Origin of the sequence: Streptomyces sp. NPDC017056, from assembly GCF_044332485.1 — a bacterium.
Lineage (GTDB): Bacteria > Actinomycetota > Actinomycetes > Streptomycetales > Streptomycetaceae > Streptomyces.
Window position 1 is genome coordinate 330,119 of the sequence record NZ_JBIRPD010000001.1, and the last position, 110,208, is coordinate 440,326.

Below are 110,208 nucleotides of genomic sequence, written 5' to 3' on the forward strand. Positions count from 1 at the left end.
GCCTGCGAACTCCCCCTCCAGGCCATCGCCGAGCTGATCGGCATCCCGCAGGACGACCGGGCCCGCATCTTCGACTGGTCGAACAAGATGATCGCGTACGACGACCCCGAGCTGGCCATCACCGAGGAGGTCGGCGGCAACGCGGCCGCCGAGCTGATCTCGTACGCGATGAACCTGGCCGCGGCCCGCAAGGAGTGCCCGGCCGAGGACATCGTCAGCCGGCTCGTCGCGGCGGAGGACGAGGGCAACCTCGCCTCGGACGAGTTCGGGTTCTTCGTCCTGCTGCTGGCCGTGGCGGGCAACGAGACGACGCGTAACGCGATCACGCACGGCATGCACGCGTTCCTGACCCACCCGGACCAGTGGGACCTGTACAAGCGGGAGCGGCCGCGCACCGCGGCCGAGGAGATCGTGCGCTGGGCGACCCCCGTCGTCTCCTTCCAGCGCACCGCCACCCAGGACACGACCCTGGGCGGCGCGCGGATCGGCAAGGGCCAGCGCGTCGGCCTCTTCTACGCCTCCGCCAACCACGACCCCGAGGTCTTCGACCACCCCGAGACGTTCGACATCACCCGCGATCCCAATCCGCACCTGGGATTCGGCGGCGGCGGCCCGCACTTCTGCCTCGGCAAGTCGCTCGCGGTCCTGGAGATCGACCTGATCTTCAACGCGATCGCGGACGCCGTGCCGGACATCGCCCTCGCGGGCTCCCCGCGCCGCCTGCGGTCCGCCTGGCTCAACGGGGTGAAGGAACTGCGGGTCCGGTACGCGTAGGCCGCCGGTCGCCGTCCCCCTGCGTCCCCGCGGCCCCGCGTCGTCACTTTTGCGTCTCCTGTGGTTCCTTCGGTCCTCAACCTTGCCAACGGCTACTGGCAGACTTACATTCAACTCGCCAGTAACACCGGCGAGTTCTGCACACCCTCCACGTGACCTCCACGTGCCCCCACGCTCCGGTCACGTGTCCAGCACGTTCCCCCACACTTTTCGGCTGCGCGATCCACCGCACATCGAAGGGGACCACTCACATGAAGGACGCACACGGCAGACACGTCACGGGGCGGGTCAGCTGGCGCAAGTTCGCCGTGCTGTCCGTGCCGGCCTTCGCCGGGACGGCGGCCCTGGCCATCGCCCTGGCCAACGGCGCGCTCGCGGCCTCGTTCGCCGTATCGGGCCAGCAGTTCAAGGTGTCCGCCGCCTCCCTCAAGGGCGACGGTTTCGCCCAGTACGGCGGCGTCGACCAGAACGCCCGCGGCGACCTGCTGCCGGTGGCCGTGACCGCCATCAAGAAGGCCGAGCTGCGCAGCCTGTGCCAGTCGGTCGTCACCACCCTGCCGGTGATCGGCGACATCTCGCTCAACCTCACCGCGGGCAGGGGGAATACGCCGGTCAAGGCGACCGACCTCTTCGTGGACGCCACTCAGCTCTCCGGCAACGCCGACTTCAACAACATCGAGATCGGCCGGGACGCCTCCACCCTCGACAAGGGCCCCGCCACCGCCCAGGGCATGCAGGACCTCTTCGCCCAGCAGGCCGACGACGTGAACATCACCAACCTCAAGCAGACGGCCTGGGCCACCAACGCCGGAACCTTCCGGCTGTCCGGTCTGAGCATGGCCATCTCCAAGGGCAAGAAGGAATGCTTCTGACCCGGCGGCGCCGGCGCACCACGGCCTGGCGGCGCTGGCGCAAGGGCCGCCCCTTCTGGGGCGGGCTGGCGGCCGTCGTCGCCGGCGCGGAGATCTGCGCGATTCCGCTGGCGCCGCTCAAGGTCATGCTCCAGCAGGGCATCGCCGGAATCCCGTCGGTCCTGATGGGCATCGTGATGATCCTGATGGGCCTGTCCGCGTGGTTCGCGCCGCACTACCGGGGCCTGGCCGGCATCCTCACCGTCCTGGTCGCCGCCGCGGCGCTGGTCATGTCCAACCTCGGCGGGTTCCTGTTCGGCACGATCGTCGGCATCCTCGGCGGCGGCATGATCTTCGCCTGGCAGCCGCGTCCGCTGCCGGAACCGGGTACGGATACCGGGCCGGACGCGGATACCGGGTCGGGTACGACCACCGGGCCCGGCGCCGAACCGGAACCGGCACCGTCGGCACCGTCGGACACCAAGCAGCCGCAGAGCTGACCCCCGGCCCGGACCGTCCCCCCAGCCCGGTCCGGTCCGCCCCTCCCGCCGCAGCACCGTCCCCTCCGGCTTTCCCCCTGGCCCGTCGTACGCGTACGTCAGGGACGTCGTCCGCGTACGCCGGTCCGTCATGTGTACACACCGCTCGCAGAAGGAGATCCGCGATGACGCACAGACCCGCACGCTCTCGCGCACATCACTCCCGCGTACGGCCGCGCGCCCTGCTCGCCGCCGGTACGGGGATCCTCGCGACCGCGTCCCTGTCCCTGGCCCTCACCGGCTCGGCCGCCGCCCAACCCGCCACCGGCCGGCCCGTCGCCCTCGACTCGACCACCGTCACCCCCGCAGGGCACTCCTACACCGCCGACCTCAGCGGCAAGGCCACCTTCAAGGCCGGTTCGGTGACCGTGACCTGCACCGTCTCGCACGCCACCGGCCAGGTACCAAACGCCCCGGACAACACCAACGCCACCGGCCCGGTCAGCAACGGCATCTCGGCCCCCACCTACAGCTCCTGCACCACCAGCATGCCGGGCGTCCGCGCCACCATCGAGACCTCCGGCGACTGGGGCGTCTCCATGCAGAACGGGTCGTCCATCACCGCCGGGCTGACCATTCCGACCGGCGGCTTCGTCCTGAAGACCAGCGGCCTGGCCACATGTACGGTGACCGCGGCACCCACCGGCGCAGCGGTGGTGAGCGGCACCTGGACCAACGGCGCGCCGTCCTCCCTCACCTTCACCAACGCCTCGGTACCGGTGAAGGTCGTCGGCGGCTTCGGCTGCCCGACCAGCGCCACCACCTCCACCTTCAACGCGAACTACCGGGTCGCCGACACCACCGACCCGGCGTCGCAGATCACGGTCACCGGCTGACGCACCAGGCCCCCGGTGCCGTCAGGCCGTTGCCCTCACCCGCCGGTGAGGGCAACGGCGACCGCCGCGGCCCCGGCCACCAGCACCACCACCGCGGCCAGGAAGCCCGCCACCAGCCGGCGCCGCAGCACCCGGTAGACGCCTTCGTATTCGGCACGCAGCTCCCCGCTCCGCGCGGCGACGCGCCGCAGATACGTACGCGATACCTCCAGCTGGTCCGCCCGGTAATGCCGTTCGACTTCCTCCCGCTGCGCACGCGTCAGCCACGGAAGCCCGGCGCAGAACGCCTCCGCGCGGGTGCGCGCACGGTCCTTCTCGGCCTCCCAGAGCAAATACCCCTCGATCTCGTTGATCGCCGCTGCCGTGCCGGCCGGCGTACCGCTGCCACCGCTCATACCAGCGCACCTCGCTCCTTCTCACGGTCCGGTCCGGACGCCCCGGCCCCGGGGTGGTGCAGGTCGAATGCCGGGGATTCGGAGCGAATGCGCGGCAGGACGGTGAAGTTGTGCCGGGGCGGCGGGCACGAGGTGGCCCATTCCAGCGACCTGCCCCAGCCCCACGGGTCGTCGGTCCCGACCTGCTCGCCGTACTTGGCGGTCTTCCAGACGTTGTAAAGGAACGGCAGGATCGACATGCCGAGGAGGAACGAGAAGATGGTCGAGACGGTGTTGAGCGTAGTGAAGCCGTCGGCCGCCAGATAGTCGGGAATGCGCCGCAGCATGCCCTCGGCGCCCAGCCAGTGCTGGACGAGGAACGTGCCGTGGAAGCCGACGAACAGCGTCCAGAACGTGATCTTCCCGAGCCGCTCGTCCAGCATCTTGCCGGTGAACTTGGGCCACCAGAAGTGAAATCCGGCGAACATCGCGAAGACGACCGTGCCGAAGATGACGTAGTGGAAGTGGGCGACGACGAAGTACGAGTCGGTCACGTGGAAGTCCATCGGCGGCGACGCGAGGATCACGCCGGTCAGGCCGCCGAAGGTGAAGGTGATCAAAAACCCGACCGCCCACAGCATCGGCGTCTCGAAGGACAGACTGCCCTGCCACATGGTCCCGATCCAGTTGAAGAACTTCACACCGGTCGGCACCGCGATGAGGAACGTCATGAACGAGAAGAACGGCAGCAGGACGCCACCCGTCGCGTACATGTGGTGCGCCCACACCGTCACCGAAAGCCCCGCGATCGAAATCGTCGCCGCGACGAGCCCGACGTAACCGAACATCGGCTTCCGCGCGAAGACCGGAATCACCTCGGAAACGATGCCGAAGAACGGCAGCGCGATGATGTACACCTCGGGGTGCCCGAAGAACCAGAACAAATGCTGCCAGAGCAGCGCGCCGCCATTGGCCGCATCGAATACATGCGCCCCGAATTTACGGTCCGCCTCCAGCGCGAAGAGCGCCGCCGCGAGCACCGGAAAGGCCAGCAGGACCAGCAGACCGGTCAGCAGCACGTTCCAGGTGAAGATCGGCATGCGGAACATCGTCATGCCCGGAGCGCGCATGCAGACGATCGTGGTGATGAAATTGACCGCGCCGAGGATCGTACCGAAGCCGGACAGGGCCAGACCCATGATCCACATGTCTCCGCCGATGCCGGGGGAATGCACGGAATCGGAGAGCGGCGCATAGGCGAACCAGCCGAAGTCGGCCGCGCCCTGCGGTGTGAGAAACCCACCGACCGCGATCAGCGAGCCGAAGAGATAGAGCCAGTACGCGAGCATGTTGAGCCGGGGGAACGCGACATCGGGCGCGCCGATCTGCAACGGCATGATCCAGTTCGCGAAACCGGAGAACAGCGGCGTCGCGAACATCAGCAGCATGATCGTGCCGTGCATCGTGAACGCCTGGTTGAACTGCTCGTTCGACACGATCTGGTGACCCGGCCTGGCCAGCTCGGCGCGCATCAGCAGGGCCAGCAGGCCGCCAATACAGAAGAACGCGAACGAGGTGACCAGGTACAGCGTGCCGATCGTCTTGTGGTCGGTGGTCGTCAGCCACTTCACGGGAGACTTCATGCACCGTAGGTGTCCGGGGCCCCGGAGAACTTCACCGCAACCGGGTGTGAAGATCGGGGGCGTGCCGGACACCAACAGATCATGAGCAAGGACGCAGCCTTCGCCGACGCCTACCGCGCGCATTACTGGGCGGTCAGCCGCTTCGTCGCCCGCCGCCTGGACAGCGGCCAGGCGGACGACGTCGAGGAGGTGGTGGCGGAGGTCTTCTCCATAGCGTGGCGGCGCCGCGCCGAGCTGCCCGAGTCGCCGCTGCCGTGGCTGTACGGAGTCGCCCGCAACTGCCTGTCGAACACGGTGCGCGGCTTCGGCCGCTACCGGCGCCTGCTGCACCGCCTCGGCAACCACGAGGCGGCCCACCGCCGCCAGACCGTGGACAGCCCCGACACGGACCGGCCCGGTTCCTGGGTGCACGAGGCCCTGGACCGCCTCTCCCCCGCCGACCAGGAAGTACTGCGCCTGACCGCCTGGGAGGAACTGACCCTCCAGGAACTGGCCGTGACCCTCGGCTGCACCCAGAGCGCCGCGGCGATGCGGCTGCACCGGGCGCGCAACCGTCTCCGTACGCAGATAGACCGACTACGCACCAAGACGCCACCAGCGGCACCAGCGCCCCCAGCCGACCCGGTCCCCCCTCCACGCCCACTCCCACGCCGTACGACCGCACACCGATCCCCCCTGCCCGCACCCGCGGTGCCGACCCGAGCCGGAGGCCGCAGCCATGACTGACGCCGACGCAGCCATGACTGACGAACTGGAACTGCTGCGGCAGGCCGACCCCGCGCCGTCCGACGCGGGCCCCTGGCGCGACCGCCCGCTGGACGCCCGCGCGGAACACCGGCTGGCCGCCCTCATGAGCGCCGACGCGCCCTCCGACGCGCCGGCGCCCGAGCGCTCCCCCCGTACACCCCGGCCGTCTCGTACGCCCCGGCCGCGCTGCACCCGGCGCCTCCTCATCGGCGCGACCGCCGCCTCGGCCGCCGCGATCACTGCCCTCACCCTCACCTTCTCCGGCGCCGGCACGTCACCGGCCCAGGCCGCCCCCACCGCACTCGTCGTACAACGCGACGCGCCCGCCCTCCCGCTCGACCAGGTCGCCCGCAACGCCGAGGCCCACGCCCGCGCCCTGCGCGGCGCCCCCAAGCCGCACCGCGGCAGCCACCTCCAGAGCTGGTACCTGAGCATGCGGACGGGCCCCGACGCCGCACCGCCGGTCACCGTCCCCGAAGAGCGCATCACCCGCTGGAACCCGGACGGCAGCGGCTCGGAACTGGTCGTCGCCACCGATCCGCGGCACCCCGGCCGCCCGGTGATCAACGACGCCGACGGCGAGTGGCGCACCGTCAACGACGGCAAGGTGCTGCACCGCAAGACGTACCCGGAAGGCACGCGCCTTGACGACCCCGTCACCGGCGACGGCACACTCCCCGCACGCCCACCCGCCGACCCCGACGAGCTCCGCTCGTACCTCTCCACCTTCTACAGCGGCGCCGGCTCGAAAACCCAGCCCCTCCTGATGGCCCTCTCCTCCTTCCTCCAGGAGTGGACCCCGGGCCCGCGCGAGTCGGCCGCGGTGGCGCGCATGCTGTCCCGGCTGCCCGACCTGCGCCCGGCAGGCCAGGTCGTCGACCGCCTGGGACGCCGCGGCCAGGCGTACGCGTACCGCGGCACGGACACGTCGGACGGCGCCATGGACGGCACGCTGCAACTGGTCATCCTCGACCCCGAGACCGGCCGGGTCCTCGGCATGGAAACGACGTTCACGAAGGACGTACCCGACTTCAAGATCAAGTCAGGCGACGTCCTGTCGTACGAGGCGTGGATGCCGTAAGCCGCGCCCCGGCGCTTCTCAGTGACCGAGCCGGTCGAGGGCCTGCCGCGGGTAGCGCGCACCCGCCACGGCGTCGGCGGGCACGGCCGCGCGCAACCGTGCCGACTGCTCGGCGGTAAGCGTCAGCCCGGCCGCGGCGGCGTTCTCCTCCACGTATTGCGCCCGCTTCGTACCGGGGATCGGCACGATGTCCTCGCCCTGCGCGAGCAGCCAGGCGAGCGCGGCGCGCGCCGGGGGCACACCGATCTCGTCCGCGACGCGCCGTACGGCACGGACGAGCGCGAGATTGCGCTCGATGTTCCCGTCCGAGAACCGCGGCCAGCGACGCCGGTTGTCCCCCTCGCTCAGCTCCTCACGCGAAGCGAGCGCACCGGCAAGCATCCCGCGCCCGAGCGGCGAGTACGCCACGACGGCGATGCCCAGTTCCCGGCAGGTGCCGAGCAGTTCGCCCTCCACCACCTCCCGGGTGAACAGCGAGTACTCGACCTGTACGGCACTGATGGGGTGCACGGCGTGCGCCTTGCGCAGCGTCTCTGGGCTGACCTCGGACAGCCCCAAGTGCCGCACCTTCCCCGCCGCGACCAGCTCCGCCATGGCCCCGACGGTTTCCTCCACCGGCACGGCAGGGTCGCGCCGATGCGCGTAGTAAAGATCGACGTACTCGACACCGAGCCGACGCAACGAGGCGTCGCACGCGACCGGGACGTACGCGGGCGAGGTGTCGACGGCGTCCACCCGCCCGGACACGGGATCGTGCCGCAGCCCGAACTTGGTCGCGAGCACGATGGCGTCCCGCGCGCCCCGACCCCGGCTGCGCACCCAGTCCCCCACGAACTCCTCGTTCGCACCACGCCCGTACGCGTCGGCAGTATCGAGGAACGTCACGCCCAGCTCGGCAGCCCGATCCAGCGCCCGCCGCGCTTCCGCCGGGTCGGCGGGCCCGTACGCGACGGACATCCCCATACACCCGAGCCCAACCGCCGAAACGATGGGCCCACCGGCCCCGAGCCGCCGATACCTCACAGGATCCCGCCCGCAACGGCCGCCACGAAGGCCGCGAACGCGGCCGGGGGGAGGGTGAGGGCGGGGCCGGTGGGGTTCTTGGAGTCACGGATGGCGATGGTGGTGGGGTGGGGGGCTATTTCGACGCAGTCGCCACCGGTGTCGCCACTGCGACTGGACTTGCGCCAGGACGCGGCCCCGATGGGAGCGCATTCGACGCAGTCACCACCCTTGTCATCGCTGTGGGTGGACTTGAGCCAGGCAATCCCTTGAGCAGCACACTCCACACACTCGCCGCCGGTGTCACTGCTGTGAGAGGACTTATGCCAGCGGGCAGAGCCGAGGGGCGCGCACTCGACACACTCGCCGCCTTGGTCGCCGCTGTAACTGGACTTACGCCACTGGGCTTCGGGGGGCTCGGGTGTGGTCCCCATAGCGTTCCTCCATCACTCGCTGGATCAGCTCCGCCGAGTCCTGAAGCGACAGGGCAGCGGCTTGTAGGTGAGCGTAACGAAGCCCAAGGTCCCTGACTTCGGCCGGGTTTGGGGTCACATGCTGCATGCCGTACCCCTCGAAGGAAACGAGGGCCGGGTCGCTTTCGAAGCGGTAGAGCGTGAACGAGCCTTGCAGTCCGGCATGGGCTCCCGCCACGAACGGCAGCACTTGGACGTTCACCCACGGGTTGCCGCCGAAGTCCAACAGATGCGCCAGTTGCCTTCGCATTACCGCTCGGCCACCGATTTCCTGGTAAAGGACCGCCTCGCCCAGAACCACCCACAGCACAGGCGGGTCGTCCTTCGCCAGAACCCGCTGGCGGTCGAGCCTGGCGGCCACCTTGCCCTCCACGCCGTCCTGACTCACCGCCCCGAGAACCGCACGCGCGTACTCCTCGGTCTGCAACAGTCCGTGCACCAGTTGTGCCTGAAACACGTAGATCTCCGCGGCCTTGGCCTCTCGTAGCGCCGCCTCCGCGAACCAAGCCGGGAGCTGGCTGCGCAAGACCAGGCCCACCAGGCGTTGCAGCGCCCCGTCCGTCTTCAATGCGTCGTCCATGCGCTTACTGAACTGGCGCGTCGGCACCTTCTTCGCCGTCTCGACCTGGCCGATCAGCGAACCGGTATAGCTGGCCCTCGCACCCAGCTCTTTGAGCGTGAGCCCGTCCGCCTCCCGGTAACGCCGCAGCTCGCAGCCATAGTGGTCGAGCGGCGATGCGCTGGGATCCAAGCTGTTGCGTACCACGGGCCACGCCCCCTTGATCAACTCTGCCAACAGCGTGACAGGTTGGCTTCCGTACGTAGCTCAGCGTAGCCATCCGGTCGCACGCTGGACACATGAAGTGGATGACTTTCACCATCGGTGAGCACTCGGCCCGGCACGTGCGGCGGATCGTGCGGACCTATCTGACCGACTGGGGCATGGCGGAGCTGACGGACGCGGCCGAGCTGGGCGTCACCGAGTTGCTGTCCAATGTCGTACGGCACGTACCCGACCGCCGTTGCACGATTCTGATCCTCCGGCGACCGGGCGGCATGCGTGTCGAGATCAGCGATGGCGCACCCGGCCTCCCCGTGCAGGGCACGTCGCCCGATGACCTCAGTACGCGCGGCCGCGGGCTCGTCCTTCTCGACGCCGTGGTGGACCGATGGGGGGTGGACCCGGCCGTAGGCCGGATCGGCAAGACGGTGTGGTTCGAGTGCGAGGCCAAGGAGGCGCCGGCACGGCCGGCCGAGTGGCGGGGTGCGTCCGGATGGCCGATGCTTGATGGGCGCGACGATCCTGCGGCGCGACAGTGAACCGGTAGGGACGCTGTCGCGCCGCTCACGTACGGGGGACGGCCTCAGACCAGCGGTACGTTGACGCAGGCCAGGCGGGCGCCCGCGGTGCCCGCGTGGCCGGGTTCGGTGTGGGTCTTGTGTTCGTGGACGACCACGGAGCGCGCCTCGCCCTGGCGGACGTGCCAGTTGACCTTGGCGACCGAGGCGCCGTCGCCGTCCTCGTCGGTCTTCATGTCGAGCCACACCTCGTTGCGCGGGTTCGCGTAGGCGGGGTCGACGGAGGGCTGAACGGGGTCGCGCACGTTCTGGTAGTGCGGGCCGGAGTCGGCCGGGTTCGCGCCGCACGGCTTGGTGTGCACGTGGGCGCCGTACGTACGGTCCGGGAGCAGGCCCGACAGGCGCAGGGCGACGACCGTGCGGGCGTCCTTGCCGGACCCGTACCGCTTCTCCACGACCGCGACCCGGCTGCCCTCCGGCACCAGGGACGGGTTGTGGGTGACGGCCTCACCTGTAGGGGACGCGGTGAAGTGGGCACGGACGGTCACGTTCGTGCACTGCACTCCCATGGCCGGCGCGGCGGTCGGCGCCATCGCCAGTGATGCGGTCAGCACTGCCGTAGCAAGAGACATACGTCGCACCTTCGCGCTCCCGTACGACAACCGGAACCGGGTATCCGGTCAAGCGGGGCGCACGGGGAAGTTATGGAAGGGGAGAGGGTGGAAGAGGGGGTTCGCTGCCCTCGCGTGCACCCTTTCGAAATTGATCGGAACGTGCGTGCATACATCCGCGCGGACTGGGAAGGGTCAGGTCCGTGCGTTGCATATGTGGCGCAACTCGGGTCAATTCGGTTGCGGTGATCGCAGCGAGATGGATCACACGCGTAAGGACCGCGTAAAGGCCCTTGAGGCGTTGTTTCCCCTGTTGAGAGCAGGGTTGAGCACTGTTGCGCGGTCAACCGTGCACTGTCCGTGATGAGCCGCTCTGCCCCTATGGTCGACCTTTGCCCACCACGCCATGGCGGGCTCGGCCCGCTGCTGCGGGTGTTCCATGCAGTCGTCCCAGAGAGCGCAGGCGAGCGAGCACGTGCCGACGCAGTCACCCGTCGCACCGCGGACCCGTACCGGTGGTTCCGCACCCGATCCGGTCGAGCCGGAGAAACTGGAGAAGCGGGGGCAGGGCGGCAGTGACGTCACCGTCGTCGATCCGTCCATGGTCAAGCGCGCGGTCTCCGCGGCCGCGGTCGGCAACGCGATGGAGTGGTTCGACTTCGGCGTCTACAGCTACATCGCGGTCACACTCGGACAGGTTTTCTTCCCGTCCGGAAACCCGACCGCGCAGTTGCTGTCGACGTTCGGAACGTTCGCGGCGGCCTTCCTGGTGCGGCCCATCGGCGGCATGGTCTTCGGGCCCCTCGGTGACCGGATCGGGCGGCAGAAGATCCTCGCCATCACCATGATCATGATGGCGGCCGGCACCTTCGCGATCGGCCTGATCCCGTCGTACGCCTCCATCGGCGTCTGGGCACCGATCCTGCTGCTGGTCGCCCGGCTGGTGCAGGGCTTCTCGACCGGCGGCGAGTACGGCGGCGCCTCGACCTTCATCGCCGAGTACGCGCCCGACAAGAAGCGCGGCTTCATGGGCAGCTGGCTGGAGTTCGGCACGCTGGCCGGTTACGTCGGCGGCGCCGGCCTGGTCACGCTGCTGACGTACCTCTTCCGCCACGACCACGACGCCCTGCTCTCCTGGGGCTGGCGCATCCCGTTCCTGGTCGCGGGCCCGATGGGCATCATCGGCCTCTACCTGCGGATGCGGCTGGAGGAGACCCCGGCGTTCGCGCAGCTGGAGCAGGAGGCGCGGACCAAGGAGAAGGAGCGCCGGGAGGTCGAGAAGAAGATCGGCCTGCGCGAGATGATCTTCGGCCAGTGGCGCGCGATGCTGCTCTGCGTCGGCCTGGTCCTGGTCTTCAACGTCACCGACTACATGCTGCTGTCGTACATGCCCAGCTACCTGACCTCGGAGCTGAAGTACGACGAGACGCACGGGCTGCTGGTCGTGCTGGCGGTCATGGTCGTGATGATGTGCGTGCAGCCCTTCGCGGGCCGGCTCACCGACCGCTTCGGGCGCCGCCCGGTCATCGCGACCGGCTGCGTCGGCTTCCTGGTGCTCTCCGTACCGTCGCTGCTGCTGATCCGGCAGGGTTCGCTGGCCGGCATCGCCCTGGGCATGGCCGTACTCGGCCTGCTGCTGGTGTGCTTCACGTCCACCATGCCGTCCACGCTGCCCGCGCTGTTCCCGACGAAGGTGCGCTACGGCTCGCTGTCCATCGGCTTCAACATCTCGGTGTCGGTCTTCGGCGGTACGACTCCGCTGGTGGTGACCGCGCTGATCGGCGCGACGGGCAACAACATGATGCCCGCGTTCTACATGATGGCCGCCGCCGTGGTCGGTGGCATCGCGGTACTGCTGATGTCGGAGAGCGCGCGCAAGCCGCTGCCGGGGTCGCCCCCGGCCGTGGAGACGGAGTCGGAGGCGCGCGCGCTGCGCCGGGCCGCGTCTTCCGGGACTTCGGGGACGCCGGGGACTTCGGGCTCGGCCGCCGGGAATCGGCGAGTGGCCGCGGAGTCGCCGGCCTGAGGCGACGGGCGGCGCCGGCCGCCCCCTGCACACCTCGGACAACGCCTGTGCGCGAGGACGACGACGATCGTCCTCGCGCACAGGCGTTGTGCTGTGCCTCCGCTACGGCGTTGTGGCGCGTCTCCGCTACGGCGTTGCCGTATGTCTCCGCTACGTGTCGCTCGGGCGGCCCACCCACTCGCCGTCGTCGCAGGTCCGGCCCGACGGGTCCTTCTGGCCGTGCGGGTAGAACGCGTCCCCCGTGGTCGCGCCGGACGGCGAGGGGAAGAAACTGGTGTAGGCGAAGCGGCAGCTGTCACCGCTCGCCGGACGTTCGTGCGCGGGGCAGGCCGACGCGGCGGGGACGGCGGCCAGCACGACGCCGACCGCGGAGACCGCCACCACTGCGGCGCGGGTGAACTTCCGCTTGGAGTACAAGAGGTTCCCTTCCATCACCGGACCGCGCCCTCGCGCGCCCCGATGGCCATGCTGGCGCGAAACGACCGCCCTGCCCCGGCCACACTCCGGCGCCCCGGCGGCCGCAACTCCAACGGCGGACACTCCCCTACGGCACCGGACCCACCGCCCGACGCGTCACTGCTCCACCAGCCGTACGAACGGAACGCCCTCCCCCGCCTGCCGGAAGCCCTCTGCCGTGCCGTCCACCTCGAACCCCATGTACGAGGTCAGCTTCCCGGCCGCCTTGGGGTGCTTCGACGCATACCGCGCCATGATCCGGCCGCCCTCCTCGGACGGGAGGAAGTGCGCGATGACGGCGCACCGTCTGCGGCCGACCTGGATGGTGGCCCTCGGCTGCGCCTGCAGGTTGCGGTACCACTGCGCCCCCGCGCCGAAGCCGGAGGCCAGCGTCCACGTACGCGCCTGCTGGTCGTACGACACCACCTCCAACACGACCCGCCTGGTCTTGCCCGACGTCCGCCCGAGGTGCTCCAGAAGCAGCAGCCGCTTCCCGAACAGGCCACCGAGACCGAGCCGGTAGAGGTGGATGGGGGCCCGGAAGGCGAGCCGCTTCCAGCCGGTCGGCCGCGCGGGCCGCCCGACCTGCCGCGCCGCCCGCGGCGACCGCGACGACTCCTGTCCCGCTCCTGAGTTCGACATACTCCGAAGCTATCCCCACCCACTGACAACAGAACTGACGCAACCGGCCGAGCTGGGGCGCGAACCACGCGCCGCTTCCTGTGTGTCCGGCGGGCCCTGGTCCACCGCCGGGCCGCGGTGTGGGGCACGATGTTCGGTATGAGCATCGTGAAGATCAATGTGTTGACCGTGCCCGACGAGCAGCGGGACGTGCTGGAGAAGCGGTTCGGGGCGCGGGCCGGGGCCGTGGACTCGGCGGACGGGTTCGAGTGGTTCGAGTTGCTGCGGCCGGTGGAGGGCACCGACCAGTACCTCGTCTACACCCGGTGGCGGGACGAGGAGTCCTTCCAGGCGTGGATGGAGGGGCCGATGAAGGCCGCGCACCAGAGTGGTGGCGCCGCCGAGGGCGGCGAGCGGCCCAAGCCTGCTGCTACCGGGTCCACGGTGTGGTCGTTCGAGGTCGTGCAGCAGGCCGGGCCGAAGAAGGAGGGCTGACGCGGCACGGGGCGGCCCGGCCTGTGGGGCTGCCCGGGGCCTAGAAGTCGAGCAGGCGTTGGGCGGTCTCGCGGTAGTGGCGCAGGGCGACGCGGAGCTGTTCGGTGTCGGCGTTGCCCTGTTCCCAGGATGTGCGCAGGGCGCGGCGGCGGGCCGCCAGGGCCTCGGGCAGGAGGGCGGCCAGTTCCTCGTAGAGGCCGTCGGCTTCCTGGACGGCCTCGCGGGGGCGGTCCACGAAGCCGTTGACGGCGTGGTCCAGCCGCTGGCTCAGCTTGTCGCGGGCCTCGGCCGGGAGGAGGGGCTCGACTGATCCCGTATGGCCGGAGGTTTCGGTCGGGGCGGGCGCGCCGGTCGGGTCGGAGGTGCCCGCGGGGTAGTCGGTTTCGGTGCCGGGCAGGCCGGCGTACACGCCGGGGGTGCTGTCGGCCGCTCCCGAGGTGGTGGTGGGCGGCGGGGCGGCCGGCTGCTGCGCGCTACGGGTGCCCTCGTACGCCGCGGCTCCGCGCTCGGGGGGCGGCATGCCCTCGCTCGACGCGCGCTCGCGGGGTGTCTCGACGGGGCCGGGGTCGCGCTCTTCGAAGGTGCTCATCGCGCACCGCCTTCCGCAGTGTCGTGCCCGTGCCCGCGGCCGTGGCCGTGCGTCCAGGGGGAACGCATCCGGTCGCCGAGCCGCCGGGTGGTGGAGTTGGGTTTGGAGTTGGGGAGGGAGTTGGGGTTGGGGTTGCGGCCAGGGTTGGTCTTGTGGTGATCGGTCTTGTGGTGGCGGGGGGTGTGGTGGGTGGTGGTTCCGTTCGGGCCGGGCTTGAGCAGTTCGGTGAACAGGGCCCGCGCGTGCACCACGGCCGCGCGCAGTTCCTCGGTGCCCGCGGCGTTCTCCGGGCGGTTGTTCCGGGCGCGTACGGCGGTCTCGTGGGCCTTGCGGTAGTCGTGGACGCCTTGCGCGTGGTGGACGGAGAGTGCGTCGGTCTGCTCGTCGTAGCTGTCGGACGGGTAGCCGCGTTCGCGGGCGAGTCGGGCGATCAGCAGGTCGGCCTCGACGACGGCCTGTTCGGGCTCGTCGACGAACTGCCGCTGTACGGCCTCCCAGCGCTCCTCGTACTGGAGGCGCAGGTCGGGGGTGAGCGGCCGGGGGCGGAACGCGCCGTGCCGGTCCAGCCGCCGGTTCAGCTCGCGTTCGGCGGCGGCGGTGTCGCCGTCGTGTACGGCGACGGCCCGTTCGTACTCGGGGCCGAAGCGGCGCCGCAGTCCTCTGCTCCCGCCGCGGGCGACCTTGGCGCGGGCTAGGAGGACGAGGGCGGCGATCACGATGAGCGCCACGATCGGGACGATGATCAAGGTGATGGACATATCGGCCGGGTAGCCCTGCCGGCGGGGGCCAAACCCCTTACAGGGAGGGGCTGGTGGCGGTCTGGTGGCGGTCAGCGGCTGGGGGCGGTACGCCTCCGTCGGAGATTAATTCGCGGCGGCTGTCCGTGCCCACCGGCACAATGGCGCCATGCCCGACGCCCAGCCTGTCACTCTGCCCCACTCCGGTGCCGGCCGCCCGCACGCGACGTGGGACATTTCGGCGGAGACCGACCAAACCCCCGTCGCCGAGGCGCTGTTCCGCGAGTACTACACCGAGGTGGCGGGCCGGTACCACACCCTGCACGGGTTCGCTCCCATCACGCCCGAGGAGGTCGACGAGGACCTGGTGGCGTACCCGACCGGACAGCTGGTCCCGCCCGCCGGTGTGCTGTTCGTCGTCCGGCACGAGGGCGAACCCGCCGCGTGCGCCGGGCTGCTGCTCATCGACGGCGGGCGCACGGCGGAACTCAAGCGGGTGTTCGTGCGGGCGCCGTGGCGCGGGCGGGGCGCGGCGCGCGTACTGATGGACGTACTGGAGCGGCGGGCGGTGGAACTCGGCGCGGAACGCATGCGGTTGGACACGCGGCAGGACCTGTCCGAGGCCGTCGCGCTGTACCGGGCGTACGGGTACGAGGAGATACCCGCGTACAAGGAGGACCCGTACTCGAACCTCTTCTTCGAGAAGCGGCTGGTGGAGGGTGGCGGGCAAGCCGGCTGAGCCGAGGGCTACGGGACGGGGCCGCCCGGCCCCTCCTGCCCGTGTGCGGGCGGCCTTGACGCATGGGCGCCCCCGCCATGCGGGCGCTCCGCGTCCGAGCCGCACAGCTCCGTCGACAGCTGCTCGACCAGCTCTGTCAGGTCGGTGGGCCGGTCCTCGGTCCACCAGTCCCCCAGCAGTTCGGCCAGCGACTCCCGGCGGGCGGTGACCAGCCGTTCCGCGACCGCGCGGCCCTTGTCGGTGAGGACCAGCGGCAGCCCTTCGCGTACCGCCAGCCCGCGCTCCTCGATCTGCCGGGTGGCCTCGGCGATCACCCTGAGCGGCACGATGCTGCGTTCGGCGAGCACCGCGGGCTCCACCGAGCCGAAGCGGTTGATGCGCAGCAGCATCCAGCTCGACGCGGGCCGCAGGTCCAACCCGGCCTTCTCGGTGATGCGCTCGTAGACCGCCTTGCGGCCCTCCAGGCTGCCCAGTTTGGACAGGGCGCGGCAGACCTCGTCGTACGAGGAGCGGTGTACGGGGTTGGAGGCGAGGACCTCGGAGGTGTCGGGCGCGGTGACGCCGCGGCGCAGCGGCTCCTCGCGGAGGAACCAGGCCAGGACGAAGGCGATCAGCACGACCGGGACCGCGTAGAGGAAGACGTCGGTGATGGAGGTCGAGTAGGCGTCGAGCACACCGGACGCGGCGTCGGGTGGCAGCTGTCCGACCGTCCGCGGGTCCTCCGCGATCTTGGAGGGGTCGGTGCCGGGCGGCAGTTGCTTGCCCGCGAGGGCGTCGGCGATCCGCGGCCCCAGCTTGTTGGCGAAGACCGTGCCGAAGATGGAGACGCCGAAGGAGGAGCCGATCGAGCGGAAGAACGTGGCGCCGGAGGTGGCGACGCCGAGGTCCCGGTAGTCGACGGCGTTCTGCACGATGAGGACCAGGACCTGCATGACCAGGCCGAGCCCGAAGCCGAAGACGAAGAAGTACAGGCTCATCACGGTGACGCTGCTGGCCGGGTCGAGCTGGTGCAGGAGCAGCAGCCCGGCGGCCGTGACGGCGGTGCCGGCGATGGGGAAGAACTTGTAGCGCCCGGTGCGGCTGACGATCTGCCCGGAGGCGGTCGAGGACAGCAGCATGCCGATGACCATCGGCAGCATGTGCACCCCGGACATGGTCGGCGACACGCCCTGCACGACCTGGAGGAAGGTCGGCAGGTAGGTCATCGACCCGAACATCGCGAACCCGATGACGAAGCCGATGACCGCGGTGAGGGTGAAGGTGCGCAGGCGGAACAGGTGCAGCGGCAGAACCGGTTCCGCGGCCCGGCGCTCGACGGCGGCGAACACCGCCAGCAGGAGTACGCCGAGCACCCCGAGGCCGATGATCTGCCAGGAGCCCCAGTCGTAGCTGACGCCGCCGAGCGAGGTCATCAGGACGAAGCAGGCGGCGACCGCGGCGATGAGGAGGGTGCCGAGGTAGTCGATGCGGTGCGGGGTGCGGCGGGCCGGGATGTGCAGGACGGCGGCGATGACAAGGAGGGCGACGATGCCGATGGGCAGGTTGATGTAGAAGACCCAGCGCCAGCTGAGGTGGTCGACGAACAGGCCGCCGAGCAGCGGCCCGAGGACGCTGGTGGCGCCGAAGACGGCGCCGAACAGCCCTTGGTAGCGGCCGCGGTCGCGGGGCGGGACGAGGTCGCCGACGATCGCCATCGACAGCACGATCAGGCCGCCACCGCCCAGGCCCTGGATCGCGCGGAAGGCGATCAGCTGCGGCATGTCCTGCGCGATGCCGCACAGCGCGGAGCCGATCAGGAAGATCACGATGGCGGTCTGGAAGAGCCGTTTGCGCCCGTACTGGTCGCCCAGCTTGCCCCACAGCGGGGTCGCGGCGGTCGAGGCCAGCAGGTACGCGGTGACCACCCACGACAGGTGGTCCAGGCCGCCGAGGTCGCTGACGATGGTGGGCAGCGCGGTGGCCACGATGGTCTGGTCGAGTGCCGCGATGAGCATGCCGAGCAGCAGCGCGCCGATCGCGACGAGGACCGTCCGCCGGGACTGGCCCTCTCCTGGGAGGGCCGGAGCGCCGGTGTGCTGCGCCATGGGCGTCCCTCTCTGTGCGGGCTCCGTAGGGCTCCGTAGGGCTCTGAGCGGGGCCGGGGTGGTGCCGGGGGGGCGGTGCTCGGGGCGGTGCTGGGGGCGGTGCTCCCTCCCATCCTGATCGTTTCGTGCGGATACGGCCTGCCGAGAGCGGATACGGCCTGCCGAGAGCCGTGCGGTCCGGTGGCTCCCGGATGCTCCCTGTGCAGGAAGGGGCCAGACCGGGATAATCACTGACCGATCGAGGGCTTCAGGGAGGGGAACGCTCGTGACGGCTGAGACCTGCCCGCACTGCTCGGCGCCCACGCGCGCCGACGGCCGGACGAGGTGCCTGTGCGAGGCGGCCGGCGCCGAGGACTTCGATCCCCTGCGGGTACGTCCGTACGTACGGCTGCCGGACGAGGCGGACGCCGGGGGCGCCGGGCCGGGCGCGGCGGCCCGGGCGCTGCGCCCCGATCCGCGTCCCGCGCCGCGGTTCGGGTTCCGTACGGTGCCGCCGGCCGGGTCGCGGGCGGGCGCGCGTGGCGGGTCGCGCGCGGGACCGCGCCCCGGATCGCGTACGGACCCGCGCTCCGGTTCGTACGCCGGTACGCAGCCCGACCGGGCGTCCGATGCGTGTGGTGCGTCCGGCGCGTCCGGTGCGCACTCCGGGGGCAGCGGGAGCGGCGAGGTGCACGACGATGCCTCCCGGCGGCGCAGGAGGCAGGTGGCCCTGGCTGTCATGGCGGCCTCGGCGGCGGCCTTGGCTGCGGGCGCGGTGCTGCTCAGCGGCGCGCTGCTGTCCGATGCGGACGAGGACCGCGCGCTGCTGCCCGACCACCGGAGCGTGCCCACCGCCGCCCGCACGGCCGACGACGGCGCGGACAGCGCCTCGGGCGGCGGGCCGGGACGCCGCGCCGCACCCCCGCCCGCCACACCCACCCGTACGCCGCACCGGACGCCCGGAGCGCAGCCGGCGCCCGGCCCGTCCCGTACGCCGTCCCCGTCCCACTCCGCGTCGCACGCGCCGGGCACGGCCACGGCGTCCGGCAGCATCACCAGCGCCCCGGAGAGCCACGCGCCGAGCAGCCCGCCGGGCGGGCCGATCGTGCTGCGGGAGGGCGCCACCGGGCCGGAGGTCCTGGAGCTGCAACGGCGGCTGGAGCAGCTGGCCGCGTACTTCGGCCCCGAGGACGCGCGCTACGGCGCCGCCGTCCGCGCCGCCGTCGCCGCCTTCCAGCGGTCGTACGGTGTACGAGGCGATCCGGACGGCGTCTACGGGCCGCGGACGCGCGCCTCACTGGAGGCCCGCACGGTCGAGCCGTGAGCCGGGGAGGGCGACGGCCGGGATGGCGGCAGCCGGGTGACGGGCCCTGGTCACCGGCCGGGTGGCCCGTTTCACCAGGGGGTGGTTGGCCACCGGCCGGGTGCTCTTTGTATCGTGTAGGAACAAAGTGGTTCCGCCCGCACTCCCTGACCGGCGGGCGGAGCCGCTTGACTCTTTCCCCAGCGCCCAGGAGCCCGCCGATGTCGGCCACCACCACGCTCACAGCCCGCGCCCTGCTGCTGGACATGGACAGCACGATCGTGAACTCCGAGGCCGTGGTCGAGCGCTGCTGGCGCCGCTGGGCCGACGAGCAGGGGCTCGACGCGGGCGAGGTGCTCAAGGTGGTGCACGGCCGGCAGGGCTGGGCCACGATGGCCGCACTGCTCCCCGAGCGCCCCATGGAGCTCAACCACGAGGACAACCGGCGGATGCTGGCGCAGGAGACCGCCGACGTGGACGGCGTGGTGCCGGTCCCCGGCGCGCCCGCCTTCATGGCCGCCCTCGCGCGGCTCCCGCACGCCCTGGTGACCTCCGCCGACATCGCCCTCTCCGACGCCCGCATGGGTGCGGCCGGGCTGCCGATGCCGGCCGTGCGGATCACCGCCGAGTCCGTGAGCGCCAGCAAGCCGGACCCCGAGGGCTTCCTCAAGGGCGCGGCCGAGCTGGGGTTCCCGCCCGAGGACTGCGTGGTCTTCGAGGACTCCGAGGCGGGCATCGCGGCCGGGCGCGCGGCGGGCATGCGGGTGGTCGGCGTCGGCGAGCGGGCCGCGGCCTTCGGTCCGGACGTCCACGTACGCGACCTGGAGCAGATTCGCGTCGAGGCGCTCGCGGACGGGTCGATCGCGCTGCACGTCGAAGGCTGAGCGGACGAGTCACAGGCTGAGCCGACGAGGGTTACGGGGGCGGGCCGGCGGCCCGCCCCTTTCCCGTACTCAGCCGGCGATCGCCTCGTACAGGCTGAACCCCGCCAGCAGCACCATCACCCCGGCCGCCACCTTCGTGATCAGCTTGAGCGGTACGTACTTCATGAGCGTGCGGCCGCCGAGGATGCCCAGGCCCGCCACCGCCCACAGGGCCAGCACCGCGCCGACGCCCACCGAGACCGGGTCGTCGTAGCGGGCGGCCAGGTTCGCGGTCATGATCTGGGTCAGATCGCCGAACTCGGCGACCAGGATCATCATGAAGCCCGCCCCGGAGACCTTCCAGAAGCTCTGGTCGGCGGGCTTCTTCACTTCCTCCTCGTCCTCGTCCTTCTTGAAGAGCAGGACCGCCGCGCCCGCGAGGAAGAGCACGCCGACGACCGCCTGCACGAGGCGGTGCGGGAGCAGGGACAGCACGCTGCCCGCGGCGATGGCGAGCGCGACGTGCACGGCGAAGGCGGCGGCGACGCCCGCGAAGACGTACGAAGCGCGGTAGCGGGTGCCGAGCATCAGCCCGGCGAGGGCGGTCTTGTCCGGCAGCTCGGCCAGGAAGACGACGCCGAAGACGACGGCGGCGACGGTGAAACTGAACACGGGGTGTCTTACCTCGATCGGTCGGGCCGCACCGAGGGGCCCGGAAAAGGGGTCGCTTCGGCACGGCAGCGTCTCTTGCGCACACGTGCGTCTGCGCAAACACTGCGGCCGAAGGTCTCGCTGGCGCGGCAGGGACACCTGTCGTCTGCCACGCTCCGGGCGCCGGCCCACCGCGGGCGGCCTGTCACCTGGGCGGTGGCGGCCGACGGGCGGGCAGTATGTCGACGGTCCGGCGAAGAGCTACTCCCCTTCTGCTGTGGCCAAGGGTACGCGGTGCAGGCGCCCGCGGGCCACCAGCTCCAGCACCACCGCGACGGCCGACGCCTGTACGGCCAGCAGCGCGACCAGCACGAACAGCTGGACCGCGCCCGCCTGAACGGGTGAGGCGCCGCCCAGCAGCATCCCCACGAAGGCGCCGGGGAGTGTGACGAGCCCCACCGTGCGGGTCTGGTCCAGGCCCGGCAGCAGCGCGTCGGACGCGGCCGGACGGGCGACCTCCATCCGGGCCTCCCGGTCCGGCAGGCCGAGCGCGAGGCCGGCCTCCACCTCGCCGTGCCGCGTCTCCAGCTCGTCCAGTGCCCGCCGCCCGCCGAGGACGGTGGCGGTGAGCGCGCCCCCGATGAGGATGCCCGCGACGGGGATGAGCGTGACGCCGCGCGGCGGGACCAGGCCGGTGAGCAGCAGGGCGCCGACGACCGGTACGACTCCGGCGGCGAGGGGCGCGGCCGCCCACCACCAGGTGCGGTTCTGGGTGAGGCGGCGGCCCGCCGTCCGTACGGCGACCGCGAACATCAGTACGAGGAAGCAGAGCAGCCAGGGCGCGGACCGTACGACCCAGCCGATGAGGTACGAGACGGCGGCGAGCTGGAGGGCGGCGCGCAGCCCGGCGAGGGCGATGGCCCGCGCGTGGCCGAGGTGTGCGAGTGCCGCCACTGCCACCGCGGCGGCCAGCAGGACGGCGAGAACAGCCCCGAGAGTGACGTTGACCGGCAGCAGCACGCGCTCACTGTAAGGGCGGCCGGGGGCGCGGGGGCGGGCGGGCGCAGCGCGTCCGGCGCGGCGGAGGCGGGCGCGCGCGGAGGGGCGGAGGCCGGCGTGCACGGAGGGGGTGGGTGCGGGTGCGCACTGAGGGGCGTACGCGCCCGCGCGGGCCACCGGCCGGGACGCCGGGTCCGGGTGACGTGCCGTCAACCCCTTGAACTGACGTGGGCATGTCGCCACTCTGTTACCTGGAGCCCACCCGGTGGACACCCCACGACCCCACCATGGGCCCGTCCCGCACCCCGACTTCCCCCCACATACAGGGAGTTACGATGCCCAAGGTCTACGCGCGTCGCGGTTCGTTCGCCGCCGCCTGTGCCGCCGCCCTCGTCTGCACGCTGTCCTTCGGCGGCCAGACCGCCCAGGCCGCACCGCCCACCCCGCCGGACGCCGCCACGGCGCGCGCCTACCTCGCCCAGATCGAGGAAGCGCCCCAGGGCTCGCAGGACGGCTACAGCCGCGACAAGTTCCCGCACTGGTCCGACCAGGGCAAGAACTGCAACACGCGCGAGGTCGTGCTCAAGCGGGACGGCGAGAACGTGCAGACCGACGCCAAGTGCGCCGCGACCAGCGGGACCTGGAAGTCCGCCTACGACGACGGCGTGTGGACCAAGGCGTCCGACGTGGACATCGACCACGTCGTACCGCTGTCGGAGGCGTGGAAGTCCGGCGCCTCGAAGTGGACGACCGAGCGCCGCAAGGAGCTGGCCAACGACCTCACCCACTCGCAGCTGATCGCCGTCACGGACAACGTGAACCAGGAGAAGGGCGACAAGGACCCGGCCAAGTGGCTGCCGCCGAAGACCTCTTACCACTGCACGTACGCGCGGATGTGGGTGTCGGTGAAGCACGCGTACGGGCTGACGGCCGACTCGGCCGAGAAAGCCGCGCTGAAGAAGATCCTGGATCGCTGCTAAGACACGCGCGCCGCGCCGGGCGCACGGCGGGACCGTGCGCGCCGGCGCGGCCCGACCGGCGCCCGGCCGGCTCCGAAACGCCCCCGCGACAACCTGAAACGGCCCCGGACCGGCATGCGGCCGAGTGGCGCAACCGTACGACCGGATGGCTCCGCCTTTCTCCGTGCAGCGGCCGGAGCTGCCCCGTCGCCCCGCGATCGGCTCCTATCCTCTGAGCACGCGTACGGGTACCGGCCCGTACGAGGGGAGGTCCGCCGATGGCCGTGCTGCGCCTGGGGCCGCTGCTGCGCTACGTGGACGAGATCAGCGCGACGGTGTGGGTCGAGACCGACGGGCCGTGCGAGGTACACGTCCGCTGCGAGAGCGGCGCCGGCGGCGCGGAGCGCGCCTGGCAGGTGGCCGGCCACTACTACGCGCTGGTGCCGGTCGCGGGGCTGACCCCGGACAGCGAGACCCCGTACCGCGTCCTGCTGGACGGCGAACAGGTCTGGCCGCCGCCCGGCAGCCGCTACCCGGACAGCACGATCCGCACGCCCGCGGCGCCGGGCGGCGAACCGGCCGGGCAGCGCCTGCGGGTCGCGTTCGGCTCCTGCCGCTGGGCGGCGCCGCCCGCCGACACGCACGACCCGGTCGGCCCGGACGCCCTGGACACCCTCGCGTCGGCGCTCGCCGCCGACCCCGCGCGCGAACGCCCCGACGTCCTCCTCCTGCTGGGCGACCAGGTCTACGCCGACCAGACCTCGGACGCGACCGCCCGGCTGCTCGCGGCCCGCCGCGACACCTCGCGGCCGCCCTGGCGGCAGGTCGCGGACTACGAGGAATACACCCATCTGTACGCCGAGTCGTGGCTCGACCCCGAGGTGCGCTGGCTGCTCTCCACCGTCCCCAGCTGCATGATCTTCGACGATCACGACGTGTCGGACGATTGGAACACCTCCGCGGCCTGGCTGATCCGGATGCGGGCCACCTCCTGGTGGCGGGAGCGGGTGCTCGGCGGCCTGATGTCGTACTGGGTGTACCAGCACCTGGGCAACGTCTCCCCCGCGGAGCTGGAGAAGGACGAGCTGTACGCACGGGTCCGCGCGCTGCCCGACGGCACGGCCCTGGTACGGGAGTTCGCCGCCGCGGCGGACGCCGACCCGGGCTGCGCCCGCTGGAGTTACCGCCGCGACTTCGGCCGCGTCCGGCTGGTCATGGTCGACACCCGCGCCTCCCGCGTCCTGGACGAGGGGCGGCGGGCGATGCTCGACCCGGCCGAGGCGCGGTGGCTGCGCGACGCGGTGCTGGCCGACCACGGCGCGTACGACCACCTGCTGATCGGCAGTTCGCTGCCGTGGCTGCTGCCGAACCTGGTCCACGACGCGGAGGGGTGGAACGCCGCGCTGTGCGCCGGGGCGCGCGGGCCGGGCTGGGCGCGCCGGAGCGAAGGGCTGCGGCAGCGCGCCGACCTGGAGCACTGGGCGGCGTTCCCGGAGTCCTTCGCGGCGCTGACCGGCCTGCTCGCCGAGGCCGGTTCGGGCGAGGGGGCGCCGGCCACGGTGTGCGTGCTGTCCGGTGACGTCCACCACGCGTACGTGGCCGAGCCGCACTGGCACGACGGCACCGAGCCGGACGGGCGGGTGCTCCAGCTGACCTGCTCGCCCGTGCACAACAGCATCCCCGCCTCCATACGGGCCGGCTTCCGCTTCGGCTGGAGCCGGGCCGGGCGCCGGCTGGGGCACGCGCTCGCCCGGCATGCGCGGCTGGACCGGCCGCCGATCGGCTGGCGCCGCACCGGCGGCCCGTGGTTCGGCAACCAGCTCATGACGCTGACCCTGCACGGGCGCGCGGCGCGGCTGCGGCTGGACCAGGCGCGGCGTGAGCGGGGCGGTGGGGCGCGTCTTTCGTGCGCGCACGAAGAAGTCTTGACGGGGCATCAGGGGCAACTGGGGCATCAAGGAGCGTAAGCCGCACGGCGGGCGCGACTCCCGTGCACTGGCGGCACTTCGGGCCATGACCATTTTCGGCCAACGGCCGGATATGGCCAGATGTTGAACTTGCAAGTACCGATTAGGTCTCCCTAACCTGTCCCCTTGTCGGTTCCCGTCCCCGAAACCGCAGGAGTCCCCACCATGCCCGTTCAGTCCCCGGTGACCGAGTTCACCGAACGAATCAAGCCGTACACCCTGTCCTTGTTCCGCATCGTCGTGGGTCTGCTCTTCGCCTGCCATGGCGCGTCCTCGCTGTTCGGCATCCTCGGCGGCGCGATGGGCAAGGGGCTGACCGTGCCGGCGGGCAGCTGGCCCGGCTGGTACGCCGCCGTCATCCAGCTCGTCGGCGGCGTCCTGGTGATGGTCGGCCTCGGCACCCGCACCGCCGCCTTCATCAGCTCCGGCTCGATGGCGTACGCGTACTTCTCGGCGCACGCCGGCACGGCGCTGTGGCCGCTCCAGAACGGCGGCGAGCTGTCCGCGCTGTTCTGCTGGGCGTTCCTGCTGCTCGTCTGCACCGGTCCCGGCACCTGGTCGCTGGACCGCCTGTTCTTCGGCGAGCGGCGGCAGCCCGAGGAGGCCGGGCCGACCGCGCAGCGCGAGCCGAGCGCGGCCTGACGGCGGCACCGGCGGCCCGCTGCCGCCGGCATACAGACGAGCGGCGGCCCCCGGTGTGCACCGGGGGCCGCCGCTCGTGCGGTACCCCGCACGCACGGCCGGGCGGCCGCGCCCGTGCGGTGGTCAGAGGAGCTTCGAGAGGGCGTTCGAGAGGTTCTTCGGGAGGGCCGTCGAGGTGTCGAACGGCACGGTGTAGCACGCCACCACCCGGCCGGCGGTCCCCGCCACTCCTGGCCGGGTCGCGGTCCGCCGCTCGTGGATCACCAGGGACCGCGCCTCACCGGCCCTGAACCGCCAGTCGTGCCGGGACTCGGCGGCCCCCTCGCCCTTGCCGTTGGTCGTGAAGTCCAGCCACACCTCGTTCTTCGGGTTGGCGAAGGCCGGGTCGGTGGAGGGCGTGCGCGGGTCCTTGCGGTGCTGGTAGTGCGGCCCCGAGTCGTCCGGGCGCGCACCGCACGCGTTCTTGTGGACGTGCGCCCCGTACGTGCGGTTCGCCACCAGGCCGACGACCTTCAGGCCGACCCGGGTCCGCTTGTGATCGGCGCGCTGGCTGACCGTGATGCGGGAGTTCTCGGGCACCAGCTTCGGGTCGTACGTCAGCGCCTGGGCCAGCCCGGTCCCGTTCGGGCGGGTGAACTGTCCCGCCACCGTCACCGCGTACTCCGAATCGACGGAGTTCTTCGTGACCTTGCCGTCGCCGTCCGCCGCGGCGGCCGCCGACATCGGGCCGGGCGCGAGCAGGAGCGCGGTCGCCGCGGCGAGGGCCGCCCCGGTGACACCTGCCGCCTTGGCCGTCCGCTTCGCCGACGGCGTCGTCCATGTCTCCATCTATGTCTCCATTTCGTGTGCCACTCCGCTCCAGGGCGCCCTGCCGTGCTCCACAAGGCGCGCGTATCGGCTTATAACATGCCCAATGCCGCGCTCTTTTGCGCCACGGCCGAAGCAGACGGGTGACCGTGACATCCGGGCCCGTTCCGGGACGGATGTGAACCCAACAACACCGTGTGCCCCGGAACGTCACCGTGTGCCCGCCAGGCGTACGCTGTATGGCGGTACAGCCGCCCCAGCCGCCGATGCGACGTCGCGGCAGGGGTTCGGACCGGGAGAAGGACGTTGTTGGAAAGCCTGGGGCCGCTGAGCGGCACCCCTTGGGTCTACGCGGTCGTCGGTCTCTCCGTCCTCCTCGACGTCTTCGTGCCGATCCTGCCCAGCGGTGTCCTGGTGATCACCGCGGCCACCACGGCCGCCGGCACCCGCACCGCGGCCGGCGCGGTGGGCGTCTCCACCTCCGTACGCGGCGGCGCCGACCTCGCCGAGATGCTGGCCCTGGTCCTGTGCGCGGCGACCGCCTCGGTGCTGGGCGACATGGTCGCCTACCGGCTGGCCTGGCGCGGCGGCGACCGGTTCGACCGCGCCATCGCCCGCTCCCGCCGCCTGGCCGCCGCGCAGGAACGACTCGGCGCGGCGCTCACCCGGGGCGGCGGCGGCATCGTCGTACTGGCCCGGTTCGCGCCCGCCGGGCGCTCGGTGGTCAGCCTGGGCGCGGGGGTCGCACACCGTACGGTCCGGGAGTTCCTGCCGTGGTCGGCGCTGGCCGGGCTGGCCTGGGCCGTGTACGGCGTGACGCTGGGCTGGGTGGGCGGCCAGTGGCTCGGCGCGTCGTGGATCGGCACCGCCGTCTCGGTGTTCGCGCTGTTCGCGGCGGGGTCGGCGGCGGTGTTCCTGATGCGCCGCCCGGAGCGCAGGGCCGCGTTCCCCGCCACGACCGCCGACTGAGAGCCGGGGGCTCAGCCCCGGCCGGGCGCCCGTACGCCGGGGCCCGGTACCGGCCACTTACCGGCCGACCGGATTCCGCCCTGCGGGTGAACGGTATGCAAGGCGGCGCACGGGCCCGGGCGGAGAAGCGGCGGGCGGGTTGTCAGACCCCGGTGCGAGGATGAGGGCATGGACAACTGGCTGTGCCGCCCCGAGACCCCCGAGGACATCCCGGCCGTCCGCCGGATCAACCTCGCCGCCTTCGACACCTCGGGCGAAGCCGACCTGGTCGACGCGCTGCGGCAGGACCCGTCGGCCTGGCTGCCCGGCCTGTCGTACGTGGCCGTGCCCGCCGGGTCCGGGGCGGCGGCCGCGCCCGTCGCGCACGCCCTGCTCACCCGCTGTCACATAGCCGCCGAACCGGCCGTCGCGCTCGCGCCCTGCGCCGTGCTGCCCGAGCACCACAAGCAGGGTGCGGGCAGCGCCGTCATCCGGGCGCTGCTGGACGCGGCCCGGGAGGCGGGCGAGCGGACGGTCGTGGTGGTGGGGCATCCGCCGTACTACCCCAGGTTCGGCTTCGAGCGCGCCTCCCGGTTCGCCATCGTGCCGCCCCAGGAGTGGCCGGACGAGGCGTTCATGGCGCTGTCCCTCGACGGCTGCACGCCCCCGCCCGGCCTGGTGCGCTATGCGGAGGCGTTCGGCATCGCGTAGCGCGGCCACTGCCCGCCCCGCTCCGGCTGCTCCTGTCCGGCCCGCTCCGGCTGCTCCTGTCCGCCCTGCTCCTGCTACTCCTGTCCGCCCTGCTCCGCGGTTCCGGCCTGCTCCGACGGCCGCTCCCGCTCCTCCGGTACGACCGCGACCGGGCACACCGCGTGCAGCAGTACGGCGTGCGCGACCGAGCCGAGCCGACGGCCGACCGGCAGGCGGCGGCGGTGCCGGGCGACCACGACCAGGTCGCTGGCCTTGGACGCCTCCACGAGCTGCCCGGCCGCGTCCGCGTTCCGCAGCTCGACCGTCACCGCCACCTCGGGGTGCCGCTCGCGGTGCGGCGCGAGCGTCTCCGTCAGCTGCTTGGCCAGCGCGTTCTCGTACTCCTGCTGGGTGCCTTCATAGGCGGCCACATATTCGAAGGCGGGCGGCGCCAGCATCGGCCAGGCATAGCCGGAGACGACCTGGAGGCGGGCGCCGCGCCGGCTCGCCTCGGCGAAGGCGAAGCCGATCGCGCCGGGCTCGTCCGAGGACGCGTCGACGCCGAGCGTGACCTGCCGCTCGGCGGGGCGCACCACCTCGCCGTCCGGGCCCAGCTCGCCGCCGCGGTCCGGGCGGGGCACGACCACGACGGGCCCGGCCGAGTGCGCGGCGCAGGCCATGCCGTTGGAGCCGAGCAGCAGGCTGGCGAAGCCGCCGCGGCCGCGCGAGCCGAGCACGAGCAGCTGCGCCTCGGCGCCGAGGGCGGGCAGCAGCGTGTCGGTGAGCCCGCTGAGGCTGCGGTATTCGATGCCCGGCAGACCGGCCGAGTCGGCCTGCCCGTTCAGCGTCTTGCGCAGTTCGTCCAGCACCGGGTCGCCGATGCCGGACTCGGCCGCCGCCCGGCCCTCCGTCGTGACGTACGGCCAGACGTGCACGACCTGGAGCGGTGCGGAGCGCAGCCGGGCCGCCTCGATCGCCCAGCGCAGCGCCCGTTCGCTGTCGGGGGATCCGTCCACCGCGACAATGACCGGCAGGGTGTCCATGTGCGCCTCCATACGACCAATAGCGTGTGCTATGCCCAACTATTTCCATCCTCCTACCCCGCGCCGCCCCGGCGACAGGGGACGAAGGTCCCGGCCGGGCACGGAGTAGAGTCGAACGTCACTTCTCAGCCCCTTACCTGGGACGCAATGAACACACTTCAGGCCCCGCAACTCGTCGCGTGGACCGAGGCCGGCGAGGAACGCGCCGCCCGCTGGCGCTCCGAGAGCGGCACGCCGCCGCCCCGCCGGGTGGCCGTCGCGGACGACCGCACGAAGGCCGACGACGCGTACAAGCTCGCCTGCGAGGGCACCGCGCTGCTGTGGCGCGGCGACTTCCACAACGCCCGCCAGCTGCTGACGGCGCTGGCCCGGCGCATCGACCGCCGCCCGCGCAAGCGGCCACCGGCCGACCCCGCCCAGGCGTTCCACCTGCACCGGGCCGCGCAGAGCCAGCGCGCCCGCATCCTCGGCATGCTGCTGGTGCCCCTGGACCCCGGCTACGAACTGCCGCTGCACCGCGCGCCGGACGTACGGGAAGCGTGTGTCCAGGCGTACGGCCCGGACGACGCCGGGGACGGGCGGCCGCTCCCCCTGTTGGTCTCGCTGCGCGAACTGCTCGGCGTGATCGGCGCGTACGAATGGCGCAGAAACGGCGTCGCGATCCCGGCGCTCGGCGGCGACCGCGTCCACCCGTACTACGGCGTCTTCTCGCCGGTCCGCGGCGAGTACGTGGACCTGGTGGCCCGGGCCCCGCTGCCCGCCGCCCCCGGACCCGCCTTCGACATCGGCACCGGCACCGGCGTGCTGGCCACGGTGCTGGCGCGGCGCGGCGTGCCGCGCGTCGTCGCCACCGACCAGGACCCGCGGGCCCTGGCCTGCGCGCGGGAGAACACCGAACGGCTCGGCGTGGCGGACCGCGTGGAGGTCGTCGCGGCAGACCTGTTCCCCGCCGGGCGCGCGCCGCTGATCGTCTGCAACCCGCCCTGGGTCCCGGCCAAGCCCACCTCCCCCGTCGAGTACGCGGTCTACGACCCGGGCAGCCGGATGCTCCGCGGCTTCCTGAACGGCCTGGCCGGCCACCTCACACCGGGCGGCGAGGGCTGGCTGATCCTCTCCGACCTCGCCGAACACCTCGGGCTGCGCACCCGGGACGAGCTGACCGGCGCGTTCGCGGCGGCGGGCCTGACGGTCCTGGACCGCCTCGACATCCAGCCGCGGCACCCCCGCGCCCGCGACGCCGGCGACCCCCTGCACGCGGCCCGCGCGGCCGAGGTCACCTCGCTGTGGCGACTGGGCGCGGCGGACCCGGGCGCGTAGCGCACGAAGGAGGAACAGGAACCGCCCCCATGGACGTGCAGCAGCTCACCGAACGCGCCCGGCGCCTCGCCGCCACCGCCACCCCGGCCCGGCGCCGGCTCCTCGGCATCACGGGGCCGCCCGGCGCCGGCAAGTCCACCCTGGCCGCCCACCTGGTGTCCGCGCTCGCCGGTTCGGCCGCGCTCGTCCCCATGGACGGCTTCCACCTCGCCGAGGCGGAGCTGCGCCGCCTGGGGCGAGTGGACCGCAAGGGCGCCCCTGACACCTTCGACGCGGGCGGCTACGCGGCCCTGCTCGCGCGCCTGCGCGCCCCCGTGCCGGACACCGTCGTCTACGCCCCCGCCTTCGACCGCCGCATCGAGGAGCCGGTGGCCGGCAGCATTCCCGTACCGCCCGAGGTGCCGCTCGTCGTGACCGAGGGGAACTACCTGCTGCTCGACGGCTCTTCGTGGGGTCAGGCCAGGGACTGCCTCGACGAGGTCTGGTACGTGGACCTGGACCCCGCGGAACGGGTACGGCGCCTGGTCGACCGGCACGAGCGCTTCGGCAAGCCGCGGGCGCACGCCGAACGGTTCGTGCGCGCCTCGGACGAGGCCAACGCCCGGCTGGTGGCGGCGGCCAGGAACCGCGCCGACCTGGTCGTCAGCTTCGCGCCGGACGCGGCGCCGGTGCCGTACGACGGGGGCTGAACGCCCGGGGCCCGGCGCGTCACCGCACCTTCTCGTAGACCTCCACCCGGCGCCCCGCGGTGTCCGTAAGGGCCGTGCGCTCGAAGTGCCGGGCGAGGACGCGGAGCTTCCCGGCCTCGCGGGCGGGCGCGGAGGCGGCGCGGTGGGTGTCCGTGACGACGACGATGCGGGACTTGGCCAGCATCGCCGTGCGTATGTGCTCGGCGCTGCCCTCGACGCCCTTGATGGTGCCGGACGACGCCGGGCCCTCGACCAGCGCGAGATCGTCCAGGCCGGTGAAGGCCGACGGCGTCACCTGTGCCGTGTCGCGCCGCGCGGCCGGTATGAACAGCACGCCGTCGCCCGTGCGCGCGACCGCCGCCACCTGCTCCGCCGCGCGCAGCACGTCGTCCACCCGGCTCTCCGGCTTGCGCAGACCGGTCTCGACGGGCAGCAGCGCCACGAAGGCCAGCGCCGTGACGCCCGCGAGCGGCACCCAGGTGCGGACCGGGACGGCCTGGACGGCCGCCGCGATGCCGACGCCGAGGAGCAGGGCGAAGCCGATGTTCGTATAGAGGACGTAGCGGTCGAGGTAGAGGGGCTCCACCAGGGCGGAGGCCAGCAGCAGGCCGCACTGCGGCACGGCGAGCAGCGGCAGCCCGACGGACGCCGGGGTCAGGGGCGCACGTCCGCGGCCCGGGTACGGGACCCGGGCGCACACCAGCGCCACGAGCAGCAGGGCGGCGACGCCCAGCAGCGTGGAGACGGCGACGGGCTTGATCCAGGACACCTGCCCCGACTGGGCGCGGCTGGCCAGGATGAGCGGCAGCGCGCCCGCCACCACCACGGCTGCCGACACCGACCACGGCAGCAGCAGCGGCCGGCGGCCACGGCGGCGGGCGACGAGGACCGTGACGGCATGGGCGGGCAGGACGAAGAGCGAGAACCAGTTCAGCAGGGCCGTGGTCAGCAGGACGGCGGCGTAGGCGGCCCACGGCCCGGCACGCCGCACGAGACGCCCCGCCCGCGCGGCTGACGGCGTACGTCCGGTCGCGCTCACCAGGATCCACGTGGCGGTCGCCACGCCTGCCGTGACCAGCGCGTACGCCCGCCCTTCCTGCGCGTAGTGCTGGATGTTGGGGATCAGCGCGAGCACCAAGCCGGCGGCGAGTCCGGCCCACGGCCCGGCGAGGCGGCGGCCGGCCGCGGCGGTGGCGGCAGCGGCGACGGCGACGGCCAGTACGGAGGGCATGCGCAGCACGGCCGTGCCCGTACCGAAGACCTCGAACACGCCGTGCATCAGCATGTAGTAGAGGCCGTGCACGACGTCCACCTCGTCGAGCATGTGCCAGATCTCCGCCACCGAGCGCTGCCCGACCTGCCAGGTCACGGCCTCGTCCCGCCACACGCTGCCGTCCCGCCGGATGCCCCACAGGCCGAGCGCGAGCGCCAGCAGCGCGGGGAGGACCGGGACAGCGAGCCGCGCGAGCACGGGGGCGGGGGCGGCGGGTGCCGGGCCGGCGGGCGCGATGCCGCGGTTGCGCTGGACGGGGAGGGCGCGGACCGGCAGGGGGTGGACGGTTTCAGCGGGCATGCCACGACCCTACATGGCGTGTATACATGACACGTATACATGGTAGGTATACTCCGCATGTATACGCTTCGGGCGGCCGACCGGGCCACCGTCCGCACCACCGATCACCCGACCGACCTGGCCACCACACGCCCCGCTCCCCGCCGCGGCCGCCGCATACCGGCCCGCGTCCGCGGCATGCCGCCGCTCCTCGCCGCCTGGCTCCTCACCCGGCTGTGGCTGGTCCCGGCGGCACTGAAGATCAGCCCGTTCGTGGGCGGCGGCGGCCTCGACCCGTCCGTGAGCAAGGTCTACACCGGCTGGTACGCGGTCCTGAGCGGCGGCAGTTTCCCGCTGCACGACGTGAGCTGGCAGTACCCGCCCGGCGCCGCCCTGCCGATCCTGGCCCCCGGCCTGCTCCCCGGCCTCGGCTACGGGCACGCCTTCATCGCGCTGGCCGCCCTGTGCGACGCCGCGATCTTCGCGCTGCTCCTGCAGGCAGTGCGGCGCGGCGGCCGCTCCCTCGCCGCGCCCTGGCTGTGGACGGTGGGCCTGGCCGTTCTCGGCACCATGCCGTGGAACCGGTTCGACCTGCACGTCACCGGGCTGGCGATGCTCGCCCTGGTCGCCGCCTCAGCCCGGCGTGCCTGGTCGGACCGGGCCTTCGGCGCCTTGACGGCGGTCGCGGCCGTCGTCAAGGTCTGGCCGGCCCTGCTGCTCGCCGGCACGGCCGGGGGCCGCCGCACCCGTACGGCGTGGGTGGCCGCCGCCGTCACCGGCGCCGCCGTGACCGCCGGTTTCGCGCTCGCCATGCCGCACGCGTTCTCCTTCCTCGCCGCCCAGGAGTCGCGCGGCATCCAGATCGAATCGGTCGGCTCGCTGCCGTTCCACGTGGCCCGGCACCTCGGCTGGAGCGGCACGTGGGCGGCGAAGGACGGCTCGCACGAGTTCGTCGGACCGTGGGTGGGCGGGGTCAGCGCCGCCATGCAGGTCTCGACCGTGGTGGCCTTCGGCTGGCTGCTGTGGTGGCGGCACCGCGCGGACCGCACCGCCGCCCGGACCCTGCCGGACGCCGCCCTGGCAGCCACGCTGCTGTTCGTGGTCACCAGCCGGGTGATCAGCCCGCAGTACCTGGTCTGGCTGCTCGGCCTGGCCGCGGTCTGCCTGCTGCGCCGCGACACCACGCAGCGCCCGGCCGCCCTGCTGATCCTGGCGGCCTGCCTGTTCACCACGCTCGATTTCCCGCTCCTGTACCGGGGGCTGCGGGACGACGCGGCCTGGCTGTCCATCGCCAACCTGTACGTACGGAACGCCTTGCTGCTCGCGGCGGCCTGGCTGTCCGCGCGCCGCCTGTGGCGCGCGACGGTGCCCACGCGCCGCACCGCGTGAGGCATATGGCGCGGAACGGGAACTTCGCCGCGTCCCCACCCGTACATCCCGCAGATACCGCGCATGCCATCATGACACCATGAGTGTCAATGAGGGCGGCGCGGAGCCGGTCGAGCACGTCGCGTACGAGGTGATCCGACGCCTGCGGCCGCTGCACCGCACGGTCGTACGGGCCCTGGAACGGGAGCTGGCCGGCACCGGACTGACGGCCGGTCAGCACGCGCTCCTGGACGCCCTGCACCGCCACGGCCCGCGCACCGTACCGGAACTGGCCCGCGCCCTGGACCTGGACCGCCAACCGGTCCAGCGCCGGGTGAACCACGCGGCCGGACTGGGCCTGGTCGAGACCGCCCCCAACCCCGCGCACCGGCGCTCCCCCCTCGTCCGGCTCACGCCCGAGGGCTCCGAGGTCATCCGCTCCGTCCAGCGCTTCGAGGCGGCCGGGCTGCGGCGCGGGCTGGCCGGGCTGCCGGCCGCCGACGTGGCCACCGCCCTGCGCGTACTCGACCGTCTCGGCGAGGAGTTCCGGGCACTGGCCCGCGACACCCCGCCCGACCCGCACTCACCCCGGGCGACCCCCGCGCCCCTCCCGGCACCCGCACCCCACACAGGACGGCACGGAGCATGACGACCCAAGGAATCAACGCCTGGCCCGAGACGGAGATCGAGAACGGCACGGTCCCGATCGAGAACGGCGAGCTGTTCTACGAGTCGGCCGGTGTCGGCGCCGAAGGCGACCCCTCGGTGGTCCTGCTGCACGGCGGCATGCTCGACCAGCGCATGTGGGACGAGCAGTTCGCCTGGCTCATCCACTCCGGCCTGCGCACCGTCCGCTACGACGCGCGCGGCCACGGCCTGTCCTCCACCGTCGACGGCGACTACGCCCACCACGAGGACCTGCGCGTCCTCCTCGACCACCTCGGCATAGCGAGCGCCGTCCTCGTCGGCCTCTCGCACGGCGCCCGGGTCGCCCTGGACACCGCCCTCGCGTACCCGGACCGCGTCTTCGCGCTGGCCCTGGCCTCGCCCGCGGTGAGCGGCCGTGCCTTCACCGACCCGTTCCTCCTGGAGCACATCAAGGAACAGGTGGCGGCCATCAGCGCGGAGGACGAGGAGGAGGACGCCGCGGAGCGCTACATCGAGCACTTCCTGCGCATGTGGGTGGACGGCCCGCACCGCGACCCCGCCGCCGTCGACCCGGACCTGCGCGAGCGGATGCGCGCCTCGGCCGACGCCAACGTCGTCGTGCACGCGGGCGGGATGGGCGCCGGCCTGCCCATCGAGGTCGGCGCGTACGAGCGGCTGGCGGAGATCCGCGTGCCGACGCTGGTCCTCGACGGCGACCTGGACAGCTCCGACATCTCCGCCAACGCCCACGCCATCGCCCTCGCCGTCCCCGGCGCCCAGCGGGTCCGCATCCCCGGCGCCGCCCACATGGTGAACCTGGAGAACACCGCCCACTTCGACCAGGCCCTGCACGGGTTCCTGTCCGGCCTGCCGTACTGAGCCCTGCCCGTCCGGCGCGCGGGGCGAAGTGCAACGATGAACGCGTCATGATTGCGGGGCGTGTTCTCAGGGGCTTGCGGGCCGGGGTGTTCGCGGCGGTGTGTGTGCTGCTCGCCGCCCTCGGCCACGCCCTGATGTCCGACGCCCCCGTGCCCTGGTGGCTGGTGCCGGGCGCCGTGGCGGTGACGGCCGGCGGCACGTGGTGCCTCGCCGGCCGCGAGCGGGGCCCGCTGTTCGTGACGGCGCTGACGCTGGCGGCGCAGGCCGCTCTGCACGCCGCCTTCTCCTTCGGGCAGTCGGTGGCGTCCGCCATGGCGGACGGCAGCGGGCAGACGTCACTGGCCCAGCGCTGGGCGGCCTCGTTGATGTGCGGCGTGGGCGGGCGCGCGATCCCGCAGCGCGACGCCGAACGGATGCTGCACGAGGCGGGGATCGACGGGCACGGCGGCCCCATCCATGAGATGCAGGGCATGCACGGGATGCATGCAGGGTCTTCGATGTCGTCGGCGCACGACATGGCGGGCATGGGCGACATGGCGGGCATGCACGGCAGCATGACCGGCATGGTCGCGGCGCACCTGCTGGTCGCGCTCCTGAGTGCGTGGTGGCTGTGCGGCGGCGAGCGGGCGGCGTTCCGCGTCGTACGGACCGTTTCCGTACGGCTCTTCGTGCCGCTCGCGCTGGTCCTGCGCGCGGTCCTGCCCGAGCCGCCCCGGCCCGCCCGCCCGGTCCGCCGCGAACCCCGGCGGCCGCTGCGCCGGCTGCTCCTCGTCCACGTCATCTGGCTCCGCGGGCCGCCCCGGGAGACCGCTGTCCGCTGACAGCACGGTCACACCCAGGACTTCACGTCCTGGTCCCGGTAGTTTTCCCGAAGGCCAGAGGACTTTTGATGATGACTCCTGTCCGGAAGGCGGCTCCGCCGGCGATGCCGCCGTCCGCCGCCGAACCCTCGCGCACCCGCGCCCTTTCAGACCTGCCGGCCGTCGCCCGGGGCGCCGTCCCTCCGCAGCCGGCCGAGCAGCCCGTCCAGTGCCGGGTCGTCCGGCGCCGAGAGGTCCGTGGCCTCGGCCGCCTCCCGCGCGGCCGAGGTGAGGCGCCGCAGCCGGGCGGCCTGTTCCGACCAACGGCGGCAGTCCGCGCAGGCGGCGAGGTGGGCGTCGAGCCGGCCGTCCGTAACGCCCGGCGGCAGCTGTTCGCCGTCCAGGCGGGCGGAGAGGGCGGTTCGTACGCGCGAGCACTGCATGGCCCCATCCTCCCCGAATTCCGCGGGCCACGGTCCGCGCCCGCTTGCGGGGAGGTGCGGAGTGCGGGATGACGCCTCGGTGACGGCCTGGGCCCTCGCGGCCCGCAGCGGGGACGAGGCGGCCGTGGAGCGGTTCGTCCGCGCCACGCAGTTGGACGTACGCCGCTACGTCACCCACCTCAGTGGCGACGCGCAGGCCGCGGACGACCTGGTGCAGGACACCTACCTGCGGGCGCTGCGCAGCCTCCCCGGGTTCGAGGGGCGGTCGTCGGCGCGTACCTGGCTGCTGACGATCGCGCGCCGGGCGGTCGCCGACCGGCTGCGGTCGCTGGCCAGCCGGCCCCGGCTCGCCGGGGCCGACGACTGGCAGGCGGCGGCGGAGCGGGCACAGCCGCGCGGCGTGCCGGGGTTCGACGAGGGCGTCGCGCTCGCCGAACTGCTGTCGGCGCTGCCCGCGAACCGCCGGGAGGCGTTCGTGCTGACCCAGCTGCTGGGCCTGCCGTACGCGGAGGCGGCGGCGATCGCCGGGTGCCCTGTGGGGACGGTGCGTTCCCGGGTGGCGCGGGCGCGCGAGACGCTGGTGACGTTGCTGGCGGAGGACGAGCCGGTGCGCGCCGCCGCCTGAACCGGCCGGTGCCCGGACCGGACCGTCGTCCGGTCCGGTCCGGGCACCTGGCCTTACGGCTCCAGGCGCCCCGGGCGTACGGCCACGGCCTCGGCCGTGACGGACCCGCTGTCGCGGAAGTGCAGGGTGAAGGCGACCCGGTCGCCCGGTGTGAGGTGCGGCGGCGGGCTGACCATCACGTCCACGCCGGTGGGCGCCATGCGCAGTTCGCCGCGGGCCGGGACGGCCACGGCACCGGCCATCTCCATGCGGTGCGCGCCCTCGGCGATCTCGACGTCGCGGCCGACCATGGCCTGGTGCCCGGCGGGGCCCGTGACGCCCGTCAGCTCGTCGGCGGTGGTGCCGGTGTTGCTGATGGTGAAGAAGGCCGCGGTGGCCTCCGTGTTGGAGGGGACCAGGACACGGCCTTCGGTCACGCGCAGCCGGGCCGGGGTGCCCGCGTTCCCGGTCACGGTCCAGGCCGTGAGGCAGCCGAGCGTCAGCGCCCCCGCGAGGAGAGGTACGGCCGCGGAACGGAGAGCGGTGCGGGCGGCGGAGAGTGACTGGGTCATGCGGTGTCCCGGGAGAGTGCGGAGGAGGCGCGGGGCTCGTCGGCTGCGGCGAGGGGGGCGGGCCGAGGCTTGCCGGTCGCCCGCCCTCCCGGGCGCCACGCCCGGAGCCGCAGGCTGTTGCCCACCACCAGCAGCGAACTCGCGGACATCGCGGCAGCCGCGATCATCGGGTCCAGCCGGCCGACGGCGGCGAGCGGCACGGTGACGAGGTTGTAGCCGAAGGCCCAGACGAGGTTGGCGCGGATGGTGCCCAGCGTGCGCCGGGCCAGCCGTACGGCGTCCGGGATCGCCTGGAGGTCCGCGCGCATCAGGGTCACGTCGGCGGCGCCGATCGCCGCGTCCGTACCGCTGCCCATCGCGATGCCGAGGTCGGCGCGGGCCAGGGCCGCCGCGTCGTTGACCCCGTCGCCGACGACCGCGACCCGGCCGCCGTGCTCCTTCAACGTGGTGACCAGCGCGGCCTTCTCCTCCGGCAGGGCGCCGGCGTGGATCTCCGTGATGCCCAGGTGCCCGGCGACAGCGCGCGCGGTGGCCGCCCGGTCCCCGGTGGCCAGCACCGGCCGCAGGCCCAGGCGCCGCAGGTGGTCGACGGCCCGGTAGCAGTCGGGCCGCAGCGTGTCGCCGACGGCGATGACGGCTTCCGGCGCGCCGTCGACCGTCACCAGCACGGCGGTGTGCCCCGCGGTCTCGGCCGTACGGACCGCGTCCCCGAGCGGAACGGGCAGTTCCGACGGTTCGCCCGGCCGCCCCACGGCCACCATCCGGCCGTCCGCCTCACCGGTCACGCCGTGCCCGGCGGTCGCCGTGAAGTCGCGCGCCGCGGGCAGCGGCCGGCGGTCGCCGAGGGCTTCGCGGCGGGCCGCGGCGTACGCGGTGACGGCGCGCGCCAGCGGGTGTTCGGAGCCGTGCTCGACGGCGGCGGCCAGCCGTACGGCTTCGTCCTCAGGGAGACCGGGGGCGGTGGGGGCGGCGGGGGCGCCGTCCTTGGCCGCGCGCGCCGCGGGGGCGGCGGAGGCCGCGTCCTTGGCCGCGCGTGCCGTGACGGCGACCACGCTCATCCGCCCGGTGGTGAGCGTGCCGGTCTTGTCGAGCACGAGCGTGTCGATGCGCCGCAGCCGCTCCAGGGCGCGGGGCCCGCTGACGAGAATGCCCAGCTGCGCGCCCCGGCCGGTGGCGGCCAGCAGGGCGGTGGGGGTGGCCAGTCCGAGCGCGCAGGGGCAGGCGACGACCAGGACGGCCACCGCCGCGGTGACCGCGGCCTGCGGGTCGGCGCCCGCCCCCAGCCAGAAGCCGAGGACGGTGACGGACACCGCCAGCACGGCCGGCACGAAGACCCCCGCCACCGTGTCAGCCAGGCGCTGCACCCTCGTCTTGCCGGTCTGCGCCTCCTCCACGAGCCGGGTGATACGGGCCAGCCGGGTGTCCGCGCCGACCGCGGCGGCCCGCACTTCGAGCAGCCCGCCCGAGTTCACCGCGCCGCCGACGACCGCCGAGCCGGGACCGACCTCCACCGGGCGGCTCTCCCCCGTGACGAGGGACAGATCGAGGGCGGAATTCCCTTCGGTCACCGTGCCGTCGGTGGCCACCCGCTCCCCCGGCCGCACGAGGAACAGGTCACCGACCCGGAGCCGGGACACCGGAATGCGGCGTTCCACGGTGTCGCCGTCTTCCGCGCCGTCGGCCGGTACCCGTACGGACACGTCCTTGCCGACCAGCCCGGCCAGCGACCGCAGCGCCGAACCCGTCTCACGGCGCGCCCCGGCCTCCAGCCACCGCCCCGCCAGGACGAACAGCGGAACGCCGACGGCCGCCTCCAAATAGATGTGCGCGGTGCCGCCACTCAGGAAGAGCGCGTACGCCGACCAGGCGAACGAGGCGGCCACGCCCAGCGAGACCAGGGTGTCCATGGTCGCGGCACCGTGCCGCAGGCCGCGCGCCGCGCGGCGGTGAAAGGGCAGCGCACCCCACACGGCGACCGGCGCGGTCAGCGTGAAGCAGAGCCACTGCCAGTTGCGGAACTGCCAGGCGGGAACCATCGAGAGGACGAGGACGGGCAGGGACAGCAGCGCGGTGAGGAGGAGGCGGTTGCGCGCGGCGCCCGCCGGCTCCTCCCCGACAGGACGCGCGGACTCCCGTACGGGCTCGGGCGGTTGTGCCGTGAACCCCGCCGCCTCCACGGTCGCCACCAGGTCGCCGACGGGCAGCGTGGCCGGGTGGCGCACGCGGGCCTTGCCGGTGGCCAGGTTCACCGAGGCGCTCACCCCGTCGAGCCTGCCGAGCCTCTTCTCCACCCGGCCCACACACGCGGCGCAGGTCATCCCGCCCACCGTCAGCACGGTGACGCGCTCGCCCATCACATGCCGCCCATGTCGGCCATGCCGTCGCCGCCCGCGGGCTGTTGGGGCCCGGAGGGCTGGACGCCCGGCCGGATGCCCGGCGCCACGGGCCCTGCGGCCGCCCCGGCCGCGTACGCGCACACGAACAGGACGACGAGCAGCGCCACGAATCCGGACACCGGTTTCGCGGGCAGCACGGACGACAGACGCCGGACGAAAGGCATGGCCACTCCGATACACAGACGGAAGGGGAAAGGGGGAGGGGGAAAGGGGGGAAGGGGGAGGGGGGGAAGGGGAAAAGGAAAGCGGGAAAGGGAGGCGGAACGAGGCGCGCGGAACGCAGGAAATCGGCGGCGCGACCGGGCCGCTCGGCGCAGCCCATCGTGGCACGGCCGACGGCCCGCACCCCCGCCGTGAACGCCTGCCGCCCCACGTGAGGTTTGTCCTTCCCACCCGCCGGAACCAGCACGGGCGCCGCACCGACTACCTGAGGATGTGCCGCCTGGCCGCCGCGCAATTCCCGTATTCCGGCGGGAACTCGCCGCCCCTCCCGGCCGACCACTGGATGAAGCGTGCGCGAGGCCGGCACCGGGCGCGTACGCGGACCCCGGACTTCTCCACCCACCCGCGAAGGAGCCCCGCGCATGTGCGGCATCACCGGCTGGATCTCGTACCGCGAGGACCCCCGCGCCCAGCCCTCCGTCATCGAGCGGATGACCGCCGCGCTCGCCCGCCGCGGGCCCGACGCCTCGGGCACCTGGTGCGGCCCGCACGCCGCGATCGGCCACCGGCGCCTGGCCGTCCTCGACCTCCCGGGCGGTGCGCAGCCCATGACCGCGCCCGCCCAGAGCGGCACCGGGGCGCCACCCGGCCCGCCGGACGTCGTCCTCACCTACAGCGGCGAGATCTACAACCACCACGCCCTGCGCGCCCGACTCCGCTCACGCGGCCACCACTTCGCCACCCGCAGCGACACCGAAGTCCTCCTGCGCGCCTACCAGGAGTGGGGCGACGGCCTCACCGGACACCTGGACGGCATGTACGCCTTCGCCATCTGGGACGCGCACCGCGAACGGCTCCTCCTGGTACGCGACCGGCTGGGCGTCAAACCCCTCTTCTTCGCGGAAATACCCGGCGGCCTCGTCTTCGGCTCCGAACCCAAGGCCCTGTTCGCACACCCCGCCTGCCGCCCGCGCGTCGACGCACAGGGCATGCGGGAGGCGTACGGCCTGGTCTTCGGCACCGGGGAGACGCTGTGGTCCGGTGTGCGGGAGGTGCAGCCGGGCGGCGTGGCGGTGTTCGACCGGGACGGCCTGGCCGAACGCCTCTACTGGCGCCTGGAGGCCCGTCCGCACACCGACAGCGGCACCACCGCGACGGTGGACACCGTCCGCGCCCACCTGGACCGCGCCGCCCGCGCCCAGCTGGAGGCGGACGTCCCGCTGTGCGCCCTGCTCTCCGGCGGCCTCGACTCCACCGTCCTGACCGCGCTGCTGGCGGACGAACTGCGCGTACGGGAAGGTCCAGCGGCGCGCCTGCGTTCGTACGCGGTCGACTACAGCGACCAGGTCGAGCGCTTCACCGGCGACGTCCTGCGCACCGGCCACGACACCCCGTACGCGGCCGAGGCCGGCGCCTTCATCGGCACCGACCACCACCTGGTGGTGCTCGACCCGCAGGCCCTGCTGGACCCGGCACACCGCGCGGCCGTCGTGGCGGCCCGCGACTCGCCCATCGGCGTGGGCGACATGGACACCTCCCTGTACCTGCTGTTCGGCGAGATGGCCCGGCACTCGGCGGTCGCACTGTCCGGCGAGGCCGCCGACGAGGTCTTCGGCGGCTACCCCTGGTTCCGCAATCCCGCGGCGCTGGCCGCCGACACCTTCCCGTGGCTGCTGGTGACCAGCGACGAGGCCGCCATGCCGCTGCACCCGGCGCTCGCGGACACGCTGCGCGTCGGCGAGTTCCAGGCCGACACCTACCGTTCGGCGCTGGCCGACGTACCGCACCTGGACGGCGAGACACCCGCGCAGCACCGCCGCCGCGAACTCCAGCACCTGTCGCTGACCCGCTGGCTGCGCCAGCTGCTGCACCGCAAGGACCGGCTCAGCATGGCGCAGGGCCTGGAGGTACGGGTGCCGTACTGCGACCACCGGCTCGTCGAGTACGCCTTCAACACCCCCGTCGAACTCCAGGACTTCGACGGGCGGGAGAAAAGCCTGCTGCGTGCCGCGGGCGCCCGCCTGGCGCCGCACTCCGTACTCCACCGCCCCAAGAACCACTACCCGGCCACCCACCACCCCGACTACAACCGCGGCCTCCAGGACCTGGCACGCGACGCGCTCGCGGCCGGCCAGGGCCGTATCCGCGACCTCGTCGACGAGACCGCCGTCAAGCCCTGCCTCGACACCCCGCCCGAACACCTCCAGTGGGGCCACCGCCTGCGCCTGGAACGCGTCGTCGACCTGTCGCTGTGGCTGGACCACCACCGCCCCGAACTCGCCTTCTGACCGTCTCGCCTCCAGGAGAACCCACCCGTGCACCTCCCCGAACCGCTCCCCCTCCACGGAGCCGACTACAAGCGTGACCCCTACCCCCTCTACACCGAGCTGCGCGCACGCGGGCCCGTCCACCGGGTCCGGTTCCCGAGCGGGGTGTGCGCCTGGCTCGTCACCGGCTACGAGGCAGCGCACCAGACGCTGAACGACCCCCGCCTGGGCAAACACCACTCCCGGGGCAACGCGGCCTGGCGCGCCCGCGCCTCGATCATGCCCGAGCCGCAGCACTCGCAACTCCAGGTCCACCTGCTGCACCAGGACCCGCCGCGGCACACCGACATGCGCCGGCTGATCACCGACGCGTTCACGCCCCGGCGGGTCGCGGAACTCCGGCCGCGCTTCGAACGCCTGGCGGACGCGCTGCTGGACGCACTGCCGCCCGCGGCCCCCGGGCACCGGGCGTCCGCCGACCTGGTCGAGACGTTCGCCGCCCGCTTCCCCTTCCTCGTACTCGCCGAGGTCGTCGGCCTGCCGGCGGAGTTCACCGAGCGGTTCGACCGGGACTGGGGCAAGGTCGTCCAGCCCGTCGGCCCGGACGACCCAGGCCGCCCCGCGTACGAGGCCAGACTCCGCGGCCTCCAGGGCTACATCGCCGATCTCGTCCGCCACAAAAGACAGGAAGGCGGCGGCACGGACCTGCTCTCCCGGCTGGTCGCCGCCCGCGACGAGGGCGCCCTGAGCGGCGCCGAACTGGACTCCATGATCTTCCAGCTGCTCGTCGCGGGCCAGGAACCCGTCACCAACCAGATCACCACGGCGCTGACCGCCCTGCTCCGCCACCCGCACCACCTCGCGGCGCTCCGCGACGCCCCCGCGCTGCTCCCCCGCGCCGTCGAGGAACTGCTCCGCTACGACAGCGCCTTCGAGCTGACGACCTGGCGCTTCCTGGCCGAGGACGCCGAGCTGCACGGCACCCGGGTCCCGGCGGGCGACTCCGTGATCGTCTCGCTGTGCGCGGCCAACCGCGACCCCGCCCGCTTCCCCGCGCCCGACACCCTGGACCTCGGCCGCACCCCCAACCCCCACCTGGCCTTCGGTCACGGCAGCCACTTCTGCCCCGGCGCCGCGCTGGCCCGCGCCGAACTGCACATCGCTTTGGAGACGCTGCTCCGCCGCCTGCCGGACCTGCGCCTGGCCGTACCGGACAGCGACCTGGACTGGATACCGGCGGTGCTCGCACGGGGCGTCAGCGCGCTTCCGATCACGTACGGCCCGCACGGAGAAGCCCGATGACCAGCACGGCCACAACCACAACCACAACCACACCCGCGACCGCGATCACGGCCACCGCCACCGCCACCGCCATCCTCGCCACCCTCCTCCCGCACCGCCGCACCCTGGAGACGACGGGCTACGCCACCACCGCCGACTTCCCCTCCCAACTGGCCCAGTTGGAAACCCTGGTCGCCGCCCGGCGCCCCATCCTCCTCACCCTCCCCGGCTTCCCCTGCAAGTCCCCCAACCCGGCCAAGGTCCTCGGCCGCCTCCCCGACGAGGGCGAACGCCTCGCCCTGCGCTTCCTCGACCGGCTCTGCGCCCGGATCGGGGAGCTGTACGCGCCGGGCGCACGGCTCGTCATCTGCTCCGACGGGCACCTCTTCAGCGACCTGATCGGCGTCACCGACCCGGACGTCGACGCGTACAACGACGCCCTGCGCGCCATGATCCGTACGGCCGGACTGTCCCACCTCACCACCTTCGACCTGCGCGACGTCTACGGAAACCTGCCCTGCGACGCCAAACGCGCACAGGTGCACGCCCGGTACGCCCCCTCCCTCGACTCCCTGCGCGCCGAAACCCGCGGCGCGGCCACCGGCGACGGCGAGACGCTGCGCCTCTACCGCGGCATCACCCGCTTCCTGTTCGAGGACGCCACCGGCTTCGAAGGCACCCGCTCCGCCCTGCAACGCGCCTGCCGCACCCGCGCCTACGGCGTCATCCAGCGCAGCCGCGCCTGGGGCGCGCTCATCGCCGACCACCACCCCGGCGCCGTACGGCTGTCCATCCACCCGCAGCCGCGCGGCGCCGAGAAGTTCGGCATCCGGCTGCTCGACGCGCCCGACGCCTGGATGACGCCATGGCACGCGTGCGTGCTGCGCCGGCCGGACGGCAGCGTACGGCTGATGCGCGCGGCCGACGCGGCGAAGCAGGGCCAACTCACCCACCAAGACGGCCGCCCAAGCCACTACGAATACGAGACCGGACGGCCGTCCTCCCACTGCTTCTCTCCTGGCGCTCCTCGCCCTTCAGAGCCATCGGGTGCCGCTAGGCCAAACGTTAAGAGCAATCTTCGCTAGCCTCTGCTGTCGTGCCTCAATTCCCTCGATCCGCCACTTTTGATTGGTTTCGTCCCATAGTTCTTCAATCTCAGTCTGAGACGACACCAGCAAAGCCGAGCTGGAATAGAGATGCCCCTTATCGGAATAGGGCAACGTCGACACGTTCGAGTTCTTTTTCCCTGCGAGTAGCGTTAGGTTCCCAAGTCGGCTCACCCAAGCCTCGTGATCTTCCAGACGCATACCCTCAGCAGGCTTTTGAGGGTAAACGTATTCCACAAATACTTTCCCGTCGCCAAGCGCTATCTCTTCATGCACCTCAGCCTCAGCACGCAGGTACTGCTCGATCTTGGCAAGGAGGTATCGTGACTGGGATTGCTTCGGTATGGACGCCTCTCGGAAATCCGCTTCAAAGGTTTCATCATCTGGAATCCATCCAAGAATTCGGCGGATCACGCCCTCTACAGAAGCTCCATTCGATATTTCTTTGGCTGCACTGAAGAGGTTCTCCTCCAGCAAGGTCGACTCACGCCGGCCAACTACGGTCCAGCGGACGTAGTAGCTTATGGATGCATCAAGGAGAGTCTGAAGCTCCGAGTAGTTAACAACCCCTGACGCCGATAGCATGAGGGGGTATAGGGCATCAGCACTCATGGACCTCACCTCTCCAAGCGAGGCATCGAACTCGGCGTGCCCCGTACTGCTAGTAATGAGGTCGGCGTACCGTCCAGCGGCCCCTTCAAGCTCAGCCGAAAAAGCGCCCACACTGTACACCTGCGGACGTTTATCGAATTTACCACTCAGCTCCTTACGAATGATGGAGTAGAGGCTATGAGACTTGACATCGCCATTTTTCGAGACCCAGAAATGGCGCAGGAACTTCTCAATCTCCTCCCGGCGCATGAAACCGTCAAGAAGTGACCGCCAAGCGTCATTCACCCGGTCCTTCTCGAGGCCACTCCTGCTCTTTTCCATCAGAAAGTTTCTAACGAGATCCACGGTGGACAAGTCTTTCCCGCGCGAATTGATAGTCTCAAAAACTTCATTCGCATCACTGGAAGAAGGAGTCTGGATCTCAACGAATACCAGTCCGTTAATCAAGCACTCACGCAAGGAATCCAAGTAGTCCAACCGGTCTTCCGCATCCGGGTAAGCTTCAAGTCGATTGCCGATCTTTGCGCGGAAGTAGTTGTAGGCATCGAGTATGAGCCGATGAGAGGGGCGCGAAGGGTTTTCGATACGTGGACATTTTCCGGTTATTTCACTCCAATCCTGGATGTGATCACGGAAAAAGTCGCGATCAAACAGAGACAGCACCAAAAAATACTCGATGGGATCTTTGCGTCCGGACTTACGGGCAATGTAGTCCCGTTGAATATTGTTGGCACTCGACATTCCCTCTGCCGTCGCCATTCCCCAAAGAGCGTCCCTGATGGCAGCTATCAGAATAGTTGAAGTGGTGATCCTCTGTTGACCGTCAAGGAGGGAGCGCGCTTGTACAGAGTCCGCCGTAATGGTCACTACCGGGCCAATGAAGTACTCCGACGAAGACTCTCGGCCACTTTCTCGAGCTTCATTGAACTTTTCGATGTCCGACCAGAATACGTCGACCTCTTTTTTCGTCCACGCGTACTGGCGCTGACTGTCATCCGGCACACTAACAACGGGGTTGTTCGCGCCAATTAGCTGCCCGAGAGTCTGACGCTGCGCCTGCTTGATGATGGCCATCCGAAGAACCTCCACTCGACCCGGGAGGGGCGATCCTACCGCCCGCTGCCCGCCGCTGTGGGGACAAGGGGAGTCCCAGGCCCGACTTAGGCGAGTACGACCAGTGCGGTGGAAGCGCCTGGTAGCTTTAGGTAGCAGCGTCGGTTGGGAACGTACGAGGATTGGTGGGGGCATGGGCATTTCGAATGAGAACACGGCAGCACATCACTTGCACACCTTGTTGAAAAGCGTTCGTGACTCAGGTGAGCAGACTCTCCGTGGCGCTTGGTGCAAGGTTCTTGATGCCGACATGGATAGCTCCGAGTTCGCACGACGCCACTCGGAAGTTGTCATGCTGCTTCAGATGACGATTCGCCAATTGAATTCTCTGCCAGAAAGGTCGCGCCTACGGTGTGAGCGGTATGTGGCCGATTGGTGGACCGTTGTGGTGCAACCCATTCACAACTGGGGAGACCACACCCGGACACCGCAATCACTATTCCCGCAAGATAAGCTTGACCATCTCGAATCTGCAGCAGACTTGATTTCCGGAAACCTCATAGGGTCGGGCGCCGCGCCCAGGAGTGCCGATCTCGATGAGATGGCAATGCGATGCAATGAATGGATCGACCTTCTGACTGCAATGTCAGACGCCGAGATTGACGGGCCAGTGCGAGATGCTTTGATATCACAAGTACGTCATTTGCTATGGCTCATCGAGAACGCAACTATGTTCGGTGGCGCACGGGTAGCCGAGGAGGCAAGTACCGTGATCGGTTCGCTTACTCAGGCCAGTGCGACGCTAGCCAACGTACAGCCTAATCACGCCAGCCGCTGGAAGAAGATGCTGCTGGGGCTCATTGCTGCGTGCGTAGTATTCAACCAAGCTGCTCCTGTCTTGCAGGGCTCGATCACGGCCGGCGAAGAACTTGTCAAAGAGATCACCGCCGTAGCCAATGATTTTGGCAGCGATGAATAAAGGCCAGATATAGCAGCTCCGCCGATCTGCCCCTGGAGAGCGACTCCACAGGTTTCGTGGAATCCGAATATTTCGCGTAAGAATAGCCCCGGGGCGAGTCCGGATACCCTATTGGCCTCTGGCTGAACAGTTACGGCATAGGGCTCCGGCCTCGGCCCTACAACTGACCAGTCGCGTGGCGCGCCTACGGGTTTTTGGTAGGTAAGAATTACATTCGAAAGCCGATAAAAGCACACCTTTCGGTGAGCGCAGCATCGTTTTCTCACTCGCCTACCTCGGAGGCTCTTGCGTAGCGTCTATGATCCTCATGGGCTTCATTTCTCTCACCACACTGGTCGGCGAACGCAGAATTCTGGGTAGGTTTCTCGATTCGGCCAGTAGACGGCACATCCTCACTCCTGTCACGCTGAGGGGCGAGTAGGCGCGGGTGTCTCCCTCGGTCTGGCGTCAACGGTCCGGCGTTGGTCGACGGCGATCAGCGGGTCCCCCGTCAGCGGGTGGTCGACCACCGCCGCCCGCACCCCGAACACCTCGGCCAGCAGGTCCGGCGTCAGGACCTCTCGCGGGGCGCCGGACGCCACCACCGTCCCCTCGTGCAGCACGTGCAGCCGGTCGCAGACGGCGGCCGCCGCGTTCAGGTCGTGCAGCGAGACGAGCGTCGTACAGGCCCGGTCGCGCAGCAGGCCCAGCAGCTCGACCTGGTGCCGTACGTCCAGGTGGTTCGTCGGCTCGTCCAGTACGAGCACGTCCGGGACCTGCGCGAAAGCGCGGGCGAGCAGGGCCCGCTGCCGCTCCCCGCCGGAGAGCGCCGAGAACCGCCGCCCGCCGTACTCCGCCAGCCCCACATCGGCCAGGGCGCGGGCCACCGTCTCCCGGTCGGCGGCGTCGTCGCCCGCGAACGCCCGCTTGTACGGGGTGCGGCCCATCGCCACCACCTCGTGGACGGTGAGTTCGAAGTCGCCGCCGCGTTCCTGGGGAAGTGCGGCGATGTGCCGCGCGGCCCGCGTCGCCGGCATGGCACCGACGTCCTCGCCGGCCAGCAGCACCCGGCCCGCGTCCGGCCGCAGATGCCGGTACACGGTGCGCAGGACCGTGGACTTGCCGCTGCCGTTCGGGCCGACCACGCCCGCGATCTCGCCCGGCGCGGCCATCAGCCGCACCCCGGCCACGACGCACTGCCCCGCGTAGGACACCCGCAGGTCCTCGATGTCGATCCGCATACCGGTGTCCGCGCCCGTGTCCGTGGCCATATCCATATCCGTGTCCGTGCCCGCGTCCGTGTCCGTACCGGCTTGCGCCCGTGCTTGCGCGTTCACGATCCCGCCCCCAGCCGGCGGTCGAGGACGTACAGCAGTACCGGCGCGCCGACCAGCGCCGTCACCACGCCCACCGGCAGTTCCTGGTCGGCCATCGCGGTTCGGCACACGATGTCCACCACAACCAGCAGCAGGGCCCCGGTCAGCGCCGCCAGCGGCAGCAGCCTGCGGTGGTCGCCGCCGACGAGCAGCCGGCACAGATGCGGCACCATCAGCCCCACGAAGGCCACGGCCCCGGACACCGACACCAGTACGCCGGTGAGCAGGCTGGTCACCACGAACAGCAACCGGCGCAGCCGGACCACGTCCACGCCCACGCTCGCCGCCGTCTCGTCCCCCATCGTCAGCGCGTTGAGCGCGCGGGCCCGCGCCTGGAGCACCAGCAGACCGGCCGGCACCGCGAGGGCCGGCAGGACCAGCGTGCTCCAGGTCGCGCCGCCGAGGCTGCCCATCAGCCAGAACAGCACGCCGCGCGTCTGCTGTTCGTCCCCTGCCTGTAGTACGAGATAGCTGGTGATCCCGGCCAGGAACTGCCCGATGCCGACCCCGGCGAGCACCAGCCGCAGCGGCGCGAAGCCGCCGCCCCTGCGGGCCAGCGTCCAGACCAGCGCGAACGAGGCGAGCGCCCCCGCGAAGGCCGCCAGCGACAGCCCCAAGCCCCCGGCCAGGCCGAACGCGCCGCCCGTACCGGCCACGGCGCCCGCACCCAAGACGATCGCGGCCACCGCGCCGAGCGACGCGCCGTTGGAGATGCCCAGGAGGTACGGGTCCGCCAGCGGGTTGCGCACCAGCGCCTGAGTGGCCGTACCGACGAGCCCGAGGCCCGCGCCGACCAGCGCGGCGAGCAGCGCTCTGGGCACCCGCAGCTGCCAGACGATCAGGTCGTTCGTGCCCGGCCTCGGCGGCTGCCCGCCCAGCCGCCGGAACACCACCGACCACACCTCCGCAGGAGCGATGTCGGTGGCGCCGAAGGAGACGGCGGCGGTCAGCGCCACGAGGAGCGCGAGCAGCAGCGCGACGGCGAGCCACGGCGTACCGGGCAGCACCCGCGGCGTACGGGGCGTGGTTGCTATACCGGGCGTACGGGGCTTGGTTGGCGTACGGGGCTTGGTTGGCGTATCGGGCATCAGCGGGCCGCCGCCGCGGCCTCGCCCAGCCGGTCCGGGTACAGCGTCTCCGCGATCCGCCGCACCGTGTCGGCGTTCCCGACCCCCGCGATGGTCGTCTGCTCGGAGCCGATGCGCAGGAATTTCCCTTCCTTTACGGCACGCAGCCCCGCCGTCCCCGCGAACCCCTTCAAAAACTGCTCCGCCTCGTCGAACGCCTTCTCATTCGCGGCAGCACTCCCCCGGTTCCGTACGCCCAACTGAATCCAGTCCGGGTCCTTGTCCACCACGTCCTCCCACGACACCGGCTTGAAGTCGCCCGCACAGTCCGCGAAGACATTGCGCGCCCCGGCTTCGGTCAGCACCGCGTGCGCCACCTGCCGGTTGCAGACGGCCACCGGCTGCTTCGTGCCCGCGTCGAAATCGAAGAAGAAATACGACGGCCGCTTCGACGCGGGTACGTCCGCAATGGCCTTCCGCACCCCGGAGACCTTCTTCTCCATCTCCGCGACGAGTTGCAGCGCACGCTGCGAAGTGCCCGTGACCTGCCCGAGCCGCCGGATGTCGCCCTCGACGGCAGACAGATCCCGCTGCGGCACCTTCTTGCGCGGCGCGCACGCCGTCGAGGCCAGATAGACGTGCTTGATGCCCGCCGCGGCGAACTCCTCCTCGGTCGGCGCGGCAGCCGCCCCGCCCATGTTCCCCATCGACGCGAACGTATCGATATAGAGATCGGCCCCGGACCCGAGCAGCTTCTCCTTCGGAATCACCGACTTGCCCAGCACCGGAACCCGCTGCGCCTGCGCGTCCAGTTCCGGCGGCAACGTTCCCTTCCCCGGTGGAAATCCCGTGCCGACAACCCGGTCACCCGCCCCCAGCCGAAGCAGCATCTCCAGGCTCGACGCATTGCTCGTGACGATTTTCCGCGGCGCAGCGGAAAACGTCGTCTCCCGCCCGTCGCAATCGGTGACCGCGACCGGGAAACCGGCATTGCCGCCGTCCCGGGCGCCCGCGGCGCTCCCGCCCGTACCACCGTCGGCACCACCGCATCCGGTGGCCAGCGCGGCCACCCCCACCGCCAGCGCCGCCGCCATCGTCACCGTCGTCGTCGCTGTCCGCTTCCTGCGAGGACGCATACGCCCGTACTCCCTGCCGCTCGACTGTCCGGCGGCCCGCCACTGCGAGCCGCGGACCAGGTAGTCGAGCGGACGGCGCCCACGGTTCCCGCGGAATCGGCCCGGTGGCCGCGCGCCGCCGGAGGTTAGAGTGTCCGGGCCGTGGTGTTCGGGAAGACCGGTGACGACCTTCGGGTCCAGGCCGGAGCGGCCCTCGCCACTGTGATCGGGAAGTTCCCGCCCCTTTCCGTACGCGCCTGCGCCCGTACGGAGCCACTGTCCGCAGCCCGCGGCCGGGAAGGCCGGGCCGGGCGCGCTCACCCGTAAGCCAGGAGACCGGCCACGGCATCTCACGAACTGATCCACGAGGTGCTGGAGCGTGACCACCGAATGCCCCTGTCCCCCGCCCCCCTACCCTCCCCTTCCTCTTCCTCCTCTCCTTCCTCTCCCCCCTCCCCCCTGCCCGGTTTCCGCTGGCAGCGTCAGGACACGGTGCGCACCGCGGGCCTGATGGCGGTGATAGCCGCGCTGCACGTCGTCGCCTTCGGCGTACTCTTCCTCCTCGTCGTGCCGAACCACTACACCGTGGGTTCGCAGGTGTTCGGCGTCGGCCTCGGCATCACCGCGTACACCCTCGGCATGCGGCACGCCTTCGACGCCGACCACATCGCCGCCATCGACAACACCACCCGCAAACTGATGGCCGACGGCAAACGCCCGGTGTCCGTGGGGTTCTGGTTCGCGCTCGGGCACTCCAGCGTGGTCGTCGCCATGGCCGCGCTGGTCGCCGGCGGCGCACAGCTGGCGGGCACCCTGCTCGACGACGAATCCCGCACCCACCAGGTCCTCGGCACCGTGGGCACCACGGTCTCCGGCACCTTCCTCTACCTGATCGCCGCGCTCAACCTCATCGCGCTGGCGGGCATCTGGCGGGTCTTCCGCGCCATGCGGCAGGGCCGCTACGACGAGGCCGAGCTGGAGGAACACCTCGACTCCCGCGGCTTCATGAACCGCGTCCTGGGCCGCTTCACCCGGTCCATCACCCGCCCCGGCCAGATGTACCCGCTCGGCTTCCTCTTCGGCCTCGGCTTCGACACCGCGACCGAGGTCACCCTGATGGTGATGGCGGGCAGCGGCGCCGCGGCCGGCCTGCCCTGGTACGCGATCCTGGTCCTGCCGCTGCTGTTCGCGGCGGGGATGAGCCTGTTCGACACGCTGGACGGTACGTTCATGAACTTCGCGTACCAGTGGGCGTTCTCGAACCCGGTGCGCAAGGTCTACTACAACCTCACGATCACCGGCCTGTCGATCGCCGTCGCGTTCTTCATCGGAACCATCGAACTGGTCACCGTCCTGCACGAGAAGCTGGACCTGAAGGACGGCGTCACCGACTGGATCTCGTCCATCGACCTGGACAACGTCGGCTTCATCATCGTCGGCCTGTTCGTGGTGGTCTGGGCGGCGGCCCTGGCGTACTGGCGGCTGGCCGGGGTGGAGAAACGGTGGACGGCGCGGACGGCGGGGACGGCGGAGGCCGGTGAGAGGGAAGCCCCGGAAACCGCCTGAGCCGACCTCCGGCCCCCGGCCCCCGGCCCACCGTGGCCCGCTCCGGCACTCGCCCGGAGCGGGCCCCGCCCCCGAGGGCGTGCGTTCCTCAGGGGCTTGCGCCCCTCACGTCGCCGAACCGGCCGCCGCGCCCGTCTTCAACCCGGGACCCCAGCGCTCCAGCGCCGCTTCGAGGTCGAGCGGGAGCAGCCGGTCGGGCTCGTCGGCGCCCGGCCAGTCCTCACGCGGCACGCGCCACATGACCTCGAACTCGTTGCCGTCCGGATCCTTCGCGTACAGCGACTTCGACACGAGGTGATCGGTGGCACCCACCAGCGCGCCCCGCCCGGCCAGCTCGGCCGCGGCATCCGCGAGCTCACCGAGGGTGCCGACCTCCCAGGCCAGGTGGTACAGGCCCACCCGCCCGTGCTCGGGGCCCGGCGCGTGGTCGCCGACCGCGAACAGCCCGAGATCGTGATCGTTGGCCGTCCCCTCGGCACTGAGGAACGCGGCCCGCCCCGGCACCTCGGTGTCCACCCGGAACCCCAGCGCCTCGGTGTAGAAGGCCACGGCGCGCGCCACGTCACGCACATACAGCACCGCATGGTTCAACCGCCGCACACTCACATCAATCCCTCACTTCTCACGTCTCCCACGTCCCGTCCGTCGCTTTCCCCACCGGGTGTCACTTCCGCAGCAGCAGAATCACGCCCGCCAGGACCACGCCGAGCACCACGGCAGCCACGCCGTACGCGAGCCGGTGCGCACGCAGGACCGGCAGCAGCCGGTCGATCGCGTACCGGCCGGGACCGGTCAGCGCGAGGGCCCCCGCACCCGCCGTGAGCAGCAGCTCGTACTCCACGCCCTCGGGCGCGAAGAACCCGCCGCCCCACTTCACCGCCAGCGCGTTCACCATCGTGCCGACGATCGCCGCGCCGGCCAGCGGCGTCAGCAGCCCGACCGCCAGCCCGAGACCGCCCAGCGTCTCGCTGAGCCCGGCCACCACGGCCATCGCCTTGCCCGCCGGATACCCACTGGCCGTGAAGAACTGCTCCGTCCCGTCCAGCCCGCCCCCGCCGAACCAGCCGAACAGCTTCTGCGCACCGTGCGCGGCCATGGTCAGCCCGACCGCGAGCCGCAGCACCAGCAGGCCGACGTCGTACGCGTGCGGAGTCGCGGCGTGCCGGTCGTCGGCACCGCTGCCGTAGCTGCTGAGAGGGCTGAGGGGGGAGGTCATACGAGCGCTCTTTCCTGTCTGGCGACCCGCCGGGCGGTCTGCCTGGCGGCCGGTCGCGAACCAAGTACCCAAGTACTTGAAACTTCAAGTCACACATCGACGATACACATCACTTGAAAGTCGAACAACCGATTCCTGCCCACCCCTGCCCGCCCGGGAACTCTCCAGGCACGCCCCCACCCACCAAGCAACACTTCAAGCCACCCCGGCGCCCCCTACCGGGCGCCCGCCCAGCAGTCCTTGTCCCCGCCGCGCCACTCCACCAGCCCCGGAGCATCGAGATCGATGTCCTCGGCATCCGGCGCCAGCCCGGCGTGCCGCAGAAACTCGGCGACATCCCCCCGCCCGTACGCCAGCCCGACGATCTGCCCACGAACGGTGACCCGGCGCCCGCCCGACGGCGAGGGCGGGTGCACGATCACCGGCGGATGCTCACCCATGCTTTCAGCGTGCACCGAGACCGCCCCCCACGCACGTCGAAGACCGGATAACGGCACCCGGCCGATCCCCGCACAATCCGACGAGGGAAAATGCAAACTCCAACCACAAACCCCACCCACAATTCACCCTCGAAGAACAGATGAAACTACCGGTCACCATCCACCAGGCCCGCCTCGGCGCCGAGAATTTCAAAGTGATCCGCCCGGCCCGCCCCCTGCCTCACGCCGTACTCGTAGACCGCGACCTACGCCTCAACCTCTGCCTAGACCAGGAATCCGCACAACACATCGGCGCCCTGTGGACGCTGGCGGCAACATCACCACGCGCACTGATCCACCTGCCACTACGAGCCACCCAGCCCGGCGCCCAGACCCTGGACCTGGTGCTACTCCACCACTCCCGCCAGTTCGCACCGTCACGCTGGAAAGACGTACGCCGCCGCCTACCCCCCGGCCGTCCGCGAACCATCACCCTGCCCGACGCACCCCTCACCGACGAACCCGAAACCGACCCCGGCACCCGCCACCACCGCGAAAACCGCGACCGATTCCATCAACACCTGCACGCCGAAACCCTCTTCATGACCGGCAGCGCAAAACTCTTCAAAGAAACCACCAACCGATTCTCTGCTCTCGCCCAACACACCCCCACCCCACCCACAACCCACCACTGCACCGCATTCCACTCCACCGACGGCACCCTCACCCCCACCGCCCGAGAAATCCACATAGAACTCGGCCCCCGCTGACCCAGGCACAAGAACGCCGGCGAGCGGGGCCGGTTCTGCGATGGCTGCTCTGTGACGGCTGCTCCGTGATTGCTGCGCTCCGCTGCTGTACGTGCCAACACCCCGGATGCAGCTCACCCGGCCAGTCACCGCCTGACGACCAACCCAGGTCCACTCAAAAATCGCTGGCGGTGTCGATCATGGGCGCTACAGTGGTGACACGACTTCAGCACCTCCCGGTGCGCAGGCCGCGGCTACTTCTTCCAATGATCCGCCGCAGCCGTTCTTGATCTCGGGAGGCACAGCATCGGGGTGCCCGGTGCGCAGGCGGGGGATACTTCCACTGTTAATGGGGCGGTTGCGGGTTCGAGTCCCGTCGTCAACTTCTGTTCGGCGTAGCTCAATTGGCAGAGCACCTTGTTTCCTCAGCCGATTTCGATCTCGGGCACCCCTCTGCTGAGCTTCCCCTCCATGTGAGGGGTTTTTCATGGCACGTTTCAACATCCGCACGGCTCGGGCCGCGCCCGCCTCGCCCGTCGCGTCGACCGGCGAGCGCACGATCACCGCCCAGGGCGGCATCGGCCACCTGCGCGACGCGAAGTCCGAGCTGTTCCTCCTCGCCGTCACCAACATGGTCGGCCAGGACACCTTCTACGAGTCCGGCGGCCAGCGCGATGACCGCTACACCACCCTGGTGCACCAACTCGCTGTCGAGGACCCGGCATGGACCTCGGGACTGCTCGCCTGGCTGCGCGGCGACGGCAACCTGCGCACCGCTGCCCTGGTCGGGGCCGCCGAATTCGTCCGGGCCCGCCTGGACGCGACCCGGGGCGATGCCGGGCCCGGCGCTCAGGCGGCCGTCGAGTCGCAGGGCGCGGGCTGGAACCGGCGCGTGATCGCTTCGGTTCTCCAGCGCGCCGACGAGCCGGGGGAGATGTTGGCCTACTGGACGTCACGGTACGGGCGGCGCATCCCGAAGCCCGTCAAGCGCGGAATCGAGGACGCGGTCGGCCGGCTCTACACCGAGAAGTCACTGTTGAAGTACGACAGCGCCAGTAAGGGGTTCCGCTTCGGTGACGTCATCGAGCTGGTGCATCCGGCGCCGCGGGCGCTGTGGCAGGGTGACCTGTTCGAGCACGCCATCGACCGCCGGCACAAGCGGGACAAGCCCACCCCCGAGTCGCTACGGCTGCTGCACGCCCGGGAGGCGATCGGCGAGTGGCCCGTCGCCCAGCGCCGGCCCCTGCTCGACCGCCCGGACGCCGCCGTCTACCTCCAGCACGCCGGGATGACGTGGGAGGCGCTGGCGGGCTGGCTGCAAGGGCCGATGGACCGCAAGGCGTGGGAGGCCGTCATCCCGTCCATGGGGTACATGGCTCTGCTGCGCAACCTGCGCAACTTCGACGAGGCCGAGGTGTCCGACGAGGTTGCGGAGCAGGTCGCGAAGCGGCTGGCCGATCCCGAGCAGGTGGCCCGCTCCCGCCAGTTCCCGTTCCGGTTCCTTGCCGCGTACCAGCACGCGCCGTCGCTGCGGTGGGGGCACGCCTTGGAGACGGCCCTCGGGTACTCGCTGGCGAACGTGCCCGCCCTGCCGGGCCGGACGCTGGTGCTGGTCGACCGATCGGGATCGATGTTCGGTGGCCTCAGCGCGCAGACCCAGCTCAACCGGGCCGACAGCGCCGCGGTGTTCGGTACGGCGGTGGCGCTGCGCGCGGAGTCGGCGGACCTGGTGCAGTTCGGTACCAGAAGCGAGCCGGTGCCGCTGCGCAGGGGCGAGGCCGTACTGCGCGTCCTGGACCGCTTCCGGGCCCTGGGCGGTACCGAGACGTCGGAGGCGGTGCGCAGCCACTACCGGGGGCACGACCGGGTGCTGATCGTGACCGACGAGCAGGCCGCGTACAGCCACCACGGTGACCCGACCGAGCAGGTCCCGGACCGGGTACCGGTCTACACCTGGAACCTGGCGGGCTACCGCGCCGGGCACGGCCCGTCCGGCAGCCGCGCCCGGCACACGTTCGGCGGGCTGACCGACCACGCCTTCCGAATGGTGCCGCTGCTGGAAGCCGGCCGGGACGCCAGGTGGCCCTGGCACGGCAGCCACTGACCATGAGAGCGCCCCTCCCCCAGGAGGGGCGCTTCTCCCTGTGCCGCTGAGGACTGCTGAGGCTGTCCGCCGTAGCCATGCGCCCCATCGCCATCGCCCCGCACCCGTCGGCAACGGCTCCAGGATCACGATGCGCACGGCCATGAACACAGCTCACGGTAGGGCGGCCGGGGCCCATCTGCATTGCTCTGCACTGCGTCCGCGAGAGCGCCACCGCTCTGCCACGCCCGCCCCGCCGAATTCCCCCACGCGGCGAGTCCGCCGCCTTAGCTCTCTTCGGGCGCGGGATGCCGGACGGCGCGCTTGAGGGCCTGCTCCGTCTCGTACCGATTTGCAACGGACCTCAGCGCGGCCTGGGTCTCTTCGGCCGCCGCGCGCCAGGCGTTCCAGAGGTCTTGCCATGTCGCGTGCTGCTCGTCCGTCCACCCGTCACCGGCGGTCGGCCGACCGCACTCGGCCTGGTAGGCGAGGAGTTTCTCGTGCGCCTGGACGGCGGCCTGCTCCAGCTTGATCAATTCGTCCGGGAGTTCGATTGCCACTGGCTGATTCTACTCACCCCTGGCGGAATCCTTCCCCACCTCCGCAGCCCACACCTCCAGCAGCCCCCTCCCGGCCCACCCCAGCCACAAACCGCGAGCGGTGAGGGCGAGGGCGGGGCCGTAGGGTGCGCGCATGATTCGCGCTGCGGTGTTCGATGTCGGTGAGTGCCTGGTTGACGAGACGCGAGAATACGGGACGTGGGCCGACTGGCTCGGCGTCCCACGCCACACCTTCGCGGCGGTGTTCGGAGCAGTGATCGCGCAAGGACGGGACTACCGCGAAGTGTTCCAGGAGTTCCGGCCCGGCTTCGATCTGTACGAGCAGAGAGCGGCGCGCGCGGCATCCGGCCAGCCGGAACACTTCGACGAGAGCGACCTGTACCCGGATGTCCGCCCGGCACTCGCCCAGCTGCGGGCCGACGGATTGTGGCTCGGGATCGCGGGCAACCAGACCGTACGAGCTGGCGGCATCCTTAGGGAGTTGTTCTCCGAGGACGTGGACCTGATCGGCGCCTCGGATGACTGGGGCGCAAGCAAACCCGACCCGCTGTTCTTCGAGCGGGTCGCCGAGGTGGTGCCGTACGAGAACACCGAGATCGTGTACGTCGGCGACCGCATCGACAACGACCTGCGACCGGGCGCCGCATGCGGAATGCACACGGCGCTCCTTCACCGCGGCCCGTGGGCGACGATCCAGTGGAACACCGCCGAGGCTCGCGACCTGCCCACTTTCCGAATCGAGTCGCTCGCCGACCTCTCCGAGTCGATCAGGAAGTTCAACGCGCGAGAGCACTGACCGTCGTCGAACCGTGCAAGGACCCAGCGGGCTGGACAGCAAGGCGAGGCAAAGCAGAGCCCAGTTGATCATTTGGGAGACAACCGGGAGACGCCCCTTGCACTCAGACCGATTCTAGGAGGGACGGAGAGTGTGCCCAAAAGGAGAGATCATGACAAAGGCCCGGATCAGAGAATCCTCTGACCCGGGCCTTTACGTCTACCTGTACTGGCACTACTGGTGGGCACAACAGAATCTGCGCGACTGGAGAAAGGAGGAAGGTAGCGAAACATCTTACAACGACAATATCGCTAACGAGCACGATGATCTGCTCCACCTGGACACAGAGCATATTAAGTCTTATGGCGACATGGTCGAAGTCTGCGATTTGCTACACGCTGACGACTACCTCACGCATATCAAGAAGTACGAGAAAAGCCAAACACTGAGCCATCTATTCTCGCAAGGATATGCTTCTGCCGTACTCCTCGGAGTTGACGAGGCGTACAAGAAGGCACTCGTGGACTTCGCCGAGAGACACAGCGCCGAGATGGGGGAAGTAGCAATGCGATCCCCCCAAGCAGTGACGTACACGATAGCCTTCAAAAAACAGGGTCGCGGAGTGACCGACCTACCTACATTCAGCAAGGTTAACCTCCGCGACTTCGCGAAGAGACTGACTCGCCTCAGAGTTAAGCCGACGGTAGCTCGTATTCAGATCGTTTAGTGAGCGGAGCGCCTACGACGGGTTCAACCACATCGCGGCAGTAGATAGCTCCCCCTCGACCATGTACTTCGCGTCCGGTCCGCGCACGCTGGAGCATTCGCGATGGTGGCGGTACGGCGACTTGCCCCGTGCCGGCTTTCTCGTCCGGAGCGCTGGCCCGCCTCGACCCGCCGGGCCCGCAGAGCGGACCAGCGGGCCACACGGGCCTCGGCCGTCCTCTCGCTTGGCTAGCGGAGTGCAACGATGAGTGTCGCAATCGCTGTCAGTACCCTCGCGAGTACCGTCATCCATGCGAACACAGTGTGTCCCTCTGGCTGGTAGGCAGTACGGGCTGGGCGTGGGCTTGGGTCCTGGGGGCTAGGCATATCCGTCACTGACGTGATCTCCCGAGTCTGTAGCTGTGCGATTCAGCGGCCAAGCCTCGGAGCGCCCCTTCAGTTGATCGCTAAATCAGGGTGGAGGGGCACTCATTTACGCCTGCGCCGCAGCAGAAACGAGCCTAGCGACGCGTCAGCTTTCAGACATGTAGGAGAGCTGCAAACCCCACAGATTCGGAAAAGGATCTAATGTACCCACGAAGGTGAGCAGCGTTTAGCTATAAGAGTCACTGACCTGCGTTTCTGTAATACAAAAACTGGCACTGAGCAGCGCCTTTAGTGCACGCGGGTGCACTGAACGTGCGCAACGAGACCGCCACCACAAGGGGTACATACAGGGCGCGCACCTCGCCGGTTTTGGCCGAAAATAGAACCCGATTAATTGCGGCGCTGATCGTTGAGATGCGGTTTGCCTGCTATGAGGTTGTTCAGCCTCAGCGTTCAATCAGTCTGTAGACCAGCCGAATAGGGCTTGTGGGGGCTACTCGCGAAGTGGCTACCCAAAGGGCCGCCCAAGCCGCGACGTACCCTTACATGAGGTCAGGTGGTTGATCGTTGTGCGCGCGGGCCGGGCGCCGGCCAAGCTGGGGCGGGGCGGAGATCGTTTGCTATGCGCCCTCGGGCTCGGCGCGACTACTCATGCGCGCAATCCGAATGCTGACCGCGAAGTCGCGCAATCTCCCGCAATCGTCGAGCAGCGCGGCGCCACCCCACGCATCCTGAGGGCGCACCCAACCGCGGGAGGACACATGGCGCTCCGCTTCATCGGCACCAGCAGCGACAACGGCGACTGCCCCACCCTGTACGAAGTCGAGGGCACGGACGACATCCTCATCCAGGGCGACCGCGTCACCCACCCCAACCACCTCGCCGAGCTGAGGGACGTGAAGGAGTCAGAGACCTTCGTGACCGTTCCCCGCGATCTTCTCGTTCGCTTCGCCCCGCGGTCAGCGCCTCGCGACATGGTCCCCTTCGCCGAGGTGACGCCCCTGTTCCACGAGTTCAACCACACTGCGTGGCGGCTGGAGACCCGCCGCGGCTACGCGTCGGACCGCGGCACGCCGAAATGGGAGCGCTGGCAGCGCGGTGAAGACATCAGCGCTGAGGACAACGAGTGGCGGGCGAACGTACGCGAGCAGACGAAGCACGGGAAGCGCTTCGAGCGCGTACGGCTCGTCGATCACCCGATCACCGAGGGACAGCGGTTCCTGTTGGACAGCGGCCTCGGCAACGTGGCGGCCGGCGAGGACATCCGCAACCTGTCCCGCGCCAAGGCCGAGCTGTTCGGCCTGCCCAACTGGGACTTCTGGCTCTTCGACGCCCGCGTCCTCGTCCGGTTCGTCTTCGATGAGCAGGACACCACCCTCGGCGTCATCGTGTCCGAGAACCCCGCCGAAGTGCTCGCCGCCTGCCAGGCTCGTGACGCGGCATGGCACCACGCCGTCCCCACGGTCGAGTTCCAGAAGCGGGTACGTTCCACCATGTGAGTTCCGACTACCTGACATCCCGTGTCACCCTCGGCGCCCGGCTGCGTGAGCTGCGCACCGAGGGCGGCATGAACGGTAAGGACTTCGCGGCCCGGCTCGGCTGGCAGGCGTCGAAAATCTCGCGCTTGGAACTCGGGAAACAGACCCCTTCCGCCGCGGACGTCCGGGCGTGGGCGGAGGCTGTTGGCCGGCCTGATGTGGTGGCGGAGTTGGTCGGTCGCCTGAACGGGTTGGACACGCGCTACCGCACGTGGCGCCGCGAGTTGGCCGGCGGGCACCGGGCCCGGCAAGAGGTGGCTATCGCGGAGACTGCGAGAACCCGCGTGATCAGGGGGTTGGAGGTGGCCCTTGTCCCGGGTCTCTTCCAGACCGCCGAGTACGCGCGGCATGTGTTCACCGCGAACGCCACGTTCCGGGAGACGCCACAGGACACCCAGGACGCAGTCCGCAAACGAATGCAGCGGCAGGACGCGCTGTACGAGCCTGGCCGAAAGTTCCGTTTCCTCGTCTGGGAGGCGGCACTGCATACCCTCGTGTGTCCGCGAGTGGTCATGGCCGGTCAGCTTGACCGGCTCATCTCCCTCATCGGGCTGGACACCGTGGAACTCGGGATCATCCCTTTCGCTGCGCAATTGCGGCGCACACCAGCACACGGATTCTGGATCTACGACACCCGGCTGGTGATCGTCGAGACGATCAACGCCGAGTTGTGGCTCGACGACCCGGACAGCCTGGCCCTGTACGAACGGGCATGGGAGTGGCTGGACGAAGCGGCGGTGTACGGCCACCAGGCGCACCGCCTGATCGCCCGCGCGAGGGCATCGCTCGACCTGTCCTGAGCAGCAATTCCAGCAACGTGAAAACGGGATTCGCAATCGCGCGCAATCGGCAAGCGGACGCGCGATCGCCCGCTCTACGGTCCCTGCATGATGACCAAGCCGATCACGGCTGAGGCCGGAACAGCCTGGCTCGCGCAGTGCAGCGACCAGTCTGCGGTGGTAAAGGCACGGTGGCAGGCGGCATTTGGGCTTCCCTGCGGTCGGCCGTCTGGCGCGTCGTCGAGACCGACCTCATGCGGTCCGTGGACGCCATGCGTCCACTCGGCTGAACCGGCAAACTCGGCCCCGTCCTCGTCTGCACTGAGTCGCAGCGGGCATAGTGGCTCACCCCGTTGTGCGCCGAGAACCATCTCGACGACCTGCCCCCGCTCACCGTTCGCCCACCTCGCCGGCCCCTGCTCTGCCCACCGGTAGGACACAGTGCTTACGGCCGCGGATGGCTGGAGGCACCGGACGGCCCCGGGAAACTCACTGACCCCGCCGCATTGGGCATCGTATTCGGCCCCAACAGCACACTCCCCGCGGAGGCATTCGGATGACTACGCCCACCCCCCTCGCTTTCATCTACGACCGCAACGCCACGGCCTCCAGTCCCTACCTCAACATGCGATTGGACGGCTGTCACAACTACGCCGGGCAGCGGCGCGGCTGGCAGGTTGCGGGCGACTGGATCGACCGTGGCGACCACGCGCTGGACACCGAGCGACCTGAGTTCGGCGCTCTACTGGAGATCATGCGGACGCAGGCTGGGCGGCGTCAGGTGATCTGCCTGGTTCACACGTGGGACCGTCTCTCCCGTGCCCCCGAGCAGCGCATCGCTCTCCAGCAGCGCGTCGCGTTGGTCGGTGGGTACTGCGCAACGACCTTCGATGAGACCGACGAACGGGCACACACCGTGCTCATCGGTCGCGGCGATGCGTGATCGCGCGCTCATGGTGGAGTACGTCATCGCGCTGGCCGGGGTGATAGCCGCCCTCGCCATCGGCATCAGCCTCGGACACTGACCGCACCACCTCTCAGCCCTCGCGCCGTTCGCACCACCACGACGGCTCGGGGAAATTCCCCACTGTTTGCTAGCGCCCCTCGATCCTTTCCCCGTGCGCGTAGAACGACCGCAGTGCAGTCACCTGCGGTTCTCGGAGCGACGCCCGCCGTATGTGTCCGCCGGATCGCGCCGTTAGACGCGTCGATGCGGTCGTGTGCGGGGCCTCGCCTGTGGGGCCAGCCTTCCGGCCAGAGCATCACAGGAGGTGAGAGGTGTGTGTCGGCGCGGTGTGGGGAGGGTGCCCGGCCCTCTCGTAGATCGCACTGTGCGCGGATCTTAGGTTTGGGCCGCCTCTGGACTTTTAAGATCGAGAAGGCCCCCAACCGATCATGGTTGGGGGCCTCGATCTAGCCGCTCACCTGCGGACTAGCACTCTGTGGGCACAACAGGATTTGAACCTGTGACATTTGCTTTGTAAGTTCGATCAAACCTCGGCATTGCTGGGAGGCTGCCCGGTCAAACTGACCACGACGGGCCGCCCAGGAGTGCCGACGTCCGCCGCCGTTGATGTCACTCGTGGATGTCAGGCAACCGCGAATTTCTGCGTGCCGTTTGCAATGGGTCTTTATGGCAAATCACGTTGCGGCGCGCTGCTTACGTTTCGAAGTCATCCAACGAAAATTACCCTCACCGATAATCCCCGTCACTTCAGGCAATATCAGCTTATTGCCGAAAATGGCGTACTCCGAGCCCACTCTTTGTATCTGCGCCGTGTGGAGTATATCAAACTCAACGCACCGGAGCCCCTTGTACAAATCGCTGGTGACTCGACCATCCGCATCATATGTAAGTAGCCAGCGCAACGAAGTTTCTTTCAGCGTGTTAGCTAGCTCCTGGTGATCCTCCTGGCTCAGAGAGTCCAGGTAGAGCCTGTCCCCTTGAACCAGGTAAGGCGGATCTACGTAAAGCAAAACGTCGCTACTTTTTGGCTCTAGGTGCTCAATGAACGTTCGCGCATCCATCTCCGACAGGGTCACCTGATCGGAGTAACGTCCTAGATTTCGTATTCTGCCAGCCAATGCCTCCCTGTTGAACCGGGCGTCAATCTTCCATTTCCCGTCTTGCTCCAATCCCCCAATGGGGCGGGCTCGCAAAATCCCCGATCGATTGCATCTATTAAGAAAGAACGTCGCGAAGCCAAGTTCGCTGTCGTTTCTATTGGCAGGGTTCTTGTAGATTTCTGAATGGTGGCGCCACGCGTCTACGCTAACTTCTTCACTCTCCACCTTTCTGGCTAGTTTTTCGGTGTCATGAAATATGCAACGCCATAGTGCGGCGATACCTGGGTCGAGATCGTTGATGTAGATATGGTCGACTTCTCGGTCGACGAGAAGGCGCAATGCAGCACCCGCACCCCCCGCAAAGGCTTCTGCGTATGAAAGGGGGCGCGGGCGCTGTCGTGCCAGGATATGCGAGATGTATGGCGCGAGTCGGGCTTTCCCGCCGGGATAGCGGAGCGGGCTGAGGTACCTCATCGCTTCTTCTTCTCAAGCAACTGGTCCGCCTTCTGCAGCAGAGGCGAGTACGCCATACTCAATTTCCGTACCTCAACGGTCAAGGGGTGGCTCTGCCACGAGTGAACGAACGTATGCAGCGTTTTCAGTACAAGAGCGCCATCATCCTGCTGCGAAAACCTCCGCGCATCGCTCAAGGTTGCATCGGCCTTGTCCGGGTCCACCTGGTGCAAGACGGCACCGATCCTACCCTTCAGCGTGTCCTGGTTACGCTTCCAACCAAGCTGTGCTGCTACGTCAGTAGTCACAATGTCTACGACGGCCCGAACCATGATGGCGGCGGTGTTCGGCTTATCCTCGATGTTGATCGTTTTTGCTTCTTCGAGTACCTCAGACGTGCGCAGGCTCACATGACTAAGAGTCACGTTCTGGAAGAGCTTCTTCTCGAAGTCAGGGCGCTTCCGCCTCGGCTTTTTGTTGTCTTTTTCCGCATCATCCCCTTGTGTCTTATCTAGCGACGATTCATCCCCAGTGGAGTATTTCGAGAACTTTTCAGGCTCATCCAACCGGTCGGACAGCTTCGGCAGTATGCTTTCTACTCCTTCAAGATACTTTTCGCGCTGCCTCTTGGTCTTGATCTGGTCCACCGAAACAGGGCCAGCAAAATCAGCGAAGAGCTGAGTGAGGATGGGCCGAACCTTTCCCCTCGGGAAATTTCTGAGCACCACGTCTCCATCAAAGGCGATTCCCAACCGGTTCCTTACAGTTGGGTCGGCAATCATCCGGCCAAGGTTGGTGATTCTCGCGTCCCTGACGGCGTGGACGTTTGACAGGAATTCCTCGTCATCGGGAAACCAGTCGCATACGGCGTCAGTGAACAGCCGAGCCTTTTCTGTTGGTGTAGACCTTCCCCCGAACCGGCTCGCCTCGCTGGTGCTCCACCTGACGACTCCGATGCCACCATTTTCACCAGTGTGCCGAATCTTGATCCAGTGCTCGGCCTGGAGCCGGTTGTCGGCCATCACGCAGGTAAGTCTCCGCGGAACCTCTCCGCTCTTAGCGATCGCGGTGATCCGCCTTCGCAAATTCTCCGTGGGCGCAAGCTTGGGGTTATGCAGCAACTTGAGTGCTGCAACTCTCCGGTTACCCTCCAGAACTACATTGCGATCACCATCGACCATGCATACCACTAGCTCGGTCGGGTTTATGCCGTGCTGGATGATGTCCCGGGCAAGGCGGATCAGTTTTTCGGGCCCTTTCTCGAAGAGGGCCGCGATGGATTCCGCGTCATTCGCTGTCTGCTTCGCATGCCGCGGGTTGTTGTCGTCAAGCGTCAAGGATGCGACATGCATGCTCACGTGCTTCATGCTGCTCATAATCCTAGGCCGCCCCCTCAAGCCGCATCATATTTTTCGACGAGTGGATCATACGTCGCATGCTGCCCCTAATACCAGACAGGCGAATATAAGCCAGTGGCCGAAAATAGAGGTCGGTGGAGCGGCTTTGGGCGGGAGCTGCTTTGGGGCGAGTGATCATGGCCCCGCAAGCTGATGGCGCGTCGGGCAGTCTGTGGACCTGCCCGGTAAAGCACGACGTTGGGGCCATGATCTTAGAGGCTCGCCCCAAAGTGGCTGCCTAAAGCCGTGGAGCCGACCGCCCCAGCCACGACGTACCCCTTCTTTGAGGTCTGGTGGCTGATCGCTGTGAGCGCGGGGCGGGCGCCGGCCGGGCTGAGCGGGGCGGAGACATGAGCGCGGCCCGGCCGGGGGCCGGGCCGCGCGCGGTGAGCGGAGCGAGCCGCCTTGAACCAGTAGAGAAAGTTGTAACTCAGGCTGGCGGGATGGGCTTGAAGTCTTCTGTGCAGGCGGGGAGTACGGTTCCCTGCCGGTGGGCGAGGGGCAGATAGATCACGGGGCGGATCGTCCAGGTGATGCGGGTGTTGGTATGGGTGACGGCGACTGTGTAGGGCTGTCGGCGGAGCAGGGCTGACCTGGCCTTCATCCGTCCCTCGCAGAGCCAGGTCCAGGCTTCGTGTGAGGCGTCCGGTGACAGGGCCGGTGTGATCGTGCGGAGTGCGACCGCTACCCACCGGTCGGCCTGGTGCGCCGAGTAGGCGTCGAAGGATGCGTGGAGGGCCGGCCTCTCGGTGGGGTTGGCGAGGTCTTGGGTCCAGCATTCGCACCAGTAGCCGCGGCGGGGCTTGTCGGTCTTCAGCATGGGTGGGCTCCTGGTCGGCTGCTGGTGAAGAGTTCTGCGGTGACGGTGTGGGCGCCCTGACTGCTGTGGACCACCACTCGGTGGGCGATCGCGTTGACCATGCCGAGTCCGCGGCCGTGATCGGCCTCCTCGTCCTGGTCCTCGACCTTCGGGTGCGTGCCTGCGCCGCCGTCGTCGGTGACCGACAGGGCGATGACCTGCGGGGTGACCGCGAGGGACAGGTGGAAGCTGCCGGAGTCCCGCCCGCTGGCGGTGTGCAGGATCGCGTTCGAGCTCAGCTCGCTCACGATCAGCTCGGCGTCCTCGGCCAGCGGGGAATCGCGCAGTATGTCGCGGGTCCATCGGCGGGCCCGGCTCACCTCTTCCGGGGAACCCGGGCAACTGAGCCCCCAGACCTGGACTCTACTCGTATACTCGTGCATACAAGTTCCTTCGTGCTGGTAGGCCGCCATGTGCAGCGGGTTCGGGCTAGACGAGTTTCACGCCGTCGTGGGCGCGGACGGCCGGCAGGGTCATGGCGTCGAGCGCGTCCAGGACGCGGATCGCGTACGCCTCGTCGGCGAGTTCGGTGACTTCTTCGCGGGTGGCCCATCGCAGCGCGCGGGTTTCGTCCCCGGTGGTGGGGGTGCCGTCGGCGGCCCGGCAGCGGAAGACCAGAGAAACGATCAGGCCCGTCATGTTCTTGTAGACACCGGTCAAGGTCGCCGGAATCTCGATCTTGATGCCGGTTTCTTCGAGCACTTCGCGCTGAAGGGCTTCCGGGATGGTTTCCTCGCGTTCGAGGACTCCGCCCGGCGGTTCCCAGTGACCGTTGTCGCGCCGCTTGATCAGGAGAGCCCGGCCCTGGTCGTCAACGATGACTCCGGCGACGCTCACGGAGTGCGGACGGTCGGTGCTCACGTTCCTCGGCCCCTTCGGATGGCTAGGCTCTCCACCGTAGCAATAGCACTCGCCCACTCGTCTAGATACCTAAAGGAGTAGTCCACGTGACGTCTCTTCCGAGCGTTCTTGGCGCTCTCGACCCCACGAGTGATCGTGCGGTCTTTCGACAGATCGCCGATCAGCTTCGCGAGGCCATCGATCGTGGCCGGTTCAGGGAGGGGGAGAAGCTGCCCTCGGAAGCTGAGCTGGTGGAGCACTACGGGGTTTCCCGTATGACGGTGCGGAACTCCTTCTCGGTCCTTCAGGGGGAGGGCCTGGTCCATGCCGAGCACGGCAAGGGCGTGTTCGTCCGGCCGCGCCCGCCCGTCCGGCGCCTCGCCTCCGACCGGTTCGCCCGGCGTCACCGCGAGCAGGGCAAGTCGGCGTTCATCGTGGAGGCCGATGCCGTCGGCAGTCACCCGAAGGTGGACGGCCTGGAGGTCAAGGAGGAGAAGGCCAGTCAGGACATCTCCGCCCGACTCGGCTCCGTGCGGCGGGTGCTCGCCCGGCGGCGCCGCTACCTGCTTGACGGCCGGCCGGTTGAGTTCGCCACCTCGTATCTGCCGCTCGACATCGCCCGCGGCACTCAGATCGCCGAACCCAACCCCGGCCCCGGCGGCATCTACGCCCGGCTTGAGGAACTGGGCTACCACCTCGACCACTTCGAGGAGGAGATCCGCGCCCGGATGCCCTCACCCGCCGAGGTCAAGACGCTGCAACTGGCGTCCGGCGTCCCGGTGATCCACCTGATCCGCACGGCGTACGACACGGAGAAGCGGGCCGTGGAGGTCTGCGACACGGTGATGGCGGCGGACGCGTACGTCCTCTCCTACCAGCTCCCGGCCACCTGACCGGCGGTGCGCGAGGCCACTTCTTCGGACTCGTACACCCCGGCACGCATACTCGTATAGACGAGTGGGCAAGTTGCGTGGCACGGTGGTCCACGTTCCCGGAGGGGCCGGGCACGAAGACTGCAACTTGTCTAAACGAGTAGATGTGAAGAAGCCTTGCGCACCATCCGTGTGGAGACCTCGGCCGCGACGATCCTGCTGACCGAAGCGCCCGAGCCCAAGGTCCGCGACCGCAAGACGGGCGAGATCGCCAAGGACACCAACAACGGCGAAGCGCTGATGACGATCGTCGTCTACATCGAGGAAGGGGAGTCGTCCCTGATCAAGGTCACCGTGCCGGAGAGCGGTGCCTCCGAGGGCCTGACACTCGGCGCTCCGGTCTCGCTGCCCGGCCTGGTTGCCCGGCCGTGGGAGTCGGTGTTCAACGGCCAGCAGCGGCACGGCATCGCCTACCGGGCCGCCGCCGTCACTCCGGCCGCCTTCCCGGCCGCCATGGGAGACGCGGCCTGATGACCGACCTGGCGACGCTTCTGGAGGTAGGTGGTCCTGTCGCCGCACTCGGCGGTGGGGCCGCCTACGCCCGGACACGGCACCCGGGCGTCTACTGGTCCACGGTCGGCCTGCCGGTCTCAACCGCCCGGCTGCTCGGCTCGTACAGCTCGGTCATGGAAGTGTGCGGCCTGACCGTGACTCCCTCCCGGCTGCGGGTCCTGGCGGTCAAGGCAACCACCCGCCGCGAGGTCCGGCCCGTACCGCCGCGTCGCGGCACCATCCGGCCGACCACGACGGGGTCACGGCTTCGGCTCCGGCTCGCCCCCGGGCAGGAACCAGCCGATGTCGCGGCCTCGGCCGAACGGCTGCGTCATGCGTGGGGCGTGCACGCCGTGTATGTGACGCCCATCAAACCCGGCGTGATCGACCTGCGGCTGGTCGGCTTCGACGTGCTGCGGAAGGTCCGTATGCCGCGCAAGCTCCCGGCGGGGCTGCTGAAGGTCCCGGTGGCGCTGCGGGAGAACGCCACGGCCTTCGTGCGGGACTACCGCACCGTTCCGCACGGGCTCACCCTCGGCGCGACGCTTTCGGGCAAGTCCATGTACCTGCGTCATCTCATCGCGGGGCTGGCCCGGCAGCCCGTCGCCCTGGTCGGCATCGACTGCAAGCGGGGCGTGGAGCTGGCGCCGTTCGCGGCACGGCTTTCGGCGCTGGCCACCGATCCTGAGCAGGCTGCGGAGCTGCTGCCGGTGCTTATTGAGGAGATGGAGGACCGGTACGACCTGATCAAGGCCCGGCAGGGCATCGCCCCGGACACGCCGGATGAGGAGATCACCTCCGACATCTGGGGCCTACCTGAGCATGAACGTCCGGTGCCTGTCGTGCTGTTCGTGGACGAGGTGGCGGAACTCTTCCTCGTTGCTACGAAGAAGGACGAACAGCGGCGGGACGAGATGGTCACCCAGCTCATCCGCCTTGCCCAGCTCGGCCGGGCGGCCGGCATCTACCTGGAGGTCTGCGGGCAGCGCTTCGGCGCCGAACTGGGCAAGGGGACGACCATGCTGCGGGCCCAGTTGACTGGCCGGGTCTGCCACCGCGTGAACGATGAAGCCTCCGCGAAGATGGCGTTGGGCGACATCGCGCCCGAAGCGGTCGCTGCCGCCTGTGCCATCGCCCCCGAACAACCCGGTCTCGCCGTGATCGGCGACGCATCCGGCGGCTGGTCCCGCGTCCGTACGCCGTACCTGTCTCTCGCTGAGGCGGCCGAGACCTGTCTCGCCTCGGCCGACCTGGTCCCCGACTCGCCCGCGCTCCAGCCGTTCCGGCCTGCTGTGCCGGTACGGCCGGTCAAGTCCCCGGCCCCGGTCGTACGGCCGCAACCGACGACCGGCTGAACTCAGCCTTCCCCATCCGGTTGGCGTGACCGCCTCGCGCCGTGTCCCCATCCCCGCCATGCCTGAATCCGGAAGGAGCCGCAGTATGCGCGCCCTGCTGGCCCGCGTAGACGCGGTGCTCGTCCAGGCGGTCATCGCCGCCGCTCTGTCCTTCGCCCACCTGCACGACATCGCCTCGGCGGCCGGGCAGGACGGGTGGAAGGCATGGGCGTACCCCGTCTCCGTTGACCTGCTGCTGGTGGCCGCCTGGCGGCGGCTGCGAACCAGCGACGAGAAAGCGGCCGGATGGTGCTGGTTCGTGATCGCACTGGGCGCGTCCCTGGGCGCCAACGTCGCCACTGCCGGGCTGCTCGACCTGAACCACGTACCGGCCTGGCTGCGCATCCTCGTCGCGGGCTGGCCTGCGGTCGCCTTCCTCGGCGGCACGCTCCTCGCTCACTCCGCAGCGGTTCCGGCAGAGGCACCCACCGCCGACCAAGACCAGGGGGAGCCCTCGGCCATCGAGGACCAGGAGGACGCGCCCGATCCCGCACCGGCACTACCGCCGCCACCGATCCCCGAACCGACTCCCGCTCCCCCTGCGGTCTCCGTCCCATCCGCCCTGATCGAACACGCCCGCAAGGTCGCCACCGAGCACCACACCCGCACCGGCACCGCCATCGACACTCCGACCCTGCGCGCCCGCCTCGGCGTATCCCTGCCGATCGCCGACGCCATCGCCGCACAGCTCTGAGAGGAGATCCATATGAGCGCCAACCGCCGCTTCCGCTCGGTCACCCGCATCGGTCCCGTCCAGGTCGGCACGTCCTACGACGGACGCGGCCGGGAGAAGCACACCGCCGCCTGCACGGCCCCGCGCTGCGGCTTCTCCGCCGACTACGACAGCCGCGCCGCCGCCGAGCTGGCCGCACGTACCCACCGCTGCCCCGTCCGCTGATCCATGCGCCGAAAGGATTCCGCCCCGTGACCGTCAGCCTGCCGCTCGTCGTCGTCCTCGGTCTCTTCGCCTGGGGTGCGGTCAAGTACCTCGGCGTCCGCATCTGGATCGTCGTGGTGATCGCGCTCTTCGGGTTCTGGCTCTCGCACACCTTCATGGCGCCGGCCATCGAGAACGGCACGCGCTCCGGCGTCAACATCATCAACGGCTCACATGACTAGACGAGTAGGTAAGGAGACCTCTGCCGTGTTCCTGCCCAAGTACCCCGACAGTCCGACGCCGCCCACGCACATCACCCCCACCGCGGCCGACTCGACCCCCGCCCGGAGGCCCGTCCCTCAGATCTCCGTCAGCACCGGGGCCGTCGTGGCCGTCCTCCTCGGCGGCGTCGTGCTGACCGCGCTCCTGGCCGCCGTCGCCGTCTCGGCCGTGTCCGTGGCGGTCGCCGCCGTAGTCCTGCGCTCGCTGCTCCGCGATCACCACCGCCGCTGACCGATCAGCAGCGCATCGAACCCCCGGGCCGGCCTCGATACCGCCAAGCATCCGCCGCCCCCGGGGGCTCCCCCTTCCAGCCGAAGCCAGAAGGAGAAAGGCCATCATCACCCCCTCCACCCCACCCCCGCTCACCGAACTCGGAGAACTGGCCGCCCTCGGCACCATGCCCGCACTCCTGCGCCAGCTCTCCGGCCTCGGCGGCTGCACCCACCCGATCCGCCTCGACGGCCACCGCACCGAACACGCCCTGAACACCCGCACCGGCGAGATCGGCAACGTCCTCCACCACCTCGACTCCTCCACCCTCCCGGCCGGTCACCTCCTGGTCCGCTGCAACAACCGCCGCACCACCCGCTGCGCGGCCTGCTCCGAGGTCTACCGCCGTGACACCTTCCAACTGATCACCTCCGGCCTGCGCGGCGGCAAAGGCGTCCCGGAACGCGTCGCCGCTCACCCCCGCGTCTTCGCCACCTTCACCGCTCCCGGCTTCGGCCCGGTCCACAACCGCCCTACCGGGCCCACTGGTTCGGTCCGCCGCTGCCGCTGCGGCGCCTTCCACGACCAGGAGGACACCGCCCTCGGCACCGCACTCGACCCCGACACCTACGACTACGAAGCCGCCGTCCTCTGGAACGCGCACGCCGGTGCCCTCTGGCGGCGCTTCTCCATCTACCTGCGACGGGAGGTCGCCAAGCGCGCCGGCCTCACTCAGCGCGCGTTCCGGCAGTACGCCCGGGTGTCCTTCGCCAAGGTCGCCGAGTACCAGAAGCGCGGCGCCGTCCACTTCCACGCGGTCATCCGCCTCGACGGCCCGACCGGCAGCGGCACCCCGCCGCCCGCCTGGGCCACCGCCGAATTACTCGCCGACGCCATCCAGGCCGCCGCCACCACCGCCCGCGTGGACGGCCCCGTCATCGACGGCCGGGCACACACCTTCACCTTCGGCCGCCAGCTCGACGTACGCACCATCCGCTCGGCCGACTTCGACGGCGGCCAGGAGCTGACCGAACGGGCCGTGGCCGCGTACATCGCCAAGTACGCCACCAAGGGCGCCGAAACCGCGACCGGAGCCCTCGACCGCCCGCTGAAGTTCCTCGCCGAACTAGCCCAGCTCGACATCAACGACCACGCCCGCCGTCTGATCCGCACCGCCTGGAACCTCGGCGCCCGCAAAGACCTGGAAGAACTCCGGCTCCGCGCCTGGGCCCACATGCTCGGCTTCCGCGGCCACTTCTCCACCAAGTCCCGCCGCTACTCCACCACCCTCGGCGCCCTCCGCGACGCCCGCGCCGAATGGCGCCGTGCTCAGGCCGCAGGAGAGACCGAGGCCGGCCCGGACACCACCCTCCTCCTCGCCCACTGGGTCTACGCCGGAACCGGCCTCACCAACGCCGAAACCTGGCTCGCCGAAAGCCTCGCCCGCGACACCGCCCGAGAACACCGCGCCACCCTCGACACCGAAGGAGACGACCGCGCATGACCACCGCCACTGATGAACTCCTGACGGTCCCGGAAGTCATGGCCCGCCTTCGTCTCAGCCGCTCCACCGTCTACGACCTGATCCGCTCGCATCGCCTGGTCTCCATCACGGTCGGCCGTGCTCGTCGCATCCCCCTGTCGGCCCTCCGCGAGTTCATCGCTGACCAGATTGGGGAGGCTGCGTGATGGCACAGCAGCGGAAGCGCAACCCCAACGGCGCTGGCACGATCACCAAGCGCAAGGACGGCCGCTATCAGGCCGCCGTGTACGTCCTCCAGCCGGACGGCACCCGTGCCCGGAAGTTCGCCTACGGCAAGACCTGGGCCGAGTGCGACACCAAGCGGCGCGAGCTGCTGGACAAGGTGGACAACGGCGTACCGGTGCCCACGCGGTCGGCCAAGCTCGCCGAGTGGCTGCCGTACTGGCTGGAGAACATCATCAAACCGCGTCGCAAGCGGACCACGTACGCGAAGTACGAGGTACACGTCCGGCTGTACCTGGTGCCCATGCTCGGTACGAAGCGGCTCGAAACGCTGAGCGTAGGAGACGTACGGCGCTTCCTTGGCCAAGTCGAACGGAAGAAATCGGCGGCGACTGCCAAGGAGTCCCACCGGGTCCTCCGTACCGCGCTGATGGCGGCTTGCCGGGAGGAGCTGATCGCCCGGAACGTCGCCACGCTGGTCGAGCCGCCCTCGCCGGAGTCCCGAGACCTCACCCCCTGGTCGCTGGACGAGACCTTGACGTTCCTGTCCGCCTCGCGGCGCGATCAGCTCTACGCGGCCTTCGTGCTCGCCATCGCGCTTGGCTTCCGGCGGGGTGAGATCGTCGGGCTTCGCTGGGCGGACGTCGACCTGGACAAGCGGGAGATCCGCGTACGGAAGCAGCGACAGCGGGTCCGTGGTGAGGTGTACGACGACGATCCGAAGGGGCGCCGTCGTCGGCAGACCCTGCCCCTGCCGGCCATGTGCGTTGCACCCCTCCGGTGGCAGCGGATGAGGCAGGCCGCCATGCGTGAGCGCGCTGGGCAGAAGTGGGAGGAGACCGGCTATGTCTTCACCACTCGCACCGGCTGGCCGATCGAGCCGAGGAACCTGTACCGCTCCTTCACCCGGGTCGCCAAGAATGCCGACCTTCGCGTGATCCGTCTGCACGACGCCCGGCACGGCTGCGCGACCCTGCTGACCGCTGCCGGGGTCGCTCCCCGGGTCGTGATGGAGATCCTTGGGCACAGCCAGATCGCGATCACGATGAACACGTACACGCACGTCGTGCAGGACACGCAGCGTGAGGCCGTGAGCCACATGGATCGGCTGCTCAGGAGGCGGCCCGAAACCAGCTAATCAGCGACCGGCTGACCAGCGCCGTTGATGTCAATCCTGGATGTCAAAGACCCCCCGTCAAGATCGACGAGGGGTCTTCGCGCTGGTGGGCACAACAGGATTTGAACCTGTGACATCTGCTTTGTAAGAGCAGCGCTCTACCGCTGAGCTATGCGCCCTGGCTGAGCCGACAGACTACCTTGCCTGCGGGGTTGTGGCGCAAACCAGGGGGCGGGGGGTCTGGCGGCGGGGGTGGGTGCGAACCAACTGGGCGCTGTGTTCGTTCCTACTGGGTGGGAGAATGGCAGCCGGGCCTGGGGCGATGCGATCGGGAGAGGGATGTGACGGCGACACACACGCAGCCGCACGAGCAGCGAGCACGCCGTGCCGTACGCCGTGCAGTACGCCGTCGGCCCCGAGGGGGTGCGCTGCGGGATGTGGTGGCGCTGGTTCTGTTGCCGTTGCCGTTGCTGGTGGCGGTGGTTCCGGCCGCGTTCGCGGGTGGTGGTACGCGGCGCTGGTTCGGGCGTGGGGAGGGGCAGCGTGCGGACGCGCAGGCGGCGAAGGACGCTGCTGCGGCGGCGTTCTACGAGTTGGACACGGCGCAGCGCGACCTGCGGATCAGCATAGAGACGATCACTGCGGTCGACCGGTCCCCGGCGGCGCGGCGGGCCGCGGAGGATTACGAGGGTTTCGGGCGGCGGATCGACGAGGTCAGCCAGGTTTACATCACCGCCGTGGACGCCCACGACCTCGACCGGGACGATCTCGACGCCGGCGCGGCCTCGCGGGCGCGCGCGGATCTGCACCGGGCCAAGGAGGAGCTGGAGCGGGTCAAGGCGGATCTCGACCGCTTCGCGCAGGGGCTCGGCCCGCTGCTGCAGACCGCGGAGACGCAGTTGGCGCGGCTCGCGCCGGCGGTGGAGCGGGCCCGGCAGGCCCTGCTGGCCGCGAGCAACGCGCTGGACGCGGTCCGTGCGCGGGACTTCAAGGCGGACGATCTGGCGGCCCGGCTCGCCGCCCTGTCGCCGGAGCTGACCAAGCTGAACCAGGGCGCGGGGCAGCACGGCGTGCAGGAGACGATCCGGCGGGCCGACGAGGTGCTGCGCGAGGCCGAGGCCGTACGGACCGAGGCGGAGCGGCTGCCGGAGAAGGCCGCGGAGATCGACAAGCGGTTGGTGTCGCTGCGGACCCGGGCGCAGGCCATCACGACGCGGGCCGGCAAGGTCGATCCCGTCCTGAGCGAACTGCGGCGGCGCTACAGCGCGGCCTGCTGGCAGGACCTCCAGCACGTACCGGACCAGGCGGCGGACGCCGTCGCGCAGGCGGAGACCAAGGTGCGCGAGGCGCAGCGGGCCAGGGACGAGCAGCGGTGGGCCGACGCGACGAGCCTGCTGGCGACCGTGCGCGCGCTGCTGAACACGACCGACGAGGCGGTCTCGGCGGCCGGCGACCGGTTGCGGCGGCTGGACGAGGTGTCCTTCGACCGCGAGAAGGAAGTCGAGCGGACGCGCTTCGCGGTCCGGGACGCGCAGCGGCTGGCGATGGCGGGGCGCAGCACGCCCGACCCGCGGCACGCGCGGCCGCTGGACGACGCGGTGGCGCGGCTGGAGCGGGCGGTCGCCGGACTGGAGGGGCGCCACCCGGACTGGTGGCACTTCCTGACCGAGATGGAGTCGGTGCGCCGGACGGCGGCCCGGGTGGTCCAGGAGATCCGCGACGAGCGGGGTGGCGGGGCCGGCTGAGCCGGGGCGGCGGGTGAGCGGCGGGCTCTCGCCGGGAGCAGCCCTGTGAGCTGGCGCTCTGGCGTGCCGCCGCGTACGGGCGGATGCTGGAGGGACGGATACGGTCCAGGCGGCTCATCTGCGTGAAGGAGGCCGGACATGGACGCTGGCCAGGCTCTGCACGGGCCCTCCCGGACGCTGCGCGGCAAGGTGCGGCACACGCGGCTCGACGAGCATCTGCCCGTCGATCACCGGCTCAGCACGGTCTACCGGATCGGCGCGGGTCTGATGGGGCTGGTGCTCGTCGCGTTCGGCATTCTCGGGCTGATCGACAAGATCGGGTTCTTCGACACGGGTGGCGACACCGTCGCCGGGCTGAACACCAACGGCGCGCTGAGCGTGTTGTCGATCGTGGTGGGCCTGGTGCTCTTCGGCGGCATGGTGGTCGGCGGCAATTTCGCCTCGACGCTCAATATTGTTTTCGGGGTGGCGTTTCTGCTCAGTGGTTTCGTTAATCTCGCCGTTCTGGAGACCGGGTTCAACTACTTGGCCTTTCGGATTCAGAATGTGCTGTTCAGCTTTGCGGTGGGGCTGATGTTGTTGGTTTTCGGCATGTACGGGCGTGTTTCCGGCGGGCTGCCCCATGACAATCCGTACTGGCGCGCCCGGCATCCGGAGGCGACGGCGCGGACGGTCCGGCGGCCTTTGCTTCCCAGGACGGGCGCGCATGCGGCGCCCCGGTACGAGGCCCCTGCCCGCTCCCGGCACCGGGGGCACGGCCGGCGTCGGCATGCCACGTAGCGGCGGGCCTGAGGGGCGTATCGGCCGTGTCGAGACGTTCCTGGCTCCGCCGCGCTGGCTGTTCGTCCGGGTGGAGACCGACGACGGTGTCGTCGGCTGGGGCGAGCCGGTGGTCGAGGGCCGTGCCGAGGTGGTGCGGGCCGCCGTCGGGGTGCTGGCCGAGTATCTCGTCGGGCAGGACCCGTCGCGCATCGAGGATCACTGGCAGGTGATGACCAAGGGCGGGTTCTATCGCGGTGGTCCGGTGCTCTCTTCGGCCGTCGCAGGGCTGGACCAGGCTCTGTGGGATATCAAGGGCAAGCGGTATGGCGTGCCGGTGTATCAGCTCCTCGGCGGGGCGGTGCGGGAGCGTGTCCGCGCGTACGCCTGGGTCGGCGGCGACGAACCCGAGGAGATACGGGACGCGCTGACCGCGCAGGCCGAGGCGGGTTTCACCGCGGTGAAGATGAACGGCTGCGGGCCGATGACGCCGGTCGCCACCCGTGCGGAGGTGCGCGCCTGTCTGCGGCGCGCCGAGATTGCCCGCGAAGTCCTGGGGGACGAGCGTGACTTCGCCCTGGACTTTCACGGCCGCGTCTCCCCCGCCAACGCCCGGCGCCTCCTCCCGCTGCTCGCCGAACACGCGCCGATGTTCGTCGAGGAGCCCGTACTGCCCGAATACCAGCGTACTCTTTCCGACCTGGTCAACGCCTCCGGTATTCCGCTGGCGCTCGGTGAACGGCTCTTCTCGCGCCAGGAGTTCCTGGCCCCGCTCCAGGCCGGCGTCGCCGTCGTCCAGCCGGACGTCTCCCATGCGGGCGGCATCTCCGAGCTGCGCCGGATCGCCGCGCTCGCGGAGACGTACGGGGCGCAGCTCGCCCCGCACTGCCCGCTCGGGCCGGTCGCGCTCGCCGCGAGCCTGCAAGTCGCGTTCACGACTCCCAATTTCCTTATTCAGGAGCAGTCCATCGGCATTCACTACAACCGGGGCGCGGAGCTTCTCGATTACGTCGTCGATCCGGAGGTTTTCCGTTTTCACGGCGGCTGCCTCCTGCGCACCGGCCTTCCGGGGCTGGGGGTGACGGTCGACGAACCGGCCGTACGGGCCGCCGGCAGGAAGGGGCACGCCTGGCGCAACCCGGTCTGGCGGCACGCTGACGGCTCGTTCGGTGAATGGTGAAGGTGAGAGCGCGTTGACTACTCTGTCGGTATGCCTCGTTACGAATACCGCTGCCGTTCCTGCGGCTCCACCTTCGAGCTGAACCGGCCGATGGCCGAGTCCTCCGCCCCGGCGACCTGCCCGGACGGCCACGAGGACACGGTCAAGCTGCTGTCCACGGTCGCCGTCGGCGGCACCGCCGCGGCCCCCGCGCCCAGCGGCGGTGGCGGGGGCGGGGGCTGTTGCGGGGGCGGCTGCTGCGGCTGAGCCGTACGGGTCAGGCGGTACGGGTGGGGGCGGTGGTGTGGCCGGTGAAGGAGCGGAGGATTTCCTCGCCTGCTACTGCACCGCGCTCGCTCAGCGCGGTGACGTGCGGCGCGTTCCACCCCGACTCCGCCAACTCGCCGTGCCCCGGCCGCCACCCGCGGTCCGCGGCCAGCAGCAGGTCGGCGTCGAGCAGGGAGTCGCCGGCGGCGAGCACCTGCGCGGCGCCGGTCCGCCGGGCGACTTCGGCCACGGCGGCGCTCTTGGTGAGCGGCTTCGGCACGGCGTAGATCTTCCGGCCCTGGAGCGAGACGGTCCAGCCGCGGGCGTCCGCCCACTCGGCGAGTTCCTTGGCCCAGGTCCGCGGCAGCAGCGAGCGGTCGATGACCAGGTAGGCGAAGAGGTCCTCGGCGACACGCTCCTTGAGCAGCCAGGCCGGGTCGGCGGTGCGCACCAGGTGCGTACGGACCTCGTCGAGCGAGGCACACTCCGCGTTCAGCCGGGCGGCGACGGTGCGCTGCCAGTCCCGGTCGGACTCCCCGTCGACGAGGAGGTGGCCGCCGTTCGCGCAGACGGCGAACCGCGGTGCGGGTCCCGGCAGGTGGATGCGTCCGTACTGTTCGCGGGTGCGGGTGGTGGCCGGTACGAAGGTGGTGGCGCCGGCGAGGGCGGTCAGCAGCCCCGCGGCCGTCTCCGTCATGTAGGAGAGCGGTTTGTGCTGGTAGACCTCGACGCACAGGAGGCGCGGGGCCTCGGCGTCGGGCACGGCCAGGTCCAGCGCGGCCGCCGAGTAGATCAGGGTGCGGTCCAGGTCGCTGGCGACGAGGGTGCTCACGGCGCGGTCACCGCCTTGCCGTCCGCGCCCGTCGCGCCCCGGGTATAGCGGGGGTGGATCAGGCCGACGCAGGTGTAGGGGAGCCCGTCGGTCTCTTCCACGGGTACGCCGCGCTGTGCGGCCAGGAGGCGTACGTGGTCCAGGTCCGTGCCGGCACCGGTCCTGGCGAGGATCTTCCAGGGGACGCGCCGGAGCAGGACCCGCGTGGTCTCGCCGACGCCGGGCTTGACGAGGTTGACGTCGTGGATGCCGTACGCCTCGCTGATCCGCTCGACCGCGGCCCACCCCTCCCACGTGGGCGAACGGTCGGCCGCCGCCAGTTCCTTCACGTCGGCGGCGACCTGCTCGGCGACCTCGTCGAAGCGGCTCGCGACGGTTTCGACGAGCACCCGGGACAGGTCGGCCGCGGCGAGGTCGCGGTAGAACTTCGCGCCGTGGAAGTCGTCCGGGCCCACGAGGTCGTCCCGCAGCACGGTGCGCGAGATCAGGCCGGAGACGGTCGAGTTGAGGCAGGCGGAGGGGATGAGGAAGTCGTCGCGGGTGCCGTAGGTGTCCACGCAGCCGCCCGGGTCGGCGAGGACGGCGATCCGCGGGTCGAAGCCGGGGAAGTCGCGCAGCGCCTCGGCCAGCTCCCGGGTGATGGCGCCCTTGCCCGTCCAGCCGTCGACGAAGACCACGTCCGCCGGGTCGTGGTGGGCGGCCAGCCAGCGCAGCGCTGTGGTGTCGATGCCGCGGCCGCGCACGATGGAGACGGCGTAGTGCGGCAGGTCGAGCCCGTGGGTGTGCAGCGCCCAGCGGCGCATCAGGACGCCTACGGGGGTCCCGGCGCGGGCCAGTGAGACCAGTACCGGACGCGGGGACCGTTCGGCGATCACGGTTTCCGTGACGGCTCCGACCGCACGCGCGATGCGGCCGGCGGAGGTCTCCAGTGCGCTGTGGAACAGCGCCTGGTACTCCTCGCTGGGCTGGTATTCGACGGGCAGCGACTCGGCGTAGTGCGCGCCGCCTGCCTGGATCGCCTCCTCGCGCTCCTCGGTCGGCGCTTCGAGGCTGACCGAGGAGAGGTCCTGGAGCAGCCAGCCGACCTCGTCGGGGGCGTAGGAGGAGAAGGCGGGGCCGCGCAGCGGCTCGGGGAGGGGCATCGGTCAGACCTGTCGTCGCGTGGCGTGGGGCGTGGGCTCGGGGGCGGGCGCCGGCGTGCGCGGCTGTGCGTACGCCGGGGTGTACGAGGGGACGACGGCGAGCAGCAGCCGGTCGGTGTGGGCGGCGAGCCTGCTCAGCAGCCCGTGTGCGGCGTGCAGCTCGGGAGTGTCGCCCAGGGAGTCGGTGACGGCGACGATGGCGTCGAAGCGGCGCTCCGGGGCCGCGCCGGGCGCGACGTTGTACGCGTACCGCTCCCCCGGGCCGTCGGCGGGCCGGTCGTGGGCGGGGAAGGCCAGCCGGGTCCGTATGGCGTAGCCGGGGTCGTCCACGGCGAGGACCGGCGAGCGGGTGGTGGTGGAGAAGTACACCTCGGCGGCCGTGGAGTCGTCCAGGGCTCCGGCGAGGCGCAGGGGCGCGTACATCAGCTCTTCGTTGCCGAGGACCAGCACCCGGCGCGCGCCGCCGAGCCGGTCGGCGAGCCGGGCCGCCATGCCGGGCAGTGCGGCCTCCAGGCGGGCCCGGTGCCCGGGGGTGAACCCGTGCCGTCCGCCGTCCGGTACGCCCTCGGGCCAGCCGAGGTCGACGCGTACGGCCTGCGCCGCCGCGGTGCCCTCGGGCGCCGCCGGGTCCTGGTGGGCCGCCGGGTCCTGGTGGGCCGCGACGAGGGCCCGGCCGCGTTCGAGCACGTCGGCGGGGAGCCGTACGCCGCCGGCGGCCAGGGATATGAGATCGACCCGCGCGCCCAGGTCGGCGGCGAACTTCTCCAGGTGGGCGCGGTCCGCGTCCGAACGCATGTCGACCAGGGCGACGACGACGTACCGGTCGCGCGGGAAGCGGGCGTGGAGCGCCTTGATGGTGTTCAGGACCGTACGGCCGGTGGAGAACTCGTCGTCGACGAGGACCAGGGGGCCGTCCCCGGCCAGCAGCGCGGGGTTCTCCGGCAGCAGCAGGTGGGACGTCGCGTGGCTGTGCTCCTCCTCGAAGCCGCCCGCCTGCTCGACGCCCGCGACCGGCCGCCGCGTGGAGTGCAGGTACGACGCGAGGGCCAGCCCGTCGGCCACGCTGTGGCCCAGTCCGGTCGCGGTCTCCGCGTACCCCAGGACGACGGCGCGCGCGGCGTCCGCGTCCCCCAGCAGGTCGCGGACCCGGCGCCCCAGCCCCAGGCCCGCGCCGTGGACCGCGTCGGGACGCTGCGGCACGTGCTTGCCGAGTACGTTCGACACGAGCAGGTGGGCCCGCTTGGGGTTGCGCCGCAACGCCAGCCCCAGCAGCCGGGGCAGTTCCTCCCCGCCGCTCAGCGAGACGCCGAGCCGCCGCGCGACCCACTCTCCGGTCCACACCACTGCGCCTGTCTCCTTCGTCTCTCGCGCCGTCGTCATCGTCCGAGGCTCGCCGTGAGCAGTTCCACGAAGCCGACGCCCTCGCGGGCCACGCCGAACGCCTCGGCCCGCAGCAGGGTCCGCTCGGCCCAGGCGCGGTGCGGTTTGATCTCGTTCATCTTGTTCGTGTACGCGGAGCGCAGTACGCCGCCGTCGCACCGTTCGGGCCGCAGGATGTCGGCGGCGTCGCTGAACTCCTCGTGGCTGACGACGGAGAGCGCGTGCACCGGCGCCACGTGCGAGGGGTGGATGCAGGTCTTGCCCTGGAGGCCGTTGGCGCGGTCGAGTTCGATCTCGCGCAGCAGCCCGTCCATGTCGTGTTCGATCAGGGCCGTACGCAGTTCCTCCGCCCGGCCCAGGAAGGGGCTCTGCCGCAGCTGCGGCTTGAACATCCGCTCGTGCAGGCGGAAGTACTCCCAGACCGGTCCGGTGACCGTGAAGCCGGTGCCGTCCGCCCGGCCCAGCACGTTCACCACGTCCGCGATCACGGACGCGACGATCTGGACGTCGTAGGCGGTCATGTCGGGGGCCCTGCGCAGGCCGTAGGCCGAGCAGAAGTCCGTGACGCCGAGCCGCAGGGCCAGGACCCGTTCGCGGTATTTGCCCACGGTGCGCGCTATGCCGCGCAGGGTTTCGCCGCGGCTCTCCAGGTGGAGCAGTTCGGGCGATTCGAGCACCGGCATCGCGAACAGCCGCTGCCCGCAGTCCGCCTCGGCGCCGGTCAGCGCCTCCAGGAACGGAACGCCTCGCTCCTCGGTGAACTTCGGCAGTACGAATCCGGACAACAGCCGCACGGCCGGGCCCAGTCGGCGTACCAGATCCGGAATCTGGCCGGCCGCTCGTACGCGTATGAACAACAGGGGCAGGTCCGTGCCGCGCCCGGCCTCGGCGTCGAGGGCCGCGAACTGCCGCACGAGGTTCTCCTCGCCGGCCGCCACGTCCGCGTCGCCGATGGAGTCCTCCAGGCAGAGCACCATGGAGACCACCCCGCGGCCGGTCTGCTTGACGATGTCCGCGGCGAGCCGCGGGCGGGTGGCGGGGCTGTAGAGCGTCGCCCCCAGGGCCACGGCGAGCGTGCCCGGCGAGGAGTCGGCGGTGAACTCGGCCGGCTCCTGGTGGAACAAGGCGTTCCGGATATCGGGCGCAAGGTGCCCAAAATGACGCATAAAACTCCCCGTGAGCAGGCGGGGCCGGGGCCACCCCGCGGCGACTCGCTGTCTGGATCCGGCCGGTAATCGTACGTGCGGCCGACGGGGGAAAGTTCCCACCCGTATGAACAGCGCGTAACCGGCATCCGGCGGCCGGGTGTCCCGAACACCGGTCCGACCGCGCCGGGCAGGCCCCCGCGTTGTCCCTCCGACCTCCGGGAAGGCAGGATTACAGGCATGACGCACGCGATGCTGAAAGGGTCGAACGTACCCCTCGACACCACGGCGGTCCGGGCCGTACTGCGCTGGACCCCCGGCGCCGGAGTGCCCGATGTCGATGCCTCGGCCCTGCTGCTCGGCACCGACGGACGCGTGCGTTCCGATGCGGACTTCGTCTTCTACAACCAGCCGCGCCACCCCAGCGGCCTGGTGCGGCACCTGCCCAAGACGCAGCTGGCCGACGCGCTGACCGACACGATCGAGGCGGACCTGTCCGGTCTCGACTCGTCGGTGGACCGCGTCATGCTCACCGCCTCGGCGGACGGCAAAACCTTTGCGCACGTACGGGACCTGCGCGTGCTGCTCTACGACGCCGCTTCGGGGGAGACCGAACCGGTCGCGATCTTCGACGTGGTGCCGGAGACGGGCAAGGAGATGGCCCTGATCTGCGGCGAGTTGTACCGGCGCGCGGACCGGTGGAAGTTCCGGGCGCTGGGGCAGGGGTACGAGAAGGGGCTGACCGGCCTGGCCACCGAGTTCGGGATCTCGGTGGAGGAAGAGGAAGAGGGCGGCGAGGCGCAGGCCGCCGGGGCGGGCGCGTCGTCGTCCGCGCCGTCCGGCGGCGCACCGGGCGGCCAGGAGGCCGGGCCGGCCGCCGCGGGCCCCGAGGCGGCCACCCACCACCTTCCCGACCCGGATGTGACCCGGCCGGCGGCACCGCCCGCCGCCGCGCAGGCGGAACCGGACTCCTTCCCGCTGGCGCCGCCCGCGGCGGCCCCGCCCACCGCGTTCCCGCCCCAGCCGCAGCCCACCGGCGGCGGCTACGGCTTCCCGCAGAACGCCCCGGGCTTCCCGCCGCCGCCGGCGCAGCCGCCGGCCCAGCCCGCGTACGGCTACCCCGGCCCGATGCCGCAGCAGCCGCAGCAGCCCTCGTACGGCTACCCGCAGCCCCCTCAGCAACCCCAGCACCAGCCGTACCCGACGAGCCCTGTAGGCGCGGCCGTACCGCCGCCCGCCGCCTACGGCTACCCGCAGCAGCCCCAGGGGCCGGCGCCCGACCCGAACTTCGTCCTGCCGCCGCAGGGACCGCAATTCCAGCACCGCTGACCTGCGGGAGTCACACCTTCGTCTTGTACCCCCGGCCCCACTGGAGGCCCCACCCGTACAGGCGGTCCAGTTCGGACTGGAAGCCGTAGACGTACTTCACCTCGCGGCGGACGGTCAGATCGCCCTTGTTGTTCTCCAGCATGAAGATCGCGCAGGAGCGGGCCTGGGGCGCCCGCTCGTCGAGTCCGATCTCCACGCGCGGCCCGTTGCTCGGGTAGAGCGTCACGACGGCGTGGGTGCGGTCGAAGGCCGGGGTGCCGTCGTAGATGTAGACGAAGATCAGCAGGCGCTTGATCTCGTCGCGGTGGTCGAGGTTGATGTACAGCGTCTCACCGGAGGGCGAGCCGAACCGGTCGTCGCCGCTGAGCTTCACGTACGGCGCGGCGTTGATGTCCCCCAGGAAGTTGCCGAGGGGCTGCACCACGCCCTTGGTGCCGTCCTTGAGCTCGTACAGGCAGGCCAGGTCCAGGTCGATCTTGACGACCGCCGGCCCCTGCGCCTGCACCACCTCCGGCTTGAACAGCTTGCCCGGGTTGCGCAGCAGGCTCCCGCCCCGCTGCGAGCCGCGCATCGTGATGTCGGACGTGCGCATCTGCCAGGACAGGTTGACCCGCAGGTGCCCGGAGGCCGCGCCCTGCTTCGTCAGCGAGACCACCGGATTGCGCTTGGTCAGCTCGACCACGTACGACGCGCCACCGGCTTCGAATTTCGGCGCCCCGCCCCGACGCCAGTTGTCCAAGAACGACACCTTGCCCCACCCCATCGATCGGTCCCGGGGCCGCCCGCCCGGATGGCCCGGCGGCCCGACTGCTCCTTGCCCGGCCACCCCTGCCCCGGTACGGCCGCGGGGCGGCCGTGGAGTGAGCACTCCATGGCCGCCCCGCTGAGAGCGTTCCTCAATCAGACCGTCGTCACACTCCGGAGGCGACTTCCGGCTTTGCCTCGGAGTTCTCCGTCGGCTTGCCTTCGCGTCGGTTCTTGCGCACGGACGACCAGAACGACAGGCCGATCAGCACGACTCCGATCAGGCCGGTGATGACCTCGCTGATCTCGTACTTGATCGTGGCGAGCAGGATGACCGCCAGCGCGCCGATGGCGTAGTGCGCGCCGTGCTCCAGGTAGACGTAGTCGTCCAGGGTGCCCCTGCGGACCAGGAAGACCGTCAACGAACGGATGTACATCGCGCCGATGCCCAGACCCAGCGCCATCTCGAAGATGTCGTTGGTGATGGCGAAGGCACCGATGACGCCGTCGAAGGAGAACGACGCGTCGATGACCTCCAGGTAGAGGAACAGGAAGAACGCGGCCTTGCCCGCGAGCCCGACACCCGAGACGGAGCCGCGCTGCTTTCCGCCGTTCGCCCGGTCCTCCCCGGCCGGCTTCGCCGCCTCGCCGGCTTCCCCGGCCTCGGCCTCCTCGGCCTCCTCGGCCTCTTCCAGCTTGTCCTCGAAGTAGCCGGAGACGCCGCCCACGACCAGGTACGTGAGCAGGCCGGCCACGCCGGACAGGAGCACCGTCGCGCTCTTGTCACCGCCGCCGTGCGCGACGTCGGTGGCCACCGTCATCGCCGTGACCATCAGGACGATCAGCGCGACGATGACGGACAGCATGTCGAGCTTGCCCATCTTCGCCAGCGGCCGCTCCAGCCAGCCCAGCCACTTGTGCTCGCGCTCCTCGAAGATGAAGTCGAGGAAGATCATGAGCAGGAACATTCCGCCGAAGGCCGCGATGGCCGGGTGGGCGGCCGTGACCAGGTGCTCGTACTGCGTCTTGTCGTTGATCGCGAGATCGACGGCCTCGATCGGCCCGATCTTCGCGGTGATCGCCACGATGACGACCGGGAAGACCAGGCGCATGCCGAAGACGGCGATCAGAATGCCGACCGTCAGGAAGATCTTCTGCCAGAAGGCGTTCATCTTGCGCAGGATTCCCGCGTTGATGACCGCGTTGTCGAACGAGACCGAGATTTCCAGGATCGACAGGATGCCGACGATCGCTAGCCCCTGCCACCCCCAGAGGACTCCGGCCAAGGCCAGGCCGGCCGCCGTGACGGCGAACGACCAGCCAAAGGTTTTCAGGAGCACTGCCTAACCCAATCCCTCGCTGTATGGGGTTCCCCCGCGCGCAGTGCGCGGCGCTTTACGAAACGTTGACCCCGAAGTCTAGAGCGATGCCTCGCAACCCCGACGCGTACCCCTGGCCCACCGCGCGGAACTTCCATTCACCGCTGTACCGGTACACCTCACCGAAGATCATCGCCGTTTCGCTGGAGGCGTCCTCGCTCAGGTCGTAACGGGCCAGCTCACTGCCGTCGGCCTGGTTGACCACCCTGATGAAGGCGTTGCTGACCTGGCCGAAGCTCTGGCCACGGGCGTCCGCCTCGTGGATCGAGACCGGAAAAACGATCTTGTCGACCTCTTCGGGGACCGCGCCGAGGTCGACGAGGATCGACTCGTCGTCCCCCTCGCCCTCGCCGGTGAGGTTGTCGCCGGTGTGCTCGACCGAGCCGTCCGGGCTCTTCAGGTTGTTGTAAAAAACGAAGTACTCGTCCCCGAGCACCCGTCCCGACCTGCACAGCAGCGCGCTGGCGTCGAGGTCGAACGGCGCTCCCGTGGTGGAGCGCGCGTCCCAGCCGAGGCCGACCATGACCTGCGTGAGATTCGGAGCGGCCTTGGAGAGGGAGACGTTGCCTCCCTTTGCGAGCGTGACGCCCATGGTGTTCGCTTCCTCCCCGGTGACGGTGGTGCCGCGCTGGCGCGCGGATTTCATACGGCCTTCATACGGCTTCCATACGAATAACTGGCCGTATCCCTACAGATTTCGTACGGGCTCCAAGCACGCCCGGCGCCGTACGCCCCGGAACAGGGGTGTACGGCGCCGGGTGCGGAAGGGTGATGGCTCCGGTCAGACGTTGACGCCGAAGTCCTGCGCGATGCCGCGCAGACCCGAGGCGTAGCCCTGGCCGATGGCGCGGAACTTCCACTCCGCGCCGTTGCGGTACAGCTCGCCGAAGACCATGGCGGTCTCGGTCGAGGCGTCCTCGCTCAGGTCGTAGCGGGCCAGCTCGTTGCCGTCGGCCTGGTTGACGACGCGGATGTAGGCGTTGCGCACCTGGCCGAAGCTCTGCTGGCGGTTCTCGGCGTCGTAGATCGACACCGGGAAGACGATCTTGGCCACGTCGGCGGGCACGCCGGCGAGGTTCACCTTGATGGCCTCGTCGTCGCCCTCGCCCTCACCGGTGGTGTTGTCACCGGTGTGCTCGACCGAGCCGTCCGGGCTCTTCAGATTGTTGAAGAACACGAAGTTCTGGTCGTTGGCGACCTTGCCCTGGTCGTTGGTCAGCAGCGCGCTGGCGTCCAGGTCGAAGTCCGTACCGGTGGTGGTACGGGCGTCCCAGCCCAGACCGACGAGCACCGCGGTCAGATTGGGGGCTTCCTTCGTCAGCGAGACGTTGCCGCCCTTGCTGAGGCTGACTCCCACGAGTCCTCCCTAGATTCGAGGGGTACGTAATGCTTTGCGCCCCCATCGTGCATGGCATCGGATCAACGTTTTGATCCTAGTGACCGGTTCCCACCGATTACAGGTAGCAGTACGGACACCGCGCCGATGTCGTGGCGGGAGCCGGTCGCGGCCGGGGTCAGAGGTTCCCGAGCGCCTTGAGGTAGTCGTTGAGGTCACGGGCGTCGGGCAGGCCGTTGACGACCGTCCAGCGGACCACGCCCTCCTTGTCGATGATGAAGGTCCCGCGCACCGCGCAGCCCTTGTCCTCATCGAAGACGCCGTACGCCCGCGAAGCCTCGCCGTGCGGCCAGAAGTCCGACAGCAGCGGGTACTCCAGGCCCTCCTGCTCGGCGAAGACGCGCTGCGAGAAGGGCGAGTCGTTGGAGACGGCCAGCAGCTGCACGTCGTCGTTGACGAACTTCGGCAGCTCGTCGCGCAGGGCGCACAGCTCGCCGGTGCACACACCGGTGAAGGCGAAGGGGTAGAAGAGGAGGACGACGGCCTTCTCGCCGCGGAAGTCGGAGAGCCTGACCAGCTCGCCGTGCTGGTTCTTCAGCTCGAAATCCGGAGCCTTCGTGCCGACCTCGATCGCCATGGGGACCGTTCCCTTCGCAGACGCCGCGAGCGGACGCCGTCGCCGCGCACGCCACGGCACCGGCGTGCGGCGCGGGGCAGCGCCGGCAGCGGCCGCTCCGGCGGATTCCAACAGGTTGCGGTCAACCCTACGCGCCGGGGCACGCACGCCGAGCCCCCCACCGGATCACCCCGGCGGAGGGCTCGGCGCGGAACGTGGGAGTGCGCAGTTCAGCGCTTGCCCGACTTGGCGGCCTTGGGGGTGACCAGGCGGCTGCCGCTCCAGTCCTTGCCCGCGTTGATGCTCCTGGTCTGGGACAGACCGGCGGTCTGCGCGGCTTCGTTGATGTCGCTCGGCTCGACGTACCCGTCACGGCCGGTCTTGGGCGTCATCAGCCAGATCTCGCCGCCCTCGTCGATCAGACCGATGGCATCCACCAGCGCGTCCGTGAGGTCGCCGTCGTCATCGCGGAACCACAGCACGACGACGTCGGCAACGTCGTCGTAGTCCTCGTCAACGATCTCCTGGCCGATCACGGCCTCAATGGCTTCGCGGAGCTCCTGCTCGACGTCGTCGTCGTAGCCGATCTCCTGGACCACCTGTCCGGGCTCGAACCCCAGCTTGATGGCCGGGTTGGTCCGCTCCTCCGCGTGGTCCGCGGTCGCGCTCACGGATTGCCTCCTGTCATGTTTCGGTAAATGACTTGCACCCCACGCACGCGCGGGGCATTGGGCGTAGTCCACACGGGCCGGGCGGATCGCGCAAGTACCCGGCCGTCGAGACCGTCGAAACGGTGACGTTTACCGCCGTCTCGCCGCAACTACGACCCCGCGCGCACGCCGGGAAGTGATTCACCCCACACCGTTCTGCGATGTTTGTGGGGTAATGGGAGCGGACTGGGCCCTTTGGGGGGCGACACCGGACAACCGAATCCCCTTTCGTACGCCGTACGACCGTACGGCGACCACTTCGGGCGTGGGCGTATGGTTGCGATTTGGCCGACCTGAAAAACCGGCCTTCGCGCGCCCGTCTCTTAGGGGGTGGTTACCCACTGGTAGAGATGACGTATCCCGGTGAGCCGGTACACGATGGAAGACGGCGCGACACCAAGCAGAGCAATACCGAACAGCGAAGGAACAGCGTGGCTTCCGGATCCGATCGCAACCCGATCATCATTGGCGGCCTTCCCAGCCAGGTCCCGGACTTCGATCCCGAAGAGACCCAGGAATGGCTCGACTCGCTCGACGCAGCCGTCGATGAGCGAGGCCGGGAACGTGCCCGCTACCTCATGCTCCGCCTGATCGAGCGTGCCCGCGAGAAGCGCGTGGCCGTGCCCGAGATGCGCAGCACGGATTACGTCAACACCATCGCGACCAAGGACGAGCCGTTCTTCCCCGGCAACGAGGAGATCGAGCGCAAGATCCTGAACGCGACCCGGTGGAACGCCGCGGTGATGGTCTCCCGGGCGCAGCGCCCCGGCATCGGCGTCGGCGGCCACATCGCCACCTTCGCGTCCTCCGCCTCCCTCTACGACGTGGGCTTCAACCACTTCTTCCGGGGCAAGGACGACGGCAAGGGCGGCGACCAGATCTTCTTCCAGGGCCACGCCTCCCCCGGCGTGTACGCCCGCGCGTACCTCCTGGACCGGCTCACCGAGACGCAGCTGGACGCCTTCCGCCAGGAGAAGTCCAAGTTCCCCAACGGCCTGTCCAGCTACCCGCACCCGCGGCTGATGCCGGACTTCTGGGAGTTCCCGACCGTCTCGATGGGCCTCGGCCCGCTCGGCGCGATCTACCAGGCCCGGATGAACCGCTACATGGAGGCGCGCGGCATCGCCGACACCTCCGACTCGCACGTGTGGGCCTACCTGGGCGACGGCGAGATGGACGAGCCCGAGTCGCTCGGCCAGCTGTCCCTCGCGGCGCGTGAGGGCCTGGACAACCTGACCTTCGTGGTCAACTGCAACCTCCAGCGCCTGGACGGCCCGGTCCGCGGCAACGGCAAGATCATGCAGGAGCTGGAGTCGCAGTTCCGCGGCGCCGGCTGGAACGTGATCAAGCTGGTGTGGGACCGCAGCTGGGACCCGCTGCTGGCCCAGGACCGCGACGGCATCCTGGTCAACAAGCTGAACACGACGCCGGACGGCCAGTTCCAGACGTACGCGACCGAGACCGGCGCGTACATCCGCGAGCACTTCTTCGGTGACGACCACCGCCTGCGCGCGATGGTCGAGAACATGACCGACCAGCAGATCCAGCACCTGGGCCGCGGCGGTCACGACCACAAGAAGATCTACGCGGCGTACGCGGCGGCCAAGGCCCACAAGGGCCAGCCGACGGTGATCCTCGCGCAGACCGTCAAGGGCTGGACGCTCGGCCCGAACTTCGAGGGCCGCAACGCGACCCACCAGATGAAGAAGCTGACGGCCGAGGACCTCAAGCGCTTCCGCGACCGGCTGCACCTGCCGATCTCGGACAAGGAGCTGGAGGACGGCAACCCGCCGTACTACCACCCGGGCCGCGACTCCGAAGAGATCCAGTACATGCACGACCGCCGCAAGGCGAACGGCGGCTACGTGCCGACCCGTGTCGTGCGTGCCAAGCCGCTGCCGCTGCCGGACGAGAAGGCGTACGCGGGGGCGAAGAAGGGCTCCGGCCAGCAGAAGATCGCCACGACCATGGCGTTCGTGCGGGTCCTCAAGGACCTCATGCGGGACAAGGAGATCGGCAAGCGCTTCGTGCCGATCGCGCCCGACGAGTACCGCACCTTCGGCATGGACGCGTTCTTCCCGTCCGCGAAGATCTACAACCCGCTGGGCCAGATCTACGAGTCGGTCGACCGCGAACTGCTGCTCGCCTACAAGGAGTCGCCGACCGGCCAGATGCTGCACGACGGCATCTCCGAGGCCGGCTGCACCGCCTCGCTGATCGCGGCGGGCTCCGCCTACGCCACGCACGGCGAGCCGCTGATCCCGATCTACGTCTTCTACTCGATGTTCGGGTTCCAGCGCACCGGTGACCAGTTCTGGCAGATGGCCGACCAGCTCGCGCGCGGCTTCGTGCTGGGCGCGACCGCCGGCCGTACGACCCTGACCGGTGAGGGCCTCCAGCACGCGGACGGCCACTCCCAGCTGCTCGCCTCGACCAACCCGGCGTGCGTCGCCTACGACCCGGCGTACGGGTACGAGATCGCGCACATCGTCCAGGACGGTCTGCGCCGGATGTACGGCGAGAACAGTGAGGACGTCTTCTACTACCTCACCGTCTACAACGAGCCGATCCAGCACCCGGCCGAGCCGGCGGACGTGGACGTGGAGGGCATCCTCAAGGGCCTGTACCGCGTCAACCAGGGCGACAAGGGCGAGCACGCGGCCCAGATCCTCGCCTCCGGCGTGGCCGTGCCGTGGGCGATCGAGGCCCAGCGGATCCTGGCCGACGAGTGGAACGTCAAGGCGGACGTCTGGTCGGCGACCTCCTGGAACGAGCTACGCCGCGACGCGGTGGAGGCCGAGGAGCACAACCTGCTCCACCCGGAGGAGGAGCAGCGCGTCCCGTACGTGACGCAGAAGCTGGCCGACGCGCAGGGTCCGAAGGTGGCCGTCTCCGACTGGATGCGTGCAGTTCCCGACCAGATCGCGCGCTGGGTGCCGGGCACCTACCAGTCGCTGGGCGCCGACGGCTTCGGCTTCGCCGACACGCGCGGCGCGGCCCGCCGCTTCTTCCACATCGACGCGCAGTCGATCGTCCTCGGCGTGCTCACCGAGCTGGCCAAGGAGGGCAAGGTCGACCGCTCGCTGCTCAAGCAGGCGATCGACCGGTACCAGCTGCTGGACGTCGCGGCCGCCGAGGCGGGCGAGGCGGGCGGCGACGCGTAAGCGTCCCGCCGGGCAGATGACGTGAGGCGCCCCCGGCCGGAGAGATCCGGCCGGGGGCGCCTCGCGTTCGCGGTGCCGGGGAATCCGCTCAGAACGGAGCCCCGGTGGCCGCTGTCGTGATCCGGATGATCGCGAAAATCGTGTCGATCACGCCGAGGACCACGGCCACCAGTGCGGGGAGCGCGTGGTTCGCGCCGCTCCACCGGCGGCCCATCGCGAGCCAGCCGAGAAGCACGGACACCGGCCCGAGGACGATGCTCAGGATGAAGAATCCGGCGACCGCGCACACCAGTCCGATCACGCCCAGCGTCGCGCGGTCCGGCCCGGTCCGAGGCCCCGTCCGGCCTCGTGAGCGGGGGTTGCTCCGCAGGTGGGTCCGCCATCGGGTGCGGCTGTGCTGTCCGAGGCCCGCCATCATCCCTCCCGAGGGTCGTGTGGTTCGGGCTCGGACTCCGGGTACCCCGCGTCGCCGTGCCCACTCCCCCGCTCAGCGCTCCCAGATTTTGAACGCCCTGACCTGGTAGGGGGATTCGGGCACCCAGCTGCCGCCGCCCGGATAGGTGTCGAACTCCCCGGTCTCCTCGCACTCGGCGCTCTGGTACGTGGTGACGGGCCGGCCGGTGCGGTTGGCGAACGAGGCGGCGCGGGCTCCGGCGGGCAGCGTGACGCAGCTTTCGATGTCGGTGCCGGACAGTTCGTAGGTCTGCCGCCGCCCGCCGAAGCCGCGGCCCGGCCAGACGCAGAACTGGCCGGTGGCGCAGTCGCCCGCGGCCGGTCCCGCGTGGGTCGGCGGCCGGTGCCGCGGCGCTCCGTGCGCGGACGGGACGCCGAGGTGGGCGGCGGCCAGTGCGGCGGCTCCCGTCAGCAGCGCGACGGTGTGGATCGTACGCATGTGCATCACTCCCCCGTGGAGTACGAAGTGGCCTGCCGCGGCGGGCGGTTGCCCGCCGCGGGCGGTGATCCGAGCTTGGCCGGGCGCGGGCGCCGCGGCCAAGGCCGCGCCGGGCGGCCCACCCGGATAGGCGATGCGTCGGCGCCGGGCCGCCAAGGGGTGCGCGGGGGCCGGTCGTTGACGCCGCTCCGCGGCCGAGGCCGCGCCGGGCGCTGAAAGCGTCTCGGCCGTACGGGGGATGGCGCGCCTGTGGAGAAACGAAACGCGCGGCCGGCCGGGGCGAGCTGCCCCGGCCGGCCGCGCGTCAACGCGACCCGGCTGTCCGGAAGACGGTCAGATGTGGCCGACGCCCGCGCCCGTCTCCGCGTTGCTGCCGCGCTTCGTGAACAGCGCGACGACGGCCGCGACGACCGCCACGGCGCAGGCGACGGTGAAGGCCAGCCCCATGCCGGAGACGAACGTGTCGTGCACGGCGGTGCCGATGCGGTCGACGATCTGCGGCGTCATGCCGGGCGCCTGGGCCACCTGCGGCGGCACGGCGCCGACCTCGGCGGCGGCCTTGAGCGCCGGGTCGGGAGCGCCCGGCAGCCCGGCCTTGGTCCAGTTCGCCGGGAAGTCCGAGGCCACCTTGCTGGACATCACGGCGCCGAGCACCGCCGTACCGAGACTGCCGCCGACCTGCATCGCGGCCTGCTGGAGGCCGCCCGCAACGCCGGACAGCTCCAGCGGCGCGTTGCCGACGATGACCTCGGTGGCGCCGACCATGACCGGGGCGAGGCCCAGGCCCAGCAGGGCGAACCACAGGGACATGGTCAGCGTGCCCGTGCCGGTGGACAGCGTCGTCATGCCGAACATGGCGACGGCGGTGCAGACCATGCCGCCGACGAGCGGGATGCGCGGACCGAACTTGGTGATCAGCGCGCCCGCGGCCGGCGAGCCGACGATCATCATCGCGGTCAGCGGCAGCAGGTGCAGTCCGCTGTCGACGGGGCTCAGGCCGTGCACGTTCTGGAGGTAGAACGTGACGAAGAAGAGGCCGCCCATGAAGGCGAAGGCCATCAGCACCATCAGGATCGTGCCGGCCGTCAGCGGTACGGAACGGAACATCCGCAGCGGGATCAGCGGCTCGCGGACCTTGGTCTCCAGGATCGCGAAGGCGGCGAAGACGACGACCGCCGCGGCCAGGAAGCCCAGCGTCTTGGCGTCGCCCCAGCCCCACTCGCCGGCCTTGATCAGGGCCCAGATGAGGCAGAACATGGCGCCGGAGAGCAGCACGATGCCGGGGATGTCGAAGGAGCGCGGGGCGTTCCGGGCGCGGTGGTCCTTGAGGATGACCAGGCCCAGTACGAGCGCGAGGACGCCGACCGGCACGTTGATGAAGAACACCGACTGCCAGTTCACGTGCTCGACGAGCAGGCCGCCGACGATCGGGCCGCCGGCGGTGGAGGCGCCGATGACCATGCCCCAGATGCCGATGGCCATGTTGAGCTTCTCGGCCGGGAAGGACGCGCGCAGCAGGCCGAGCGCCGCGGGCATCAGGAGCGCGCCGAAGATGCCCTGGAGCACGCGGAAGGTGATGACCAGCGAGACCTCGCCGGACAGGCCGATGGCCCCGGAGGCGAGCGCGAAGCCCACCACGCCTATGAGGAACGTCTGCCGGTGGCCGAAGCGGTCACCGAGCTTGCCGGCCGTGATCAGCGAGACGGCGAGGGCCAGCAGGTAGCCGTTGGTGATCCACTGGACGTCGGCGAGCGACGCCTTCAGGTCCGCCTGGATGGCCGGGTTGGCGATGGCGACGATGGTGCCGTCGAGGGCCACCATCATCACGCCGATCGCGACGGAGAACAGTGTCAGCCACGGATGGCCCCGGAGTCCCTTGCGAGGCTCCGGTGCGGAGAGGTCCGGCGCGGCGTGGGCAACCGGGGTCTGAGAGCTCATTCTGCGAGGCTAATGTCAGCCACTGACAGTTGACAAAGTAATTCATGAGTCGGTAACTGTCATTTAGCTCACAGGTATTCTGAGCAGCGGCAACAGCGAGAAAGGCGGCGCAGGATGACCGGCTCCACGCCGCAGGCGACACGACGCGAAATGGTCTGGACCCGCGGAGGCGACGCTTCCACGGGGGCCGTGACCGGCGCCCCCTCCCCCGGCGGTCTGCGCGAGCGCAAGAAGCAGCGCACCCGCGACGCGCTGATCCGCTCCGCGCTCGAACTGTTCACGGCGCACGGCTACGAAGAGACGACCATCGACGAGATCGCGGAGGCCGTCGACGTGTCGCAGCGGACGTTCTTCCGCTACTTCGCGAGCAAGGAAGAGGTCGTCTTCGCCGTACAGGAAATGGTGGAGGCGCGCTTCATCGAGGAGCTGGAGCGGCGGCCGTCCGCCGAAGTGCCGCTGGAGGCGCTGCACAACGCCGTGATGACGTCGTGGGACGAGATCGGCGACGCGATCCGGACGGTGATCCCGCTGGAGCTGCACATGCGGACGTACCGGATGATCGAGTCGACGCCCGCGCTCGTCGCCGCGCACCTGCGCCGCTACTCGGAGCTGGAGGAGCAGATCGCCCGGCTCGTCGCGCGGCGCGAGGGGCTGGACGTGGCGGCGGACCCGCGGCCGCGGGTGGTGGTCGCGGCGTTCAGCGGCGTGATGCGGGTCGCCGGGAAGGTGTGGGGCGAGGGCGAGGACGTCAGCGTGGAGTCGATCCGCCGGATCACCGAGGAGTACCTCGCGCAGATCGTTCCGGCCGTGTCCGGCGACTGGCCGCGCAGGGGCGCGTGAGAACGTTTCTGCACGTCTGAGCGTTGGGCGTCGACACACCGTGTCCGAAGTGGTCCCTTATGACCAGCCTGAAACGTGACATCCGTCACCCCTGGAGCGGGCGCCCCGTCAGGTCTCCTAGGGTGGCCCGCGGTGACTTCTTCGTTCTCGGGGCTCGGCGCTCCCTCCTTCGGCTTCCTCCAGTCCACCGCATGGCGTGCCGCGCTCGCCCTGGTGGTGGTGTTCGTGATGCTTGCGATGACCGGCTGGACGGCCGTCAGAGGCAGCAAGGACGACGCCAACCCGCTGGCCACCGCGCGGTCCGCCTGGGAGCATGCCTCCTTCCGCGGGCACCGGCTGCCGGACACCGGCTCCGCCCCCGGCACGCTCGCCGCCTTCTTCCGCTCGCTCGGCCGCGCCGACGCGAGCGCGCTGGCCGACCGCTACCCGCTGGTGGTCGGCAACATGGGCGGCGCCCCCGTGGCCCTGCGCTACCAGGCCAACAAGAAGGCCCTCCAGGAGGCCGGCGAGGTGGCGCGAAAGCGGATGGACGACCGGCGCCTGACGCCGGTGGGCCGCCAGGAGGCCGGCCGGCTGATGCACCGCTTCGAGTCGATGCGCGCGGCCGGGCGGCAGATCCTCGCCTTCGACCCGGCCGGCGGCGGCCGGGCCGCCGAGGTCTTCGGCGATCTGGGCCGGGCCCGCCGCGTCTCGGTGGTGGTGCCCGGCGTGGACACCAACCTGGGCACCTTCGAGCGCACCGCGCGGGCGACGAGCGCGCCGGTCGGCATGGGCAAGTCCCTGTACGACGCCGAGCGGTCAGCGCGCGCCGGCTCCCGTACGGCCGTGATCGCCTGGGCCGACTACACCGCGCCCGCCGGGCTCGGCGTCGGCGCGGCCACCGGGCAGCTCGCCGAGGCCGGCGCCGTACGGCTGAACGCGCTGGTGCGGGCGCTGCCGGAGTCCGCTGCCGTCACGCTGATGTGCCACAGCTACGGGTCCGTGGTGTGCGGGGTGGCGGCGAGCCGGCTGCCGTCCAACGTCGGCGACATCGCGGTGGCGGGCAGCCCCGGCATGCGGGCCGACACCGTCGCCGCGCTCGGCACGCACGCCCGCGTCTGGGCGATGCGGGACGCCGACGACTGGATCCAGGACGTGCCGTACATGGAGGTCGGCGGGCTGGGGCACGGCGCCGATCCGGTCACCTCGGCCTTCGGCGCCCGGGTGTTGTCGGCCTCCGGTGCCGAGGGGCACGCCGGCTACTTCGTGCCCGGGACGCAGAGCCTGCGCAACTTCGCGCTGATCGGGGTGGGCGCGCTCACCTCCGTGGACTGCTCGGTGCAGGACCGGGACTGCTCGGCCGATCTCGCCTGAGCGGCGGGGCGCGGGCCCCGGCGCGGGCCGGTCAGGGGGCGGTTTCCGGACGCGTCGGGTCCGGGAGCGGCATGGGGCAAAAGCGGCTTGACGCGCGTAGCGCATGATGTCGGGAAGGGGGACGGGCGGGCGACCGCCGCATACGATGAGCCGCATGGGTGATGTGCTGGCCGGTTTTCACGCCGTCTGGGAGTTCGACACGGACTCCGTGCTCATCCGCTTCGAACGGGGGATACGCAGGCCGAAGCTCTTCCAGGCGCTCGGCGAGCGGCGCGTCCCGTACGAGGCGCTGAGGTCGGTCGAGCTGTCCGAGGGCAGACGCGGCACGGTGGTGCTGCGCGCGGTGCCGCGGCCGGGCGCCGACCCCCTGATGGAGGCGGCGAACGGGCAGCTCAAGGACGACCTCGACCCCTACCGCCTGGTGCTGCCCGCGGAGCGCGAGGTCCTCGCCGAGTACTACCGGGACGAGCTGCGCGCCGCGCTCGGGCCCGCGGCCGCGCTCCCCGCCGACGAGCACCTGGTGACCGCCCCCGAACCGCCGATGACCTTCAAGGCGTACGACGGCAAGGCGACCTTCGACGGCAGCGCGGTGGCCTTCCGCTGGTTCTGGACGGGGGCGTCGTCGGCGAAGTGGAAGCGCGGCGACCAGAGCTTTCCGGTCGGCGGGCTGTCCGGGGTGGAGTGGCGTTCGCCGGAGTGGGGCAGCGGCCATCTGCGGCTGGTGGAGCGCGGCCCGGAGGAGGAGCGGCCGGGCGAGGCGGACCAGGACCCGGCCGCGGTGGTCTTCGGGCTGGGGTACGGGCCGGTGCACGAGTCGCTGCCGTTCGCGGCCGCGGTGCTCCAGGCCGTACGGGCCGCCGCCCCTTCGGAGGACACGGCGGTGCGCCGGGCGGTGCGGCCCCGTGCCGACACCCGCAGCGATCCGGCCGACATCGCCGACCGCATCCGCCAGCTGGGCGAGCTGCACACCGCCGGCCTCCTCACGGACGCCGAGTTCACGGCGAAGAAGGCGGAACTGCTGGCGGAGCTGTAGCGGCCGCCCGCCGCCCCGTACCTGGGTATGACCGCGAAGGCAGCCCCCGGTATGACGTCGCGGCAGGCGGCCGCCGCTTACGCTGATCGGGCCATGAAGACCACAGCACCACGTTCCGCCGGCGACCGCCACAGCACCCGGGCCCGCGTCCTGCGGACCGGGCGGCGGGCGCTGCGCACGCTCGCCGAGGACCTCGGGAGGCCGACCGGTCCCGACGTCCCGCTCCTCGGCACCGTGCACAACCGCTGGCTGCGCCTGCTGCCGTACGCGGTCGCCTTCGCCTTCACGGCGTCGCTGCTGCCCACGACGGTGACCGTCCTCGCCCACGACTACGGCCTCAACGGCGGCCTGGCCGGGGCGCTGGCCGTCGCGCAGACCGTGCCGCTGCTGCTGGCCGTGACCCGGCCGCTCCAGGCGTGGTGGGTGATCTTCGGCGCCGATGTCGTCGGCGGTGTCCTCCTGTCCGTCGCGCCCCAGGCCGACGGGCATCCCCTGCCCTGGCCGCCCACGGCCATCGTCGGTTACCTGGCGCTGATGCTGGCGCTCTCCCTGCGCGAGAAGCGCCGCACCCTGATAGCCGTCTGGGGCACCACCGGCGCCCTCGGCATCGCCTTCGAACTGTTCAGGTCCGACCGCAGCGACGGCACGTGGCTGCTGACGTTCATCCTCGCCGGCGTCGTGCTGCTGGTGGGCGGCGCGCTCCGCGAGCGCGGGGCCGCGCAGCGCAAGCTGATCGAGCAGGAGAACATCAGCGAGGCCGAGCGCGCCATGCGCACGCTGCTGGAGGAACGCACGCGCATCGCCCGCGAGCTGCACGACGTCGTCGCCCACCACATGTCGGTGATCACGGTCCAGGCCGCCAGCGCGCCGTACCGCATCAGCGGGATCCCCGAAGCCGCCCAGGACGAGTTCGGCACGATCGCCGCCACCGCGCGCGAGTCGCTGGCCGAGATGCGCCGGCTGCTGGGCGTGCTGCGCAGCGAGGAGACGGAGCGCCACGGCGGCCCGGAGAAGGCGCCGCAGCCCGGCCTCGCGCAGCTGCCGAAGCTGGTCGAGGGGACGGTGCGGGCGGGGGTGCCGGTCGAGTTGGCGCTGCCCGGCGGGCCGGTGGAGCTCGCTCCTGCGGTGGGCCTGTCGGCGTACCGCATCGTGCAGGAGGCGCTGGCCAACGTCGTACGCCACGCGCCGGGCGCGAGCACCCGCGTATCGGTCACGGTGGACGCGGCCGGCGGCCGGCTGACCGTGCTCGTCGTCAACAGCGCCCCGCCGCGCGCCGTGCCGCCGCTGGAGACCTCCGGCACCGGCCACGGGCTCGTCGGCATGCGGGAGCGCGTACGGCTGGTGGACGGCACCCTGGACACCGGGCCACTGCCCGACGGCGGCTTCCGCGTCGCCGCGCAACTCCCCATAACAGCAAAGGACCACGACCCCGCATGACCACTCGGGTGATCATTGTCGACGACCAGGCCATGGTGCGCGCGGGCTTCGCCGCGCTGCTGGCCGCGCAGAGCGACATCGACGTCGTCGGCGACGCGCCGGACGGCGTACAGGGCGTCGAACTGAGCCGCCGTACGCACCCCGACGTGGTGCTGATGGACGTCCGCATGCCCGAGATGGACGGGCTGGAGGCGGCCCGGCGGCTGCTGGACCCGCCGACGGGCGTGGTGCACCGGCCCAGGGTGCTGATGCTCACCACGTTCGACGTGGACGACTACGTCTACGAGGCGCTGCGGGCCGGGGCGTCCGGGTTCCTGCTCAAGGACGCGCCGCCGGCCGACCTGATCTCGGCGGTACGGGTCGTGGCGGCCGGCGAGGCGCTGCTCGCGCCGTCCGTGACGCGGCGGCTGATCGCCGACTTCGCCCGGCAGCGGCCCGCGCCCCGCAAGGACCGCACCTCGCTGCGGCTCAACGGGCTCACCCCGCGGGAGACGGAGGTCCTGGAGCTGATCGCCCGCGGCCTGTCGAACCAGGAGATCGCCGAGTCGCTGGTGCTCGCCGAGCAGACCGTGAAGACCCACATCGGCCGCGTGCTGGCCAAGCTGGAGCTGCGCGACCGCGCCCAGGCCGTGATCTTCGCGTACGAGTCGGGGCTGGTGTCGCCGGGGGCGAACTGAGCCCCGGCCCGGAACCGGCCGTCCCGCCTCCGCCACCGGCGCGGCCGCCCGCGACCGCCGCCGCCGGCCGCCGCGCCGCCGGTCGCGGCGGCAGAGGGTGGGGCCAGCCCCCGTACGGCTCCTGGGGCTGGCCGGTCGTGCTCAGGTACGAGCAGGTCAGCGACCCCCTACCCCGGTATCAGCGGGCAGTTGGCCCCGCGGTGTGACGCCACGTCACACGTCTGCTTCTTACGTTTCCCTCCGCCACGTCAACGGAAGAGGGAGACCCCGCCATGTCCTTGCTGCGCCGGTTCGGCCAACGCGGTAGGCGCACGATCGTCGCGGTCGTGCTGGCCGCGACGCTCGTCGGCGGTACCGGCGGCTGGGCCGCGGGGTCCGCCCAGGAGGCCGTCACCGGCCCGGCGCCCGGCGCCGCCGCCTGGCGCGCCGACCACTCGCTGGGCAAGCGGCTGCCCGACCCGGCGACCGCCACCCCGGCCCAGGTGGCCCGCTTCTTCGCCGCGCTGACCGAAGCGCAGCGCCAGGAGCTGGCGGCCCGGCACCCGCTGACCGTGGGCAACCTCGACGGCGCGCCCGTCGCCCTGCGGTACCGCGCCAACGCCCTCGCCCTGAAGGCGGCACGCGACCGGCAGCTGGCCCGCGCCACCGACCCGTCCGGCACCCTTGAGGACCACCGGGAAGCGCGCCGGATGGCGGCCCGCTACGCCGAACTGCTGCGCCCCGGGCGCCAGATACTCGCCTTCGACCCGCGCGGCCGCGGCCAGGTGGCCGAGGTGTTCGGTGACCTGGCGACGGCGCAGCGCACCGCCGTGTTCGTGCCCGGCTCGGACATCGACCTGTCCTCGGCCGACCGCCGGCGCGACCCGTACGGCACGCCGTCCGGCATGGCCAAGTCGCTGCGCGCCCAAATGGCCCGCGAGGCGCCCGGCGTCCGTACGGCGGCGATCGCCTGGACCGGCTACACCACGCCGGTCGGCCTGGGCCCGGACGCCGCGACGGGCCGCCTGGCGGAGGCCGGCGCGCCCCGCCTGGCCCGCTTCCTGGAGGGCCTGGCCGCCGTCGGCGCACCGGCCCCCGCCCTGCTGTGCCACAGCTACGGATCGGTCGTCTGCGGCCAGGCCGTCCCGCTGCTGGCGCAGGGGCGGATCGCCGACCTGGTCGTCTTCGGTTCGCCCGGCATGCGGGCGGAGAGCGCGGCGGCGCTGCGCACCACCGCCCGGGTGTGGGCCGCCCGCGACGCGTCCGACTGGATCGGCGACCTGCCGCACGTCCGGTTCCTCGGGCTCGGCCACGGTACGGACCCCACCGACCCCGAGTTCGGCGCACGCCGGGTTCCCGCGCGGACGGCCGACGGCCACACCGGCTATCTCGCGCCCGGCACGGACTCGCTCCGCAACTTCGCCGACATCGCGCTCGGCCGCTACGACCAGGTGCGCTGACCGCCCCTCCAGCCACACTCCAACGAGCCCCGGAAGGACGCCTCGTGGCCACTCCTCTCCTCACCCCCGTCCGCGCGGCGGTCCGCGCCATCGAAGGCCGTACGCCCGCCCACCGGGACCGCGCCGTCGACGGCCTGCGCGCCCTCGCACTGCTGGCCGTGCCGACCGGCCACTGGCTGCTCGGCGGCTTCACCCGCGACTCCGGCGGCGCGCTGCACAACGCGAGCCCGCTGTCCTCCTTCGCCGCCCTGGCGCCCGCGAGCTGGGTGCTCCAGATGCTCGGCATCTTCTTCCTGGTCGGCGGCTACGCCTCGGTGCTCTCCTTCCACCGGGCCGCCGGGCGCGGCGAGTCGACGGGCCGCTGGCTGCGCGCCCGCCTCGCCAGGCTGGGCCGCCCCGTCCTCGGCGTGACCGCCGTCTGGGCGCTGCTGGTCCCCGTCCTGTCCGCGCTGGGCGTGCCGGAGGCGACGCTCCGTACGGGGGCCACCCTGGTCATCCAGCCGCTGTGGTTCGTCGGTGTCTACGCGGGGATCACCGCGCTCACGCCGTACTGCGTCCGCGCGGCCCGCCGCATGGGCGCCTGGGCCGCCGCGCCGCTGCTGGGGGCCGTGGCCGTCGTCGACTTCCTGCGGTACGGGCCGTACGCGGACGCCGTGCCGTCCTGGCTGAGCCTGCTCAACCTGCTGCCGGGCTGGATGTTCGCCTACCAACTGGGCGTCTCGTGGGGCGAGAAGCGGCTCGGGCGGCGCGCCGCGTGGACGCTGCTGCTCGGCGGTACCGCGCTGTTCGCGGCGCTGCTGCTGTTCTTCCACTACCCGGCGAGCATGGTGGGCGTGCCGGGCCAGGACCGCACCAACTCCCACCCGCCGTCGCTGCTGGTGCTCGCGCTGGCCGCCGCGCAGTCCGGCGCCGCGATCCTGCTGCGCGACCGTATCGCCCGGCTGCTGCGCCGTCCCGCCCTCTGGGCACCGGTCGTCGTCGTCAACCTGAGCGCGATGACGGTCCTGTGCTGGCACCAGACGGCGATGTTCTCGGTGGCGGTCCCCGGGTCCTTCCTCGGCGCCGTCCCCGGGCTCACCACCGCGCCGGACACCGCGGGCTGGGTCCTCGCCCGCCTCGCCTGGCTGCCCGTCTTCGCCGTGGTGCTGCTGCTCGTCGGCTGTCTGACCCGCCGCTTCGAGGCGCCGTGGACGGGTGCCACGGCCGTCCGGCGGGCGCTCGCGGGTGTCCTTGCCGCGGCCTTCGGGGTGTTCGCCCTGGGGCTGGCCTGAGCGGGGCGCAACGCCGGCGGGCGGCGCCGTCCGGGGGCGGCACCGCCCGTCAGAAACGTTTCGCCTTACTCCCGGCCCGCCGAGGTGAACGTCATGTCCGCGTACCGGTCACCCGCGACCCGGCTCGCCACCGGCTCCAGCCGTGCCAGCTCCTCCTTGCCGAGCACCAGGCGCGTGGCGGCCGCGTTCTCCTCGATACGGCTGCGCTTGCGCGTGCCCGGGATCGGCACCACGGCCAGGCCGTGCACCTGCGCCTGCTGCTGCACCCAGGCCAGCGCGACCTGGCCGAGCGAGGCCCCGTGCGCCTCGGCGATCTCGCGGACGGGCGCCAGGAGCTCCGCGTTGGCCTTCGCGTTGTCGCCCGTGAAGCGGGGCTGCTGGCGCCGGAAGTCGTCGTCGCCCAGCTCCTTGTCGGCGCTGACGAACGAGCCGGTCAGGAAGCCGCGGCCGAGCGGCGAGTACGGCACGAAGCCGACGCCCAGCTCGCGCGCGGCCGGCACCACGCCGTCCTCCACGTCCCGGCTGAACAGCGACCACTCCGACTGCACGGCCGCGATCGGGTGCACGCCCTGCGCGGCCCGCAGTTCGCTGCCGGTCACCTCGCTCAGGCCCAGGTGCTTGACCTTGCCCTCGGCCACCAGCTCGGCCATCGCGCCGACCGTGTCCTCGATCGGGACGTCCGGGTCGCGGCGGTGCATGTAGTACAGGTCGATCTCGTCGACGCCCAGGCGGCGCAGGCTCGCCTCGACGGCCTGGCGGATGTAGGGGCGGTCGTTGCGGATGACCCGCTTGGCCGGGTTCAGCGGGTCGGCCGGGTCGGCGGCGATCGCGAACTTCGTCGCCACCACGACCTCGTCGCGGTGCGCCTGGATGAAGGGGGCTATGAACTCCTCGTTGTGGCCCATGCCGTACATGTCGGCGGTGTCGTAGAGCGTGACGCCCAGTTCGAGCGCCCGCTCCAGCGTGGCCCGCGCCTCGCCCTCGTCCTCGGTCGGGCCGTACGCGAAGCTCATGCCCATGCAGCCGAGGCCCTGGACCCCGACCAGCGGTCCGGAGGTCCCCAGCCGAACGGTTTCGATGTTCCCAGTGGTCATACCGACCTCAGACTCCCTCCGACGCCCGGCGGGCGTCCGCGTATACGTCGATCTTGTAGTCGAGGACCCGGAGCGTGCTCTGCAGCTCGTCGATGCGCTGCCGTACGTCCTCGCGGTGCGCGGTCAGCAGCCGTTCCCGCTCGGGGAAGGTGTGCGCGCCCTCGCGCACCAGCTCGGCGTAGCGGACCATGTCCGCGACCGGCATGCCGGTCAGGCGGAGCTTGCTCACCAGGTCCAGCCAGTCCAGGTCGCGGTTGCTGAAGCGGCGCTGGCCGGTGTGCGTGCGGTCCACGTGCGGCATCAGCCCGATCCGTTCGTACCAGCGCAGAGTGTGCGCGCTCAGGCCGGTGTGCTCGGCGACCTCGCTGATCGTGTACTGGTCGCGGCCGTCGGGCCGCGGGTGCAGCAGCGGGCTCTTGCAGCGGTCCGGCCGCGCGAGCCCCTGGTCCGCCACCGTCCTGTCCGTCGCCGTCACCGTCATGCCGTGCCTCCCGTAGTCGCCGGACGTCCCGGTACCGGGCCGCCTTCTCCCGGATCTCACGACGGCTTCAACGCTAGAGACTTGGAGTGCACTCCAAGCAAGCGAAGTCTTGACCCTCTCTTGGCGGACCGGGAGGCGGACCGCCCCCGCACCCGGCCCGTCCCGGCCATGCCGCCGGGGCGTTAGGCTCGTGGCCATGCCCTTGCAGAGCCTTCGGATGATCGAGAACTGGCCGGTGCCGACCGCGGCCACCGCCGTCGTACGGACCGACGGGACGGTGGCCGGCACGCACGGCCCACAGGAGCACCGCTTCCCGCTGGCCTCGGTCACCAAGCCGCTCGCCGCGTACGCCACGCTGCTCGCCGTCGAGGAGGGAGCGGTCGAGCTGGACGAGCCGGCCGGGCCCCCCGGCTCGACCGTCCGCCACCTGCTCGCGCACACCGCCGGCCTGGCCTTCGACGAGCACCGCGTGCAGGCACCGCCGGGCGAGCGCCGCCTGTACTCGAACGCGAACTTCGAGGCGCTCGGCGACCACATCGCCAAAGCCACCGACATCCCGTTCCCCCGGTACCTGCGCGAGGCGGTCCTCGAACCGCTCGGCATGGCCGCCACCGACCTGCCGGAGCCCGGCTCCCCCGCCAAGGACGGCATCTCCACCGCCGCCGACATGGCCAGGTTCGCCGCCGAGCTGCTCGCGCCGCGCCTGCTGGCGCCGCAGACGCTCGCCGAGGCGACGTCCGTGGTCTTCCCCGGCCTGCGCGGCGTGCTGCCGGGCTACGGGATGCAGAACCCCAACGACTGGGGCCTGGGCTTCGAGATCCGCGACGGCAAGTCGCCGCACTGGACGGGCGCTTCGTCCTCGCCGCGCACGTTCGGGCACTTCGGCCAGGCGGGCACGTTCCTGTGGGTGGACCCGGACGCGGGCGCCGCCTGCGTCACCCTGACCGACCGGGCCTTCGGCCCGTGGGCGGTCGAGGCGTGGCCGCCCCTCACGGACGCGATCCTCGCCGAGCTGCGCTGAACACCCGCAGCGGTGCCGCGGCGGCCCCGGCAGGGGCCGCGCGGCCGCCCGCCGCCTCAGCCGTACGACGGTTCGCCCGGCATCTCCCACAGCAGGCACTCCGCGGCCCCCACGGCGGCCAGTTCCAGGTCCGCCGCCCCGGTGACCCGCGCCGCGTCCCCCGCCTCCAGGCGCTCGCCGTCCAGCCGCACCGCACCGCGCACGACGTGCACGTACATCCGCGGCGCCGCCGGCACGGCGGACCGCTCGCCGTCGGCCAGCCGCCGTACGTGCAGCATCGCGCCGGCCCGCGGCACCGCGTACGGCGTCCCGTCGGCGATGCCGCGCACCACCTCGTACGCCGGGTCGCCGCCGAACGTGGCCGGCGCGAGCCACATCTGCACGAAGCGCAGCGGACCGGCGCCGTCGTTGCGCTCCTCGTGCCGCACGCCGTCCGCCGCGCTGAGCCGCTGCACGTCGCCGGGGCGCACCACCGTCTCGTGTCCCGTGGTCGAGTCCCGGTGGGTCAGCTCGCCCTCGACGACCCAGGTCACGATCTCGGTGTCGCGGTGCGGGTGCTCGCCGAACCCCGCGCCCGGCGCGAGCCGTTCCTCGTTGCAGGCGATCAGCGCGCCGAAGCGCAGGTTGTCCGGGTCGTAGTGCGGGCCGAAGGAGAAGGCGTGCCGCGTCTCGATGCCGGCCGCCGCCTCGCCGCCCGGATACCGTTCGTCGCCTCTGTGTACCTGGATCACCCGACCACCGTAGCCCCCGTCCCGAAGAGCCCACCGCGCCATCACACCGCCCCGATAAGGCAGGCTTGTCCCCGTGTCTGAACCCGCATCGCGCGACCCGCTCCCGCATCCGCACACCGCGACGCTCCGCAGGCTGGAGAAGTCGTCCGGAAAGCTGGCTGCCAACGCCATCGCCCGCATGGACGCGCAGCTGCCGTGGTACCGCGCCATGCCGCCGGAGAACCGCTCGTGGATCGGGCTGGTGGCCCAGGCGGGCATCGCGGCCTTCACCGAGTGGTTCCGGCATCCGGAGACGCCGCAGGCCATCAGCACCGACGTGTTCGGGACGGCGCCGCGCGAGCTGACCCGGGCGATCACTTTGCGCCAGACCGTGGAGATGGTCCGCACGACCATCGAGGTCATGGAGGCGGCGATCGACGACGTGGCGGCCCCCGGCGACGAGGGTGTGCTGCGCGAGGCGCTGCTCGTCTACGCGCGGGAGATCGCCTTCGCCACCGCCCAGGTGTACGCGCAGGCCGCCGAGGCGCGGGGCGCCTGGGACGCGCGGCTGGAGTCGCTGGTGGTCAACGCGGTGCTCTCCGGGGAGGCCGACGAGGGCGCGGTCTCGCGGGCCGCGGCGCTCGGCTGGAATTCTCCCGAACACGTGTGTGTTGTGCTGGGTACGGCCCCCGACGGGGACAGCGAACTGACGGTGGAAGCCATCCGCCGCGCGTCCCGGCACGCCAAGCTCCAGGTGCTCACGGGCGTCCTGGGCAGCCGTCTCGTGGTCATCGCGGGCGGCTCGGACGATCCGCTCAAGGCGGCGAAAGCCCTGATCGGACCGTTCGCGGCGGGCCCGGTGGTGGCCGGTCCCGTGGTCGCCGACCTGCTGGCCGCGACCCGTTCCGCACAGGCCGCGGCGGCGGGGCTCAAGGCGTGTGCCGCTTGGCCGGACGCGCCCCGTCCCGTACTGTCCGACGATCTGCTCCCGGAGCGGGCCATGGCTTCCGACCCGGCGGCTCGCGAGCAGCTGGTGGAGGAGATCTACAGACCACTGGAGGAAGCAGGCTCGGCTCTCCTGGAGACGCTGAGCGTGTACCTGGAACAGGCCAGCAGTCTGGAAGGTGCGGCGCGGATGCTGTTCGTGCACCCGAACACCGTGCGCTACCGGCTCCGACGTGTGACCGACGTCACCGGCTGGTCACCGTCGGACGTGCGCTCCGCGTTCACGCTGCGCATCGCGCTGATCCTGGGGCGGTTGGCCGACCGTGACGGCCAGCTCTAGGCTTTTTGTAGAACACCAACAATTCCCCTGATGGTTCTTCGTCCCTGTCCCCACGGGCGGGCGGGACCTCCCACAAGAGAGAGTGTGAGGGTGCTCGTACTCGTCGCTCCCGGCCAAGGCGCTCAGACGCCCGGCTTCCTGACCCCCTGGCTCGACCTTCCCGGTGTCGAAGACCGGCTCCGTGAGTGGTCGGCCGCCATCGACCTGGACCTGGTCCACTACGGCACGAACGCCGACGCGGACGAGATCCGCGACACCGCGGTGGCACAGCCGCTGCTGGTGGCGGCCTCCCTGGTCTCCGCCCGGCAGCTGTTCGCGACGGCGGAGGACTTCTCGCGGCTGGTCGGCGCCGCCGCCGGGCACAGCGTCGGCGAACTGGCCGCCGCGGCCCTGACCGGCGTGCTGTCCGAGGGCGAGGCGCTGCAGCTGGTGCGCAAGCGGGGGCTGGCCATGGCCGACGCCGCCGCCGTCACCGAGACCGGCATGGCCGCCCTCCTCGGCGGCGAGCAGGACGTGGTCCTGCCGCACCTGGACAAGCTGGGCCTGACCCCCGCGAACGTCAACGGCGCCGGCCAGATCGTCGCGGCGGGCACCGCCGAGCAGCTGGCCGCGCTGGCCGAGGACAAGCCCGAGGGCACCCGCCGCGTGGTGCCGCTCAAGGTGGCCGGCGCCTTCCACACCGAGCACATGGCCCCGGCCGTGGCGGTACTGGAGGAAGCGGTCGGGCAGGTCACGGCCGCCGACCCGCACACCCGGTACGTCTCGAACCGGGACGGCCGCGTCGTCACCGACGGGCAGGACGTCGTGCGCCGCCTGGTCGGCCAGGTGGCCAACCCGGTGCGCTGGGACCTGTGCATGGAGACGTTCAAGGAGCTGGGCGTCACCGCGATCGTCGAGGTGAGCCCGGGCGGCACGCTGGTGGGCATCGCCAAGCGCGCCCTGCCCGGCGTCAAGACCCTCGCGCTGAAGACCCCCGACGACCTCGACGCGGCCCGCACGCTGATCGCCGAGCACTCTGCCCAGGCCGAATAGGAGCCCCGAGAGCATGACCTCGAAGATCAAGCCCGCCAAGGGCGCCGCGTACGCGCGCATCATGGGCGTCGGCGGCTACCGCCCGACCCGCGTGGTGCCGAACGAGGAGATCCTCAAGCACATCGACTCCTCCGACGAGTGGATCCGCTCGCGCTCCGGCATCGCCACCCGCCACTGGGCCGCCCCGGACGAGACCGTCGCGGCCATGTCGGTGGAGGCGTCCGGCAAGGCCATCGCGGACGCCGGCATCGCGCCCGAGCAGATCGGTGCCGTGATCGTCTCGACGGTCTCGCACTTCAAGCAGACCCCGGCCATCGCGACCGAGATCGCGCACAAGATCGGCGCGGGCAAGCCCGCCGCGTTCGACATCTCCGCAGGTTGCGCCGGATTCGGTTACGGTTTGACGCTGGCCAAGGGCATGGTGACCGACGGCAGCGCCGAGTACGTGCTCGTCATCGGCGTCGAGCGGCTCTCGGACCTGACCGACCTGGAGGACCGGGCGACCGCGTTCCTCTTCGGCGACGGCGCGGGCGCCGTGGTCGTCGGCCCCGGCAAGGAGCCCGCGATCGGCCCGACCGTCTGGGGCTCCGAGGGCGACAAGGCCGAGACGATCAAGCAGACGTTCGGCTGGGACGTCTACCGCCGCACCCCGGTGCCCGGCGGCGACGGCCCCGAGGCCCGGATGGCGCTCGACGAGATCCGCTACCCCGCCATCACGCAGGAGGGCCAGGCGGTCTTCCGGTGGGCGGTGTTCGAGATGGCGAAGGTCGCCCAGCAGGCGCTGGACGCGGCCGGCGTCAGCCCGGAGGACCTGGACGTCTTCATCCCGCACCAGGCCAACATGCGGATCATCGACTCGATGGTGAAGACTCTCAAACTGCCGGAGAGCGTCACGGTCGCCCGTGACGTGGAGACCACCGGAAACACCTCGGCCGCCTCGATTCCGCTCGCCATGGAGCGGCTGCTGGCGACCGGTCAGGCCAAGAGCGGGGACACCGCGCTCGTCATCGGCTTCGGGGCGGGTCTCGTCTACGCCGCGACGGTCGTTACCCTCCCCTAGGCAAGATTCGCGCAGTGCCGGCCGTGGCCCGGTGCCCCGGCTGCTGCACGGAGCTTGATCCATAACCCGGAACCGCAGACTTTCTAACGTTCCCCCGACAAAACACCGAAGGAGCGCCAACATGGCCGCCACCCAGGAAGAGATCGTCCAGGGTCTCGCCGAGATCGTGAACGAGATCGCCGGGATCCCCGCCGAGGACGTCAAGCTGGACAAGTCCTTCACCGACGACCTGGACGTCGACTCGCTGTCCATGGTCGAGGTCGTCGTCGCCGCCGAGGAGCGCTTCGACGTGAAGATCCCCGACGACGACGTCAAGAACCTCAAGACGGTCGGCGACGCGACCAAGTACATCCTCGAGCACCAGGGCTGATCCAGCCCCGGCGCATGTCGCCACCCCGCGGTGGCGCCGTCGATTCTCAACCCCTCAACCTGTGGAGTAGGAA

112 protein-coding genes, 2 tRNA genes, 1 pseudogene and 1 riboswitch (1 of these 116 running past the window's edge) are annotated in these 110,208 nt (G+C 70.7%); of the genes and pseudogenes, 65 read left to right on the forward strand and 50 right to left on the reverse strand.

The features are described 5' to 3' along the window. The 4 genes from ACH4OW_RS01495 to ACH4OW_RS01510 form a co-directional block, all read left to right on the forward strand. Positions 1 to 774: the 3' portion of a cytochrome P450 gene (locus ACH4OW_RS01495; RefSeq protein WP_360136851.1), read on the forward strand. It extends 459 nt beyond the left edge of the window; only the last 774 of its 1,233 coding nucleotides appear in the window; the start codon falls outside the window, past its left edge; it ends in the stop codon at positions 772 to 774. Positions 775 to 1,025: 251 nt separating this feature from the next. Continuing rightward, positions 1,026 to 1,646, forward strand: a complete 621-nt coding sequence (locus tag ACH4OW_RS01500) for a DUF6230 family protein (protein WP_398024070.1) — start codon at positions 1,026 to 1,028, stop codon at positions 1,644 to 1,646. After that, complete coding sequence (locus tag ACH4OW_RS01505; RefSeq protein WP_360136853.1) at positions 1,637 to 2,125, forward strand: DUF6114 domain-containing protein; 489 nt, start codon at positions 1,637 to 1,639, stop codon at positions 2,123 to 2,125. The genes ACH4OW_RS01500 and ACH4OW_RS01505 overlap by 10 nt, the downstream gene beginning before the upstream one ends. 164 nt (positions 2,126 to 2,289) lie before the next feature. Beyond that, positions 2,290 to 3,000, forward strand: coding sequence for a hypothetical protein (locus ACH4OW_RS01510; protein WP_398024072.1), 711 nt, complete (start codon positions 2,290 to 2,292; stop codon positions 2,998 to 3,000). A gap of 35 nt (positions 3,001 to 3,035) precedes the next feature. On the opposite strand, the gene ACH4OW_RS01515 is transcribed toward ACH4OW_RS01510, so the two are convergent. Then, complete coding sequence (locus tag ACH4OW_RS01515) at positions 3,036 to 3,395, reverse strand: hypothetical protein (protein WP_360136855.1); 360 nt, start codon at positions 3,393 to 3,395, stop codon at positions 3,036 to 3,038. Beyond that, on the reverse strand, positions 3,392 to 5,017 hold the full coding sequence (ctaD, locus tag ACH4OW_RS01520; protein ID WP_360136856.1) for a cytochrome c oxidase subunit I: 1,626 nt from the start codon (positions 5,015 to 5,017) through the stop codon (positions 3,392 to 3,394). The genes ACH4OW_RS01515 and ctaD overlap by 4 nt, the downstream gene beginning before the upstream one ends. Before the next feature lie 81 nt (positions 5,018 to 5,098). On the opposite strand from ctaD, the gene ACH4OW_RS01525 reads away from it, so the two are divergent. Both ACH4OW_RS01525 and ACH4OW_RS01530 read left to right on the forward strand, forming a co-directional pair. Continuing rightward, a complete protein-coding gene (locus tag ACH4OW_RS01525; RefSeq protein WP_398024074.1) occupies positions 5,099 to 5,743 on the forward strand; it encodes an RNA polymerase sigma factor in 645 nt (214 codons plus the stop codon). Between the two features lie 13 nt (positions 5,744 to 5,756). Next, a complete protein-coding gene (locus ACH4OW_RS01530; RefSeq protein ID WP_398024432.1) occupies positions 5,757 to 6,845 on the forward strand; it encodes a CU044_5270 family protein in 1,089 nt (362 codons plus the stop codon). Between the two features lie 18 nt (positions 6,846 to 6,863). Here ACH4OW_RS01530 and ACH4OW_RS01535 read toward each other — a convergent pair whose 3' ends face one another. From ACH4OW_RS01535 to ACH4OW_RS01545, 3 genes are read right to left on the reverse strand one after another with little or no spacing between them, the layout of a single operon-like run. Next, positions 6,864 to 7,868, reverse strand: coding sequence for an aldo/keto reductase (locus tag ACH4OW_RS01535; RefSeq protein WP_398024075.1), 1,005 nt, complete (start codon positions 7,866 to 7,868; stop codon positions 6,864 to 6,866). Beyond that, positions 7,865 to 8,281 carry a DUF397 domain-containing protein gene (locus ACH4OW_RS01540; protein WP_398024077.1) on the reverse strand — a complete coding sequence of 139 codons (417 nt, stop codon included), beginning with the start codon at positions 8,279 to 8,281 and terminating at the stop codon, positions 7,865 to 7,867. The genes ACH4OW_RS01535 and ACH4OW_RS01540 overlap by 4 nt, the downstream gene beginning before the upstream one ends. Beyond that, positions 8,241 to 9,086, reverse strand: a complete 846-nt coding sequence (locus tag ACH4OW_RS01545; protein ID WP_398024079.1) for a helix-turn-helix domain-containing protein — start codon at positions 9,084 to 9,086, stop codon at positions 8,241 to 8,243. The genes ACH4OW_RS01540 and ACH4OW_RS01545 overlap by 41 nt, the downstream gene beginning before the upstream one ends. 101 nt (positions 9,087 to 9,187) lie before the next feature. On the opposite strand from ACH4OW_RS01545, the gene ACH4OW_RS01550 reads away from it, so the two are divergent. Then, complete coding sequence (locus tag ACH4OW_RS01550) at positions 9,188 to 9,640, forward strand: ATP-binding protein (protein WP_398024081.1); 453 nt, start codon at positions 9,188 to 9,190, stop codon at positions 9,638 to 9,640. Positions 9,641 to 9,684: 44 nt separating this feature from the next. Here the strand turns inward: ACH4OW_RS01550 and ACH4OW_RS01555 are convergent, their stop codons facing one another. Next, positions 9,685 to 10,251, reverse strand: a complete 567-nt coding sequence (locus ACH4OW_RS01555) for a superoxide dismutase family protein (RefSeq protein ID WP_360136861.1) — start codon at positions 10,249 to 10,251, stop codon at positions 9,685 to 9,687. A gap of 418 nt (positions 10,252 to 10,669) precedes the next feature. Between ACH4OW_RS01555 and proP the strand changes: the two genes are divergently transcribed. Further along, entirely contained in the window at positions 10,670 to 12,256 is a 1,587-nt protein-coding gene (proP, locus tag ACH4OW_RS01560; RefSeq protein WP_398024084.1) for a glycine betaine/L-proline transporter ProP, read from the forward strand. Positions 12,257 to 12,406: 150 nt separating this feature from the next. Here proP and ACH4OW_RS01565 read toward each other — a convergent pair whose 3' ends face one another. After that, complete coding sequence (locus ACH4OW_RS01565; RefSeq protein ID WP_398024086.1) at positions 12,407 to 12,673, reverse strand: hypothetical protein; 267 nt, start codon at positions 12,671 to 12,673, stop codon at positions 12,407 to 12,409. 156 nt (positions 12,674 to 12,829) lie between these two features. Beyond that, the gene (locus tag ACH4OW_RS01570; protein WP_360136864.1) at positions 12,830 to 13,354 is read right to left on the reverse strand and encodes a nitroreductase family deazaflavin-dependent oxidoreductase; all 525 of its coding nucleotides are present in this window, start codon (positions 13,352 to 13,354) and stop codon (positions 12,830 to 12,832) included. Positions 13,355 to 13,492: 138 nt separating this feature from the next. On the opposite strand from ACH4OW_RS01570, the gene ACH4OW_RS01575 reads away from it, so the two are divergent. Then, the gene (locus ACH4OW_RS01575) at positions 13,493 to 13,828 is read left to right on the forward strand and encodes an antibiotic biosynthesis monooxygenase family protein (RefSeq protein ID WP_398024089.1); all 336 of its coding nucleotides are present in this window, start codon (positions 13,493 to 13,495) and stop codon (positions 13,826 to 13,828) included. Between the two features lie 40 nt (positions 13,829 to 13,868). Here the strand turns inward: ACH4OW_RS01575 and ACH4OW_RS01580 are convergent, their stop codons facing one another. Then, on the reverse strand, positions 13,869 to 14,417 hold the full coding sequence (locus tag ACH4OW_RS01580; protein ID WP_398024091.1) for a hypothetical protein: 549 nt from the start codon (positions 14,415 to 14,417) through the stop codon (positions 13,869 to 13,871). Beyond that, complete coding sequence (locus ACH4OW_RS01585) at positions 14,414 to 15,175, reverse strand: hypothetical protein (RefSeq protein WP_398024093.1); 762 nt, start codon at positions 15,173 to 15,175, stop codon at positions 14,414 to 14,416. Before ACH4OW_RS01585 ends, ACH4OW_RS01580 begins: the two co-directional genes overlap by 4 nt. Positions 15,176 to 15,323: 148 nt before the next feature. Here ACH4OW_RS01585 and ACH4OW_RS01590 point away from each other — a divergent pair, with 148 nt between their 5' ends. Next, entirely contained in the window at positions 15,324 to 15,893 is a 570-nt protein-coding gene (locus ACH4OW_RS01590) for a GNAT family N-acetyltransferase (RefSeq protein ID WP_398024095.1), read from the forward strand. Positions 15,894 to 15,901: 8 nt separating this feature from the next. On the opposite strand, the gene ACH4OW_RS01595 is transcribed toward ACH4OW_RS01590, so the two are convergent. Next, positions 15,902 to 17,977 (reverse strand): MFS transporter, encoded by a 2,076-nt coding sequence (locus ACH4OW_RS01595; RefSeq protein ID WP_360137483.1) that lies wholly within the window; start codon positions 17,975 to 17,977, stop codon positions 15,902 to 15,904. Between the two features lie 265 nt (positions 17,978 to 18,242). On the opposite strand from ACH4OW_RS01595, the gene ACH4OW_RS01600 reads away from it, so the two are divergent. Both ACH4OW_RS01600 and ACH4OW_RS01605 read left to right on the forward strand, forming a co-directional pair. Next, on the forward strand, positions 18,243 to 19,280 hold the full coding sequence (locus ACH4OW_RS01600) for a peptidoglycan-binding protein (protein WP_398024097.1): 1,038 nt from the start codon (positions 18,243 to 18,245) through the stop codon (positions 19,278 to 19,280). Between the two features lie 200 nt (positions 19,281 to 19,480). Continuing rightward, positions 19,481 to 20,143, forward strand: coding sequence for an HAD-IA family hydrolase (locus ACH4OW_RS01605; protein ID WP_360137477.1), 663 nt, complete (start codon positions 19,481 to 19,483; stop codon positions 20,141 to 20,143). Positions 20,144 to 20,212: 69 nt separating this feature from the next. Here ACH4OW_RS01605 and ACH4OW_RS01610 read toward each other — a convergent pair whose 3' ends face one another. Next, the gene (locus tag ACH4OW_RS01610; RefSeq protein ID WP_360137474.1) at positions 20,213 to 20,794 is read right to left on the reverse strand and encodes a TMEM165/GDT1 family protein; all 582 of its coding nucleotides are present in this window, start codon (positions 20,792 to 20,794) and stop codon (positions 20,213 to 20,215) included. Between the two features lie 240 nt (positions 20,795 to 21,034). Beyond that, positions 21,035 to 21,793 carry an ABC transporter permease gene (locus ACH4OW_RS01615; RefSeq protein WP_398024098.1) on the reverse strand — a complete coding sequence of 253 codons (759 nt, stop codon included), beginning with the start codon at positions 21,791 to 21,793 and terminating at the stop codon, positions 21,035 to 21,037. Positions 21,794 to 22,107: 314 nt separating this feature from the next. Between ACH4OW_RS01615 and ACH4OW_RS01620 the strand changes: the two genes are divergently transcribed. The 3 genes from ACH4OW_RS01620 to ACH4OW_RS01630 all read left to right on the forward strand — a co-directional run bounded on the left by ACH4OW_RS01620 (position 22,108) and on the right by ACH4OW_RS01630 (position 25,340). After that, positions 22,108 to 22,752, forward strand: coding sequence for an HNH endonuclease family protein (locus ACH4OW_RS01620; RefSeq protein ID WP_360137468.1), 645 nt, complete (start codon positions 22,108 to 22,110; stop codon positions 22,750 to 22,752). A gap of 257 nt (positions 22,753 to 23,009) precedes the next feature. Continuing rightward, entirely contained in the window at positions 23,010 to 24,698 is a 1,689-nt protein-coding gene (locus ACH4OW_RS01625; protein ID WP_398024099.1) for an alkaline phosphatase D family protein, read from the forward strand. 165 nt (positions 24,699 to 24,863) lie between these two features. Further along, the gene (locus ACH4OW_RS01630; RefSeq protein WP_398024101.1) at positions 24,864 to 25,340 is read left to right on the forward strand and encodes a DoxX family protein; all 477 of its coding nucleotides are present in this window, start codon (positions 24,864 to 24,866) and stop codon (positions 25,338 to 25,340) included. 123 nt (positions 25,341 to 25,463) lie between these two features. Here the strand turns inward: ACH4OW_RS01630 and ACH4OW_RS01635 are convergent, their stop codons facing one another. Then, positions 25,464 to 26,168: a superoxide dismutase family protein gene (locus ACH4OW_RS01635; protein ID WP_360137939.1), complete on the reverse strand. Its 705-nt coding sequence runs from the start codon at positions 26,166 to 26,168 to the stop codon at positions 25,464 to 25,466. Between the two features lie 285 nt (positions 26,169 to 26,453). Between ACH4OW_RS01635 and ACH4OW_RS01640 the strand changes: the two genes are divergently transcribed. Further along, positions 26,454 to 27,116: a VTT domain-containing protein gene (locus ACH4OW_RS01640; protein WP_360137942.1), complete on the forward strand. Its 663-nt coding sequence runs from the start codon at positions 26,454 to 26,456 to the stop codon at positions 27,114 to 27,116. Between the two features lie 168 nt (positions 27,117 to 27,284). Next, entirely contained in the window at positions 27,285 to 27,806 is a 522-nt protein-coding gene (locus ACH4OW_RS01645; RefSeq protein WP_398024102.1) for a GNAT family N-acetyltransferase, read from the forward strand. Positions 27,807 to 27,880: 74 nt separating this feature from the next. Here the strand turns inward: ACH4OW_RS01645 and ACH4OW_RS01650 are convergent, their stop codons facing one another. Beyond that, positions 27,881 to 28,828 (reverse strand): universal stress protein, encoded by a 948-nt coding sequence (locus ACH4OW_RS01650; RefSeq protein WP_398024103.1) that lies wholly within the window; start codon positions 28,826 to 28,828, stop codon positions 27,881 to 27,883. Between the two features lie 147 nt (positions 28,829 to 28,975). Here ACH4OW_RS01650 and ACH4OW_RS01655 point away from each other — a divergent pair, with 147 nt between their 5' ends. Both ACH4OW_RS01655 and ACH4OW_RS01660 read left to right on the forward strand, forming a co-directional pair. Further along, on the forward strand, positions 28,976 to 30,145 hold the full coding sequence (locus ACH4OW_RS01655; RefSeq protein WP_398024106.1) for a methyltransferase: 1,170 nt from the start codon (positions 28,976 to 28,978) through the stop codon (positions 30,143 to 30,145). Positions 30,146 to 30,174: 29 nt separating this feature from the next. After that, positions 30,175 to 30,834 (forward strand): nucleoside/nucleotide kinase family protein, encoded by a 660-nt coding sequence (locus ACH4OW_RS01660; RefSeq protein ID WP_398024108.1) that lies wholly within the window; start codon positions 30,175 to 30,177, stop codon positions 30,832 to 30,834. A gap of 19 nt (positions 30,835 to 30,853) precedes the next feature. On the opposite strand, the gene ACH4OW_RS01665 is transcribed toward ACH4OW_RS01660, so the two are convergent. Continuing rightward, positions 30,854 to 32,407: a hypothetical protein gene (locus ACH4OW_RS01665; RefSeq protein WP_398024110.1), complete on the reverse strand. Its 1,554-nt coding sequence runs from the start codon at positions 32,405 to 32,407 to the stop codon at positions 30,854 to 30,856. A 57-nt stretch (positions 32,408 to 32,464) separates the two neighbouring features. Here ACH4OW_RS01665 and ACH4OW_RS01670 point away from each other — a divergent pair, with 57 nt between their 5' ends. The 4 genes from ACH4OW_RS01670 (at position 32,465) to ACH4OW_RS01685 (ending at position 36,102) form a co-directional block, all read left to right on the forward strand. Then, complete coding sequence (locus ACH4OW_RS01670; RefSeq protein WP_398024111.1) at positions 32,465 to 33,775, forward strand: glycosyltransferase family 87 protein; 1,311 nt, start codon at positions 32,465 to 32,467, stop codon at positions 33,773 to 33,775. 79 nt (positions 33,776 to 33,854) lie between these two features. Beyond that, positions 33,855 to 34,403, forward strand: coding sequence for a MarR family winged helix-turn-helix transcriptional regulator (locus ACH4OW_RS01675; RefSeq protein ID WP_398024113.1), 549 nt, complete (start codon positions 33,855 to 33,857; stop codon positions 34,401 to 34,403). Next, a complete protein-coding gene (locus tag ACH4OW_RS01680; RefSeq protein ID WP_398024115.1) occupies positions 34,400 to 35,281 on the forward strand; it encodes an alpha/beta fold hydrolase in 882 nt (293 codons plus the stop codon). The genes ACH4OW_RS01675 and ACH4OW_RS01680 overlap by 4 nt, the downstream gene beginning before the upstream one ends. 47 nt (positions 35,282 to 35,328) lie before the next feature. Next, the gene (locus tag ACH4OW_RS01685) at positions 35,329 to 36,102 is read left to right on the forward strand and encodes a PE-PGRS family protein (RefSeq protein WP_398024117.1); all 774 of its coding nucleotides are present in this window, start codon (positions 35,329 to 35,331) and stop codon (positions 36,100 to 36,102) included. Positions 36,103 to 36,248: 146 nt separating this feature from the next. Here the strand turns inward: ACH4OW_RS01685 and ACH4OW_RS01690 are convergent, their stop codons facing one another. Beyond that, a complete protein-coding gene (locus ACH4OW_RS01690) occupies positions 36,249 to 36,524 on the reverse strand; it encodes a zf-HC2 domain-containing protein (protein WP_398024119.1) in 276 nt (91 codons plus the stop codon). Between the two features lie 61 nt (positions 36,525 to 36,585). Between ACH4OW_RS01690 and ACH4OW_RS01695 the strand changes: the two genes are divergently transcribed. After that, the gene (locus ACH4OW_RS01695) at positions 36,586 to 37,149 is read left to right on the forward strand and encodes a sigma-70 family RNA polymerase sigma factor (RefSeq protein ID WP_360137975.1); all 564 of its coding nucleotides are present in this window, start codon (positions 36,586 to 36,588) and stop codon (positions 37,147 to 37,149) included. A 53-nt stretch (positions 37,150 to 37,202) separates the two neighbouring features. Here ACH4OW_RS01695 and ACH4OW_RS01700 read toward each other — a convergent pair whose 3' ends face one another. The 3 genes from ACH4OW_RS01700 to ACH4OW_RS01710 are packed head-to-tail and all read right to left on the reverse strand — an operon-like array spanning position 37,203 to position 40,260. Further along, a complete protein-coding gene (locus tag ACH4OW_RS01700; protein ID WP_360137978.1) occupies positions 37,203 to 37,700 on the reverse strand; it encodes a copper chaperone PCu(A)C in 498 nt (165 codons plus the stop codon). Further along, positions 37,697 to 40,054 (reverse strand): heavy metal translocating P-type ATPase, encoded by a 2,358-nt coding sequence (locus tag ACH4OW_RS01705; RefSeq protein WP_398024121.1) that lies wholly within the window; start codon positions 40,052 to 40,054, stop codon positions 37,697 to 37,699. The genes ACH4OW_RS01700 and ACH4OW_RS01705 overlap by 4 nt, the downstream gene beginning before the upstream one ends. Then, positions 40,054 to 40,260: a hypothetical protein gene (locus ACH4OW_RS01710; protein ID WP_398024123.1), complete on the reverse strand. Its 207-nt coding sequence runs from the start codon at positions 40,258 to 40,260 to the stop codon at positions 40,054 to 40,056. The genes ACH4OW_RS01705 and ACH4OW_RS01710 overlap by 1 nt, the downstream gene beginning before the upstream one ends. A 420-nt stretch (positions 40,261 to 40,680) precedes the next feature. On the opposite strand from ACH4OW_RS01710, the gene asnB reads away from it, so the two are divergent. The 3 genes from asnB to ACH4OW_RS01725 are packed head-to-tail and all read left to right on the forward strand — an operon-like array spanning position 40,681 to position 44,891. Then, positions 40,681 to 42,546: an asparagine synthase (glutamine-hydrolyzing) gene (gene asnB, locus ACH4OW_RS01715; RefSeq protein ID WP_398024125.1), complete on the forward strand. Its 1,866-nt coding sequence runs from the start codon at positions 40,681 to 40,683 to the stop codon at positions 42,544 to 42,546. 27 nt (positions 42,547 to 42,573) lie between these two features. Further along, entirely contained in the window at positions 42,574 to 43,827 is a 1,254-nt protein-coding gene (locus ACH4OW_RS01720) for a cytochrome P450 (protein ID WP_398024127.1), read from the forward strand. Then, entirely contained in the window at positions 43,824 to 44,891 is a 1,068-nt protein-coding gene (locus tag ACH4OW_RS01725; protein WP_398024129.1) for an L-tyrosine/L-tryptophan isonitrile synthase family protein, read from the forward strand. The genes ACH4OW_RS01720 and ACH4OW_RS01725 overlap by 4 nt, the downstream gene beginning before the upstream one ends. Here the strand turns inward: ACH4OW_RS01725 and ACH4OW_RS01730 are convergent. Next, complete coding sequence (locus tag ACH4OW_RS01730) at positions 44,841 to 46,598, reverse strand: DUF262 domain-containing protein (RefSeq protein ID WP_398024131.1); 1,758 nt, start codon at positions 46,596 to 46,598, stop codon at positions 44,841 to 44,843. The genes ACH4OW_RS01725 and ACH4OW_RS01730 overlap by 51 nt on opposite strands. Before the next feature lie 172 nt (positions 46,599 to 46,770). Between ACH4OW_RS01730 and ACH4OW_RS01735 the strand changes: the two genes are divergently transcribed. After that, a complete protein-coding gene (locus ACH4OW_RS01735) occupies positions 46,771 to 47,556 on the forward strand; it encodes a hypothetical protein (protein WP_398024133.1) in 786 nt (261 codons plus the stop codon). 401 nt (positions 47,557 to 47,957) lie between these two features. Here the strand turns inward: ACH4OW_RS01735 and ACH4OW_RS01740 are convergent, their stop codons facing one another. The 3 genes from ACH4OW_RS01740 to ACH4OW_RS01750 all read right to left on the reverse strand — a co-directional run bounded on the left by ACH4OW_RS01740 (position 47,958) and on the right by ACH4OW_RS01750 (position 51,072). After that, on the reverse strand, positions 47,958 to 48,776 hold the full coding sequence (locus tag ACH4OW_RS01740) for an ABC transporter ATP-binding protein (RefSeq protein WP_398024434.1): 819 nt from the start codon (positions 48,774 to 48,776) through the stop codon (positions 47,958 to 47,960). Between the two features lie 92 nt (positions 48,777 to 48,868). Continuing rightward, positions 48,869 to 49,999 carry a FecCD family ABC transporter permease gene (locus ACH4OW_RS01745; RefSeq protein WP_398024135.1) on the reverse strand — a complete coding sequence of 377 codons (1,131 nt, stop codon included), beginning with the start codon at positions 49,997 to 49,999 and terminating at the stop codon, positions 48,869 to 48,871. Continuing rightward, on the reverse strand, positions 49,999 to 51,072 hold the full coding sequence (locus ACH4OW_RS01750) for an ABC transporter substrate-binding protein (RefSeq protein WP_398024436.1): 1,074 nt from the start codon (positions 51,070 to 51,072) through the stop codon (positions 49,999 to 50,001). The genes ACH4OW_RS01745 and ACH4OW_RS01750 overlap by 1 nt, the downstream gene beginning before the upstream one ends. A 167-nt stretch (positions 51,073 to 51,239) precedes the next feature. Next, positions 51,240 to 51,453: riboswitch (cobalamin riboswitch) on the forward strand. Here ACH4OW_RS01750 and ACH4OW_RS01755 point away from each other — a divergent pair. Beyond that, positions 51,451 to 52,659, forward strand: a complete 1,209-nt coding sequence (locus tag ACH4OW_RS01755; protein ID WP_398024438.1) for a HoxN/HupN/NixA family nickel/cobalt transporter — start codon at positions 51,451 to 51,453, stop codon at positions 52,657 to 52,659. Its footprint overlaps the riboswitch before it by 3 nt. 105 nt (positions 52,660 to 52,764) lie before the next feature. Here the strand turns inward: ACH4OW_RS01755 and ACH4OW_RS01760 are convergent, their stop codons facing one another. The 3 genes from ACH4OW_RS01760 to ACH4OW_RS01770 form a co-directional block, all read right to left on the reverse strand. Then, on the reverse strand, positions 52,765 to 53,265 hold the full coding sequence (locus tag ACH4OW_RS01760; protein ID WP_360137999.1) for a VOC family protein: 501 nt from the start codon (positions 53,263 to 53,265) through the stop codon (positions 52,765 to 52,767). A gap of 58 nt (positions 53,266 to 53,323) precedes the next feature. Continuing rightward, complete coding sequence (locus ACH4OW_RS01765; protein ID WP_360138002.1) at positions 53,324 to 53,875, reverse strand: DoxX family protein; 552 nt, start codon at positions 53,873 to 53,875, stop codon at positions 53,324 to 53,326. A gap of 215 nt (positions 53,876 to 54,090) precedes the next feature. After that, the gene (locus ACH4OW_RS01770) at positions 54,091 to 54,315 is read right to left on the reverse strand and encodes a hypothetical protein (RefSeq protein ID WP_398024138.1); all 225 of its coding nucleotides are present in this window, start codon (positions 54,313 to 54,315) and stop codon (positions 54,091 to 54,093) included. Between the two features lie 140 nt (positions 54,316 to 54,455). Between ACH4OW_RS01770 and ACH4OW_RS01775 the strand changes: the two genes are divergently transcribed. From ACH4OW_RS01775 to ACH4OW_RS01785, 3 genes are all read left to right on the forward strand, one after another. Then, on the forward strand, positions 54,456 to 55,064 hold the full coding sequence (locus ACH4OW_RS01775; RefSeq protein ID WP_398024140.1) for a hypothetical protein: 609 nt from the start codon (positions 54,456 to 54,458) through the stop codon (positions 55,062 to 55,064). A 298-nt stretch (positions 55,065 to 55,362) separates the two neighbouring features. Next, positions 55,363 to 55,425 (forward strand) — tRNA-OTHER (locus ACH4OW_RS01780). Positions 55,426 to 55,530: 105 nt separating this feature from the next. Continuing rightward, positions 55,531 to 57,147 (forward strand): TROVE domain-containing protein, encoded by a 1,617-nt coding sequence (locus ACH4OW_RS01785; RefSeq protein ID WP_398024142.1) that lies wholly within the window; start codon positions 55,531 to 55,533, stop codon positions 57,145 to 57,147. A gap of 266 nt (positions 57,148 to 57,413) precedes the next feature. Here ACH4OW_RS01785 and ACH4OW_RS01790 read toward each other — a convergent pair whose 3' ends face one another. Next, positions 57,414 to 57,686 (reverse strand): hypothetical protein, encoded by a 273-nt coding sequence (locus ACH4OW_RS01790; protein WP_398024145.1) that lies wholly within the window; start codon positions 57,684 to 57,686, stop codon positions 57,414 to 57,416. 133 nt (positions 57,687 to 57,819) lie between these two features. On the opposite strand from ACH4OW_RS01790, the gene ACH4OW_RS01795 reads away from it, so the two are divergent. Both ACH4OW_RS01795 and ACH4OW_RS01800 read left to right on the forward strand, forming a co-directional pair. Continuing rightward, positions 57,820 to 58,482 carry an HAD family hydrolase gene (locus tag ACH4OW_RS01795; RefSeq protein ID WP_398024147.1) on the forward strand — a complete coding sequence of 221 codons (663 nt, stop codon included), beginning with the start codon at positions 57,820 to 57,822 and terminating at the stop codon, positions 58,480 to 58,482. A 151-nt stretch (positions 58,483 to 58,633) separates the two neighbouring features. Continuing rightward, the gene (locus ACH4OW_RS01800) at positions 58,634 to 59,188 is read left to right on the forward strand and encodes a DUF6119 family protein (protein WP_398024149.1); all 555 of its coding nucleotides are present in this window, start codon (positions 58,634 to 58,636) and stop codon (positions 59,186 to 59,188) included. Between the two features lie 917 nt (positions 59,189 to 60,105). On the opposite strand, the gene ACH4OW_RS01805 is transcribed toward ACH4OW_RS01800, so the two are convergent. Continuing rightward, positions 60,106 to 60,177, reverse strand: a complete 72-nt coding sequence (locus ACH4OW_RS01805) for an EspF repeat-containing protein (protein WP_398024440.1) — start codon at positions 60,175 to 60,177, stop codon at positions 60,106 to 60,108. Positions 60,178 to 60,314: 137 nt separating this feature from the next. On the opposite strand from ACH4OW_RS01805, the gene ACH4OW_RS01810 reads away from it, so the two are divergent. From ACH4OW_RS01810 to ACH4OW_RS01820, 3 genes are all read left to right on the forward strand, one after another. Beyond that, complete coding sequence (locus ACH4OW_RS01810; protein WP_398024151.1) at positions 60,315 to 61,052, forward strand: DUF6879 family protein; 738 nt, start codon at positions 60,315 to 60,317, stop codon at positions 61,050 to 61,052. Next, positions 61,049 to 61,891: a helix-turn-helix domain-containing protein gene (locus ACH4OW_RS01815; protein ID WP_398024153.1), complete on the forward strand. Its 843-nt coding sequence runs from the start codon at positions 61,049 to 61,051 to the stop codon at positions 61,889 to 61,891. Before ACH4OW_RS01810 ends, ACH4OW_RS01815 begins: the two co-directional genes overlap by 4 nt. Before the next feature lie 535 nt (positions 61,892 to 62,426). Continuing rightward, positions 62,427 to 62,813, forward strand: a complete 387-nt coding sequence (locus ACH4OW_RS01820) for a recombinase family protein (protein WP_398024155.1) — start codon at positions 62,427 to 62,429, stop codon at positions 62,811 to 62,813. Positions 62,814 to 63,511: 698 nt separating this feature from the next. Here the strand turns inward: ACH4OW_RS01820 and ACH4OW_RS01825 are convergent. The 5 genes from ACH4OW_RS01825 to ACH4OW_RS01845 form a co-directional block, all read right to left on the reverse strand. Beyond that, entirely contained in the window at positions 63,512 to 64,411 is a 900-nt protein-coding gene (locus tag ACH4OW_RS01825; RefSeq protein WP_398024157.1) for a DNA adenine methylase, read from the reverse strand. Beyond that, the gene (locus ACH4OW_RS01830; protein ID WP_398024159.1) at positions 64,408 to 65,757 is read right to left on the reverse strand and encodes a hypothetical protein; all 1,350 of its coding nucleotides are present in this window, start codon (positions 65,755 to 65,757) and stop codon (positions 64,408 to 64,410) included. Before ACH4OW_RS01830 ends, ACH4OW_RS01825 begins: the two co-directional genes overlap by 4 nt. A 460-nt stretch (positions 65,758 to 66,217) precedes the next feature. Beyond that, positions 66,218 to 66,607, reverse strand: coding sequence for a hypothetical protein (locus ACH4OW_RS01835; protein ID WP_398024161.1), 390 nt, complete (start codon positions 66,605 to 66,607; stop codon positions 66,218 to 66,220). Continuing rightward, positions 66,601 to 67,029, reverse strand: coding sequence for an ATP-binding protein (locus ACH4OW_RS01840; RefSeq protein ID WP_125045932.1), 429 nt, complete (start codon positions 67,027 to 67,029; stop codon positions 66,601 to 66,603). Before ACH4OW_RS01840 ends, ACH4OW_RS01835 begins: the two co-directional genes overlap by 7 nt. A gap of 46 nt (positions 67,030 to 67,075) precedes the next feature. After that, complete coding sequence (locus ACH4OW_RS01845) at positions 67,076 to 67,483, reverse strand: NUDIX hydrolase (protein WP_398024442.1); 408 nt, start codon at positions 67,481 to 67,483, stop codon at positions 67,076 to 67,078. A 110-nt stretch (positions 67,484 to 67,593) separates the two neighbouring features. On the opposite strand from ACH4OW_RS01845, the gene ACH4OW_RS01850 reads away from it, so the two are divergent. The 10 genes from ACH4OW_RS01850 (at position 67,594) to xerC (ending at position 74,516) form a co-directional block, all read left to right on the forward strand. Continuing rightward, positions 67,594 to 68,379: a GntR family transcriptional regulator gene (locus ACH4OW_RS01850; protein ID WP_398024163.1), complete on the forward strand. Its 786-nt coding sequence runs from the start codon at positions 67,594 to 67,596 to the stop codon at positions 68,377 to 68,379. A 156-nt stretch (positions 68,380 to 68,535) separates the two neighbouring features. After that, on the forward strand, positions 68,536 to 68,889 hold the full coding sequence (locus ACH4OW_RS01855) for a hypothetical protein (protein WP_398024165.1): 354 nt from the start codon (positions 68,536 to 68,538) through the stop codon (positions 68,887 to 68,889). Further along, positions 68,889 to 70,265 (forward strand): FtsK/SpoIIIE domain-containing protein, encoded by a 1,377-nt coding sequence (locus ACH4OW_RS01860; protein WP_398024167.1) that lies wholly within the window; start codon positions 68,889 to 68,891, stop codon positions 70,263 to 70,265. Before ACH4OW_RS01855 ends, ACH4OW_RS01860 begins: the two co-directional genes overlap by 1 nt. A gap of 85 nt (positions 70,266 to 70,350) precedes the next feature. Beyond that, on the forward strand, positions 70,351 to 70,998 hold the full coding sequence (locus tag ACH4OW_RS01865) for a DUF2637 domain-containing protein (protein WP_398024169.1): 648 nt from the start codon (positions 70,351 to 70,353) through the stop codon (positions 70,996 to 70,998). A 12-nt stretch (positions 70,999 to 71,010) separates the two neighbouring features. Next, positions 71,011 to 71,202 carry a mobile element transfer protein gene (locus tag ACH4OW_RS01870; protein ID WP_004986816.1) on the forward strand — a complete coding sequence of 64 codons (192 nt, stop codon included), beginning with the start codon at positions 71,011 to 71,013 and terminating at the stop codon, positions 71,200 to 71,202. 26 nt (positions 71,203 to 71,228) lie between these two features. After that, entirely contained in the window at positions 71,229 to 71,423 is a 195-nt protein-coding gene (locus ACH4OW_RS01875) for a hypothetical protein (protein ID WP_030023165.1), read from the forward strand. Between the two features lie 25 nt (positions 71,424 to 71,448). Further along, entirely contained in the window at positions 71,449 to 71,694 is a 246-nt protein-coding gene (locus ACH4OW_RS01880; RefSeq protein ID WP_398024171.1) for a SpdD protein, read from the forward strand. A 166-nt stretch (positions 71,695 to 71,860) separates the two neighbouring features. Further along, entirely contained in the window at positions 71,861 to 73,177 is a 1,317-nt protein-coding gene (locus ACH4OW_RS01885) for a replication initiator (protein WP_398024174.1), read from the forward strand. After that, complete coding sequence (locus ACH4OW_RS01890; protein WP_398024176.1) at positions 73,174 to 73,362, forward strand: helix-turn-helix domain-containing protein; 189 nt, start codon at positions 73,174 to 73,176, stop codon at positions 73,360 to 73,362. Before ACH4OW_RS01885 ends, ACH4OW_RS01890 begins: the two co-directional genes overlap by 4 nt. Further along, a complete protein-coding gene (xerC, locus tag ACH4OW_RS01895; protein ID WP_398024178.1) occupies positions 73,362 to 74,516 on the forward strand; it encodes a tyrosine recombinase XerC in 1,155 nt (384 codons plus the stop codon). The genes ACH4OW_RS01890 and xerC overlap by 1 nt, the downstream gene beginning before the upstream one ends. Before the next feature lie 83 nt (positions 74,517 to 74,599). Here the strand turns inward: xerC and ACH4OW_RS01900 are convergent. Continuing rightward, positions 74,600 to 74,674 (reverse strand) — tRNA-Val (locus tag ACH4OW_RS01900). Between the two features lie 162 nt (positions 74,675 to 74,836). On the opposite strand from ACH4OW_RS01900, the gene ACH4OW_RS01905 reads away from it, so the two are divergent. From ACH4OW_RS01905 to ACH4OW_RS01920, 4 genes are all read left to right on the forward strand, one after another. Then, positions 74,837 to 76,240 (forward strand): hypothetical protein, encoded by a 1,404-nt coding sequence (locus ACH4OW_RS01905; protein WP_398024180.1) that lies wholly within the window; start codon positions 74,837 to 74,839, stop codon positions 76,238 to 76,240. Positions 76,241 to 76,378: 138 nt separating this feature from the next. Next, positions 76,379 to 77,020 carry a DUF4383 domain-containing protein gene (locus ACH4OW_RS01910; protein WP_398024182.1) on the forward strand — a complete coding sequence of 214 codons (642 nt, stop codon included), beginning with the start codon at positions 76,379 to 76,381 and terminating at the stop codon, positions 77,018 to 77,020. Further along, positions 77,010 to 78,179, forward strand: a complete 1,170-nt coding sequence (gene dgoD / locus ACH4OW_RS01915) for a galactonate dehydratase (RefSeq protein WP_398024184.1) — start codon at positions 77,010 to 77,012, stop codon at positions 78,177 to 78,179. The genes ACH4OW_RS01910 and dgoD overlap by 11 nt, the downstream gene beginning before the upstream one ends. A 30-nt stretch (positions 78,180 to 78,209) precedes the next feature. Continuing rightward, entirely contained in the window at positions 78,210 to 78,425 is a 216-nt protein-coding gene (locus ACH4OW_RS01920; RefSeq protein WP_360138026.1) for a zinc ribbon domain-containing protein, read from the forward strand. 10 nt (positions 78,426 to 78,435) lie between these two features. Here ACH4OW_RS01920 and ACH4OW_RS01925 read toward each other — a convergent pair whose 3' ends face one another. The 3 genes and pseudogenes from ACH4OW_RS01925 to ACH4OW_RS01935 all read right to left on the reverse strand — a co-directional run bounded on the left by ACH4OW_RS01925 (position 78,436) and on the right by ACH4OW_RS01935 (position 82,945). After that, entirely contained in the window at positions 78,436 to 79,257 is an 822-nt protein-coding gene (locus ACH4OW_RS01925) for an HAD family hydrolase (RefSeq protein ID WP_398024186.1), read from the reverse strand. Further along, a pseudogene (locus tag ACH4OW_RS01930) lies at positions 79,254 to 81,779 on the reverse strand (phosphoribosyltransferase). Before ACH4OW_RS01930 ends, ACH4OW_RS01925 begins: the two are co-directional and overlap by 4 nt. After that, a complete protein-coding gene (locus ACH4OW_RS01935) occupies positions 81,776 to 82,945 on the reverse strand; it encodes an HpcH/HpaI aldolase/citrate lyase family protein (RefSeq protein WP_360138032.1) in 1,170 nt (389 codons plus the stop codon). Before ACH4OW_RS01935 ends, ACH4OW_RS01930 begins: the two are co-directional and overlap by 4 nt. Positions 82,946 to 83,164: 219 nt before the next feature. Here ACH4OW_RS01935 and ACH4OW_RS01940 point away from each other — a divergent pair, with 219 nt between their 5' ends. Next, positions 83,165 to 84,253: a TerD family protein gene (locus ACH4OW_RS01940; protein ID WP_360138035.1), complete on the forward strand. Its 1,089-nt coding sequence runs from the start codon at positions 83,165 to 83,167 to the stop codon at positions 84,251 to 84,253. 10 nt (positions 84,254 to 84,263) lie between these two features. Here the strand turns inward: ACH4OW_RS01940 and ACH4OW_RS01945 are convergent, their stop codons facing one another. From ACH4OW_RS01945 to ACH4OW_RS01970, 6 genes are all read right to left on the reverse strand, one after another. Next, positions 84,264 to 85,001 (reverse strand): Tellurium resistance, encoded by a 738-nt coding sequence (locus ACH4OW_RS01945; protein WP_360138038.1) that lies wholly within the window; start codon positions 84,999 to 85,001, stop codon positions 84,264 to 84,266. A 163-nt stretch (positions 85,002 to 85,164) separates the two neighbouring features. Then, positions 85,165 to 86,337 (reverse strand): DUF475 domain-containing protein, encoded by a 1,173-nt coding sequence (locus ACH4OW_RS01950; RefSeq protein WP_360138041.1) that lies wholly within the window; start codon positions 86,335 to 86,337, stop codon positions 85,165 to 85,167. 55 nt (positions 86,338 to 86,392) lie between these two features. After that, on the reverse strand, positions 86,393 to 86,968 hold the full coding sequence (locus tag ACH4OW_RS01955) for a TerD family protein (protein WP_360138087.1): 576 nt from the start codon (positions 86,966 to 86,968) through the stop codon (positions 86,393 to 86,395). Positions 86,969 to 87,157: 189 nt separating this feature from the next. Continuing rightward, positions 87,158 to 87,733 (reverse strand): TerD family protein, encoded by a 576-nt coding sequence (locus tag ACH4OW_RS01960; RefSeq protein ID WP_030023139.1) that lies wholly within the window; start codon positions 87,731 to 87,733, stop codon positions 87,158 to 87,160. Positions 87,734 to 87,890: 157 nt separating this feature from the next. Beyond that, on the reverse strand, positions 87,891 to 88,349 hold the full coding sequence (locus ACH4OW_RS01965; RefSeq protein ID WP_360138045.1) for a peroxiredoxin: 459 nt from the start codon (positions 88,347 to 88,349) through the stop codon (positions 87,891 to 87,893). Between the two features lie 209 nt (positions 88,350 to 88,558). After that, positions 88,559 to 88,999, reverse strand: coding sequence for a DUF3052 domain-containing protein (locus ACH4OW_RS01970; protein ID WP_031003510.1), 441 nt, complete (start codon positions 88,997 to 88,999; stop codon positions 88,559 to 88,561). Between the two features lie 470 nt (positions 89,000 to 89,469). Between ACH4OW_RS01970 and aceE the strand changes: the two genes are divergently transcribed. Beyond that, complete coding sequence (gene aceE / locus ACH4OW_RS01975) at positions 89,470 to 92,202, forward strand: pyruvate dehydrogenase (acetyl-transferring), homodimeric type (protein WP_360138048.1); 2,733 nt, start codon at positions 89,470 to 89,472, stop codon at positions 92,200 to 92,202. Between the two features lie 88 nt (positions 92,203 to 92,290). Here aceE and ACH4OW_RS01980 read toward each other — a convergent pair whose 3' ends face one another. The 3 genes from ACH4OW_RS01980 to ACH4OW_RS01990 form a co-directional block, all read right to left on the reverse strand. Continuing rightward, positions 92,291 to 92,620, reverse strand: a complete 330-nt coding sequence (locus ACH4OW_RS01980) for a small hydrophobic protein (RefSeq protein ID WP_360138051.1) — start codon at positions 92,618 to 92,620, stop codon at positions 92,291 to 92,293. A 69-nt stretch (positions 92,621 to 92,689) separates the two neighbouring features. Continuing rightward, positions 92,690 to 93,094, reverse strand: a complete 405-nt coding sequence (locus ACH4OW_RS01985; protein ID WP_398024188.1) for a peptidase inhibitor family I36 protein — start codon at positions 93,092 to 93,094, stop codon at positions 92,690 to 92,692. Positions 93,095 to 93,427: 333 nt separating this feature from the next. Next, on the reverse strand, positions 93,428 to 95,032 hold the full coding sequence (locus ACH4OW_RS01990) for an MFS transporter (RefSeq protein ID WP_398024190.1): 1,605 nt from the start codon (positions 95,030 to 95,032) through the stop codon (positions 93,428 to 93,430). A gap of 150 nt (positions 95,033 to 95,182) precedes the next feature. Here ACH4OW_RS01990 and ACH4OW_RS01995 point away from each other — a divergent pair, with 150 nt between their 5' ends. The 7 genes from ACH4OW_RS01995 to ACH4OW_RS02025 all read left to right on the forward strand — a co-directional run bounded on the left by ACH4OW_RS01995 (position 95,183) and on the right by ACH4OW_RS02025 (position 103,082). Next, a complete protein-coding gene (locus ACH4OW_RS01995; protein ID WP_398024444.1) occupies positions 95,183 to 95,872 on the forward strand; it encodes a TetR family transcriptional regulator in 690 nt (229 codons plus the stop codon). 132 nt (positions 95,873 to 96,004) lie between these two features. Further along, complete coding sequence (locus tag ACH4OW_RS02000) at positions 96,005 to 97,225, forward strand: alpha/beta hydrolase (protein WP_360138063.1); 1,221 nt, start codon at positions 96,005 to 96,007, stop codon at positions 97,223 to 97,225. A gap of 154 nt (positions 97,226 to 97,379) precedes the next feature. After that, positions 97,380 to 98,258: a DUF4429 domain-containing protein gene (locus ACH4OW_RS02005; RefSeq protein ID WP_360138066.1), complete on the forward strand. Its 879-nt coding sequence runs from the start codon at positions 97,380 to 97,382 to the stop codon at positions 98,256 to 98,258. A 93-nt stretch (positions 98,259 to 98,351) separates the two neighbouring features. Beyond that, positions 98,352 to 99,695 (forward strand): sensor histidine kinase, encoded by a 1,344-nt coding sequence (locus ACH4OW_RS02010; RefSeq protein ID WP_398024193.1) that lies wholly within the window; start codon positions 98,352 to 98,354, stop codon positions 99,693 to 99,695. Further along, entirely contained in the window at positions 99,692 to 100,372 is a 681-nt protein-coding gene (locus ACH4OW_RS02015) for a response regulator (RefSeq protein WP_398024195.1), read from the forward strand. The genes ACH4OW_RS02010 and ACH4OW_RS02015 overlap by 4 nt, the downstream gene beginning before the upstream one ends. 272 nt (positions 100,373 to 100,644) lie before the next feature. Continuing rightward, positions 100,645 to 101,811 (forward strand): alpha/beta hydrolase, encoded by a 1,167-nt coding sequence (locus tag ACH4OW_RS02020; protein ID WP_398024197.1) that lies wholly within the window; start codon positions 100,645 to 100,647, stop codon positions 101,809 to 101,811. 44 nt (positions 101,812 to 101,855) lie between these two features. Next, on the forward strand, positions 101,856 to 103,082 hold the full coding sequence (locus ACH4OW_RS02025) for an acyltransferase (RefSeq protein ID WP_360121921.1): 1,227 nt from the start codon (positions 101,856 to 101,858) through the stop codon (positions 103,080 to 103,082). A gap of 65 nt (positions 103,083 to 103,147) precedes the next feature. Here ACH4OW_RS02025 and ACH4OW_RS02030 read toward each other — a convergent pair whose 3' ends face one another. Together ACH4OW_RS02030 and ACH4OW_RS02035 are read right to left on the reverse strand one after the other, a co-directional pair. After that, positions 103,148 to 104,176, reverse strand: coding sequence for an aldo/keto reductase (locus tag ACH4OW_RS02030; RefSeq protein WP_398024200.1), 1,029 nt, complete (start codon positions 104,174 to 104,176; stop codon positions 103,148 to 103,150). A gap of 7 nt (positions 104,177 to 104,183) precedes the next feature. Then, positions 104,184 to 104,657, reverse strand: a complete 474-nt coding sequence (locus tag ACH4OW_RS02035; RefSeq protein ID WP_360121927.1) for a MerR family transcriptional regulator — start codon at positions 104,655 to 104,657, stop codon at positions 104,184 to 104,186. Between the two features lie 196 nt (positions 104,658 to 104,853). Here ACH4OW_RS02035 and ACH4OW_RS02040 point away from each other — a divergent pair, with 196 nt between their 5' ends. Beyond that, a complete protein-coding gene (locus ACH4OW_RS02040; protein WP_398024203.1) occupies positions 104,854 to 105,678 on the forward strand; it encodes a serine hydrolase domain-containing protein in 825 nt (274 codons plus the stop codon). 56 nt (positions 105,679 to 105,734) lie between these two features. Here ACH4OW_RS02040 and ACH4OW_RS02045 read toward each other — a convergent pair whose 3' ends face one another. Continuing rightward, the gene (locus ACH4OW_RS02045; RefSeq protein ID WP_398024446.1) at positions 105,735 to 106,451 is read right to left on the reverse strand and encodes a pirin family protein; all 717 of its coding nucleotides are present in this window, start codon (positions 106,449 to 106,451) and stop codon (positions 105,735 to 105,737) included. A gap of 31 nt (positions 106,452 to 106,482) precedes the next feature. Between ACH4OW_RS02045 and ACH4OW_RS02050 the strand changes: the two genes are divergently transcribed. From ACH4OW_RS02050 to ACH4OW_RS02065, 4 genes are all read left to right on the forward strand, one after another. After that, complete coding sequence (locus ACH4OW_RS02050; protein WP_360121935.1) at positions 106,483 to 107,673, forward strand: helix-turn-helix domain-containing protein; 1,191 nt, start codon at positions 106,483 to 106,485, stop codon at positions 107,671 to 107,673. A gap of 90 nt (positions 107,674 to 107,763) precedes the next feature. Further along, entirely contained in the window at positions 107,764 to 108,705 is a 942-nt protein-coding gene (locus ACH4OW_RS02055) for an ACP S-malonyltransferase (protein WP_360121938.1), read from the forward strand. A 13-nt stretch (positions 108,706 to 108,718) separates the two neighbouring features. Beyond that, positions 108,719 to 109,765, forward strand: coding sequence for a ketoacyl-ACP synthase III (locus tag ACH4OW_RS02060; protein ID WP_360121941.1), 1,047 nt, complete (start codon positions 108,719 to 108,721; stop codon positions 109,763 to 109,765). Between the two features lie 121 nt (positions 109,766 to 109,886). Continuing rightward, positions 109,887 to 110,135 carry an acyl carrier protein gene (locus ACH4OW_RS02065; RefSeq protein WP_360121944.1) on the forward strand — a complete coding sequence of 83 codons (249 nt, stop codon included), beginning with the start codon at positions 109,887 to 109,889 and terminating at the stop codon, positions 110,133 to 110,135. Positions 110,136 to 110,208: the final 73 nt, after the last annotated feature.

Coding starts and splice junctions, on each gene's coding strand:
- ACH4OW_RS01500 (WP_398024070.1), top strand. CDS start 1,026: ATGAAGGACGCACACGGCAGACACGTCACGGGGCGGGTCAGCTGGCGC.
- ACH4OW_RS01505 (WP_360136853.1), top strand. CDS start 1,637: ATGCTTCTGACCCGGCGGCGCCGGCGCACCACGGCCTGGCGGCGCTGG.
- ACH4OW_RS01510 (WP_398024072.1), top strand. CDS start 2,290: ATGACGCACAGACCCGCACGCTCTCGCGCACATCACTCCCGCGTACGG.
- ACH4OW_RS01515 (WP_360136855.1), bottom strand. CDS start 3,395: ATGAGCGGTGGCAGCGGTACGCCGGCCGGCACGGCAGCGGCGATCAAC.
- ctaD (WP_360136856.1), bottom strand. CDS start 5,017: ATGAAGTCTCCCGTGAAGTGGCTGACGACCACCGACCACAAGACGATC.
- ACH4OW_RS01525 (WP_398024074.1), top strand. CDS start 5,099: ATGAGCAAGGACGCAGCCTTCGCCGACGCCTACCGCGCGCATTACTGG.
- ACH4OW_RS01530 (WP_398024432.1), top strand. CDS start 5,757: ATGACTGACGAACTGGAACTGCTGCGGCAGGCCGACCCCGCGCCGTCC.
- ACH4OW_RS01540 (WP_398024077.1), bottom strand. CDS start 8,281: ATGGGGACCACACCCGAGCCCCCCGAAGCCCAGTGGCGTAAGTCCAGT.
- ACH4OW_RS01550 (WP_398024081.1), top strand. CDS start 9,188: ATGACTTTCACCATCGGTGAGCACTCGGCCCGGCACGTGCGGCGGATC.
- ACH4OW_RS01555 (WP_360136861.1), bottom strand. CDS start 10,251: ATGTCTCTTGCTACGGCAGTGCTGACCGCATCACTGGCGATGGCGCCG.
- proP (WP_398024084.1), top strand. CDS start 10,670: ATGCAGTCGTCCCAGAGAGCGCAGGCGAGCGAGCACGTGCCGACGCAG.
- ACH4OW_RS01570 (WP_360136864.1), bottom strand. CDS start 13,354: ATGTCGAACTCAGGAGCGGGACAGGAGTCGTCGCGGTCGCCGCGGGCG.
- ACH4OW_RS01575 (WP_398024089.1), top strand. CDS start 13,493: ATGAGCATCGTGAAGATCAATGTGTTGACCGTGCCCGACGAGCAGCGG.
- ACH4OW_RS01580 (WP_398024091.1), bottom strand. CDS start 14,417: ATGAGCACCTTCGAAGAGCGCGACCCCGGCCCCGTCGAGACACCCCGC.
- ACH4OW_RS01585 (WP_398024093.1), bottom strand. CDS start 15,175: ATGTCCATCACCTTGATCATCGTCCCGATCGTGGCGCTCATCGTGATC.
- ACH4OW_RS01590 (WP_398024095.1), top strand. CDS start 15,324: ATGCCCGACGCCCAGCCTGTCACTCTGCCCCACTCCGGTGCCGGCCGC.
- ACH4OW_RS01595 (WP_360137483.1), bottom strand. CDS start 17,977: ATGGCGCAGCACACCGGCGCTCCGGCCCTCCCAGGAGAGGGCCAGTCC.
- ACH4OW_RS01605 (WP_360137477.1), top strand. CDS start 19,481: ATGTCGGCCACCACCACGCTCACAGCCCGCGCCCTGCTGCTGGACATG.
- ACH4OW_RS01620 (WP_360137468.1), top strand. CDS start 22,108: ATGCCCAAGGTCTACGCGCGTCGCGGTTCGTTCGCCGCCGCCTGTGCC.
- ACH4OW_RS01625 (WP_398024099.1), top strand. CDS start 23,010: ATGGCCGTGCTGCGCCTGGGGCCGCTGCTGCGCTACGTGGACGAGATC.
- ACH4OW_RS01630 (WP_398024101.1), top strand. CDS start 24,864: ATGCCCGTTCAGTCCCCGGTGACCGAGTTCACCGAACGAATCAAGCCG.
- ACH4OW_RS01635 (WP_360137939.1), bottom strand. CDS start 26,168: ATGGAGACATGGACGACGCCGTCGGCGAAGCGGACGGCCAAGGCGGCA.
- ACH4OW_RS01645 (WP_398024102.1), top strand. CDS start 27,285: ATGGACAACTGGCTGTGCCGCCCCGAGACCCCCGAGGACATCCCGGCC.
- ACH4OW_RS01650 (WP_398024103.1), bottom strand. CDS start 28,828: ATGGACACCCTGCCGGTCATTGTCGCGGTGGACGGATCCCCCGACAGC.
- ACH4OW_RS01655 (WP_398024106.1), top strand. CDS start 28,976: ATGAACACACTTCAGGCCCCGCAACTCGTCGCGTGGACCGAGGCCGGC.
- ACH4OW_RS01660 (WP_398024108.1), top strand. CDS start 30,175: ATGGACGTGCAGCAGCTCACCGAACGCGCCCGGCGCCTCGCCGCCACC.
- ACH4OW_RS01665 (WP_398024110.1), bottom strand. CDS start 32,407: ATGCCCGCTGAAACCGTCCACCCCCTGCCGGTCCGCGCCCTCCCCGTC.
- ACH4OW_RS01670 (WP_398024111.1), top strand. CDS start 32,465: ATGTATACGCTTCGGGCGGCCGACCGGGCCACCGTCCGCACCACCGAT.
- ACH4OW_RS01675 (WP_398024113.1), top strand. CDS start 33,855: ATGAGTGTCAATGAGGGCGGCGCGGAGCCGGTCGAGCACGTCGCGTAC.
- ACH4OW_RS01680 (WP_398024115.1), top strand. CDS start 34,400: ATGACGACCCAAGGAATCAACGCCTGGCCCGAGACGGAGATCGAGAAC.
- ACH4OW_RS01685 (WP_398024117.1), top strand. CDS start 35,329: ATGATTGCGGGGCGTGTTCTCAGGGGCTTGCGGGCCGGGGTGTTCGCG.
- ACH4OW_RS01690 (WP_398024119.1), bottom strand. CDS start 36,524: ATGCAGTGCTCGCGCGTACGAACCGCCCTCTCCGCCCGCCTGGACGGC.
- ACH4OW_RS01700 (WP_360137978.1), bottom strand. CDS start 37,700: ATGACCCAGTCACTCTCCGCCGCCCGCACCGCTCTCCGTTCCGCGGCC.
- ACH4OW_RS01705 (WP_398024121.1), bottom strand. CDS start 40,054: ATGGGCGAGCGCGTCACCGTGCTGACGGTGGGCGGGATGACCTGCGCC.
- ACH4OW_RS01710 (WP_398024123.1), bottom strand. CDS start 40,260: ATGCCTTTCGTCCGGCGTCTGTCGTCCGTGCTGCCCGCGAAACCGGTG.
- asnB (WP_398024125.1), top strand. CDS start 40,681: ATGTGCGGCATCACCGGCTGGATCTCGTACCGCGAGGACCCCCGCGCC.
- ACH4OW_RS01725 (WP_398024129.1), top strand. CDS start 43,824: ATGACCAGCACGGCCACAACCACAACCACAACCACACCCGCGACCGCG.
- ACH4OW_RS01730 (WP_398024131.1), bottom strand. CDS start 46,598: ATGGCCATCATCAAGCAGGCGCAGCGTCAGACTCTCGGGCAGCTAATT.
- ACH4OW_RS01735 (WP_398024133.1), top strand. CDS start 46,771: ATGGGCATTTCGAATGAGAACACGGCAGCACATCACTTGCACACCTTG.
- ACH4OW_RS01740 (WP_398024434.1), bottom strand. CDS start 48,776: ATGCGGATCGACATCGAGGACCTGCGGGTGTCCTACGCGGGGCAGTGC.
- ACH4OW_RS01745 (WP_398024135.1), bottom strand. CDS start 49,999: ATGCCCGATACGCCAACCAAGCCCCGTACGCCAACCAAGCCCCGTACG.
- ACH4OW_RS01750 (WP_398024436.1), bottom strand. CDS start 51,072: ATGGCGGCGGCGCTGGCGGTGGGGGTGGCCGCGCTGGCCACCGGATGC.
- ACH4OW_RS01765 (WP_360138002.1), bottom strand. CDS start 53,875: ATGACCTCCCCCCTCAGCCCTCTCAGCAGCTACGGCAGCGGTGCCGAC.
- ACH4OW_RS01770 (WP_398024138.1), bottom strand. CDS start 54,315: ATGGGTGAGCATCCGCCGGTGATCGTGCACCCGCCCTCGCCGTCGGGC.
- ACH4OW_RS01775 (WP_398024140.1), top strand. CDS start 54,456: ATGAAACTACCGGTCACCATCCACCAGGCCCGCCTCGGCGCCGAGAAT.
- ACH4OW_RS01785 (WP_398024142.1), top strand. CDS start 55,531: ATGGCACGTTTCAACATCCGCACGGCTCGGGCCGCGCCCGCCTCGCCC.
- ACH4OW_RS01795 (WP_398024147.1), top strand. CDS start 57,820: ATGATTCGCGCTGCGGTGTTCGATGTCGGTGAGTGCCTGGTTGACGAG.
- ACH4OW_RS01800 (WP_398024149.1), top strand. CDS start 58,634: ATGACAAAGGCCCGGATCAGAGAATCCTCTGACCCGGGCCTTTACGTC.
- ACH4OW_RS01810 (WP_398024151.1), top strand. CDS start 60,315: ATGGCGCTCCGCTTCATCGGCACCAGCAGCGACAACGGCGACTGCCCC.
- ACH4OW_RS01820 (WP_398024155.1), top strand. CDS start 62,427: ATGACTACGCCCACCCCCCTCGCTTTCATCTACGACCGCAACGCCACG.
- ACH4OW_RS01825 (WP_398024157.1), bottom strand. CDS start 64,411: ATGAGGTACCTCAGCCCGCTCCGCTATCCCGGCGGGAAAGCCCGACTC.
- ACH4OW_RS01830 (WP_398024159.1), bottom strand. CDS start 65,757: ATGAAGCACGTGAGCATGCATGTCGCATCCTTGACGCTTGACGACAAC.
- ACH4OW_RS01835 (WP_398024161.1), bottom strand. CDS start 66,607: ATGCTGAAGACCGACAAGCCCCGCCGCGGCTACTGGTGCGAATGCTGG.
- ACH4OW_RS01840 (WP_125045932.1), bottom strand. CDS start 67,029: ATGCACGAGTATACGAGTAGAGTCCAGGTCTGGGGGCTCAGTTGCCCG.
- ACH4OW_RS01860 (WP_398024167.1), top strand. CDS start 68,889: ATGACCGACCTGGCGACGCTTCTGGAGGTAGGTGGTCCTGTCGCCGCA.
- ACH4OW_RS01865 (WP_398024169.1), top strand. CDS start 70,351: ATGCGCGCCCTGCTGGCCCGCGTAGACGCGGTGCTCGTCCAGGCGGTC.
- ACH4OW_RS01870 (WP_004986816.1), top strand. CDS start 71,011: ATGAGCGCCAACCGCCGCTTCCGCTCGGTCACCCGCATCGGTCCCGTC.
- ACH4OW_RS01885 (WP_398024174.1), top strand. CDS start 71,861: ATGCCCGCACTCCTGCGCCAGCTCTCCGGCCTCGGCGGCTGCACCCAC.
- ACH4OW_RS01890 (WP_398024176.1), top strand. CDS start 73,174: ATGACCACCGCCACTGATGAACTCCTGACGGTCCCGGAAGTCATGGCC.
- xerC (WP_398024178.1), top strand. CDS start 73,362: ATGGCACAGCAGCGGAAGCGCAACCCCAACGGCGCTGGCACGATCACC.
- ACH4OW_RS01910 (WP_398024182.1), top strand. CDS start 76,379: ATGGACGCTGGCCAGGCTCTGCACGGGCCCTCCCGGACGCTGCGCGGC.
- dgoD (WP_398024184.1), top strand. CDS start 77,010: ATGCCACGTAGCGGCGGGCCTGAGGGGCGTATCGGCCGTGTCGAGACG.
- ACH4OW_RS01920 (WP_360138026.1), top strand. CDS start 78,210: ATGCCTCGTTACGAATACCGCTGCCGTTCCTGCGGCTCCACCTTCGAG.
- ACH4OW_RS01935 (WP_360138032.1), bottom strand. CDS start 82,945: ATGCGTCATTTTGGGCACCTTGCGCCCGATATCCGGAACGCCTTGTTC.
- ACH4OW_RS01940 (WP_360138035.1), top strand. CDS start 83,165: ATGACGCACGCGATGCTGAAAGGGTCGAACGTACCCCTCGACACCACG.
- ACH4OW_RS01955 (WP_360138087.1), bottom strand. CDS start 86,968: ATGGGCGTCACGCTCGCAAAGGGAGGCAACGTCTCCCTCTCCAAGGCC.
- ACH4OW_RS01965 (WP_360138045.1), bottom strand. CDS start 88,349: ATGGCGATCGAGGTCGGCACGAAGGCTCCGGATTTCGAGCTGAAGAAC.
- ACH4OW_RS01980 (WP_360138051.1), bottom strand. CDS start 92,620: ATGATGGCGGGCCTCGGACAGCACAGCCGCACCCGATGGCGGACCCAC.
- ACH4OW_RS01985 (WP_398024188.1), bottom strand. CDS start 93,094: ATGCGTACGATCCACACCGTCGCGCTGCTGACGGGAGCCGCCGCACTG.
- ACH4OW_RS01990 (WP_398024190.1), bottom strand. CDS start 95,032: ATGAGCTCTCAGACCCCGGTTGCCCACGCCGCGCCGGACCTCTCCGCA.
- ACH4OW_RS01995 (WP_398024444.1), top strand. CDS start 95,183: ATGGTCTGGACCCGCGGAGGCGACGCTTCCACGGGGGCCGTGACCGGC.
- ACH4OW_RS02005 (WP_360138066.1), top strand. CDS start 97,380: ATGGGTGATGTGCTGGCCGGTTTTCACGCCGTCTGGGAGTTCGACACG.
- ACH4OW_RS02010 (WP_398024193.1), top strand. CDS start 98,352: ATGAAGACCACAGCACCACGTTCCGCCGGCGACCGCCACAGCACCCGG.
- ACH4OW_RS02015 (WP_398024195.1), top strand. CDS start 99,692: ATGACCACTCGGGTGATCATTGTCGACGACCAGGCCATGGTGCGCGCG.
- ACH4OW_RS02020 (WP_398024197.1), top strand. CDS start 100,645: ATGTCCTTGCTGCGCCGGTTCGGCCAACGCGGTAGGCGCACGATCGTC.
- ACH4OW_RS02030 (WP_398024200.1), bottom strand. CDS start 104,176: ATGACCACTGGGAACATCGAAACCGTTCGGCTGGGGACCTCCGGACCG.
- ACH4OW_RS02035 (WP_360121927.1), bottom strand. CDS start 104,657: ATGACGGTGACGGCGACGGACAGGACGGTGGCGGACCAGGGGCTCGCG.
- ACH4OW_RS02040 (WP_398024203.1), top strand. CDS start 104,854: ATGCCCTTGCAGAGCCTTCGGATGATCGAGAACTGGCCGGTGCCGACC.
- ACH4OW_RS02045 (WP_398024446.1), bottom strand. CDS start 106,451: ATGGCGCGGTGGGCTCTTCGGGACGGGGGCTACGGTGGTCGGGTGATC.
- ACH4OW_RS02060 (WP_360121941.1), top strand. CDS start 108,719: ATGACCTCGAAGATCAAGCCCGCCAAGGGCGCCGCGTACGCGCGCATC.
- ACH4OW_RS02065 (WP_360121944.1), top strand. CDS start 109,887: ATGGCCGCCACCCAGGAAGAGATCGTCCAGGGTCTCGCCGAGATCGTG.